79 protein-coding genes and 1 riboswitch are annotated in these 84,490 nt (G+C 63.8%); of the genes, 29 read left to right on the top strand and 50 right to left on the bottom strand.

Going from position 1 to position 84,490, the window contains the following annotated elements; all coding sequences use genetic code 11:
- Nucleotides 1-140 precede the first annotated feature (140 nt).
- Entirely contained in the window at nt 141-791 is a 651-nt protein-coding gene (locus V6M61_RS11925) for a cysteine hydrolase family protein (protein ID WP_332776790.1), read from the top strand.
- 64 nt (nt 792-855) lie between these two features.
- On the opposite strand, the gene V6M61_RS11920 is transcribed toward V6M61_RS11925, so the two are convergent.
- Both V6M61_RS11920 and V6M61_RS11915 read right to left on the bottom strand, forming a co-directional pair.
- Entirely contained in the window at nt 856-1,944 is a 1,089-nt protein-coding gene (locus tag V6M61_RS11920; RefSeq protein WP_332776789.1) for a lipocalin-like domain-containing protein, read from the bottom strand.
- Nucleotides 1,945-1,984: 40 nt separating this feature from the next.
- Nucleotides 1,985-4,558, bottom strand: coding sequence for an ABC transporter permease (locus V6M61_RS11915; RefSeq protein WP_332776788.1), 2,574 nt, complete (start codon nt 4,556-4,558; stop codon nt 1,985-1,987).
- Nucleotides 4,559-4,648: 90 nt separating this feature from the next.
- Here V6M61_RS11915 and V6M61_RS11910 point away from each other — a divergent pair, with 90 nt between their 5' ends.
- Entirely contained in the window at nt 4,649-5,623 is a 975-nt protein-coding gene (locus tag V6M61_RS11910; protein WP_332776787.1) for a threo-3-hydroxy-L-aspartate ammonia-lyase, read from the top strand.
- On the opposite strand, the gene phnD is transcribed toward V6M61_RS11910, so the two are convergent.
- The 6 genes from phnD to V6M61_RS11880 are packed head-to-tail and all read right to left on the bottom strand — an operon-like array spanning nt 5,620 to nt 12,622.
- The gene (gene phnD / locus V6M61_RS11905) at nt 5,620-6,621 is read right to left on the bottom strand and encodes a phosphate/phosphite/phosphonate ABC transporter substrate-binding protein (protein WP_332776786.1); all 1,002 of its coding nucleotides are present in this window, start codon (nt 6,619-6,621) and stop codon (nt 5,620-5,622) included. The genes V6M61_RS11910 and phnD overlap by 4 nt on opposite strands.
- Complete coding sequence (locus V6M61_RS11900) at nt 6,618-8,015, bottom strand: FAD-dependent oxidoreductase (RefSeq protein ID WP_332776785.1); 1,398 nt, start codon at nt 8,013-8,015, stop codon at nt 6,618-6,620. Before V6M61_RS11900 ends, phnD begins: the two co-directional genes overlap by 4 nt.
- A gap of 3 nt (nt 8,016-8,018) precedes the next feature.
- Nucleotides 8,019-9,137, bottom strand: a complete 1,119-nt coding sequence (ald, locus tag V6M61_RS11895) for an alanine dehydrogenase (protein ID WP_332776784.1) — start codon at nt 9,135-9,137, stop codon at nt 8,019-8,021.
- Nucleotides 9,138-9,188: 51 nt separating this feature from the next.
- Nucleotides 9,189-10,643, bottom strand: coding sequence for a phosphonoacetaldehyde dehydrogenase (gene phnY / locus V6M61_RS11890; protein WP_332776783.1), 1,455 nt, complete (start codon nt 10,641-10,643; stop codon nt 9,189-9,191).
- A gap of 11 nt (nt 10,644-10,654) precedes the next feature.
- On the bottom strand, nt 10,655-11,881 hold the full coding sequence (phnA, locus tag V6M61_RS11885) for a phosphonoacetate hydrolase (RefSeq protein ID WP_332776782.1): 1,227 nt from the start codon (nt 11,879-11,881) through the stop codon (nt 10,655-10,657).
- 39 nt (nt 11,882-11,920) lie between these two features.
- The gene (locus tag V6M61_RS11880; RefSeq protein ID WP_332776781.1) at nt 11,921-12,622 is read right to left on the bottom strand and encodes a phosphonate utilization associated transcriptional regulator; all 702 of its coding nucleotides are present in this window, start codon (nt 12,620-12,622) and stop codon (nt 11,921-11,923) included.
- Nucleotides 12,623-12,814: 192 nt separating this feature from the next.
- Between V6M61_RS11880 and V6M61_RS11875 the strand changes: the two genes are divergently transcribed.
- Genes V6M61_RS11875 through V6M61_RS11865 form a run of 3 tightly spaced genes read left to right on the top strand, consistent with a single transcriptional unit; the run spans nt 12,815 to nt 16,849 of the window.
- Complete coding sequence (locus V6M61_RS11875) at nt 12,815-13,957, top strand: putative 2-aminoethylphosphonate ABC transporter ATP-binding protein (RefSeq protein ID WP_332776796.1); 1,143 nt, start codon at nt 12,815-12,817, stop codon at nt 13,955-13,957.
- A complete protein-coding gene (locus tag V6M61_RS11870) occupies nt 13,954-15,684 on the top strand; it encodes a putative 2-aminoethylphosphonate ABC transporter permease subunit (RefSeq protein WP_332776780.1) in 1,731 nt (576 codons plus the stop codon). The genes V6M61_RS11875 and V6M61_RS11870 overlap by 4 nt, the downstream gene beginning before the upstream one ends.
- A gap of 28 nt (nt 15,685-15,712) precedes the next feature.
- Complete coding sequence (locus V6M61_RS11865) at nt 15,713-16,849, top strand: 2-aminoethylphosphonate--pyruvate transaminase (protein WP_332776779.1); 1,137 nt, start codon at nt 15,713-15,715, stop codon at nt 16,847-16,849.
- Here V6M61_RS11865 and V6M61_RS11860 read toward each other — a convergent pair.
- From V6M61_RS11860 to mutL, 5 genes are all read right to left on the bottom strand, one after another.
- Nucleotides 16,846-17,490 (bottom strand): ABC transporter ATP-binding protein, encoded by a 645-nt coding sequence (locus tag V6M61_RS11860; RefSeq protein ID WP_332776778.1) that lies wholly within the window; start codon nt 17,488-17,490, stop codon nt 16,846-16,848. The genes V6M61_RS11865 and V6M61_RS11860 overlap by 4 nt on opposite strands.
- Before the next feature lie 135 nt (nt 17,491-17,625).
- Nucleotides 17,626-19,086: a mechanosensitive ion channel gene (locus V6M61_RS11855; protein ID WP_332776777.1), complete on the bottom strand. Its 1,461-nt coding sequence runs from the start codon at nt 19,084-19,086 to the stop codon at nt 17,626-17,628.
- A gap of 390 nt (nt 19,087-19,476) precedes the next feature.
- Nucleotides 19,477-20,397, bottom strand: coding sequence for a tRNA (adenosine(37)-N6)-dimethylallyltransferase MiaA (miaA, locus tag V6M61_RS11850; RefSeq protein ID WP_442957769.1), 921 nt, complete (start codon nt 20,395-20,397; stop codon nt 19,477-19,479).
- Between the two features lie 220 nt (nt 20,398-20,617).
- Nucleotides 20,618-21,871, bottom strand: a complete 1,254-nt coding sequence (locus V6M61_RS11845) for a multidrug effflux MFS transporter (RefSeq protein ID WP_332776775.1) — start codon at nt 21,869-21,871, stop codon at nt 20,618-20,620.
- A gap of 7 nt (nt 21,872-21,878) precedes the next feature.
- Nucleotides 21,879-23,795: a DNA mismatch repair endonuclease MutL gene (gene mutL / locus V6M61_RS11840; protein WP_332776774.1), complete on the bottom strand. Its 1,917-nt coding sequence runs from the start codon at nt 23,793-23,795 to the stop codon at nt 21,879-21,881.
- 63 nt (nt 23,796-23,858) lie between these two features.
- Here mutL and V6M61_RS11835 point away from each other — a divergent pair, with 63 nt between their 5' ends.
- A complete protein-coding gene (locus V6M61_RS11835) occupies nt 23,859-24,506 on the top strand; it encodes a VTT domain-containing protein (RefSeq protein ID WP_332776773.1) in 648 nt (215 codons plus the stop codon).
- An 11-nt stretch (nt 24,507-24,517) separates the two neighbouring features.
- On the opposite strand, the gene V6M61_RS11830 is transcribed toward V6M61_RS11835, so the two are convergent.
- From V6M61_RS11830 to V6M61_RS11810, 5 genes are all read right to left on the bottom strand, one after another.
- Nucleotides 24,518-25,762 carry an ROK family transcriptional regulator gene (locus tag V6M61_RS11830; protein ID WP_332776772.1) on the bottom strand — a complete coding sequence of 415 codons (1,245 nt, stop codon included), beginning with the start codon at nt 25,760-25,762 and terminating at the stop codon, nt 24,518-24,520.
- Nucleotides 25,759-26,211 carry an RbsD/FucU family protein gene (locus V6M61_RS11825; protein WP_332776771.1) on the bottom strand — a complete coding sequence of 151 codons (453 nt, stop codon included), beginning with the start codon at nt 26,209-26,211 and terminating at the stop codon, nt 25,759-25,761. Before V6M61_RS11825 ends, V6M61_RS11830 begins: the two co-directional genes overlap by 4 nt.
- 179 nt (nt 26,212-26,390) lie before the next feature.
- Nucleotides 26,391-27,221 carry an ATP-binding cassette domain-containing protein gene (locus V6M61_RS11820; protein ID WP_332776770.1) on the bottom strand — a complete coding sequence of 277 codons (831 nt, stop codon included), beginning with the start codon at nt 27,219-27,221 and terminating at the stop codon, nt 26,391-26,393.
- The gene (locus V6M61_RS11815) at nt 27,221-28,180 is read right to left on the bottom strand and encodes an ABC transporter permease (RefSeq protein ID WP_332776769.1); all 960 of its coding nucleotides are present in this window, start codon (nt 28,178-28,180) and stop codon (nt 27,221-27,223) included. The genes V6M61_RS11820 and V6M61_RS11815 overlap by 1 nt, the downstream gene beginning before the upstream one ends.
- An 86-nt stretch (nt 28,181-28,266) precedes the next feature.
- The gene (locus tag V6M61_RS11810) at nt 28,267-29,268 is read right to left on the bottom strand and encodes a sugar ABC transporter substrate-binding protein (protein WP_332776768.1); all 1,002 of its coding nucleotides are present in this window, start codon (nt 29,266-29,268) and stop codon (nt 28,267-28,269) included.
- 161 nt (nt 29,269-29,429) lie between these two features.
- Here V6M61_RS11810 and V6M61_RS11805 point away from each other — a divergent pair, with 161 nt between their 5' ends.
- On the top strand, nt 29,430-30,410 hold the full coding sequence (locus V6M61_RS11805; RefSeq protein ID WP_332776767.1) for a PfkB family carbohydrate kinase: 981 nt from the start codon (nt 29,430-29,432) through the stop codon (nt 30,408-30,410).
- Nucleotides 30,411-30,508: 98 nt separating this feature from the next.
- Nucleotides 30,509-30,796 (top strand): hypothetical protein, encoded by a 288-nt coding sequence (locus V6M61_RS11800; protein ID WP_332776766.1) that lies wholly within the window; start codon nt 30,509-30,511, stop codon nt 30,794-30,796.
- A 68-nt stretch (nt 30,797-30,864) separates the two neighbouring features.
- On the opposite strand, the gene V6M61_RS11795 is transcribed toward V6M61_RS11800, so the two are convergent.
- From V6M61_RS11795 to tsaE, 3 genes are all read right to left on the bottom strand, one after another.
- Nucleotides 30,865-31,089, bottom strand: a complete 225-nt coding sequence (locus tag V6M61_RS11795; RefSeq protein WP_332776765.1) for a glycine zipper 2TM domain-containing protein — start codon at nt 31,087-31,089, stop codon at nt 30,865-30,867.
- Between the two features lie 148 nt (nt 31,090-31,237).
- A complete protein-coding gene (locus tag V6M61_RS11790; protein ID WP_332776764.1) occupies nt 31,238-32,629 on the bottom strand; it encodes an N-acetylmuramoyl-L-alanine amidase in 1,392 nt (463 codons plus the stop codon).
- The gene (gene tsaE, locus V6M61_RS11785; RefSeq protein WP_332776763.1) at nt 32,626-33,114 is read right to left on the bottom strand and encodes a tRNA (adenosine(37)-N6)-threonylcarbamoyltransferase complex ATPase subunit type 1 TsaE; all 489 of its coding nucleotides are present in this window, start codon (nt 33,112-33,114) and stop codon (nt 32,626-32,628) included. Before tsaE ends, V6M61_RS11790 begins: the two co-directional genes overlap by 4 nt.
- A 27-nt stretch (nt 33,115-33,141) precedes the next feature.
- Here tsaE and queG point away from each other — a divergent pair, with 27 nt between their 5' ends.
- Nucleotides 33,142-34,188: a tRNA epoxyqueuosine(34) reductase QueG gene (gene queG / locus V6M61_RS11780; protein ID WP_332776795.1), complete on the top strand. Its 1,047-nt coding sequence runs from the start codon at nt 33,142-33,144 to the stop codon at nt 34,186-34,188.
- Between the two features lie 288 nt (nt 34,189-34,476).
- On the opposite strand, the gene V6M61_RS11775 is transcribed toward queG, so the two are convergent.
- A complete protein-coding gene (locus V6M61_RS11775) occupies nt 34,477-35,382 on the bottom strand; it encodes an AEC family transporter (protein ID WP_332776762.1) in 906 nt (301 codons plus the stop codon).
- Between the two features lie 118 nt (nt 35,383-35,500).
- Here V6M61_RS11775 and V6M61_RS11770 point away from each other — a divergent pair, with 118 nt between their 5' ends.
- Nucleotides 35,501-36,475, top strand: a complete 975-nt coding sequence (locus V6M61_RS11770; protein WP_332776761.1) for a tripartite tricarboxylate transporter substrate binding protein BugE — start codon at nt 35,501-35,503, stop codon at nt 36,473-36,475.
- Between the two features lie 102 nt (nt 36,476-36,577).
- Nucleotides 36,578-37,471, top strand: a complete 894-nt coding sequence (gene xerD, locus V6M61_RS11765; protein WP_332776760.1) for a site-specific tyrosine recombinase XerD — start codon at nt 36,578-36,580, stop codon at nt 37,469-37,471.
- 5 nt (nt 37,472-37,476) lie between these two features.
- Here the strand turns inward: xerD and V6M61_RS11760 are convergent, their stop codons facing one another.
- A complete protein-coding gene (locus tag V6M61_RS11760; RefSeq protein WP_332776759.1) occupies nt 37,477-38,742 on the bottom strand; it encodes a class I SAM-dependent methyltransferase in 1,266 nt (421 codons plus the stop codon).
- A gap of 267 nt (nt 38,743-39,009) precedes the next feature.
- Nucleotides 39,010-39,840, bottom strand: a complete 831-nt coding sequence (locus V6M61_RS11755; RefSeq protein ID WP_332776758.1) for a ferritin-like domain-containing protein — start codon at nt 39,838-39,840, stop codon at nt 39,010-39,012.
- Nucleotides 39,841-39,922: 82 nt separating this feature from the next.
- Here V6M61_RS11755 and V6M61_RS11750 point away from each other — a divergent pair, with 82 nt between their 5' ends.
- Together V6M61_RS11750 and hslO are read left to right on the top strand one after the other, a co-directional pair.
- Nucleotides 39,923-40,447 (top strand): gamma carbonic anhydrase family protein, encoded by a 525-nt coding sequence (locus V6M61_RS11750; RefSeq protein ID WP_332776757.1) that lies wholly within the window; start codon nt 39,923-39,925, stop codon nt 40,445-40,447.
- A gap of 160 nt (nt 40,448-40,607) precedes the next feature.
- Nucleotides 40,608-41,576: an Hsp33 family molecular chaperone HslO gene (gene hslO, locus V6M61_RS11745; protein ID WP_332776756.1), complete on the top strand. Its 969-nt coding sequence runs from the start codon at nt 40,608-40,610 to the stop codon at nt 41,574-41,576.
- Nucleotides 41,577-41,604: 28 nt separating this feature from the next.
- Here the strand turns inward: hslO and V6M61_RS11740 are convergent, their stop codons facing one another.
- The 6 genes from V6M61_RS11740 to V6M61_RS11715 all read right to left on the bottom strand — a co-directional run bounded on the left by V6M61_RS11740 (nt 41,605) and on the right by V6M61_RS11715 (nt 46,968).
- Nucleotides 41,605-42,267: an ATP-binding protein gene (locus V6M61_RS11740; RefSeq protein ID WP_332776755.1), complete on the bottom strand. Its 663-nt coding sequence runs from the start codon at nt 42,265-42,267 to the stop codon at nt 41,605-41,607.
- A gap of 111 nt (nt 42,268-42,378) precedes the next feature.
- The gene (locus V6M61_RS11735; RefSeq protein WP_332776754.1) at nt 42,379-42,654 is read right to left on the bottom strand and encodes a septum formation initiator family protein; all 276 of its coding nucleotides are present in this window, start codon (nt 42,652-42,654) and stop codon (nt 42,379-42,381) included.
- A 137-nt stretch (nt 42,655-42,791) separates the two neighbouring features.
- On the bottom strand, nt 42,792-44,075 hold the full coding sequence (gene eno / locus V6M61_RS11730) for a phosphopyruvate hydratase (protein WP_332776753.1): 1,284 nt from the start codon (nt 44,073-44,075) through the stop codon (nt 42,792-42,794).
- A gap of 44 nt (nt 44,076-44,119) precedes the next feature.
- A complete protein-coding gene (locus V6M61_RS11725; protein WP_332776752.1) occupies nt 44,120-44,425 on the bottom strand; it encodes a DUF1330 domain-containing protein in 306 nt (101 codons plus the stop codon).
- A gap of 20 nt (nt 44,426-44,445) precedes the next feature.
- Nucleotides 44,446-45,300 carry a 3-deoxy-8-phosphooctulonate synthase gene (gene kdsA, locus V6M61_RS11720; RefSeq protein WP_332776751.1) on the bottom strand — a complete coding sequence of 285 codons (855 nt, stop codon included), beginning with the start codon at nt 45,298-45,300 and terminating at the stop codon, nt 44,446-44,448.
- Nucleotides 45,301-46,968 (bottom strand): CTP synthase, encoded by a 1,668-nt coding sequence (locus tag V6M61_RS11715; RefSeq protein WP_332776750.1) that lies wholly within the window; start codon nt 46,966-46,968, stop codon nt 45,301-45,303.
- A gap of 296 nt (nt 46,969-47,264) precedes the next feature.
- Between V6M61_RS11715 and coaBC the strand changes: the two genes are divergently transcribed.
- The 3 genes from coaBC to V6M61_RS11700 all read left to right on the top strand — a co-directional run bounded on the left by coaBC (nt 47,265) and on the right by V6M61_RS11700 (nt 49,647).
- Complete coding sequence (gene coaBC / locus V6M61_RS11710) at nt 47,265-48,530, top strand: bifunctional phosphopantothenoylcysteine decarboxylase/phosphopantothenate--cysteine ligase CoaBC (protein WP_332776749.1); 1,266 nt, start codon at nt 47,265-47,267, stop codon at nt 48,528-48,530.
- Nucleotides 48,527-48,976, top strand: a complete 450-nt coding sequence (gene dut / locus V6M61_RS11705) for a dUTP diphosphatase (protein WP_332776748.1) — start codon at nt 48,527-48,529, stop codon at nt 48,974-48,976. Before coaBC ends, dut begins: the two co-directional genes overlap by 4 nt.
- A 176-nt stretch (nt 48,977-49,152) precedes the next feature.
- Nucleotides 49,153-49,647: a glycine zipper 2TM domain-containing protein gene (locus V6M61_RS11700; RefSeq protein ID WP_332776747.1), complete on the top strand. Its 495-nt coding sequence runs from the start codon at nt 49,153-49,155 to the stop codon at nt 49,645-49,647.
- An 18-nt stretch (nt 49,648-49,665) separates the two neighbouring features.
- Here V6M61_RS11700 and V6M61_RS11695 read toward each other — a convergent pair whose 3' ends face one another.
- Nucleotides 49,666-50,190 (bottom strand): FKBP-type peptidyl-prolyl cis-trans isomerase, encoded by a 525-nt coding sequence (locus V6M61_RS11695; RefSeq protein WP_332776746.1) that lies wholly within the window; start codon nt 50,188-50,190, stop codon nt 49,666-49,668.
- A gap of 14 nt (nt 50,191-50,204) precedes the next feature.
- Here V6M61_RS11695 and V6M61_RS11690 point away from each other — a divergent pair, with 14 nt between their 5' ends.
- Both V6M61_RS11690 and V6M61_RS11685 read left to right on the top strand, forming a co-directional pair.
- Nucleotides 50,205-51,410 (top strand): JmjC domain-containing protein, encoded by a 1,206-nt coding sequence (locus tag V6M61_RS11690; protein ID WP_332776745.1) that lies wholly within the window; start codon nt 50,205-50,207, stop codon nt 51,408-51,410.
- Between the two features lie 32 nt (nt 51,411-51,442).
- Nucleotides 51,443-51,958: a hypothetical protein gene (locus V6M61_RS11685; RefSeq protein ID WP_332776744.1), complete on the top strand. Its 516-nt coding sequence runs from the start codon at nt 51,443-51,445 to the stop codon at nt 51,956-51,958.
- Here V6M61_RS11685 and V6M61_RS11680 read toward each other — a convergent pair.
- From V6M61_RS11680 to V6M61_RS11650, 7 genes are all read right to left on the bottom strand, one after another.
- Complete coding sequence (locus tag V6M61_RS11680) at nt 51,955-52,401, bottom strand: hypothetical protein (RefSeq protein ID WP_332776743.1); 447 nt, start codon at nt 52,399-52,401, stop codon at nt 51,955-51,957. The genes V6M61_RS11685 and V6M61_RS11680 overlap by 4 nt on opposite strands.
- Before the next feature lie 106 nt (nt 52,402-52,507).
- Nucleotides 52,508-53,281: an MBL fold metallo-hydrolase gene (locus V6M61_RS11675; RefSeq protein ID WP_332776742.1), complete on the bottom strand. Its 774-nt coding sequence runs from the start codon at nt 53,279-53,281 to the stop codon at nt 52,508-52,510.
- Between the two features lie 44 nt (nt 53,282-53,325).
- Nucleotides 53,326-54,402: an outer membrane protein assembly factor BamC gene (gene bamC, locus V6M61_RS11670; protein WP_332776794.1), complete on the bottom strand. Its 1,077-nt coding sequence runs from the start codon at nt 54,400-54,402 to the stop codon at nt 53,326-53,328.
- A gap of 71 nt (nt 54,403-54,473) precedes the next feature.
- Nucleotides 54,474-55,367: a 4-hydroxy-tetrahydrodipicolinate synthase gene (gene dapA / locus V6M61_RS11665; RefSeq protein WP_332776741.1), complete on the bottom strand. Its 894-nt coding sequence runs from the start codon at nt 55,365-55,367 to the stop codon at nt 54,474-54,476.
- Nucleotides 55,368-55,503: 136 nt separating this feature from the next.
- Nucleotides 55,504-56,079, bottom strand: a complete 576-nt coding sequence (locus V6M61_RS11660; RefSeq protein ID WP_332776793.1) for a class I SAM-dependent methyltransferase — start codon at nt 56,077-56,079, stop codon at nt 55,504-55,506.
- Between the two features lie 113 nt (nt 56,080-56,192).
- The gene (locus tag V6M61_RS11655) at nt 56,193-57,005 is read right to left on the bottom strand and encodes an SDR family oxidoreductase (RefSeq protein ID WP_332776740.1); all 813 of its coding nucleotides are present in this window, start codon (nt 57,003-57,005) and stop codon (nt 56,193-56,195) included.
- Between the two features lie 166 nt (nt 57,006-57,171).
- Nucleotides 57,172-58,434 (bottom strand): MFS transporter, encoded by a 1,263-nt coding sequence (locus V6M61_RS11650; RefSeq protein WP_332776739.1) that lies wholly within the window; start codon nt 58,432-58,434, stop codon nt 57,172-57,174.
- A 159-nt stretch (nt 58,435-58,593) separates the two neighbouring features.
- Here V6M61_RS11650 and V6M61_RS11645 point away from each other — a divergent pair, with 159 nt between their 5' ends.
- The 3 genes from V6M61_RS11645 (at nt 58,594) to parC (ending at nt 64,145) form a co-directional block, all read left to right on the top strand.
- Nucleotides 58,594-60,564 (top strand): DNA topoisomerase IV subunit B, encoded by a 1,971-nt coding sequence (locus V6M61_RS11645; protein WP_332776738.1) that lies wholly within the window; start codon nt 58,594-58,596, stop codon nt 60,562-60,564.
- Nucleotides 60,565-60,893: 329 nt separating this feature from the next.
- Nucleotides 60,894-61,715 carry a lytic transglycosylase domain-containing protein gene (locus V6M61_RS11640; RefSeq protein WP_332776737.1) on the top strand — a complete coding sequence of 274 codons (822 nt, stop codon included), beginning with the start codon at nt 60,894-60,896 and terminating at the stop codon, nt 61,713-61,715.
- 72 nt (nt 61,716-61,787) lie between these two features.
- Nucleotides 61,788-64,145, top strand: a complete 2,358-nt coding sequence (gene parC, locus V6M61_RS11635) for a DNA topoisomerase IV subunit A (RefSeq protein WP_332776736.1) — start codon at nt 61,788-61,790, stop codon at nt 64,143-64,145.
- Between the two features lie 76 nt (nt 64,146-64,221).
- Here the strand turns inward: parC and V6M61_RS11630 are convergent, their stop codons facing one another.
- The 4 genes from V6M61_RS11630 to V6M61_RS11615 all read right to left on the bottom strand — a co-directional run bounded on the left by V6M61_RS11630 (nt 64,222) and on the right by V6M61_RS11615 (nt 67,965).
- Nucleotides 64,222-64,734 carry a 6,7-dimethyl-8-ribityllumazine synthase gene (locus V6M61_RS11630; protein ID WP_332776735.1) on the bottom strand — a complete coding sequence of 171 codons (513 nt, stop codon included), beginning with the start codon at nt 64,732-64,734 and terminating at the stop codon, nt 64,222-64,224.
- 128 nt (nt 64,735-64,862) lie between these two features.
- A riboswitch (FMN riboswitch) is annotated at nt 64,863-65,019 on the bottom strand.
- An 81-nt stretch (nt 65,020-65,100) separates the two neighbouring features.
- Complete coding sequence (locus V6M61_RS11625) at nt 65,101-65,556, bottom strand: RidA family protein (protein WP_332776734.1); 456 nt, start codon at nt 65,554-65,556, stop codon at nt 65,101-65,103.
- Nucleotides 65,557-65,741: 185 nt separating this feature from the next.
- Complete coding sequence (locus V6M61_RS11620) at nt 65,742-66,710, bottom strand: tripartite tricarboxylate transporter substrate binding protein (RefSeq protein WP_332776733.1); 969 nt, start codon at nt 66,708-66,710, stop codon at nt 65,742-65,744.
- A 58-nt stretch (nt 66,711-66,768) separates the two neighbouring features.
- The gene (locus V6M61_RS11615) at nt 66,769-67,965 is read right to left on the bottom strand and encodes a pyridoxal-phosphate dependent enzyme (RefSeq protein ID WP_332776732.1); all 1,197 of its coding nucleotides are present in this window, start codon (nt 67,963-67,965) and stop codon (nt 66,769-66,771) included.
- A gap of 84 nt (nt 67,966-68,049) precedes the next feature.
- Here V6M61_RS11615 and V6M61_RS11610 point away from each other — a divergent pair, with 84 nt between their 5' ends.
- From V6M61_RS11610 to V6M61_RS11585, 6 genes are all read left to right on the top strand, one after another.
- A complete protein-coding gene (locus V6M61_RS11610; RefSeq protein WP_332776731.1) occupies nt 68,050-68,985 on the top strand; it encodes a LysR family transcriptional regulator in 936 nt (311 codons plus the stop codon).
- A 97-nt stretch (nt 68,986-69,082) separates the two neighbouring features.
- Nucleotides 69,083-71,617, top strand: coding sequence for a DNA internalization-related competence protein ComEC/Rec2 (locus V6M61_RS11605; RefSeq protein WP_332776730.1), 2,535 nt, complete (start codon nt 69,083-69,085; stop codon nt 71,615-71,617).
- 110 nt (nt 71,618-71,727) lie between these two features.
- Nucleotides 71,728-73,167, top strand: a complete 1,440-nt coding sequence (locus V6M61_RS11600; protein ID WP_332776729.1) for a circularly permuted type 2 ATP-grasp protein — start codon at nt 71,728-71,730, stop codon at nt 73,165-73,167.
- A gap of 3 nt (nt 73,168-73,170) precedes the next feature.
- Nucleotides 73,171-73,332: an alpha-E domain-containing protein gene (locus V6M61_RS11595; protein ID WP_332776728.1), complete on the top strand. Its 162-nt coding sequence runs from the start codon at nt 73,171-73,173 to the stop codon at nt 73,330-73,332.
- 15 nt (nt 73,333-73,347) lie between these two features.
- Nucleotides 73,348-74,310 (top strand): alpha-E domain-containing protein, encoded by a 963-nt coding sequence (locus tag V6M61_RS11590; protein WP_332776727.1) that lies wholly within the window; start codon nt 73,348-73,350, stop codon nt 74,308-74,310.
- Nucleotides 74,311-74,527: 217 nt separating this feature from the next.
- Nucleotides 74,528-75,349 (top strand): transglutaminase family protein, encoded by an 822-nt coding sequence (locus V6M61_RS11585; RefSeq protein ID WP_332776726.1) that lies wholly within the window; start codon nt 74,528-74,530, stop codon nt 75,347-75,349.
- A 73-nt stretch (nt 75,350-75,422) separates the two neighbouring features.
- Here the strand turns inward: V6M61_RS11585 and V6M61_RS11580 are convergent, their stop codons facing one another.
- From V6M61_RS11580 to V6M61_RS11545, 8 genes are all read right to left on the bottom strand, one after another.
- Nucleotides 75,423-75,989, bottom strand: a complete 567-nt coding sequence (locus V6M61_RS11580) for a YceI family protein (protein ID WP_332776725.1) — start codon at nt 75,987-75,989, stop codon at nt 75,423-75,425.
- A gap of 25 nt (nt 75,990-76,014) precedes the next feature.
- On the bottom strand, nt 76,015-76,560 hold the full coding sequence (locus V6M61_RS11575; protein WP_332776724.1) for a YceI family protein: 546 nt from the start codon (nt 76,558-76,560) through the stop codon (nt 76,015-76,017).
- Nucleotides 76,557-77,054 carry a cytochrome b gene (locus tag V6M61_RS11570; RefSeq protein WP_332776792.1) on the bottom strand — a complete coding sequence of 166 codons (498 nt, stop codon included), beginning with the start codon at nt 77,052-77,054 and terminating at the stop codon, nt 76,557-76,559. The genes V6M61_RS11575 and V6M61_RS11570 overlap by 4 nt, the downstream gene beginning before the upstream one ends.
- Nucleotides 77,055-77,332: 278 nt before the next feature.
- Entirely contained in the window at nt 77,333-77,860 is a 528-nt protein-coding gene (locus tag V6M61_RS11565; RefSeq protein WP_332776723.1) for a GNAT family N-acetyltransferase, read from the bottom strand.
- A gap of 199 nt (nt 77,861-78,059) precedes the next feature.
- Nucleotides 78,060-79,154, bottom strand: a complete 1,095-nt coding sequence (mltB, locus tag V6M61_RS11560; RefSeq protein ID WP_442957768.1) for a lytic murein transglycosylase B — start codon at nt 79,152-79,154, stop codon at nt 78,060-78,062.
- A gap of 129 nt (nt 79,155-79,283) precedes the next feature.
- Nucleotides 79,284-81,308: a transglutaminase family protein gene (locus tag V6M61_RS11555; RefSeq protein WP_332776722.1), complete on the bottom strand. Its 2,025-nt coding sequence runs from the start codon at nt 81,306-81,308 to the stop codon at nt 79,284-79,286.
- Nucleotides 81,302-82,345 (bottom strand): DUF58 domain-containing protein, encoded by a 1,044-nt coding sequence (locus V6M61_RS11550; protein WP_332776721.1) that lies wholly within the window; start codon nt 82,343-82,345, stop codon nt 81,302-81,304. The genes V6M61_RS11555 and V6M61_RS11550 overlap by 7 nt, the downstream gene beginning before the upstream one ends.
- 23 nt (nt 82,346-82,368) lie before the next feature.
- Entirely contained in the window at nt 82,369-83,289 is a 921-nt protein-coding gene (locus V6M61_RS11545; protein ID WP_332776720.1) for an AAA family ATPase, read from the bottom strand.
- Nucleotides 83,290-83,318: 29 nt separating this feature from the next.
- Between V6M61_RS11545 and V6M61_RS11540 the strand changes: the two genes are divergently transcribed.
- Together V6M61_RS11540 and V6M61_RS11535 are read left to right on the top strand one after the other, a co-directional pair.
- Entirely contained in the window at nt 83,319-84,272 is a 954-nt protein-coding gene (locus V6M61_RS11540; RefSeq protein ID WP_332776719.1) for a histone deacetylase family protein, read from the top strand.
- 8 nt (nt 84,273-84,280) lie between these two features.
- Nucleotides 84,281-84,490: enoyl-CoA hydratase/isomerase family protein (locus V6M61_RS11535; protein WP_332776718.1), on the top strand; the 210-nt coding region annotated here is incomplete at its 3' end.

Below are 84,490 nucleotides of genomic sequence, written 5' to 3'. Positions count from 1 at the left end.
GACGCTGGCCGAGGAAATGCTGATATAAACCAACCAGTTACGAAGAAAAGGAAGCTGTGAGCATGAGTGATCTGCCATGGTGTTCCGCAGGTTTGCGCTCTGTATCACATTAGGCCACCCCCCAGACAGGAGACGACGCAGTGGAGAAAGCTTACGGTTTGGAGATCCCTCAAAGCCTTGAGGAAGCCTGCGATTCGACCCGCACGGCCTTGCTCGTCTATGACATGCAAGTGGGCATCATCCGCCAGCTCAAGAATGGGGATGAAATCGTTACACGAGTCAAGACCGTGCTGGATGCGGCGCGCGCCGCGGGACTTCGGGTGTTTTTCATGCGCCACATGTCTTTGCCCAAGGAAGCCTCGGGCGTCTTTCAGTTGCGCATGGCGATGGCGTGGCAAAGAGTCAAGACAGTGGCTGAAGTAAAGCCGTGGTTCCTGCGCGACTCCCCGGGGTTTCAGCTGGTGCCGGAACTTGGCCCGCTATCGAGCGAAGTCGTCTTCGACAAGATCACGATGTCGGCGTTTGAGGGCACGCCGTTGGACATCGCGCTTCGCGATTGCGGCATCAATTCCTTCATCATCGTTGGCGTCGCCACGGAGATTGGCATTGAGCCAACGGTCCGGCATGCAGCCGACCTGGGTTACATCCCGATTGTGGTGACGGACGCCTGTGGCGCTGGTCATGCGCAAGCCGGGCAGCGCGCCTTGGAGAGCATGGAGTTTATTGGGGACGCGATATTGACCGACCTGCAAACGATCCAACAAGCTCTCAGCCGGAGGAAGCCGGCCTGACCAGCGGTTCAACCGGTCGCACAAGCAGCGGCGTTGGCACGCTATAAATCCAATTCCAAAAACGCTACATGCGCAGCGGCTGCGCATACCCCGTCATCTCCAGGTAGCCGCTGCCGACGCGTCTGCCCTTGCTGTCCATCAGTTCGCTCAAACCTTCCCAGTAAATCGCGCCGGTGGACTGGCGGCTGTCGAGTTCCTGGTTGTCGATCACGGCCCTGACGGTGTAAAAATCTGCCGGGGTGCGCACCAGCCATTCGACCGGGTAGGTGGTTTGTGTGAGCGGGCTTTTCCAGCTGCGCAGGGGCTTGAAAATCACTTCACCGCGGCTGAAGGTGTAGAGCTCATTCTTGGGTGACCTGAACGAGCCGCCATCCCACACCGCATTGCCGCTTTTATCGCGCAGCCTGAAAGCGGTGAGGGCGCTGCCGTCGTCGAGGTTCATGCCTATCCAGTCCCAGCCTGCAGCGTCGGGATGCAAGTACTCCTGGCTCCACTCATGGTCTAGCCAGGCTTTGCCGGTGACTTCAAAGCGGTGCCCTTTGATTTGCAGGCTGCCGGTGGTGGCGAGTTGCGGCTGGCTGTAGTAGTAGCTGGCCTGTTTTTCTTCCGGCCCTTTGCGCGACAAGCCTTGCTTGCCTTGCAGCAGTACGGTCTGCGTTTCATTGAATTGCAGCTTGAGGCCGAAGTCTGTGGCGGGCAGCTCTGCGGTGTAGCGCCCACCTTGCGCCTGCAATGACCAGTCGCGCAGCTTGATCTGCATGTCGTCCTGGCTTGCAAACGCCATGTCAAAGCCTTCGCGGGCGATGCGCTGGTCGTGCCAGAGTTTTTTGCCTTGCACATCGGTGATGGCGGCATGGGCAAACAGCAGTTGCCTGGCGGCGAATTTCGAGGCCATGCCTTGCGTGCCCTCGACCCGCGAGCGAAAAAACGTGAGCTGAAAACCGAATGGGCGCGTACCTGAAGTGGCGTGCCCGGTGATGTACCACCACTCGGTGCGAAAGTCGGGGTGCGAACCCCGGTCGCGCGGAAAGACCAGTGTTTTCGCCGGCAGTGCTTGAGCGGGCACATGAGCCGCCACGCCTGAAGCCCCGGCCACGCCAGCCAGCAGCACCTGGCGGCGGCTCAGGGTCGGGGCGCTTGAAAAAGAGGTCATGACGGGATTTTCGCCGCAAGACGGCAGTGAGCAGAGTTGACTACCAGTCTTCTTTGACAGCCCGTACGGCGTCTTTTCCCGCCGCCGCCCGTCCCGCCAGCCAGGCTGTCACCGTGCCCGCCAGCACCACGGCCACGCACAGCGCCAGCAAGCGCGCCCAGGGCACATTCAAGTCCATGGTCCAGTGAAAGCTCTGCGGGTTGACCACATGCACCAGCACGACGGAAACCGCCAGACCCAGCGCCAGGCCGGCGATGGCGCCTATGGCCGTCCACGCAGCACCTTCACCGGCCACCACCGCCAGAATTTGCCGGCGGGTCAGGCCCAGGTGGGCCAGCAGGCCAAACTCCTTGCGGCGCGCCAGCACCTGGGCGCTAAAGCTGGCGGCCACGCCAAACAGGCCAATCGCAATGGCGACGGCCTGCAGCCAGTAGGTCACGGCAAAGCTGCGGTCAAAAATCCTGAGCGATACCGCCCGGATCTGGCTGGGCGAGGCAAATTCAACCAGGCCGCCTGCGCCTGACTGCTGCTCGGCCACGCGGCGAATCGCCTGTTGCACCTCGCTGTCGCGCGCGCCGCCGCTGCTGTCCAGCCAAAGCGCCAGGTCATTGACCCGGCGGTCGCCGGTCAGGCGCTCAAAGTCGCGCTGGTCCATGGCGATGGCGCCAAACTGGCGGGCGTAGTCACGCCAGACGCCTGCCACATAGAATTCTGCTACTAAATCAATAGCTGTTGGCGCATGTTTTGTAAGGGCGAGAGCGCTAAATGATGTGGAAAGCGGTTTAAAAACCGTGCCGGGCCGTGCACCATGGAGATCGACCATGGGCTCGCTCACATAAATGCCAATCTGCCCCGCAGGCACGGGCAGCGGGCTGCCCACCAGCGGCAGCGTGCTTGCCGGGTCGCCCAGGGGCCGTGCGATCAGCGCCACGGCGGGCTGGCCTGGGTCCAGCAGCAGCTGGGTGAGGCGCAGGCTGCTCACGCGCTGCACGCCCGGCACCTGGGCCACGGCCTGCACAAACTCGGGTGTGAAATAAACCGTGTCGCTGGCTGCCGTGCTGCCGCTGGGCGTCGCGGCGCGCACGTACAGGTCGGCAGGCAGCACCACGTCCAGCCATTGCGTGACCGAGCCGCGAAAGCTGGTCACCATGACCGTGAGCGCCACCGCCAGGCTCAGCGAGGCCACCACACCGCTGACCGCCACGGCCGCGCTTTCACGCAGACGCCGTGCGCGCTCGACCGACAGCAGGGGCAGCAGGCGGTGTGCGACCAGCGGACTCAGGCGGTCGTACAGCAGGGCAATCAGCCAGGGCAGGGCGGTGATGCCCCCCACCAGCAACAGGCCCACGGAGACGTAAGCCGCCAGCGGCATGCCCCATACCGGTGGTATCAGCGCCAACAGGGCGCCGGCAGCTATCAAAATGATACTGATCCAGTGGGCCCGACCCGCCACCACCGTGCTGCCCAGGCCTTTGAGGGTTTGCGCCGGCGGCAGTTGTTGCGCGGCCCGCGCAGGCCACCAGCCGCCCACCCCGGCGGCCAGCACGCCCAGCGCGCCATACAGCAGGGCGGCGCCATGGCTCCATTGCAGCGCGGGCGCCACACCGGCAAAGTAGCCGCCGCCCAGATCACCGCCCAGCAGCCGCAAGGCCAGCGCGGCCAGCGCAGCCCCCAGGGCAATGCCTGCCAGGCTGCCCAGCAGACCGAGTGTCAGCGACTCAGCCAGCACCAGGCGCAGGCGCTCCCGCCCGGTCAGGCCCAGCACGCCGAGCAGCGCAAACTGCTGCGCCCGCTTGGCCACGCTGAGCGACAACACCGAAAACACCAGAAACGCACCGGTGAACAGCGCCACCAGCGCCAGCACGGTGAGGTTGACGCGGTAGGCGCGCGAGAGATTGCTCACGCGCTGGGCGGCGTCGCCGGGCTCGGTGGCGCTGATGTTGGGCGGCAATTGCAATGAGGCGATGAAAGCCGCGCGGTCAGCGCCGGCCTGCAGCCGCACATCAATGCGCGAAAGCTGGCCGATCTTGCCAAACAGCTCTTGCGCCGCGGCGATGTCCATGACGGCCAGCGCGCTGCCGCCGGCACTGACGGCGCCCGCCACTTTCACGGTCTGCAGCTGCAGGCCGCTTTGCAACTGCAGGCTGCCTTGTGCAAACGCTTGTCGCGCTGCCGCGTTGAGAAACACCGTGCCCGGCGCAAAGAATGTAAAGCGGTCGGCCTGGGCGACCGGTACCGGCATCAGTGCCGGGGCAACGGAAGCCACCACCAGCGCATCAACGCCCACGATGCGCAGGGGCACGCGCCTGGCCGTGCCGCTGCTGGCGTAGGTGCCAAGCTCCAGCACCGGGCTGGCTACCGCCACCAGGGGGTGGTTGGCGACGCGCGCGTACACCGCTTCATCAAAATTGCCCTGAACCGCGCGCAGCTCCAGGTCAGGTTGCCCGGAGACCGAGCGCACGGCCTGTGAAAACTCGGCCAAGGCCGAGGCATTGATCAGGTGCACCGAAAAAGCCAGCGCCACGCCCAGCATCACGGCCAGCGCGGCCGAGGCGTTGCGCCACGGGTGATAGCGCAGCTCCTGCCAGGAGAAGGTTTTAAGCAGCCGGATCATGGGGTGGAGGTGAGGAATGCCTCGTTGCTTCCTGTATAAATCGGACTAGCTTGCTTGCAACACACTTTAGCTTTGAACTGGACCTTGAACATGCTGACTTTGCCCACTTTTGACGATGTGATTGCCGCCGCCCGGCGGCTCGATGGCCACGCCCATCGCACGCCTGTGCTGCGTTCGCGCACAGCGGACGACAGGCTCAAGGCCAGTGTATTCTTTAAGTGCGAGAACTTTCAGCGCATGGGCGCCTTCAAGTTTCGCGGCGCCTTCAATGCGCTTTCCCGTTTCAGCGCCGGGCAGCGCAAGGCCGGGGTCGTCACCTTCTCATCCGGCAACCATGCGCAGGCCGTGGCCCTGTCGGCCCGCCTGCTGGGCATTCCCGCCGTGATCCTGATGCCACTGGACGCGCCGCAGGCCAAGGTGGACGCCACCCGGGGTTATGGCGGCGAGGTGATTTTGTTTGACCGCTTCAAGCAGGACCGCGAGGCCTTGACGCGCGAGATTGCCCAGGCGCGCGGCATGACGCTGATTCCGCCCTATGACCATCCCGACGTGATCGCCGGCCAGGGCACCGCTGCCAAGGAGCTGTTTGAAGAGGTGGGCGAACTCGATTATTTGTTCGTGTGCCTGGGCGGCGGCGGCCTGCTCAGCGGCTCGGCCCTGTCGGCACGCGCGCTGTCACCGGCCTGCAAGGTCTACGGGGTGGAGCCCGAGGCCGGCAACGACGGCCAGCAGTCGTTTCGCAGCGGCGCCATTGTCACCATTCCCACCCCCAAGACCATTGCCGACGGGGCGCAAACCCAGCACCTGGGCGAATACACCTTCGGGGTGATACGGCGCGATGTGGATGACGTGCTGACCGTCAGCGATGCGCAGCTGGTGCAGGCCATGCGCTTTTTTGCCGAGCGCATGAAGATGGTCGTGGAGCCCACCGGCTGCCTCGGTTTTGCGGCCACCTGCGAGGCCGGTTTGCCGATCGCGGGCCAGCGCGTGGGGGTGATCATCAGCGGCGGCAATGTGGACCTGCGCCGCTTTGGCGAGTTGATGGCCGAAGCGGTTGCTTATTAATTGGCGTCAAAGCGCGTGGCGTTCAGCATGGTGTCCAGGCGGGCTGCGCGTTTGGTCAGCTGGTCAACAACACCGGTGAAACTGCCGGCGCCGTTTGCGCTGCCTGCCATGGCCTTGGTCAGCGCATCAAACAGCTCCAGGTCCACAATCGGGCGCAGCTGGTGATTGGAGGAGGCGACGAAACCTGACAGCCCGTTGATGCTTTTGAGCGTGGCTTTTTCCGCCTCGGTTTTGCCGTAGGCGATGAAAAACTTCCTGATGCGTTGCTGCGTGACGGCCGGCAGGTCCTTGCGGTAGACCAGCGGGTCGTTGGGGATCAGGGGCGATTCCCAGATGACCTTGATCTGGGCGAACTTGTCGGGCAGTTCGGCCTGAAAGCGGGGCAGGTCTTCGGTGTTGTTGGTGCCCATGTCGGCCCGGCCTTCCGCCACTGCCAGGAAGTTCTCGCGATGCGTGCCATGTGTGACGCTTTTGAAATGCTTCGCCGGGTCGATCTTGGCCTTCTGGAACACGTAGTAGTAGGGCACCAGGTAACCTGAGGTGGAGTTCTTTGCGCCCAGGCCCAGGGTGTAGACACCCGCCTGGCCGAGGGCATCGCTGACGCTGCGGATGGGGCTGTTTTTCGGCACGATCAGCACCGACTTGTAGCCCCGGGTCTTGTCGAGCCTGACCATCTGGGCAAAGATTTGCGCCTGTTCGGTCTCTACCAGCTCGACCGCCAGCTTGTTGTTGATCCACGCAACCTGAATCTTGCCCTCCTTGATGCCTGTGGAAATGTCCGCGTAGTTCTTGGATGCCACCGCACGCACCGGCGTTTGAAGTTCCCTGGACAGTGTGTCCGTCAAGGGTTTCCAGATCTCCAGCGTTTGCTCCACGGTCGCGCCCGCCGCGATGATGCCCAGGGTGATTCCCGGGGTTTCCGCGGCACGGGCGAGGGGGAGCGCACCCAGCAGCGCAAGGCCCAGCGCGAGTGACAGGCTCCTGGCGCGCCGGATCATGCTTTGTCCGCCTTGCCCGCTGCGGCGGCGAAACGCGACAGCATCACGTCGGGCAGGAAGGGGCGGCGCCCCCGGTCTTCGGCGGCTTCCTTGCGCCGCACCGCGTTGCGCACGATCAGCGAGCCGACAAAGCGGATTGGCTCGGGCGGGAAGCGTCCGAGCGGGCCGCGGAACAGCGGGCTGCGCGTCCATTCGTTGTCCAGCTCCAGCGCCAGCGAGGACAGCAGCTCGCCGCCCATGCGGCTGGGGCCGACGCCGTTGCCCGAGTAGCCGAAGCCGTAAAACACGTCAGGGCGACCGCGCAGGCAGCCGAAGAAGGGCAGGCCGGTGACCGAGCGGTCGGAGGCGCCGTTCCAGCTGGCGGCGATCGGCGTGTCGGCCAGTTCCGGGATGAAGCCCCGTAGCCGCCCGGTCAGTTCCTCGCGGTAGGGCGAGGGCTGGTTGAACACTGGCAGCATGCGCCCGCCGTAGGCAAAGGTGTTGCCGCCCTTGCCAAACATCAGCCGGCCATCGACCGTGCTGCGGTAATAGTGCACGAAGATGCGCGAGTCGAGCACCGAGATGCCGCCATCGAGCCCCGAGGCCGCCAGCGGCTGGGCGGCCGGCTCGGTGATCACCATGTCGCTGGAGACAATGGCGATGCTGCGCTCGAACTCGCGGAAGCTGCCGGCCATCCAGGCGTTGATTGCAATCACCACGCGGTCGGCCGTTACCTTGCCGTGCGGCGTGCGAACCACGGGGGGCGAGCCGTCTTCCAGGCCCAGCATCGGCGTGCTTTCATGCAGCCGTACGCCCAGGCTGAGCGCCACCCGGCGCAGGCCGCGCACCAGCTGGCCCGGCTGCACCGTGGCCGCCAGCGGCGAATACCAGCCCTCGAGGTGGGCGTGCGAGCCGGCGCGGCGTTGCAGTTCTTCCTGTGGCAAGCGTTGCCAGGAGTAGATGCCGCGGGCTTCCAGTGCAGCGACCACGGCATCCGAGGTACCGACCTGCGCCTGCGAGGTCGCGGTGAACAGCGTGCCGTGGCGCCGCCATTCGCAGGCTATGTCGTGCTCCAGGCAGAAGGCCTCGATGTCGAGCAAGGCCTGCTCGGAGGCGCGCACCAGGCGTACCGCCTCGGTTTCGCCGAACAGGCGTTGCAGCGTAAAAAACTTGGTCGACCAGGTCAGCGCGCAGCCGCCGTTGCGGCCGCTGGCGCCACCGCCGCAGACATCGGCCTCAAGCACGACCACATCGAGCTCGGGCCTGGCCTTTTTCGCGAGGATGGCGGTCCACAGCCCGGTGAAGCCGCCGCCGATGATGCACAGCTGGGCGCGCGTGTCGCGTACCAGCGCTGGGGCGGGGCCGCCGTTTTCGGCGGCGAGCGCCTGCGACAGCCAGTAGGGGCGTTGTTCCATGGATCAGGATCCCAGCAAGGTCAGGGGGTCGTGGTAGGTGTAGTGCAGGTCGTTGGCCACTTCCCGGCAAGTCACCTTGCCGTCGGCCACGTTGAGGCCCATGCGCAGGTGGGCATCGTCTTTCAGCGCCTGCTGCCAGCCCTTGTTCGCCAGCGCCAGCACAAAGGGCAGGGTGGCGTTGTTGAGCGCGTAAGTGGAGGTGCGCGGCACGCCGCCCGGCATGTTCGCCACGCAGTAATGCACGACGCCGTCGACCACATAGGTCGGGTCTGCGTGGGTGGTGGCGTGCGAGGTTTCAAAGCAGCCGCCCTGGTCGATCGCGACGTCGACCACCACCGAGCCAGGTTTCATGCGTGACAGCATGGCCCGCGTGACCAGCTTGGGGGCCGCGGCGCCCGGGATCAGTACACCGCCTATCACCGCGTCGGCCGACAGCACCTGCTCTTCGATGTTGTCACGGTTGGAGAACAACGTGGTCACGCGCGCGCCCAGCAGCCGGTCCATACGGCGCAGCGCATCCAGGCTGCGGTCGATCACGACCACCTGGGCACCGGTGCCCACCGCCATTTGCGCCGCGTTGGAGCCGACGACGCCGGCGCCCAGGATCACGATCTTGGCCGGTGCCACGCCGGGCACGCCGCCCAGCAGAATGCCGCGCCCGCCATGGACTCGTTCCAGGCTGTGCGCCGCGGCCTGGATCGACATGCGGCCCGCGACTTCCGACATCGGCGCCAGCAGCGGCAAGCCACCGCCGGCCTGCGTCACGGTTTCGTAGGCGATGCAGATGGCACCGCTGTCGACCAGCTCCTTGCACTGCTGCGGATCGGGGGCCAAATGCAGGTAGGTGAACAGCAGCTGCCCGGGCCGAAGCTGCGCGCGCTCCTGGGCTTGCGGCTCCTTGACCTTGACCACCATGTCGGCCCGCGCGAACACTTCATCGGCGCCCTGGACGATGCCGGCACCCGCCAGTTCGTATTCGGTATCGGTGGCGCCTATGCCGGCGCCGGCGTTGCGCTCCACGATCACGCGATGGCCCGCCGACGTCAGCTCGCGCACCGACGAGGGTGTCAGGCCGACGCGGTATTCATGGTTCTTGATTTCCTTGGGGATTCCGATCAGCATGGTGCTTGTCTCCTGGGGTGAATGGGAGGGGATCAATGGTGGCAAGTCCTGTTACCAAGGCAGGGAATAGGTCTTGGTGTTGCAAAAGCTCTTCATCGCCTCGAGCACGCCTTCCTTGTAGCCCAGGCCCGAGTCCTTGATGCCGCCAAATGGCGTCATCTCGAGGCGGTAGCCCGGCACTTCGCGCACATTGACGCTGCCCACATGCAGCTCCTGCACGACGCGGGTGATGATGTCGAGCCGGTTGGTGCACAGCGATGAGGACAAACCATAGGCCGTGCCGTTGACGATCTGGATCGCTTCGTCCAGGGTCTTGAAGCGGATCACCGGCGACACCGGGCCGAAGGTCTCTTCCCGCACCACCGTCATCTCGGGCCGTACATGGTCGAGCACGGTGGGCGAGTACAGCGCGCCGCGCCGCACATTGCCCACCAGCAGCTTGGCGCCCTGGGCGATGGCTTCGTTGACGACTTTCTCGAAATGGATCGCGGCGGGCTCGTCAATCACCGTGCCCATGTCCATGGCCGGATCGAAGGGGTCGCCGTATTTCAGGGCCCTGGTTTTTTCCACCAGCAACTCGACGAAGCGGTCGGCTACGCTTGTCTGCACCAGCATGCGCTTGATCGCGGTGCAGCGCTGGCCCGAATTCTTGTAGGAGCCGCTCGCTGCCAGCGTGGCGGCTTCTTCAATGTCAGCGTCGTCCATGACGATGATGGGGTCGTTGCCGCCGAGTTCGAGGATCTGGCGCTTGTAGACCGCCTTGGCGGCGATGTACTTGCCGATCGCGACGCCGCCGGTGAAGGTGATTAGGTCGACATCGGGGCTGGTCAGCAGTTCGTCGGCGATTTCCGCAGGGTCGCCCGTTACCACCGACAGCATCTGCGGCGGCAGCCCGGCTTCGTACAGGATGTCGGCGATCAGGTAGGCGGCCAGCGGCGTCTTCTCGCTGGGCTTGAGCACCACGCGGTTGTTGGTGGCCACGGCCGGCGCGATCTTGTGAATGACCTGGTTGAGCGGGTGGTTGAACGGCGTGATCGCCGTGATCGCGCCCAGCAGCGGCTCTTTCATCGTGTAGACCTTGCGGCTCTTGCCATGGGCCGTGAGGTCGCAGGAGAACACCTGGCCGTCGTCGACCAGGGCCTGGTTGGCGGCGAACAGCATCACGTCGGAGGCGCGGCCCACTTCGTACTGCGTGTCTTTGAGGCACAGGCCAGATTCGAGCGTGATCAGGCGCGCGATCTCGTCGCGACGGGCCGCGACGATCTCGCCAGCCTTCATCAAAATCCGGTAGCGGTCGTGGCGGGTCAGCTTGGAGCGGTAGTCGCGGGCGATGCGCAGGGCGCGCTTCACATCGTCGAGCGTCGCTTTGGGCACGGTGGCGATGACGTCGCCGGTGTAAGGGTGTGTCACTTCGATCACACGGTCGCACGCAACCTTTTCGCCGGCAATGCGCAGCGACTCATGAATGACTGAACGGGGTTTGGCGGGGGCAAGGATGGCGGACATGATTTCTCCTGTTAGCGGGCCAGATTGAGTCCGAGATCGAAGGCGTCGAAATTGCGCCAGCGCCGGTCTGTGGCGGTCATCTGCACCTGACGATTGACCATCAGCGGCACTTTCTGTTCCGACACGCCGCCATGCGAGCGCAGCGGCACCTCGAGCCCCGACAGGTCGTGGCGATCGGCGTTGGTGCCTATCACCGTGTCCTGGCGCGATACCACGACGATGTCACCAATCCGGTCAAATGGCAACTCGAAGTGGTCGCAGGCCTCCAGGCGCGACAGCACCATTTCAATGCCCGGCAGCGCGGCAATGCGCTCGCGCAGCGCGCTGGCATCGACATCTTCGGGCACGTAGACCAGCGCGAACGAGCCCAGCGCGCCATGGTGCACGACATAGGGGTCGGTGATCGGCAGGATGACCCGTGTGCGGTCTTGCCCCAGCCAGCCGTCGAGCGTGTCCTGCAGGTAGATTACATTGGGCTGGCCGTCTTCGCCGTGCTTGTCGTTCATGCCGTGGTCGGCCGTGAGCACGATGGTCGCACCCAGCAGGTCGAGCTGGGCCAGGTTGCGGTCCATCATGGCGTAGAAATCGTTGGCCATGGTCGTGCCGGGCGCCGTCTTGTGCTGGATGTAGTCGGTGGTGGACAAATACATCAGGTCGGGACGCTCGCGCTCCATCAATTTCACCCCTGCCACGAACACGAATTCAGACAGTTCCGCACTGTACACCGAGGGCACGGGCATGCCGACCATCTCCAGCACGTTGGTGATGCCATTGTCGGCCAGCGTGACCTGGTCAGCCTTTTCCGACGAGAAGCAGATGCCCTTCATCTGGTGGCCCAGCAGCTTGCGCAGCTTGTCCTTGGCGGTGACGACCGCAACCTTCGCGCCCGCATCGGAGAAGGCCGCCAGAATCGTGCCGGCGCGCAGGTAACGCGGGTCGTTCATCATCACTTCTTCGCCGCGCTCGCGGTCGAAGAAGTAGTTGCCGCAGATGCCGTGCACCGAGGGCGGCGCGCCGGTCACGATGGACAGGTTGTTCGGGTTGGTGAAGCTCGGAATCACGCAGTCCGCCAGGTAGCAGGTGCCGTGCCCGGCCAGCAGCCGGCCGAGGAAGGGGGCCACGCCCGCGTCCACCGCCGCCGTGATGTACTCGTACTGGCAGCCATCCACGCAGACCACCACGACCGGATGGTCCATCCATTGGTAGCGCCTGTCATTAACTGTGATGTCGGATTTCATGGTGTTCCTCAGGGTGGATTGGGTTGACGGAGAGGGGGGTTACTTGCTGGCCGAACCCATGAAGGCCTTGTCGGCCGCCTTGTGCATGCGGGCCCGGCTGTCGGCCGCATGGGCGCGCAGCACGCGCCCGGCCTTGTCGGCGTCACGCGAGGCAATGGCCTTGATGATGGTTTTGTGCTCGGCATTGGACACAGCGAAACCGCCCCCCTCTTCCAGGGCGCGCAGGCGGAACAGCAGCAGCTCCTTGGTCAGGCGGCGGTAGGTTTCGCTGAGGCGCGAGTTGCCGACAAAGTCGACCAGCGCATCGTGGAATTCGAGGTTCAGGCCGTGGTAGCGCTTGATGTCCTTGCCGGCCATGGCGTCGTCCATCTCGTCCAGCAATACGTTCAACGCCTTCAGTTGCGGTGCGGTGATCTGCAGCGCAAGGCGGCGGCCTATCATTTCGTCCAGGGCCTCGCGCAAGTCGTAGATCTCGTCGGCTTCGGCCAGCGAGATCTCACGCACGAACACGCCTCGGTTTTTTTCCGAGCGCACCAGGCCGCATTCTTCCAGTGCGCGCAAGGCCTCGCGCACCGGGCCGCGGCTGGTGCCGAAACGGGTGGCGAGGTCGCTTTCATTGACGCGGGCTCCGACAGCCAGCTCGCTGCGCAGGATCATTTGCTCGATCTCGGCCTGCACCAGCGAGGGCAGCGAATTGGCCTGCAGCATCTGCAAGGGGGTGAGGGTGGGTGAATCGTTCATGAAAGTGCTCCGGATCTTTTTTTGATGATTGAATTAAATCATCCGAATTGAAAATTGTCAACAGTTGACATATTTCAGTTTGCAATCTACTATTTGTTGACGGCATCGCGAAATGAACCCAGGAGACAAGCGGGACGAACGCGCTGCGCGCCGCATACACGCACACAACTTCACGATGGGGCCCACATGGACATGAGACTACCGACGGAAATAGCGAGCTTCGCGTCACCGCAGCACAAGCAAGACATCGCACTGGCCATCGAGAGCGTGCACAAACGCTTCGACAAGTTCACGGTGCTCAAGCACATAGACCTGGAGGTCAAGCAAGGTGAAATGCTGTGCCTGCTGGGGCCCTCGGGTTGCGGCAAGACCACGCTGCTGCGCATCATCGCGGGCCTGGAAACGCAGACCAGCGGCCGCATCGTGCAAAACCAGCGCGACATCTCCTGGCTGCCGCCGGTCAAGCGCGACTACGGCATCGTGTTCCAGTCCTACGCACTGTTCCCCAATCTCACCATTGCCGGGAACGTGGCCTACGGCCTGGTGAACCGGAAAAAGTCGAAGGCCGAGATAGCAGCGCGCGTGGCCGAGCTGCTCAAGCTGGTCGGCCTGCCGACCTCGGGTGAGAAGTACCCGGCCCAGCTCTCGGGCGGGCAGCAGCAGCGTGTCGCGCTGGCGCGCGCGCTGGCCACCTCCCCGCGGCTGCTGCTGCTTGACGAGCCGCTGTCGGCGCTGGACGCGCTGGAGCGCATCCGGCTGCGCGGCGAGATTCGGCGGCTGCAGCAAAAGCTGGGCGTGACCACCATCATGGTGACGCACGACCAGGAAGAGGCGCTGTCCATGGCCGACCGTGTCGTGGTGATGAACCATGGTGTGATCGAGCAGGTCGGCACGCCGAACGACATTTACGAACGTCCGGCCACGCCTTTCGTGGCCGATTTTGTGGGCAAGGTCAATGTATTGCCCGCCGTTGCACTCGGGCAGGGGCGCTTTCGTGCCGGCCGCCTGGAGCTGCATTGCAGCGAGGAGCGCGGCGACTACGCGCCCGGGCAGGCGGTCAGGCTGTACCTGCGCCCGGAAGACCGGGCCGTGGGCCATGAGCGCGAAGGCCAGCCGAACCGCGTTCGGGGTGAGGTCCGCAAGGTCGAGTTCCTGGGCAGTTCCTGTCTCGCGGAAATGCAGATTGACGAGCTTGAAGGCCAGACGCTGCAGCTGTGCTTTTCGCTGAACCAGCTGCACGACCTGGGCGTGCAGGCCGGGGCAAGCATCGACCTGGCCCTGCGCAGCGAACGCATCCGGGTGTTTCCGGCGATGGCCGAAGGAGCCCGGCCATGAATACCGCCACGCACTCCCTGCCACCGCCTGCCGCGACAGCGCGCAGCCAGAGCCTGTCGCGCGAGGACCTCATTGCGCGCGGTGTGCTGGTTGCCGTGATGCTGTTCCTGGTGCTGTTCCTGCTGGCGCCCATGGCCGCTATCTTCGTGCGGGCCGTGCAGGACAACGACGGCAACTTCATCGGCTTCACCCACTTCGTCGACTACCTGAGCAGCCCGGCGCTGCTGAGCTCGGCCTGGAACTCGGTCTGGGTGGCCGGCGTGGTGGTGCTGATCTCGGTGCCGCTGGCCTTTACCTTCGCCTATGCGCTGACCCGCAGCTGCGCGCCGTTCAAGGGGACCTTCCGCCTGATTGCGCTGATCCCGCTGCTGGCACCCTCGCTGCTGTCGGCCATCGCCTTCATCCAGTGGTTCGGCAACCAGGGCGTGCTCAAGCCGGTGCTGGAGGTGATCGGACTGAATTCGATCTACGGCGCGCCCGGCATCATCCTGTCGGAGGTCTACAACACCTTCCCGCATGCGCTGATGATCCTGCTGACCGCGCTGTCGCTGGCCGACGGACGCCTGTACGAAGCGGCCGATTCGTTCGGCACCACGACCGTGCGCAAGTTCTTCACGATCACGCTGCCGTCCTGCAAGTACGGCCTGATCAGCGCCTCCACCGTGGTCTTCACCTACGTGATCAGCGACTTCGGCGCGCCCAAGGTCATAGGCGGCAATTTCAACGTGCTGTCGCTCGATGTCTTCAAGCAGGTGGTGGGCCAGCAGAACTTCGGCCGCGGCGCCGTGGTCGGCTTGCTGTTGCTGCTGCCTTCGATCGCCTCCTTCCTGATCGACAGCCGCGTGCGCCGCAAGCTGCGGGCCCAGCTGTCGGCGCGCTCCGTGCCCTACGCGGCCAAACCGCAGCGGGGTTTTGATGCGCTGATGACCGGCTACTGCGTGCTGGTGTGCGCCCTGCTGCTGGCGGTGGTGGGCATGGCGGTCTGGACCTCGTTCATCAAGCTCTGGCCTTACGATTTGAGTTTGAGCCTGCGCCATTACGAGTTCGCACTGGTCGATGGCGACCTGGCCTCGGCCTACACCAACAGCCTGAAGATGGCGTTGTGTGTGGCGTTTTTCGGCTCGCTCACGGTGTTCATAGGCGCCTACCTGACCGAGAAGACCCGCGGGCTGGAGCTGATCCGCCCGCTGATGCATCTGCTGGCCATGTTGTCCATGGCCGTGCCGGGCCTGGTGCTGGGCCTGGGCTACATCATGTTCTTCAACCACCCCAACAATCCGCTGAACTTCCTGTACTCCACCATGACCATCCTGGTGCTGTCGGTGATCGTGCACTACTATACCTCCAGCCATTTGACGGCGGTGACGGCGCTCAAGCAGATCGACAACGAGTTCGAGGCGGTGTCGGCCTCGCTCAAGGTGCCGTTCTACAAGACCTTTTTCCGCGTGACCTTGCCGGTGTGCCTGCCGGCCGTGCTGGACATTGCACGCTATTACTTCGTGGTCTCCATGGCCACGCTGTCGGGCGTGGTGTTCCTGTATTCGCCCGACACCATCCTGGCCGCGGTGGCGATCATGAACCTTGACGAAGCCGGCGACATCGGCCCTGCCGCCGCGCTGGCCAGCCTGACCGTGCTGACCTCGGTGATGGTGTGCCTGCTGTATGCACTCGCCACCCGTGTGCTGCTCAGAAAAACCCAGGCCTGGCGCAACGTCGCCCGGCACTGAAGCCTGATCCATCCTAAGGAGAGTTCCCATGACCACCGATACCGTCCTCTTGACCCCCGGTCCCCTGACCACCTCGGCGCGCACCAAGCAAAGCATGCTGCGCGACTGGGGCTCCTGGGACAGCGAGTTCAACCAGATCACCGCGCGCCTGCGCGAAGGCCTGCTGCGCATCGTGCACGGCGTGGGCACCCATGAGTGCGTGCCCCTGCAAGGCAGCGGCACCTTCTCGGTCGAGGCGGCCATCGGCACGCTGGTGCCGCCGGGCGAAAAAGGCGGCCATGTGCTGGTGCCGGTCAACGGCGCCTACTGCCAGCGCATCGCCAAGATCTGCAAGGTGCTGGGCCGCCAGCTCACCACCTTCGACTATGCCGAGGACGCGCAAATTCGCCCCGAGGACATAGACCGGCTGCTGACCAACGACCCTTCGATCACCCATGTGGCGCTGGTCCACTGCGAGACCAGCACCGGCATCCTGAACCCGCTGCACGAGATCGCGCTGGTGGTGCAGCGCCACGGCAAGGGCCTGATCATCGATGCCATGAGCTCGTTCGGCGCACTCGAGATCGACGCGCGCAAGACACCGTTCGACGCCGTGGTCGCCGCCTCGGGCAAATGCCTGGAAGGCGTGCCAGGCATGGGCTTTGTGCTGGCGCGCCGGGCCGCGCTGGAGCGCTGCGAAGGCAATTGTCATTCGTTGGCCATGGACCTGTACGACCAGTGGGTCTACATGAACAAGACCACGCAGTGGCGCTTCACGCCGCCCACCCATGTGGTGGCCGCGTTGGACACCGCACTGACGCAGTATTTCGAGGAAGGCGGCCTGGCCGCACGCGGCGGCGCCTATGCCAAGAACTGCCGCGAGCTGATAGCGGGCCTGGCCGGCCTGGGCCTGCGCAGCTTCCTGCCCACAGCCATCCAGGCGCCGATCATCGTGACCTTTCATGCGCCCGCCAGCCCGCGCTACGAGTTCAAGGCCTTCTACAACGCAGTCAAGCAGCGCGGCTACATCCTTTACCCCGGCAAGCTGACCACCGTGGAAACCTTCCGCGTCGGCTGCATGGGCCAACTCGGAGCGCGCGGCATGGCTGGCGCTGTCGAAGCCGTGCGTGATGCCTTGCAGGAAATGGGCATAGCGGTGCGCGAACCCGAAAGCAGCGCGGTCTAGGCCGAAATGCCGGTGCTGGTCAGATGCAGCACGCGGTCGGCGCGTGCTGCAGCCGTTTCAGAGTGCGTTACCAGCACCAGCGAGGCCTGCTGCTCGCGGGTCTGGCTGATCAGCACGTCCAGCACCTTGGCGGCGGTGCGGGGGTCGAGGTTGCCGGTGGGTTCATCGGCCAGCAGCAGGCCGGGGTTATGCACCAGGGCACGTGCAATCGCCACGCGCTGCAGCTGGCCGCCGCTCAGTTGCTGCGGCAAGCGGGCGCCCAGGCCCTGCAGACCGACGGCGGCCAGCATCTGCTGCACACGGGCATCGTCGTGCTGCTTGAGCAGCAGCAAGGGCAGGGCTACGTTCTGCGCCACGTCCAGATGCGGCAGTACATGAAAAGCCTGAAACACAAAGCCCACTTGCTGGCGGCGCAGCAGGGCGCGTGCGTCGTCACTCAAGGTGCCAAGGTCCACGCCATTCAAGGTGACCGAGCCTTTATCCCAGTTGTCGAGCCCGGCCATGCAATTGAGCAGGGTGGATTTACCCACGCCCGACTCGCCCACGATGGCAATGAATTCGCCGCGCGCCACATCGAGCGAGACTTGGGTGAAGACAACGGTATCCAGGTAACGTTTGGCGAGATCACGGACTTGCAGCATGACCCTATGCTACCCGCAGTGAACCGGGGTGAGAGCTCTTCCACCAGCCGGGGCCGCGGAACCGGCTTAGCCGGGCCGCAGGCGCAGCGCCCCCTCGGGGGGCAGAGAGCTACACGAAGTGAGCGAACGTGGGGGCTAATCCTTGCGCCAGCGCTCCAGCCAATGCGCCATCAGCTTGCCGGCGGCCTCGCGCCCGCCCAAGCCGAAGGACAGCGCCACGGCCACGGCCACCGCGCCCAGCGTGAGGCCGAAGGCCAGGTGCACGATCTCGTTGGCGATCCCCATGGCACGCAGGCCCATGGCGATGACCAGGCCCAGGATGGCGATGCGTGCCACGCCGGCCAGCCCGGCTGTGTCTTTGCCGCTGGCCTTGCGGATGGCGTTGAACGCGAGGTTGGAAATCCAGAAGCCGACGGCCAAAATGGCGCCGCCGAGCAGGATGTCGGCGCCGAACCGGATGAAGGAGGCGACCATCACCCGCACCTGGTCGAAGCCGAGCTGGCTGGCCGCTTCGGTGGCGGCAAACAGCATGGCGAAGAACATCAGCAGTATCGAGGCCAGGTGCGACGGCCGGGCGGCGCCCGACAGCACATGCTGCACGCCCAACTTCTGCGGCAGGTCGTCGGCCCCGCCGCTTTCCAGCAGGCTGGCGAGCAGGCGCGAGGCGAAGCGCGCCACATACCAGGTCAGCAGCAGGATCACCGACGCTGCCACGAGGCGCGGCACGGCGGCGAACATCAGGCCGAGCATTTGCGAGGCCGGGCGTGAAATGGCCTCGATCTTCAGTGCATCGAGCGCGGCGATCAGCGAAGGCACGAACACAAAGATGAATACCAGCGTGCCGGCCAGGGCGGACAGGCGGATGGAGCTGTCCAGCCCGATGTTCTGGTTGATGCGGTCGGCCCCGGCCGCGGCCAGCAGGTTGGCCACCAGGCCGCGCAGCACCCGGCCCACGATGTAGCCCACACCGGCTATCAGCAAGGCCGCGAATGCGCTGGGCACCATGCCCAGCAGCTGGTTGAGCATGATCGTTACCGGCTCCAGCAGGGCATTGAGCTGGAAGGCGTTGAGGATGGCCGGCAGGAGCATCAGGATGACCAGCCAGAACAACACATTGCCAACGTTTCGGCTCATCGGCGCCATGCCGGCTTCGCTGGCCAGCTTTTCATCAAGCGTTGTCACCGCCAGCGCGCGGGTGGCCAGCGCACGCAGCACGGTGGCGAGCAGCCAGGCCGCCAGCGACAGCAGCGAGCCGGCGAGCAGTTTGGGCAGGTAGCCGATGATGTCGCTCATCATGCTGGCGAAAGGGTTGATCAGCAGGGACAGGTCCAGCACATTGAGGACCGCGATCAGCGTGGCCAGCAACACCAGCCAGAACACGCCCGCGGCCACCGGGGACTCGGCGTCCAGCTGCACGCCCGAGCTTTCTTCGATGCGGGCATTGACTTTGAGCAGGTTCAGCAAACGCCGGATGGCCGCGCGTGCGGCGACGGCCAGCAGCCAGCCCAGCGCAAGAATGGCCACAGCGCCGAGAATTCTGGGGATGTGCGCGCCCAGGCTGGCTTGCAGGGCGGTGACAAAGGTCGACAGATCCATGATGCGCTCTCCTTTTGTTATGAAAACTTGAGGCAGGCGAGACGGGCGCGTTTAAAGCGCGCTCCATTTTTGCATCGATGGCTATTCTTATCAAGCCGGAGCCGGCCGACAGCCTCCTAACCCCAGTACCGTTCAGTTAAGCCGTTCACCCTGAGCTTGTCGAAGGGTCTGGTCGCAGGTCAACAGGGCTTCGACCCTTCGACAAGCTCAGGACAGGCCAAGCTCAGCCTGAACGGAGTGTGGTGACTAACTGAACTGTATTGCTCCTAGCCCCAATACACGTCACTTAACCGCTCGCCCTGAGCTTGTCGAAGGGTCGTCACAGTGCAAACAGGCTTCGACAAGCTCAGCCCGAACGGGGTGGTAACGCTTAAATGACCAGCATTGCTCCTAGCCCAGGAGTTGCACGATCTTTTGCAGAATGAGCGTTAAGGGCTGCGCCCCATCGCAGGCCACCACGTGGCGATGAGGCATGGAACGCAGCCAGGTGAGCTGGCGTTTGGCCAGTTGGCGCGTGGCAAAAATACCCTTGTCGCGCAACTCGTTTATCGGGAAGCTGCCGCCAAGGCCGCGCGCCTCGTGCGCATCCAACGCATCCAGCAATTCCCAGGCCTGGCGATAACCCACACAGCGCATGGAGGGCAGATCGGCCGTCAGGTCGCCGCGGGCCCGCAAGGCTTTGACTTCGTCGATAAAACCTGCGGCCAGCATGGCATCAAAGCGCTGCGCAATGCGCTCGTGCAGCCAGCTTCTGGCCTCGGGTTCCAAAGAAATAAGGGCTGTAGCGTCCGTATAACGTCCATGAGATGCTATGTTTTTTATAGCGGATTTGCTGTGGAACGAGGTCATGGTCCGGCCCGACACCCGGAACACCTCCAGCGCGCGCGAGATGCGCTGCGAGTCATTGACTTGCAGCCGAGCCGCCGTCACGGGGTCGATCTGCGCCAGCTCCGCGTGCAGGGCCGGCCAGCCCCTGGCCTGCGCCTCGGCCGCCAGTGCAGCGCGGATGGCCGGATCGGCCTTGGGCATGTCGTCCAGTCCGTCGAACAAGGCCTTGAAATAAAGCATGGTGCCGCCCACCAGCAGCGCCAGCTTGCCGCGCGCATTGACCTCGGCGATCAGGCGCTGGGCGTCGGTCACGAACTCGGCAGCGCTGTAGGCCTGCAGCGGGTCACGGATGTTGATCAAATGGTGCGGCACGGCGGCCAGCTCGGCGGGTGTGGGCTTGGCCGTGCCAATGTCCATGCCGCGGTAGACCAGGGCTGAATCGACGCTGATGATTTCAACCGGATATTGCTGGGCAATGGCCATGGCCGCTGCGGTTTTGCCGGAGGCCGTGGGCCCGGCCAGAGCAATATAACGTGCCCCCACGCTTGCCACTTCGTGTGCTGCGCTGGACGTGCCACTGCGAGACGCAGCGGCTCTTCCGTCCGTCCAAGCCTGCGCAGGCAGGCTTGGAGCCGCGGACGTCAGCCCCTCGGGGGCTGAACTTGCTTGGGGCGGCCCTGCGCTGCGTTCGTTGGCCATGTCGTCAGGGTTTTGCAGGGAGAACATGCGCAGGCTCTCCATATTTCTGCACCAGGGTCCAGGCGGTCAGCGCGATGCACACACTCCAGAACCATACGCCATGGGTCAGAGGCAGGACGGTGCCGTCCATGTGGGTGCCCAGCCAGCCGCCCATGGCAAAGGCTGCCACCATCATCAAAAACCCGTTGAGTGCCGAAGCCGCCCCTGCGGACTGGGGGAAGGGTCCGACCGCACCGCTCTGGCCGCAAGGCTGGTGCACGCCATGGCCGAGCATGAACAGATACATGGGCCCCATGATGGCCCAGACCTCATGCAGGCCCGCCAGCGCCAGCACGCCCATGGCGGTGCCGCCCGTCAGGGTGAGCCCCGCCGCTATGGCCACCGAGCGGCGCACGCCAAAGCGGGGCAACAGGCGTCGGCACAGGATGGTGCCCGTGATGTAGACAATCGATGTGGAGAACATGATCAGGCCGTACTGCGTTCTGCTCAAGCCCAGCACCTTGATGAACACGAAAGACGACGAGGCCAGAAACGTGAACAGCCCGCCATAGGACGAGGTGGAGAGCGCCGAGTAGGCCAGAAACGTGGGGTTGCGCACAATGGCCAGCCAGGTGCGCAGCAGCGTGGCGGCTTGCAGGGCTTTCGGGTTTTTCTGCGGCAGGGTTTCTTCAAAGCGCAGCGCCAGCATGGCCAGCGTGGCCGCACCGAACACGGCCAGCGCCAGCAGCGCCACCCGCCAGCTGAACAGCTCTGTCAGCAGGCCGCCCAGCGGCGCGCTCAGGCAGGCAATCACACCCAGGCCGGTCAGGCCCTTGGACATGACCCGCGCACCCATCTGCGGGGTGTACAGGTCCCGCACGATGGCACGCGCGCACATGACGGAGGCCCCCATGGCCGCGCCCTGCACGACGCGCCACACAATCAGCAGCGCCATGGACGGCGCAAACGCACTGGCCACCGAAGCCACGGTGTAGGCCGCCAGCCCCCACAGCAGGATGGGGCGCCGGCCCAAACGGTCTGACAGCGGGCCCCAGATCAGCTGCGACAGGCCAAACGCCAGCAGCAGGGCGCTCAGCGTGAGCTGGGCCTGCGTCATGGGTGCGCCAAAGCCTTCGGTGAGCGCCGGCAAGGCGGGCAGGTAAAGGTCGGTGGTGATCGGCTGTATGCCCAGCAGCAGCGACAGCACCAGCACGATCAGGCCGGGTGACATGGCCGATGCGCTGGTGGCGGGCGGTGCGGACGAAGAGGCTGATGGCATGGGGTCGTCAGCGCCCGCGCATGAACAGCGCATCCAGCTCTTTGATCGTCACTTGCCGCCAGGTGGGGCGGCCATGGTTGCATTGGTCGGAGCGCTCGGTGGCTTCCATCTGGCGCAGCAGGGCGTTCATTTCGTCAAGGGTCAGCTTGCGGTTGGCGCGCACGGCGCCGTGGCAGGCCATGGTGGACAGCAGCTCGTTCCGGGCGCGCTGGATCACGGTGCTGGCATCAATCTGCGCCAGCTCGCCCAGCACGCTGCGGGCCAGTTCCACGGCATCACCATTAACCAGGCTGGTGGGCACGGCGCGCACTGCCAGTGTTTTGGGTGAAAAGGCCGTGATCTCCAGCCCCAGCATTTGGAGTGTTTCGGCACTGGCTTCGGCGGTGGCGGCCTCTTGCGGTGTGGCGGCAAACGTGGCCGGAATCAGCAGGGGCTGGCTGGCGATGCTGGCAGTGTCCATTTGCGTTTTCAGGCGCTCGTAAACAATGCGCTCATGGGCCGCGTGCATGTCGACAATCACCAGGCCCTGAGTGTTCTCGGCCAGGATGTAAATGCCTTGCAGCTGGGCCACCGCGCGGCCCAGGGGCCAATCGCCGGGCGGCAGTTCGGCAGCAAGCGTTCGCCCTGAGCTTGTCGAAGCCTCTGCCGCGCGAAGCCCTTCGGCAAGCTCAGGGCGAACGGAGGGCTGCGCCGGCCACATGGCTTCAAAGTCGGAAGCGTGGGGGCCCTGTTTAGCTACAAAATTGATAGCTGGTTGCGCCCATTTATTGGGGGCGTAAGCCTGATTTGACTCAAGAAATCCGTTGGCAGGCCGGTTCACGGTGGCCTCGGTGGCTCCGGCGTCCTGGCTCGCTTGCGCCGGCATGCCAGAACGTGGGGCGGCCAGTGCATTCTCGGTCGCATGGCGCACGGCCTGGTGCACTTCGCGGCTGTCCCGAAAGCGCACCTCGATCTTGGTGGGGTGCACGTTCACGTCGACGCGCGCGGGGTCAATCTCGATATACAGGGCATACACCGGCTGGCGATGGCCGTGCAGCACGTCTTCGTAGGCGCTGCGGGCCGCATGCGTGAGCACCTTGTCGCGCACGTAGCGGCCGTTGACGTAGGCAAACTGCTGGTCGGCGCGCGAGCGGGCAGCATCCGGGATGCCGGCGCGACCCCAGACACGCACGGCAGGCAAGCCGTCGGCACGCCGGGCGGCGCTTTCGTAGTTGACGGCCACCGACTGCTCGACAAAATCGCTGCCCAGCACGTCGCTCAGTCGCTGATCGTGGGCCGATTCGCCGCTGCCGGGGCGCCACTGCTCCACCAGCTTGCCTTCGTGCCAGATCGCAAAGCCTGCGTCAGGGCGCACCAGGGCGTGGCGGCGCACGGCCTCAATGCAATGGGCCAGCTCGGTGGCATCGGTTTTTAAAAATTTCCGGCGGGCCGGTGTGGCGTAAAACAGTTCGCGCACCTCCACCGTGGTGCCGCGTGCGCGCGCCGCAGGTTTTAGCTCACCGGTGCGGCCATCGAGTTGCCAGGCGTGGTCAGCTTCATCCGTCCTCGACAGCAGGCTCATGTCGGCAATGGAGTTGATGGCGGCCAGGGCTTCACCCCGAAAGCCCATGGTGCCCACGGCTTCCAGGTCCTGCAGCGAGGCAATCTTGCTGGTGGCGTGGCGGCGCAGCGCGACCGGCAGCTCTTCGCGCGGGATGCCCTGGCCATCGTCTTCCACCAGAATCAGCCGCACACCGCCCGCCAGCAGGCGCACCGTGACTTGCGTGGCACCTGCATCGAGCGCATTGTCGACCAGCTCGCGCACCACCGAGGCCGGGCGTTCCACCACCTCGCCCGCTGCGATCTGGCTGATCAGCTCATCAGGCAGTTCGCGGATGGGTTTGCGGGCGATGGAGGGAGCTGGGGAAGAGGGCAGGGCGCTCATGGTTGCAGTCATTTTAGGGGGCTGGCCGCCGGTGGGTTTATTCAGCCCCGATAATCCTGTTGTATGGAACTGCTAACTTTTTTGATCGATTTCATTCTCCACGTGGATAAACACCTGGAAGCTTTCGTGAACAGCTACGGCACATGGGTCTACGCGCTGCTGTTTCTCATTATCTTTGTGGAAACCGGGGTGGTCATCATGCCGTTTTTGCCCGGGGATTCCTTGCTGTTTGTGGTGGGGGCCATGTGCGGTGTGGGCCTGATGAACTATCCGCTGGCCGTGGGCCTGCTGTTTGCGGCGGCGGTGCTGGGCAACCAGTCCAACTACACCATCGGCCACTACTTTGGGCCCAAGGTGTTTCAGTGGGAAGATTCGAAGCTGTTCAACAAAAAGGCGTTTAACCAGGCCCATGCGTTTTACGAGCGCTATGGCGGCATCACCATTGTGGCGGCGCGTTTCATGCCGTTTTTGCGCACCTTTGCGCCCTTTGTGGCGGGCGTGTCGCAAATGACGCGCAGCAAATTCACCTTTTACGACATCACGGGCGGCGCGCTGTGGGTGGGCGGCATTGTCACCATTGGCTACTTTTTCGGCAACGTTCCCTTTGTCAAGACGCATCTGGACAAGGTCATCTGGGCCTTGATCCTGATCCCCGGCCTGTTCGTTTTGTTTGGTGCGTGGAAGGCCCGGCGCCAGGCAGCGCAGACCTGAAGCAGCTTGGTTCAGCCACCGACCTTGAGAAACAGGTCGCGGTCGGGGGCGAAGTTGGCGTGCAGCGGCAGCAGGGCGCCGCCCAGCGCGCGGGCGTCGGAGCCAATGCTGCCGGCGATCACCGTGGCCGGCCACAGGCCTTCCCAGTTGTAGTGGCTCAAGGCCTCGCGCGTGCGTTCAATCAGGCGCTGCAGCAGGGGCCGGCAAAATGATCCATCCATCACCACGGCGTCGATGTCCAGCAAGGCCGTTGCGCTGACCACGCAGTGCGCCAGCGCATTGGCGGCGTTGGTCAGCCACAGGTCGGTCTCTTGGTCGAACGGGGGCTGCAGGGCGCGCTCGTCGTAGGCGGCCACCGGGTCGAGCCCGTGCGCCTGATAGCGTTGCTCCAGCTCCCACAGCGAGGCCTGGCTGATCAGCTGGGGCGGCGCGTGGGGTGCCTGCGCCAGCTGCAGGGGCAGCGAGGCCACGGCGCCGGCATTGCCGTGGATGCCGGCATGGAGGTGGGATTGGATGACCAGACCCCCGCCGACGAAGGTGTCGACAAACAGATACAAAAAGCTTTTCAGGTCGCGTCCGCGGCCCGCCACCAGTTCGGCCACGCAGGCGGCCGAGGTGTCCTTGGCAAAGTTCACGGGCAGCTCGGCCATGGCCTGCACTTCGGCGCTCAGGTCGATGCGGTTCCACGCCAGCGACTGGGCTTCGGACAGCCCCAGCATCCGGTGCCAGCCGCCGAGCTGGAAGGGCGCGGCCACACCCACGCCCACGAGGCGCGGGGCCAGCGGGCCCAACTGGTCACGCAGGGCGCGCAGGTGCTGGCCTATGGTGGGGATCAGCGTATCAGCCTCGGGGAAGGCGTAGGCCAGCGTCAGCCGCTGGCGGACCTGGCCGGTGAAATCCACCAGCAGCGAGTCGGTGCTGCGCCGGCCGATCTTGATGCCCACGGAAAAAGCGCCGTCGGGGTTCAGCGCCAGAGGCACCGAAGGCTGGCCGATGCGGCCGCGCACGCGGTCCTGGCGGATCAACAGGCCGTCTTCTTCGAGCCGGGTCGTGATTAATCCTATGGTCTGGGCGGTCAGGCCGGTCAGGCGGGCTAAATCGGCCTTGGGCAGGCTGCCGTGCAGGCGGATGGCCTGCAGCACCACGCGTTCGTTGAACTGGCGCATGCCCACCTGGTTGGAGCCGCGCGGGCGCAGCAAGCGCGGCGGCGTGGGAGGAGCGGCCCCGGGGGCCGGGGAAGCGCTGGCGCGTGTCATGGGCGCAGATTCTCGCTGATCACGCCCTTGCGCAAGATGATGTTGCCAAAGGGCTGCAGCTCGCCCGTCACCACGATCGCATAGGCCTGACGCACCCTGTCGTAGAAGGCGTAGCGCTCGACGGGTTCGGCCTGTTGGTGCGGCAGTAAATGGGGTGTCAGCAGGTCCAGCACCTCGCGCTGCAGGCCCGAGCGGTACGGCGCCTCGGTGCCGCTGACCTGCATGTAGGCCACCGGGTGGTCCACATCCGCGGCCAGCGGCAGCAGGGAGATCACGGCCTGCGCGGTCCGCACCATGCCATGGCCGCTCAGGCGCAGCACCGGCTTGCCCGCGCCCAGGCTCATCGCCGTGAAGTTGGCGTCGGCCAACACCAGCACGTCGTCATGGCCCATCTCGGCCAGCAGCTTGAGCAGCTCCGGGGTGAGCAGGGGGTCAATGCCTTTGAGCATGTTGTGCCTCCTGCCGAGCCGCCTCAAAGGAGGCATGGTCTTGCAGACCGCGCTGCTGCGAGACGCAGCAGCTCTTCGTGCCGTCCGAGCCTGCGCGGGCAGGCTCGGAGCCGCGGCACTCAGCCCCCTCGGGGGGCAGCGAACAAATGTGAGCGTGGGGGTTCATGGCATTTCCAGATTCAATGCGCCAGGCACTCGGCCGGTATGTCTTCGGGCCGCATCGCGCCGGTCATGACCGCCACGGTGTCGCTCATGCTGATCTTCTTCGGGTTCAACACGGCCGCCCGCTTGCCCAGGCGCGCCACATGGATGCGGTCGGCGACCTCGAACACATGCGGCATGTTGTGGCTGATGAGCACCACAGGCAGGCCTTTGTCGCGCACGCGGCGTATCAACTCCAGCACCATGTTGCCTTCCTTCACGCCCAGGGCCGCGGTCGGCTCGTCCATGATGACCACATGCTGGGCAAAGGCTGCGGCCCGCGACACGGCCACGCACTGGCGCTGGCCGCCCGACAGCGTCTCGACCGCCTGGGTCATGGAGCGGATGCCGACCTTGAGGTCGTTCATGCGCGCGACGCTCATTTCCAGCATCTTTTTCTTGTCCAGCATGCGCAGCACATGGCCCAGGAAACCCTCGCGCCGCAGCTCTCGGCCCAGGAACAGGTTTTCGGCAATCGTCATGGCGGGCGCCACCGCCAGGTCCTGGTAGACCGTCTCGATGCCGGCGCGGCGGGCGTCGATGGGGCTTTTGAAGTGGATGGGCTTGCCGTCCAGTTCAATGCGGCCTTCGTCGGGAATGGTGGCGCCCGAGAGGCACTTGATGAGCGAGGACTTGCCGGCGCCGTTGTCGCCGATCACGGCCAGGATTTCACCGGCCCGCAGTTCGAAGTCGGCGCCGTCCAGGGCGGTCACATGGCCGTAGCGTTTGACCAGGCCGCGCGCCTGCATCACGATTTGCGGCGCCGTTTCCGGCATGTTGAAGTGGATGGGTTTGAGCACGGCGTTCATCAGCGGGCTCCCTTGTGAGACATTTGGTCGGTGGCCACGGCCAGGATCACGAGGATGCCGGTGACCAGGATCTGGTAGACGGAGGAGACGCCCATCAGCGTCAGGCCGTTGCGGAACACGCCCACGATCAGCGCGCCCACCAGGCTGCCCAGCACCACGCCGCGCCCGCCGAACAGGCTGGTGCCGCCCAGCACCACGGCGGTGATGGCGTCGAGGTTTTCGGTCTGGCCGGCGTTCGGATCGCCGGCGCCGGTGCGGGCCACACCCAGCACCGCGGCGATGCCGTAGAACACGCCGGCCAGCACATACACGCCCAGCAGCACGCGCTCGGTGGGGATGCCGGTGAGGCGGGTGGCTTCCGCGTTGTTGCCCACGGCGTACACATGGCGTCCAGCGGCCGTCTCGCGCAGGCCGAACCAGGCCAGGACGTAGAGCGCCAGCATCAGCAGGGCGCCATAGGCCACCGCCGCGTCGCCGAACTTGAAGGTATTGCCCAGCATCGTCATGCCGGCGGGGATGTCGGTCACGGTTTGCGAGCCTGAGTAGAGCTGGGTGATGGCAAACGCGATGTTGAGTGTGCCCAGGGTCACGATGAACGGTGGCAGCTTGATGCGCGTGACCAGCAGGCCGTTGAGCAGGCCGAACAGGGTGGTCACGGCTATGCCGCAGGCTATCGCCACGGGGGCCGGAAGGCCGAAGTCGGCGGCGAACTTGCTCATCACGATGCCGCCCAGCGCCATCACCATGCCGCAGGACAGATCGATGCCGGCCGTCAGGATGATCATCGTCTGGCCTATGGCGATCACGCCCACCACCATGACTTGCGCCAGGATCAGCGAGAAATTCTGGCTGCTGAGGAAGCGCTCGCTCTGGGTCGCGAAAAAAGCGCAGGCCACCAGCAGCGCGATGAAGGGTCCGAGCGTGCCCAGTGGCGGTAGCTTGTTTTTCCAGGTGTTCATGGTGTCAGCGCAAAGTGTTTGAAGAAAAAGACGGCGGCAACCCGGGCGCGGGCAGCGCCCCGATGGTCGCCGCGGCGCTCACGCGCTTACTTGGTGCCCCAGCACAGGTCGGTGCCGGTCTTGACGTCCTTGCTGTCCACGCCCTTCTGGGCCTTGGCGGCGATCAGGGTCACGCCGGTGTCGGTGTAGCCGCTGACCTTTTTGCCGGTCTTGGCGTACTCGACGCCGGCGGCCACGCCCATGGAAGCCATCTTGAGCGGGTACTGCTGCGAGGTGGCGGCGATCACGCCGGCGCCCACGTCCTTGACACCGGCGCAGCCGCCGTCCACGGACACGATCACCACGCCTTTTTCCTTGCCGGCGGCCTTCAGCGCGTTGTAGGCACCGGCTGCGGCAGGTTCATTGATGGTGTAGACCAGGTTGATGTCGGGGTTCTTCTGCAGGCAGTTCTCCATGCCGGTCTGGCCCTTGGCGCGGTCGCCGTAGCTGTCGGCCATGCAGACCACTTCGGCCGGTTTGGCCAGCTCGTTGTTCTTGGCGTCAAACGACTGCAGGCCATAGCCTTGCAGGAAGCCGTTGTGGCGCTGGGCGCCCACCGGGTGGCCGGGGAAAAGGTCCAGCGTGGCGATCACGGGCTTCTTGCCACCCAGGGCGGCCTTGGCATACTGGCCAATCAGCACGCCGGCCTTGTAGTTGTCGGTGGCGAACAGGGCGTCGGTGGCGTTGGCCGGGTCGGCCGGGCTGTCCAGTGCAATCACCATCACGCCTTTTTCCTGGGCCTTCTTGATGGCCGGCACGATGGCCTTGGAATCGCTCGGAGTGATCAGGATGGTCTTGGCGCCACCGGCAATCATGTTTTCCATGGCGGTGATCTGGCCCGCGTTGTCGCCATCGGTCTTGCCGGCACCGGTCAGCAGCTTGGCGCCAAGTTTTTTGGCCTCCGTCTGCGCGCCTTCCTTCATCTTCACGAAGAAGGGGTTGGTCTCGGTTTTGGTGATCAGGCCGATCACGGGTTCGCCGGCAGCGAAGGCTGATGCTGCGGCCAGTGCGAGGCTTGACAGCGCCAGGAAGGTGGTGGTTTTCTTCATGTGAATTGTCTCCTTGTTGAATCAATGGTCAGGGTGCTGGGGCCCCCGGGAAAGCACCCATTACCTATGGGCGTGGGTGAACTATAGTTGCGGTGGAGTTATTAAATCAAGTTGTTTTAATTATGGATAACCCTGAGATTATGGAAAACCCTGAGAGGGTGATGCGCGTTGCGACAGCTGGTGAAGCGCTGATCGACCTGATCGTCCAACGCGACGGACGGTATGAGCCCTGCCTTGGCGGTGCGGTTTTCAATCTGACGCGTGCGCTGGCAAGACAAGGCATCGGCACCCTGTACCTCAACCCTTTGTCGAGCGATCGCTTCGGTCGCCAACTGGCCGCTGCGCTGGTCAGCGATGGTGTGCAACTGGCGCGAGCGCAGCCGGTGGCGCAAAGCACTTCGCTGGCGGTGGTGGGACTGGACGACACCGGCCACCCTGACTACGCCTTTTATCGGCAGGGCGTGGCGGATCGCGCGGTGACGGCGCAAAGCCTGATCCAGTCGTGTCAACGTGAACCTGCGCTGGCCATGGTGTGCACGGGCGCGCTGGCCCTGGCGCCCGAAGATGCCGCGCATTACCTGCCCTGGCTGCGGGCCCAGCGCGAGGCCGGCGCCGTCGTGGTGGTGGACGCCAACCTGCGCCCGTCGGTCATGCCGGATCTGGACGCGTATCGGCGCAATGTGCACGCTGCGCTGCAGAGCGCCGACGTGGTCAAGGTCAGCGATGAAGATCTGACCATTCTTGGAACGCCCGGTGGCCACGCGCTGGCGCAGGCGCAGCACCTGCTGAAGGCGACCACGGCGCGCCTGCTGGTCCTGACCCTGGGCGGGCAGGGCGCCTGCCTGTTGACGCGCGACGGCCAGAGCTGGCGGGCCCGAGAATCCCAGCCCCTGGAAGTGGTCGACACAGTGGGCGCCGGCGATTGCTTTCTGGCCGGCTTCATGGCGGCCTTGCTGACGCGCGAAGAGAGTGCGAGCGGCGCAGGCGATGTTCTGGCGCCGCTGGACGACGCGGCAGGCCGCAGGCTACTGGCTCATGCCGTGGCCAGCGCCAGCCTGTGCGTCATGCGCCGCGGTTGTGTTCCACCGACACGGGCAGAAGTGCAGGCCAGGGTCGAACAGGTGCCCTGCGTGTTTGGCTGAGACCCGTCCGCTGGGGGTGCTATCCCCGTGGTTATCCAAAATTAATATGTAAGCATATTGGGGCGAGCCCGGTGCAGGTCTTGTCGGAAGAGGGTGGAGTGATCAAGGTGCAAGCCAATTACGCGGTTTTTCGCACCAAGCCCGGTAGCGTCAGCGAGGTTTACAACGTCGGGCGCTATATCGACGAGATCATGAAAACAGGCGACGTCCTGAAGTTCAGGAGTCGCCTGTGTATCTACGACAGTGAGATGATTCTCAACTCACTGATTTACCCGATCTGGCTTCAATACCGTTCGGTTAAGCAAAGAGCCGTTCGGGCTGAGCTTGTCGAAGCCTTGGTGCCGATCGCGCAGGCCCTTCGACAAGCTCAGGGCGAACGGGGCTAACTGAACAGCATTGGATCTAGCCTCCTCGAAGCTGTCGGGCAGGGATCGCCGGAGTCGGGGCCGCCGGTTTACCTGCGGCTGTCCTGGCGTCTGCCCAATTCATTACCGATCAGGGCGCCCGCTGCGGCACCGCCGACGGTACCCAGCGTGCCGCCGCCTATCGCGTGGCCGGCTACACCGCCGAGCACGGCACCCGTAGCCGTGCCGATCTGCTGACTGCTGGGGTTGGAGGCACAGCCCGTCATGGCGATCAGTGCAGCTGCCGCTGCGGCCATCAGGAGTTTCGTTGTCATGTTGTCCACCTTTTACCAAAGTTACAGGCGCTACATGGTTTTGTGAGGTTTTGTTCGCTGCCTGTAACTTCACTGTAGACACAAGCAAGGCCCTGGCTTGTAGGAAAAGGCCGACGCCGGCTGTCGGCTGGCTGCGCCGGTTGCCGGTTCAGAGCGCCCGGTTGCGGGCCAGTGGCGGGTTCTTGGCAAAGTAGCGGCCGATGCCGCGCATCAGGGCATCGGCCAGCTGCACCTGGTATTCATCGCTGCGCAGCCTGGCTTCTTCGTCCGGGTTGCTGATAAAGGCGGTCTCTACCAGCACGCTGGGAATGTCGGGCGCCTTCAGCACGGCAAAACCGGCTTGCTCGACCCGGGGCTTGTGCAGCTTGCCCACGTTGCCAATCTCGCCCAGCATGGCGCTGCCCAGCTTCAGGCTGTCGTTGATTTGGGCGGTGGTGCTCATGTCGAGCAGGGCGCGCTGCACCTGGGCATCTTTGGCCTTGGCGTTGATGCCGCCGACCAGATCGGCCGAGTTTTCCTTGTTGGCGATCCAGCGCGCGGCACTGCTGGAAGCGCCTTTTTCGCTCAGGGCAAAGACGCTGGCCCCTTGCGGCCGGGCCGTGAAAAAGGCGTCGGCATGAATGCTGATGAACAGGTCGGCCTGCACGCGGCGGGCCTTTTGCACGCGGACGTGCAGCGGCACAAAGAAGTCGGCATCGCGCGTCAGGTAGGCGCGCATATTGGGCTGCGCGTTGATGCGTTCGCGCAGGCGGTGCGCAATTTGCAGCACTACGTCTTTCTCGCGCGTGCCGCCGGGGCCCACCGCGCCGGGGTCTTCGCCGCCGTGGCCCGGGTCCAGCGCCACGATGATGAGGCGGTCGGTTTTGCCGTTGACGGTAGCGCCCCCCGCAACAGGCTGCTCATGGGCGGGCGCCTGGGGGCTGGCAGCAGGTGGCTTGTCGCCCGCGCCCTTGCTGCCTGAAGGGGGCGGTTTGCTGGACTGACGGGCCATCAGCTCACCCAGCGGATCGCTGGCAGGCGGCGGTGCGGTGCTGCTGTTTGCCTGGCTGTCCTTGAGCCGCTCGGCGATCAGGGCTTCCAGCGGATCGGCCACCTGGGTGGGGTACAGGTCAAACACCAGACGGTGCTGATAGGCTGCAACCGGCGGCAGGCTGAACACCTGGGGCAAGATGGGCTGCTTCAAATCGATCACCAGCCGCACTACGCCGGGCGCGTTTTGGCCCACACGGATGCCGGAAATATTGGGGTCGTCCGATTTGACCTTGGCCACCAGCTCGCGCAGGGCCGGAATCAGGTCCAGGCCTTCAATATCCACCGCCAGCCGCGGCGGCTCCGGGATAAACAGCTGCCTGGCCTTGATTTCACTGTCGGATTCGATCGTGACCCGGGTGTAGTCTTTGGACGGCCAGACCCGCACAGCCAGGATGGTGGCGCCGCGCGCGATGTGCTGCACCCCCAGCAGCAACACCACACTGCCCAGCTGCAAGGCCTGGCGGCGGCTGACATGTGGGGCGGCGCGTGTTGGCGGTTTTTTTGTCATGCAATCAATTCCGCGCCAGCGGCAGAGCGGGCGGTCAGGGTGACGCTGCGTGACTCGTCCGGCAGGACTTCGAGATGCACCAGCAGGTCGGGCAGCGGCAGGTGCGCACCGGCTTTTTCCGGCCACTCGACCAGCTTGAGGCCGGGGCTGGCAAAGATGTCGCGAAAGCCGGCTTCTTCCCACTCGCGCGGATCGTTGAAGCGGTAGAAATCAAAGTGCCATATGTTCAGTGAGGACGCCACCCATGTCACGGTGTAGGGTTCGACCACGGCATAAGTAGGGCTTTTGATGCGTCCTTGCACCCCCAGCGCCCGCAGCACATGCCGCACCAGGGTGGTTTTACCGGCGCCCAGATCACCCTGGAGTTCAATCAGCGCATTGCCCGTGGTCATCTGGCGCACCAGTGTTTGCGCAAAGGCCTGAGTCTGGGCCTCGCCCTGCCAGACGATAGTTTTTACAATGAACGGGTGGTCCTGAACAGTCATCAATTCAATCATCAATTTGTAAGTCAAATTCAAACTTGGGCGCGCGAGCTTGGATTTTCGCAAATTGGCATTGCGGGCGTTGATTTGTCGTCCGCCGAACCTGGATTATCGGCCTGGCTGGCCGCGGGCTTTCATGGTGACATGCATTACATGGCTGCGCACGGGCTCAAGCGGGCCCGCCCGGCCGAGCTGATTCCTGGCACGGTCAGCGTGATCACGGCGCGCATGGACTACCTGCCGTCGTCCACACCCGTCAAGCCTGGTGAATGGCAGTCCATGGAGTTCAGCCGCCTGCAGCGCCCGACCGAAGGCGTCGTGTCGGTCTATGCGCGGGGGCGTGACTACCACAAGATCATGCGTTCAAGACTGCAAAAACTCAGCGAACGGATTGAGGAACATGTCGAGAAGCTGGGGCACCGCGTTTTTACCGACTCTGCGCCCGTGCTGGAAGCCGAGCTGGCGGCTAGAAGCGGGCAGGGCTGGCGCGGCAAGCACACGCTGCTGCTTAACCGCGAAGCCGGTTCCATGTTTTTTCTCGGTGAAATTTATGTCGACATTGCCCTGCCGCCCAGCGAGCCGGTCACGCCGCACTGCGGCAGCTGCAGCGCCTGCATTGACATCTGCCCCACCCGGGCCATCATCGCGCCGTACAAACTCGACGCACGGCGTTGCATTTCTTACCTGACGATTGAACATGCCGGGCCGATTCCGCTGGAGCTGCGCCCGCTGATCGGCAACCGCATCTACGGCTGCGACGATTGCCAGCTCATCTGCCCCTGGAACAAGTTTGCCCAGCGCAGTGCTTTGCCCGACTTTGACGAGCGCCAGGGCTTGAGTGGCCAGCAGTTGGTGACACTGTTTGCCTGGACCGAAGAAGAGTTTTTGCGCTACACCGAAGGCAGCGCCATACGCCGGATTGGCCATGAGCGCTGGCTGCGCAACATTGCGGTGGCCATGGGAAATGCTTTGCACGCAGCAGGTGCCAATGATGAAATACGCCGGGCCTTGCAGGCGCGGGCGGATCATCCCAGCGAAGTGGTTCGGGAGCATGTGGCGTGGGCGCTTTCGCAGTGAAATAGGACCTTGGCCCATGCTGAATGAGCGCTAACAGCTATCGAATTGATAGCTATTGTTGAATGCGAGCCTTTCGGGGCGGGCTTGGTGGTGAAGAATTTCGCTACAAATTACTCAGCAGTCCGAAAGTAATGCACATACTTTGTCATCCTGAGCGCAGCGAAGGATCTCGGTATACCGGCAAGATTCTTCGCGTTGCTCAGAATGACAGCATGGGTGGCGTCGCCTTCGTTACGGACTGCTGGTAAATAGCTGCCTACGCACATCCAGCAAGGGCTGTCGCCAGCTTTAGCGCAACACCCCCAACGCAAACGACAAACTGACCACCCCCAGCAGCGTCGATAGCGTCACCAGCCCGGCCACGTACGGCCCGTTGTAGCCCATGCGCGCAGCGAGCACATAGGCGCTTGACGCGGTAGGCAGGGCCGAGAAGGCCAGCAGCACCGTGGTCTGCACGGACGACAGGCCAAACGCTTTGGACAGACCCAGCGCCACGAGCGGCAATATCAGATGCCGGATGGACAGGATGGCAACCGCCAGGGTTTTGGCCCGGGCCAGGGTGCCAAATTGCATGCCGGCGCCGGCCGCCATCAGGCCCAGGGCCAGCGAGGCCGCGCCTATGCGGGTGACGGTGGGTTCCAGCCAGACCGGCATGGCAAAGCCCAGCAGGTTGGCGACCAGACCGGTGGCGGTGGCCATGATGAGGGGGTTGCGCACCAGCTCGCGCATCAAGCCGCGCTTGGCGTGCCGGGCCATGGGCCAGACCGCACCGATATTGAACAGTGGCACGCACACCCCGATCAGCACGGCGATCAGCTGCAGGCCCTCGGCGCCGGCCAGCCGATCCGCCAGCGCCAGGGCGATGAAGGAGTTGAAGCGAAAAGCCACTTGCGCACTGGCGGCGTGCTCGCGCGCATCAATGTGGGTGCGCAGCCAGGGCAGGTGCGGCAGCGAGTAGGCCAGGGCAATGCCAATGACGCCCATGGACAGTCCGGCGGCAATCAGGCTGGACGCGGCGCCCAGGTCCAGCGGGCTTTTGACGATGGAGTGGAACAGCAGGACCGGGAACAAAAGGTAATAAACCAGGCTTTCCACCTGCTCCCAAACCGTGCGGTTCAGGGCGGTGTAGCGGCAGACCAGGTAACCACAGAAAATGAGCGAGAAGTCGGGAAAGAGGAGTTGGGCGTAGTTCACCGCGCAAGAATAACCGCAAAGCGCGGGGCTCCCCGGGTTTGCCCTTATGCGTAATCCACAACGGCAGGCGCGGGTCTTGCGTTTAGGATATCGACTATTGTTTATCGAAGGATTCACCATGCAACGTCGTTATCTGCTTACCCTTTCTGCCCTGACGCTGGCTACTGCTGCGGCAGGTTCTGCGTTTGCCCAGGCTTACCCCAACAAGGTCGTCAAGCTGCAGGTGCCGTTTGCGCCAGGCGGCACCACTGACATCGTGGCCCGTGTCATTTCCGAACCATTGGGCAAAGCCCTTGGGCAGACCGTGGTGGTTGAAAACAAGGCCGGCGGCGGCGGCGTGATTGGTGCGACCGAAACGGCCCGCGCGGTACCCGATGGCTACTCGCTGGGCATGGCGACCGTCTCCACCACGGCGGCCAACCCGGCCATCAATCCGAAGATTCCGTACAACCCGCTGACGGACTTCACGCCCATCATCAACATTGCAGCCACGCCTAACCTCATTGCGGTGCATCCCAGTTTCCCGGCCAGGAACTACAAAGAGTTCATCGCCGAAATCAAAAAGAACCCCGGCAAGTACTCCTACGCTTCGTCGGGCACGGGCGGCATCGGCCACCTGCAGATGGAGTTGTATAAAAGCTTGTCGGGCGTCTTCATCACCCACATTCCCTACCGTGGCGCGGGCCCGGCGCTGAACGACACGGTGGCCGGCCAGGTGCCCATGATTTTTGACAACATTCCCTCGGCGCTGCCTTTCATCCAGCAAAAACGCCTGATTCCCCTCGTCGTCGCTGCGCCGCAGCGTCTGGCGGTGCTGCCTGATGTGCCCACGTTCAAGGAGCTGGGCCTGGAGCCGGTGAACCGCATGGCTTATTACGGCATTCTGGGGCCCAAGGGTCTGCCGAAAGAAGTGGTTGACAAGGTCAGTGTCGCGACGTTGAAGGCGCTGCAGGACCCGGCTGTGCGCAAGCGCATTGAGGACACCGGTTCACTGATCGTCGGCAACACGCCGGAGCAGTTTGGCGCGCAGATCAAGGCCGAGTACGAGATTTACAAAAAGGTGGTTGATTCGGCCAAGCTCAAACTAGACTGATCACCCAGGCGCCGGGCCTTAAACCGCTTTGTTCAACTGCCCCGCAGACCACGTGTTTTGCGGGGCATTTTTCTGGGCGTCTTTTTTGGTATCGTCCATGCCATGAAAACCGAGAGCCAGTCCAGCATTGACGCCTTTATCGACGCCCTGTGGCTGGAAGACGGTTTGTCGCAAAACACGCTGGCCGCCTACCGGCGCGACTTGTCGCTGTATGCCAGCTGGGCCGGCACGCAGGGACGCCGGCTCGATGACAGCGCTGAGAGCGACCTCAATGCTTATTTCTCCCTCAAACACGCCAGCACCAAGGCCACCTCGGCCAACCGACGGCTGACCGTGTTCAAGCGCTATTTTCGCTGGGCGCTGCGCGAGCGCCTTGTCAGCGCGGACCCGACCCTGAAACTGCAATCAGCCAGGCAGGCGCTGCGCGTGCCCAAGACCATGTCGGAGTCACAGGTCGAGTCCCTGCTGGCCGCACCCAGCGAAGACACGGCGCTGGGTCTGCGTGACCGCGCCATGCTCGAGCTGCTGTACGCCAGCGGCTTGCGCGTGAGCGAGCTGGTCGGGCTTAAAACATTCCATGTGGGATTCAACGAAGGGGTGCTGCGTGTGATGGGCAAGGGCAGCAAGGAGCGGCTGGTGCCTTTTGGCCAGGTCGCCCGCGAATGGATAGGCCGCTACCTGGCCGAGGCCCGGCCGGCCATCCTGGCCGGGCAACAGAGCGACGACCTGTTTGTGACCAGCCGCGGCCACGGCATGAGCCGCGTGATGTTCTGGATGCTGGTGAAAAAGTACGCCGGGACGGCCGGCATTACCTCGCCGCTGTCACCCCACACCCTGCGCCATGCCTTCGCCACCCACCTGCTCAACCACGGCGCTGATCTGCGTGCGGTGCAGATGCTGCTGGGCCATGCCGACATTTCCACCACCACGATTTATACCCACGTGGCCCGCGAGCGCCTGAAGGTGCTGCATGCGCAACATCATCCGCGTGGCTGATGGGTTCAGCGGTACATGTAGTGGCGGTTAAAGGGGTAGGCCGATTGCGCACCCTTGACGGGTTCATCGGGCGCGTAGCCCGAGGGCCGGGTCGCCAGCAGTTGGTGCAGGGAAATCCAGCCCTGCTCAAAGCCGGTGGCGCTGCCCGCCAGGTAGAGCCGGTAGGCCCGCAGGATTTTTTCGGCGCGCTCGGTGTCGCCGCTCATGGACAGCACCTTGAGCGCTTCATCCAGCCGCGCCTCCAGCGCGTCCGACCAGGCCCACAGCGTGCGTGCGTAATGCGGGCGCAGGTTTTCGGCGTCCACCATTTCCAGCCCTGAGCGCGCCATGTGCTCGAGTACGGCGCTGGCGTGCAGCAGTTCGCCGCCCGGGAAGATGTATTTCTCAATGAAATCGCCCATGCCGGCGCCGAGCTGCCGGTTGTCCAGCCCGCCCGCGGTAATGCCGTGGTTCATGACCAGGCCGCCCGGCTTGAGCAGCCGCATGATTTTGTCAAAGTAGGCGCCCATGTTGGCCTGCCCCACATGCTCAAACATGCCGACCGATGATATTTTGTCGAAAGGCCGGTCTTCATCCATCTCGCGGTAGTCCCGCAATTCGATGCGCACGCGCCGGCTCAGGCCTTTTTGCTCAATCAGCTGCTGCACGTAGGCATGCTGGTTTTTCGACAGCGTGATGCCGGTGGCGTCCACGCCATAGTGCTCGGCCGCCCACAGCAGCAGGGCGCCCCAGCCCGCGCCAATGTCCAGAAAGCGCTCGCCGGGCACCAGCATCAGCTTGCGGCAGATATGGTCCAGCTTGGCCTCCTGCGCCTGCGCCAGCGTCATGGCGGGGTCTTGGTAGTAAGCGCAGGAATAAACCCGGCGCGGATCAAGCCACAGGGCGTAAAAGTCGTCCGACACGTCGTAGTGGAACTGCACTTGTGCGGCGTCTTTGGCCGGTGTATGCGCTGCCAGGGAGCGGGCCCGGTGCAGCAGGCCGGCCCACCAGCTGGCGTTGCTGTCGACCGGGTTGCCGCGCAGCAGGGCGGCGACGACGGCCATCACATCGCGCATGCGGCCATCCAGCCTGAGCCTGCCTTCGACAAATTCCTCGCCCAGCGCGCCGATCTGGCCGGCTTTGAGCCGGGCCAGGCTGGACCATTTTGAAAACGACAGCTTCACCCGGGCATCGGCGGGGCCCAGCACCTGGCCCTCGGGCAGCTGCAGGGCGACCGGGCCGGGCAGGCGCACGATTTGCGACTCAATATCAGGGACGAGATGCCGGATCATGAAGCACTCCTGGGACCTGTTCAAGCTACATACAGTTTAATGATTTGAGCGTCTTTTCGTCCTGTGGTCAACAAAAGCCATGATGCGGGAAAACCCGCCAGCTCCGGGTTTGCCGGAAATAGCGTGCAACACCACACGTGCGCAGGGCACGTCCAGCGCATGACATGAAGTGAAAAGCGTAGAGGCCCGTGCGCAGCGAAGGGCCGCCCCAAGCAAGCACAGCCCCCTCGGGGGGCAGCGCAGTACACGCAGTGACAAGCGTGGGGGCTACGTGCCAAGGTGTGCGAGTTCGGCCTCGTCAAAGCCGGCATCGCGGCGCGCATCCAGGTTCAGCGGGCCGCGCAGGCGCGGCGCGCCATAGGTCTTGGCCAGCATGGCATAGGTCGCCAGGTAATCCAGCCCCCGCTCGTGGCACAGCTGGCGGTACCAGTGGTTGCCAATGGCCACATGGCCGATCTCATCGCGAAGAATGATGTCCAGGATCGCCACGGCGCGCAGCGCGTCGGGCGTGCCGACCTTGCGCAGCTTGGCCTGCATGGGCGGCGTGGCGTCCAGCCCGCGAGCCTCCAGCGTGCGCGGCACCAGCGCCATGCGGGCCAGCACGTCGTTGCGGGTTTTATCGGTCATGTCCCACAGGCCGGTGTGCGCCGCAAAGTCGCCATAGTCATAACCCATGGCCTGCAGGTGCGCGCGCAGCAGGCTGAAGTGCAGGGCCTCTTCCGCGGCCACCTGGAGCCAGTCCAGGTAGTACTGGCGCGGCATGCCGGCAAAGCGCCAGACGGCATCCAGCGCGAGGTTGATGGCGTTGAATTCAATGTGCGTGACCGCGTGCAGCAGGGCGGCCAGCCCTTCGCGGGTAAAGGGCGAGCGCTTGGGTACATCGAGGTGCGAGCGCAGCTCGGGCCGCTGCGGGCGCCCGGGCAGGTTGGCGGGTGCTTCCAGAGGCAAGTTATTTGCTATCAAAAGCGTAGCTGCTTGCGCATATATTGCCTGGGTTTGAGCCACTTTTTGCGCAGGGTCCGGCTCTTGCAGCGCCCGCAGGGCCAGGTGACGCATTTCAAGGTGCGCTTCGGGCAGGCCGGGCGTTAAAACGTTCATCCCCGGATTGTCGGCGATGCCGGGCGCCTCTTTACAATCAAGTCCATTGAGAGACCCCCGACAACGCTGGCAAGGACGCACGATGGCTATTTATCAACTGGGCGATTTGAGCCCCCACATTCACGAGTCGGCCTGGGTTGCCGACAGCGCGCAGGTGATCGGCAACGTGACGCTGGCTGAAAACAGCAGCATCTGGTTCGGCACCGTGATCCGCGGCGACGTCGAGGCCATACGCATAGGCCGCGGCTCCAACATTCAGGATGCGAGCGTGCTGCATGCGGACTTGGGTGTGCCCTTGACGATTGGCGACAACGTCTCGATCGGCCATCAGGTCGTGCTGCATGGCTGCACCATTGGCGACGGCTCGCTGATCGGCATCGGGGCGGTGGTGCTCAATCACGCGAAAATCGGCAAAAACTGCCTGGTGGGCGCGGGTTCACTGGTGACTGAAGGCAAGGAGTTTCCCGACGGGGCTATGATTTTCGGCAGTCCGGCCAAAGCCGTGCGGCAGCTCTCACCCGAGCAGATCGAGGGTTTAAAAATGAACGCGCAGCACTATATAGGCAATGCCCGGCGCTATAAGGCCGGGTTCAAGAAGATCGCCTGAGCGCTACCCAGACCATGACCAAAACCAATAAATGCACACGAAGAGCCGGCGTCAGGGCTCCCATTCCAGCAGGGGCCGCGGAACCGGCTTCGCCGGGCCGCAGGCGCAGCGCCCCCCCGGGGGGCAGCGAACCACACGAAGTGGGGAGCGTGGGGGCCTAATGTCCGAACTCCATAAATTCCTTTTTGATGGCTTGCCCGTGCGCGGCATGCTGGTGCGCCTGACCGATGCCTGGCAGGAGATTCTCAAGCGCCGCCAGGCGGCCGGGGGGTATCCGGCCGAGGTCATGCATTTGCTGGGCGAAATGACGGCTGCCGGCGCCCTGATGCAAAGCAACATCAAGTTCAACGGCGCCCTGATCCTGCAGATTTTTGGCGACGGCCCGATCAAACTGGCCGTGGCCGAAGTGCAGCCGGACCTGAGCCTGCGCGCTACCGCCACCGTCACCGGCACGGTGGATGCGGGCAGCACGCTGAGCCAGCTGGTCAATGTCGGCAACCAGGGTCGCTGCGCCATCACGCTGGACCCGAAGGACAAGCTGCCGGGCCAGCAGCCTTACCAGGGCGTGGTGCCGCTGTTTGACGACCGGCGTGAAAAGATTGAAAACCTCGGTGAAGTGCTGGAGCACTACATGCTGCAAAGCGAGCAGCTGGACACCAAGCTGATTCTGGCGGCCGATGGCAAGGTGGCGGCCGGCTTGCTGATACAGCGCCTGCCGGTCCAGGGCGAGGGTAACCTCGAAGGCCGGGCCCTGCGTGAGGCCAACGAAGACGAAATTGGCCGCAACGAGGATTACAAGCGCATCGCCCTGCTGGCGGGCACCCTCAAGCGCGAAGAGCTCCTGACGCTGGACGCCGAGACCATTTTGCACCGCCTGTTCTGGGAAGAAAAAATCACGCGTTTCGTGCCGGCAACGCCCAGCTTTGCCTGCAGCTGCTCGCGCGAGCGCGTCAGCAGCATGCTGCGGGGGCTGGGGGTCTCCGAGATTGAAGCCATTCTGACCGAGCAGGGCAAGATCGATGTCGGTTGCGAGTTTTGTGGCGCGCAGTACGACTTTGACCCGGTGGATGCGGCCCATATTTTCACGGACCATGGCAGCCAGCTGCCCCCTGCGTCAACGGTGCATTAAACCGAGGGGCCACCGGGGCGGGCGCAGTTCAGGGCTTGCGCTGCGCCAGCAGATCGCTCAGCAGCCGATGCTCGCATTGCGGGTCGCTGCATTTGTCGCACAGCCAGACCCACGGGGCGCCTGCCCGGGCCGGGTTTTGGATGGCGTCGGGCAGCGGCATGAGTGCCTGGATGGCTTCGAGCGCATGCTGCAGGCGCTCTTCGCCCAGACCGTAAATCACCTTGAAGTCCACACCGCCCCGTGTCAGCGCAGCGCGGATCATCTGGTCCATAGGCGCCCGTGCTTGCGGGCCGTCGCGTTGCAGGCCATCGGCTTGCCAGGGAACATCCAGTCCCATGAGCAGGGTCAGGTCATAGCTGTGCTGGTGCGCCAGCGCCGGCTCATACAGCGAGCCGTCCCCGAACAGGTGATCGCTGTAGATCGCCGTCATCAAGGGGGTGGTGTCGGCAATCACGAGGCCGGCAGGCACGGCTTGCGCCGCAGCCTCCACCTTTTCGGTCTGCATCTGTGCGATGCCGGCCTGCTCGGCGCGTTGAGGGGTTCGTCCATGCTGCTCGCACCACTCGCGCAGGTATTCGGTGACCACCACCACCGGACGGCCATCGGCCGTCAGCGCCTTGGCCAAGGCGCTGGCCAGCCGGGTTTTGCCGGTGCTTTCAGCGCCCAGCAGTGCGATTTTGAGGGCCGCCATGGTCAGATGGGGAGTGTGCCGTTTCTTAAGTGAAATCAGGCTGTAGCCGCCGTTAATACTGCGCAAGTAGCTATAAAAATAATAGCAACTTTGGCGTTGCAGTGAGCCGGCTTATTGGGTGACCTGCACAAAAATCTCGTTGGGCTTGACCATGCCCAGCTCGGCGCGTGCCTTTTCTTCCACCATTTCAAGGCCTTCCTTGAGGTCGCGGACCTCGGCCGCCAGTTGGTCATTGCTGACCTGGGCCCGCGCGTTTTTGGTCAGCTGCTCATCCAGCTTGTGCTGCATCTCGCGGACACTGGGAATGCTGCCCCGGCCAATCCAGAGTTGCGCGTGGAAGATGACCAGCAGCGCAATCAGGATGGCAGGGACGATGCGTGAACCCATGCCTACGCTTGAGGGTGATGTTTCGTCGCCGGCTCTCCCCGCCAGCAGGGGCCGCGGAACCGGCTTGGCCGGGCCGCAGGCGCAGCGGCCCCCTCGGGGGGCAGCGAAGTACACGCAGTGACGAGCGTGGGGGTCATTTACTTCAGGTTGTAAAACGCGGCGCGGCCGGGGTAGGTGGCGATGTCGCCCAGGTCTTCCTCGATGCGCAGCAGCTGGTTGTACTTGGCCATGCGGTCCGAGCGGCTGAGCGAGCCGGTCTTGATCTGGCCCGCGTTGGTGCCCACGGCAATGTCGGCAATCGTCGAGTCTTCGGTCTCGCCGGAACGGTGGCTGATGACGGCGGTGTAGCCGGCCCGCTTGGCCATCTCGATGGCGGCAAAGGTTTCGGTCAGGGTGCCGATCTGGTTGATCTTGATCAGGATGGAGTTGGCAATGTGCTTGTCAATGCCTTCCTTGAGGATCTTGGTGTTGGTCACGAACAGGTCGTCGCCGACCAGCTGCACCTTCTTGCCCAGGCGCTCGGTCAGCGTCTTCCAGCCGTCCCAGTCGCCTTCGGCCATGCCGTCTTCGATGCTGATGATGGGGTATTTGTCGACCCAGGTGGCCAGGATGTTGGTCCACTCGGTGGCGTCCAGGCTCAGGCCTTCGCCGGACAGCACGTACTTGCCGTCCTTGTAAAACTCGGAAGCCGCGCAGTCCAGGCCCAGCGCAATTTGCTCGCCGGCCACAAAGCCGGCCTTGTCGATCGCTTCCAGAATCATCTGGATGGCCGCTTCATGGCTGGGCACGTTGGGGGCAAAGCCGCCTTCGTCGCCCACGGCCACGCTCATGCCCTTGTCGTGCAGGATTTTCTTGAGGGCGTGGAACACTTCGGCGCCGTAACGCACGGCTTCGCGAAAGCTCGGTGCGCCCACGGGGATGATCATCAACTCCTGCAAGTCGAGGTTGTTGTTGGCGTGCGCGCCGCCATTGACCACGTTCATCATGGGCACGGGCATCTGCATGGCGCCGCTGCCGCCGAAGTAGCGGTACAGCGGCAGGCCGGCTTCTTCAGCCGCTGCACGCGCCACCGCCATGCTCACGGCCAGCGTGGCGTTGGCGCCCAGGCGGGACTTGTTGTCGGTGCCGTCCAGGTCGATCAGGGTGCGGTCCAGAAAGGCCTGCTCGCTGGCGTCCAGGCCCAGCACGGCTTCGGAGATTTCGGTGTTGATGTGTTCGACCGCCTTGAGCACACCCTTGCCAAGATAGCGCGATTTGTCGCCGTCGCGCAGCTCGATGGCTTCGCGCGAACCGGTGGATGCGCCTGAAGGCACGGCTGCACGGCCCATCACACCGGACTCCAGCAGCACATCGCATTCAACGGTGGGGTTGCCACGGCTGTCGAGAATTTCGCGGCCGACGATATCAACTATTGCGCTCATTATTTTCCTTGGAGTAGAAAGCTGTTTCAGACAGGAAAGATATTTCAGACGGGGGCCGCTACGCCCTCGACCAAAACCAGGTTAAAAAATTCGGTTGCGCCAAGGCGTTTGGCCCTCGCTGCACGGTACATCTCGCCGTCGTAAAAGGTTTTGGCCATCTCGTAGCTCGGAAATCGCAGCATGGCGATGCGGCTTGGTTGCCACTGGCCTTCCATCGTCTCAAAGCGGCCCCCGCGCACCAGGTACTCACCGCCTGCTGCTGCAACAGCAGCAGGCGCTACGGCCATGTACTGCTTGTACTGCTCCATATCAGTGATCAGCATGTCAACAATGATGTAGGCGGCGGGCATGGTGTTGTTCTCCGATGGGGTCAGTTGAAATTGTTTTCAAGAAAACCATTTTTCTTGGTCACGCGGTCGAGTTCGAGCAGCGTTTCCAAAAGCGCTTTCATGTGCTTCAGGGGTACGGCGTTGGGGCCGTCGCTCAGGGCCTTGGCCGGGTCCGGGTGGGTCTCCATGAACAGGCCGGCCACGCCCACCGCCACGGCGGCACGCGCCAGCACCGGCACCATTTCGCGCTGGCCACCGCTGCTGGTGCCTTGGCCGCCGGGCAGCTGTACCGAGTGGGTGGCGTCAAACACCACGGGCGCGCCGGTCTCGCGCATGATGGACAGGCTGCGCATGTCAGACACCAGGTTGTTGTAGCCAAAACTCGCGCCGCGCTCGCAGGCCATGAAGTTGTCTTCGTTCAGGCCTTTTTCACGGGCCGCGGCACGCGCCTTGTCGATGACGTTTTTCATGTCACCGGGTGCGAGGAACTGGCCTTTTTTGATGTTGACCGGCTTGCCGGACTGCGCCACGGCACGGATGAAGTCGGTCTGGCGGCACAGAAAGGCCGGGGTTTGCAGCACGTCCACCACGGCCGCAACCGCCGCAATTTCGTCTTCGGAATGCACATCGGTCAGGATGGGCAGGTTCAGCTCGCGTTTGACCTGGGCCAGGATCTCCAGTCCCTTGCTCATGCCGGGGCCGCGAAAGGTGGCGCCGCTGGAGCGGTTGGCCTTGTCGTAGCTGGACTTGAAGATGAAGGGGATGCCCAGCGACGCGGTGATTTCCTTGAGCGTGCCGGCCGTGTCCATCTGCAATTGCTCGGACTCGACGACGCAAGGGCCGGCGATCAGAAAAAACGGCCGATCGAGGCCGATATCGAATCCACACAATTTCATTTAAGCAACCACTTTCAATGACTTGCCGGCCGCCTGGTGGTCCAGCGTGGCCTTGATGTAGGCGTTGAACAGCGGATGGCCATCCCAGGGCGTGGATTTGAATTCAGGGTGAAACTGGACGCCCATGAACCAGGGGTGAGCCGTCTGCGGCAGCTCGACGATCTCGGTCAGCTGCTCGCGTTGCGTCAGGGCCGAAATGACCAGGCCTGATTGGCGCAGGGCATCGAGGTAGTTGACGTTGGCTTCATAGCGGTGGCGGTGCCGCTCGGTCACCACGTCGCCGTAGATCTTGTGGGCCAGCGTGCCCTTGGCCACGTCAGAGCTTTGCGCGCCCAAGCGCATGGTGCCGCCCAGGTCGGAATTCTCGTCGCGGGTTTTGATGGTGCCATCGGCATCTTTCCATTCGGTGATCAGGGCGATCACGGGGTTGGCGCTGCCGGGTTCAAACTCGGTGCTGTTGGCATCCTTGAGACCCGCCACATGGCGCGCAAACTCAATGGTCGCCACCTGCATGCCCAGGCAGATGCCGAGGTAGGGCACCTTGTTTTCACGGGCAAAGCGTGCGGAGCAGATCTTGCCTTCGATGCCGCGTTTGCCAAAGCCGCCGGGCACCAGAATGCCGTCAAACTTGGCCAGGCGCGACACGTTTTCAGGGGTGATGGTTTCCGAGTCGACGTACTCGATGACCACTTTCGCATGGTTTTTCATGCCGGCGTGGCGCAGCGCTTCGTTGAGCGACTTGTAGCTGTCGGAGAGGTCTACATACTTGCCGACCATCGCGATGTTGACTTCGTTTTTCGGATGCTCGGTTTCGTAGACCAGATCGTCCCAGCGCTTGAGATTGGCCGGTGGCGTGTTCAGGCGCAGCTTGTCGCAGATCAGGCCGTCGAGGCCCTGCTCATGCAGCATGCGGGGCACCTTGTAAATGGTGTCCACGTCCCACATGGAGATCACGCCCCACTCGGGCACGTTGGAGAACAGCGAGATTTTTTCGCGCTCTTCGTTCGGAATGCGGCGATCGGCCCGGCACAGCAGTGCATCGGCCTGGATGCCGATCTCGCGCAGCTTCTGGGCCGTGTGCTGGGTGGGTTTGGTCTTGAGTTCGCCGGCGGCTGCAATCCACGGGACATAGCTCAGGTGCACGAAAGCGGTGTTGTTGGCGCCCATGCGCAAGCTCATCTGGCGCACGGCTTCCAGGAAAGGCAGGGACTCGATGTCGCCGACGGTGCCGCCGATTTCGACAATGGCCACGTCCACCGCCTGGGGGGTTTCGTAACCGGCGCCGCGCTTGATGAAATCCTGGATTTCATTGGTGACATGCGGGATGACCTGCACGGTTTTGCCCAAGTAGTCGCCGCGGCGCTCTTTTTCGAGCACGCTTTTGTAAATCTGGCCGGTGGTGAAGTTGTTGGCCTTGCGCATGCGCGTTTCAATGAAACGCTCATAGTGGCCGAGGTCCAGGTCGGTTTCCGCGCCATCGTCGGTGACGAAGACTTCACCATGCTGGAAGGGCGACATCGTGCCCGGATCGACGTTGATGTACGGGTCCAGCTTGATTAAAGTGACTTTGAGGCCTCGCGATTCAAGGATCGCAGCTAAGGAGGCTGAGGCGATTCCCTTGCCCAGGGAAGACACCACACCGCCGGTGACGAAGACAAATTTGGTCATGTCAGATACGAACTGCAAGTTCGCAGAGGTGGTAAACGGGGATTATACGGGTTGGCCGCATGACCGCTGCCGGCCAGGGCATTTAAACCCGGGCATTTTCCGCCGGGCCGCCCCAAGGAAAAATGGCCCCCTTGGGGGCAGCGCAGTACACGAAGTGACAAGCGTGGGGGTAGCCCAATTTTCCGCCGAGCCGCCCCAAGGAAAAATAGCCCCTATACGTCGTGAAAGGGGCAGCGCAACGCCGAAGGCACGCGAAGTGACAAGCGTGGGGGCCATCCGGTGCTACATTGCGAACCATGACAAACCAAGCAAACGACCCGACCAGTCCCCCAGCCGGCGATCTGGCGGGAAAACATATTGTGTTGGGCCTGTCGGGCGGCATCGCCTGCTACAAGGCGGCCGAGCTGTGCCGCGCGCTGATCAAGCAGGGTGCCACGGTTCAGGTGGTGATGACCGAAGCGGCGGAGCAGTTCATCACCGCCGTGACCATGCAGGCGCTCAGCGGCCGCACCGTCTACACCAGCCAGTGGGACAGCCGTGAAGACAACAACATGGCGCACATCAACCTGAGCCGAGAAGCCGACGCCATCCTGGTCGCGCCCTGCAGCGCCGACTTCATGGCCAAGCTGCTGCACGGCCGGGCCGACGATCTGCTCAGCCTGATGTGCCTGGCGCGCCCGATTGACAAAGTGCCCCTGCTGCTTGCGCCGGCCATGAACCGGGAGATGTGGGCGCATCCGGCCACCCAGCGCAACATGGTGCAGCTCGACGCTGACGGCGCGACGATTCTGGGCGTGGGCAGCGGCTTTCAGGCCTGCGGTGAAACGGGCGATGGCCGCATGCTGGAGCCCGACGAACTGCTGGAGGACATCATTGCCTTTTTTGCCCCAAAAGTGCTGGCCGGCCAGCAGGTGCTGGTGACCGCCGGACCGACTTATGAGGCCATCGACCCGGTGCGCGGCATCACCAATCTGTCGAGCGGGAAAATGGGTTTTGCCATCGCCCGGGCGGCGCGCGAGGCCGGGGCGCAAGTCACGCTGGTGGCCGGACCGGTCAGCCTGCCCACGCCGCGCGGCGTCACCCGCCTGGATGTGAAATCTGCGCAAAATATGCTGAAAGCCAGCGTGGAATGCGCGAAGACAGCTAGCATTTTCATAGCAACTGCAGCCGTCGCCGACTGGCGGCCTGCCAGCCCGGCGGCGCAAAAGATCAAAAAAGACGGCTCGGGCAGTGCGCCGCAATTGAGCTTTACCGAAAACCCGGACATTCTGGCGACCATCGCCCAGTCGGCACGCGCCCAGCGGGGCGAGTTGTTCTGTGTCGGCTTTGCGGCCGAAAGCCATGACCTGCAAGCCAACGCCCAGGCCAAGCGGGTGCGCAAAGGCGTGCCTTTGCTGGTGGGCAACATCGGGCCCGCCACGTTCGGCCAGGACGACAATGCGTTGGTGCTGGTGGACGAGCAGGGCACCGCCGATTTTCCCAGGGCGCCCAAGCTCGAGCTTGCTCGCCAATTGATAGCAGATATCGCCCGCCGTACAAGGGCTGCAAAGCAAAAACCATGATCATCGACATCAAAATCATCGATCCGCGCATGGCGGATCAACTGCCCGGGTACGCTACGCCGGGCAGCGCTGGGCTCGATCTGCGCGCTTGTCTGAACGAGCCGCTGACCTTGCAGCCCAACGCCTGGAAGCTGGTGTCCACCGGTATTGCAATCCATCTGGAGGACCCCGGCTACGCCGCTCTGATCCTGCCGCGCTCGGGACTGGGCCACAAGCATGGCATCGTGCTGGGCAACCTGGTGGGGCTGATTGACAGCGATTACCAGGGGCAGTTGATGGTGAGCGCCTGGAACCGCAGCGATGTTGCTTTCACCATCGAGCCCATGGAGCGCATTGCGCAACTCGTGGTTGTGCCCGTGGTGCAGGCGCAGTTCCAGGTGGTGACCGAATTTGCCGCTGCGAGTGCGCGCGGCGAGGGCGGCTACGGTTCCACCGGGAAGGCCTGACGGGCGTGGCCCTGGCGGGGCTGCGTCGGTCCTCTCCTACAGATAGCGGTGATGCCGGCTCACGCCAGGGCAGGCCGTGCGCCGATCGCTGTCAATGAACGTTTGCGCTTCAATGAAGTAGTCATGCGAGTCTGCCACCTTGGGAGCTCGCTGCTGGCACCTTCGAGGAGAATCCCATGCGTCATATTCATATATCACGTCTCCCATCAATCGCCCTGAGCGCAGTCCTGCTCGCGGGACTGGCAGCCTGCGGCACGCAGCCCGCCGATACCAGCGGCCCGGTCTATTCGTACCCGGCCAATACTTACCCGTACAGCGCCCCCGGCTATGTCGAGTACGGCCGCGTGACGGGTGTGGAAGTCATTCGCATCCAGGAGCCTGGCCAAGGCACGGGCGCGGGCGTGGTGATCGGTGGCATTACTGGCGCGGTCATCGGCAACCAGATCGGTAGCGGCAGCGGCCGCGACGCCGCACGGATCGCAGGCGTTGTCGGCGGCGCCATTGTGGGTAACGCCATCGAGAAAAATGCGAGAACTGAAACGCGTGAAATTTACCGGATTTCAGTGCAGGTCGACAACGGCTCCTACCGCTCGTATGACGTTGTTTCTTTTGGCGGCTTGCGCGTCGGCGACCGGGTGCGGATTGAGAACAATCAACTTTACCGGCTCTAAACGGCAAACCGCCGCCGCTCAATGCAGCGTGTCGTTGCCGGGCGTCAAGGGCTCCAGCTTGAAAAAGCCGGTGCCCAGGGAGCCGCGGCCGATTTCCTGCTCGGTGGCCTCGCGCACCGATTCGACCTTCAGGTTCAGGCGGAGGGCAATTCCGGCCAGGGGGTGGTTGCCATCGAGCACCACGTGCTCGGGGTAGATTTCCGTGACGGTGTAGATACGGTCCTGCGGGATCTGGGCGTTGCTGCCTGCCGGTAGCGTTGCGCCGTCAAAGGTCATGCCTTCTTCAAGCTCGGCCGGAAACAGCGTGCGGGCTTCGAGGAAAACGAGGTGTTCATCGTATTCGCCAAAGGCGTTTTCAGGCTCCAGGTGCAGCTCCAGCGTGTCGCCCACGGCGTGGCCTTGCAGGGCCTCCTCGATCTTGGCGAGCAGATCATCGCCCCCCAGCAGGAACTCGACGGGCTCGTCCAATTCGTCCAGCACTTCGCCCAAAGTATCTTTCAGCGTCCAGGTCAGGGCAACGACGCATTGAGGGGTGATTTTCATCCGACAATTGTCCCATGGATGTCAATCAACCCCTTGCCCTGCTGGCCGGCCTGAGCCCGGCGCAATTCATGCGCCGTTACTGGCAAAAAAAGCCTTTGCTGGTGCGCCAGGCCATCCCCGGTTTCAGTCCTTTGCTGAGCCGCCCCGAGCTGTTCAGGCTGGCCGCCAGCGAACAGGTGGAGTCCCGCCTGATTGTTCACAACCAGGCCGGCTGGCGCATGAAGCAGGGCCCGCTGGGGCCGCGCAGCCTGCCTGCCTTAAGCACGCCGGCCTGGACCTTGCTGGTGCAGGGCGTGGACCTGCATGAGCGGCGCGCCCACGCGCTGCTGCAGAACTTCCGCTTTGTGCCCGATGCGCGGCTCGATGACCTGATGGTGTCGTTTGCCACGGCGGGCGGCGGGGTGGGGCCGCACTTTGACAGTTACGACGTGTTTTTGCTGCAGGCCAGCGGCCGTCGCCGCTGGAAGATCGGCAAGCAAAAAGACCTGAGCTTGCAGGAGGGCGTGCCCCTGAAGATTCTGCAGAACTTTGAACCCACCGAGGAGTTCGTGCTGGAAGCCGGCGACATGCTCTACCTGCCGCCGCGCTATGCCCACGATGGCGTGGCCGAGTCGGCGCTGGGCCCTGATGGCAAGGCGGCAGACTGCATGACTTACTCCATCGGTTTCAGGGCGCCCGGCCGGGCTGAATTGGCGGGGGAGTTGCTGCATCGTCTGGCCGAGTTCAGTGAAGATGCGCTGCAGGCGTCGCTGGGCTCATCGGCCAGGGGCGCTGGCAAACAGGCCCCGATTTACAGCGATCCGGCCCAGGCGGCGACCACTACGCCCGCGGCGATGCCTGCAGGCCTGGGCGAGTTTGCCCGGCAGGCCGTTCTGGATGCCATGAGCGATCCGCTGGCATTGGACTGCGCCCTGGGGGAGTGCATGACGGAGCTCAAGCCATCGGTGTGGTTTGACGCGCCGTCGGCGCCGTGGGATGCTACCCATGCAGGCGGCATTGCCCTGCACGCCCGCACCCGGATGATGTACGACGCGCACCATGTTTTCATCAATGGCGAAAGCTACCGCGCCATGGGGGCCGATGCACGGCTCATGCGGCGCCTGGCTGATCAGCGCAGCCTGTCGGCACGCGATCTGGCCAAAGCCAGCCAGGATGCGCTGGCATTGCTGAGCGACTGGCATGAAGATGGATGGCTTGAAAACGCGCCTTTGAGCGCTTGACGCGGCAGGCGACAACCCCATGGAGGCCCCGAATGGATACTGCAACCCCATCAACTGAGCCTTTACCGGCCCTGCTGGAAGGCCGATTTGGCGGGCGTGCTGAATTTACGGCGCTGGTTCGCCACGCGTTTGCGGCGGCAGCCGCGCAGGGCTGGCGTGAAATTATTCTGTGCGACGCCACCTTTGAGGACTGGCCCTTGGGGGAGCGCGCGGTGGCGCAGTCCCTCAACGACTGGTCAAAAACCGGGCGAAAACTCATCCTGTTGGCCAAGAACTACGATGAGCTGATGCGCCGGCATGCCCGCTTTGTCACCTGGCGGCGCACCTGGTCGCATATTGTGGAGTGTCGCGGCAATGCCGCGATGTCGGCCGACGACTTTCCCAGCGCCTTGTGGAGCCCGGTCTGGGTGTTTGAGCGGCTGGAGATGGAGCGCAGCACCGGCTTTGCCGGGTCGGAAGCCTTGCGGCGCATTGCCCTGAAAGAGCGGCTCGATGAGCGCCTGTTGAAGAGTTCGCCCGCGTTTGCGGCGACGACGCTGGGTATTTAAGGGCACTGTGTGGTTTTTGTGCCGGATTGCGCTACCCCGGCCGGTATTTTTACGAAATAAGGGTTTTCAGGGTTGCAAAAGGCGACATATAATTTACGGCTGGGGAGAAAGAGCTCGAGTCCTTTCACCCGGTCAAAATGCAACTCGAATCTTTGATTTGAGTTTTTTTTTGACAGTTTCCGGAAATTGTTTTCTTTTAATTCATCAAGGATCGTACAAATGAACAAGTCACTCGTTTTGGCAGCCATCGTTGCCGCTGTTGCCCTGGCTGCTTGCGGTAAGAAAGAAGAAGCGCCTGCCGCTGCACCAGCTCCTGCTGCTGCACCTGCACCCGCCGCCGCACCAGCTCCCGCTGCTGCACCTGCTGCTGACGCTGCTTCCGCCGCTGCTGCACCGGCTCCCGCCGCTGCACCTGCTGCCGACGCTGCTGCTGACGCTGCCAAGAAAGCTGCTGAAGCTGCAGCACCGAAGAAGTAATTCTTCCCTGTTCGAAAAAGCCGCCTCCGGGCGGCTTTTTTTATGGCTTCTGGGGATTTTGAAAGCCGAAGTTCAGGCGTGCAGCCAGGGTGTTCCGGTCAGCGCACCGGCCACCACGATGTCGTCTTTTTCGAAGCCGACCGCACCGGAGAGCACTTCCTGGGCCAATTCAGGCCGGTTGTTTTGTTCGCTCAGATGGGCCGCGACCAGATGCTTGAGCCCATCGTGCAAGACGGCGCGTGCAATGTCGCCGGCTGCCGCATTGGACAAATGCCCGTAGTTGCCGCCCACCCGTTTTTTCAGGAAGGCGGGGTAGACCGACTGGGCGAGCAGCTCGCTGTCATGGTTGCATTCCAGCAGCAAGGCATCGCAATGCTGCAGGTGCGCCAGCACATGCGAAGTGGCATGGCCGAGGTCGGTCAAAATGCCCAGCTTGGCGGCGCCATCGGTGCAGGTCAGCTGCAAAGGTTCGCGGGCATCGTGGGGCACGGTGAACGGTGTCACCTGCAGGCCGCCCAGATCAATCGCCTCACCATCCCGCGCTGTTTTGAGCAGACCTTCAAAATCCGGCGCGCCGATGGCGGCATGGGTGCCGCGGCTCATCCAGACCGGAATGCGGTAACGCAGGGCGAATGAGCGGGCGCAGCCGATGTGGTCGCCATGCTCATGGGTGATGAACACGGCATGGATGTCGCTGGCCTGCAGACCCGCTTGCGCAAGCCGGGCCAGCAAATGCTTGAGCCCCAGCCCGCAGTCGATCAGGAGGCGAAAAGCCGGCGCACCGGTCGTTTCGACGACAGTGGCGTTCCCCGAACTGCCGCTGCCGAGGCTTTTAAACCGTAACACCTTGCGGCAAAGTGAAGGCCTGTTTGTTTCAGGCCGCCAAAGCTTTACTTCAGGTCGTCTGCAATGACTTGCACGATGCGCTGGGCATTGGCCGATGACTCGGCCGCGCCCTGGGCATTGAGCACGGACACCGTGGTGGACTCGCCCTGGCTGCGCACTGCAATGCGGTATTTCAGCGGGGCGGCGGCAGCGGGCGTGCCGCTGAACAGCTTGCTGAAAAAGCCGGGTTCTTTTTTGTCCGCAGGGGTGGGCTCCACGTAGCGCACGAAATACATGCCCTGGGTTCGGTCGCGGTCTTCGACGGTAAAGCCGGTGCGATCGAGCGCCAGCCCGACCCTGCGCCAGGCGCGGTCAAAGCTTTCATCAATTTGCACGACAGGCTGGTTGTTGACCGTCGCCACGCGCGAGGTCTGTTTGGCGCCGCCGGCGGCGATCAGCGCTTTGGACTGCTCCTGGGTCACGCCCAGTTTCACCATCAGGCGCCGCAGAAACTCGGCTTCGAGCTCGGGATCGGCGGGCTTGGGCTGCCACAGCGTATCGGCCCCCGATGCCGTGCCGCCGGTACGCGTGGTCACGGTTTCAACCATGCCGCGGTGGCTCACGTAAATCTCGGTGCCGCCGCTGGCGTTGCGTTCCAGGCGGGTGCGGAACTTGTCGCGTTCACCGGTGGAGTACAGGCTGTCCAGCACTTTGCCCAAGGCGTTGCGGATGAAATCCTGGGGCAGCTTGGCGCGGTTTTCGGCCCAGTCGGTTTCCATGATGCCCAGGTTTTGCTGGTCCAGGGTGAGCAGAAAGCCGCTTTCCTGCCAGAACTCGCGCACGGGCTCCCACAGCTTGTCGGCCGGCCGGTTGACGACCAGCCAGCGCTGATTGCCGGAACGCTCGATGCGGACATCGGCAACGGCCATGGCGGCGGTGGGCACGGATTTGTCGGCCTGGCCCTGCGCGAAGCCGCTGGCCGTCACCGCAACGCCGGGGACGACATAGCGGGTGTCACGCGTGAGTTGCGTCAGGTCGGGGGGGACGTCGAGTGAAGGGCCCTTGCCGCTGGATTTGTAGTCCACCCGGTCGTTTTGCAAAATATCCAGGGACGAGCAGCCCGCCAGTGCCATGACGGCCATCAAGACGGAGGTGATGCAGGCCGTGCGTGCCGTGCAGTGTTTCAATGTCTTCACTAGGGTTCCCTTAAAAATCAGATCAGGCCGCAGACGCGCAGGGCGTTTTCGACGATGGCTTGGTTCGGTGTTTCGAGTGGTGTCATGGGCAGGCGCAAGGTGCCGCCGCACAGGCCCATGCGGGCCATGGCCCATTTGACGGGAATCGGGTTGGCTTCCACGAACAGCTGCTTGTGCAGTGGCAGCAGTTGCAGCTGGATCTGCATGGCGCGGCGTGCATCTCCGGCCACGGCGGCCATGCACAGCTCGTGCATCAGCCGGGGTGCGATGTTGGCGGTCACGCTGATGTTGCCCTGGCCGCCGCACAGCATCAGGGCGACGGCCGTGGCGTCGTCACCGGAATAAACCGCGAAGTCGGCAGGGGTCTCTTTGATCAGCCACTGGGCCCGTTCTATGTTGCCGGTGGCTTCCTTGATGCCCACAATGCCGGGCACCTGGGCCAGGCGCAGCACCGTGGGGTGCAGCATGTCGGCCACGCTTCGGCCGGGCACGTTGTACAGCACCATCGGCAGGTCGACCGCTTCGGCGATTGACCTGAAGTGCTGGTACTGGCCTTCCTGGGTGGGCTTGTTGTAGTAGGGCACGACCTGCAGGTGGCAGTCGGCGCCGACTTTTTTCGCGAACCGGGTCAGCTCGATCGCCTCGGCGGTCGAGTTGGCGCCGCAGCCGGCCATGATGGGCACCGCTTTGCTGCCATGCGTTTTGGCCTGCTCCACCGAGACGCGAATGATCTCGCAGTGCTCTTCGACATTGACGGTGGGCGATTCGCCGGTGGTGCCGACCACGCCGATGCAGTCGGTGCCCTCGGCGATATGCCAGTCCACCAGTTTGCGCAGGGTGGGGTAGTCCACGCTGCCGTCTTCATGCAGGGGGGTGGCCAGTGCCACGATGCTGCCGGTAATGGTTTTCATGTCTGGTTGGTCAGTTCTTGCGGCCAGCGGGCATCAAACCCGCCCTTAAGGCCAATCCTGCATTCTACCCAGAGGCCAGGGCTGGTTCGCGCCAACAATGGGCGTGCCTTTTTAAGGGGAATGAGGGGGAATGGCGCTAAGGCAGTGGATAGCGTGGCGGCCCGTGCGAAGCTTCCCCTTGAGCGGTGGTTTCGCGCACGGCGGCAATGCGCTGGATGAAACGCGGCGACTGCCCTGCCGGGCCTTCCTGGTAGCCGTCTTCAAATGCAACCACCCGCAAAGCACGGCAGACCTCCAGCAATTCGCCGGGGCGCAGCAGAAAATCGGGCCGGGACGGCTTGCCGACAGTCTCGTTGCCCTGTGCAAAGGTTTCGTAAATCAGCACGCCGCCGGGGGCCAGGCTCGCCAGCAGGGTGGACAGCAGCGGGCGCCAGAGGTAGTTGGTCACCACCACCGCGTCAAACTGGCGGCCGGCAAAAGGCCAGGGCCCATTTTCAATATCAGCCACGACCGCTTCGCAGCCAGGCGCCTCGGTTGCTATAGACTCAATAGCTGCTGGCGAAATATCTACAAGGGTAAGAAGGTGATTTCGCTTGTGAAACCAGCGCGCATGGCGGCCATGGCCGCAGGCCACGTCCAGCACCCGGCCTTGAGGCCGCACCAGATGCGCCCAGCGCTGCACCCAGGCCGAAGGCGCTTCACCTCCGTGCAGCCGCTCACCAAGCGTGGGGGCAGCACAATTTTCCGCCGGGCCGCCCCAAGGAAAATTAGCCCCCTCGGGGGGCAGCGCAGTACACGAAGTGACAAGCGTGGGGGCCATATTCTTCAATGCGGTTTGACCTCGTCTTTGAGTGCCGCCAGCGCCATCGCTTCCACTTTGCCGGGAGCCAATAGTTTGAGCCAACGTCCCAGTTTGCCTTTGGCCGTCATGACCACCTCGCGCTCGCGCCGTTCCATGCCCTGCAGAATCAGCCGGGCGCATTCTTCGACGCTCATGGCATCGTCTTCTTTCAGGCCACTGGCGCCTGCGGCTACACCTGCCGCGTTAAAGCCGCGGTAGCGGATATTGGTGGCCACCACGCCCGGGTAGACGGTGGTGACGCTGACGCCCGCCGTCTTCACTTCCGAGCGCAAGGCTTCAAAAAACCCGGTCATGGCAAATTTGGTGGCGCAGTAGGCGGTGCGGCCCGGCACGCCAATCAGGCCGGCCAGGCTGGACACCGCCACGATGGAGCCGCGGCTTAGCTTCAGATAGGGCAGGGCCGCGTGGGTGCACCAGACGCTGCCCCAGAGGTTGATGCGCATCAGGTTCTCGTACCAGGGCAGGTCGGCGGCCTTGACATCTTCAAACAGGGCCTGCGCGGACATGCCGGCGTTGTTGATCAGGGCATCGATGTGGCCGAACTTTTCGGCGGCTGCGGCGATCAATGCGCGGCACTGGGGCTCGATCGAAACGTCGGTCTTGACCACCAGGGTTTGGGCCCCATGCTCGCGGCAGTGCGCCGCGATCGCGTTCAGGGCCTCTTCATTGCGTGCGGCCAGCACCAGGCCTACCGCGGCCCGGTGCGTAACGGCCAGCTGCCGCGCCATTTCAGCGCCTATGCCGTCAGAGGCACCGGTAATCACTATTGTTTTCATAGCGGTTAACACCTGTCTGAATTGGGCTGGAGGCCGAAATGGCATCTAAAAACAGGCCCAAAGCTGATCCGCCAGTGTGACCAGAAAAGCGGGGCGGGTGTACAGGGCAAACACCCCCAGCGAGGCCGCGATGGCCAGACTCCAGAGAACGGCTCTCCTGGCCAATTCAGGCCCCCTGTGGCAATTGGCCCGGGCGGGTGCGCTGGATCGGGGCTTCGCGGACCGGCAAATTCACCAGGGCGGCAAACACGCCCAGCGCGATCGCGAGGTACCAGACGATGTCATAGCTGCCGGTGCGGTCATAGAGATAGCCGCCCAGCCAGACGCCCATGAAGGAGCCGATCTGGTGGCTAAAGAAGATGAAGCCGCTGAGCATGGACAGGTGCTGGATGCCGAAAATCTGCGCCACCACCGCATTGGTCGGCGGAATGGTTGACAGCCACAGCAGGCCCATGAGGCTGGCGAAGATATAGACGCTGGCGGGGCTCAGTGGCGCGGCCAGAAACACCGCAATGACAATGGCGCGGGCCAGATAAATGGCGGCCAGGATGTTCTTTTTGGCGATTTTCTGGCCCAGTGCGCCGGCCGCATAGGTGCCAAACACATTGAACAGGCCGATCAGCGCCAGTGCGTAGCTGGCCACCTGCGGCGACAGCCCCTTGTCCCGGAGATAGCTGGGCATGTGCACGCCGATAAACACCACCTGAAAACCGCAGACAAAGTAGCCGGCCATCAGCAGTTGAAAGCTCGGGTATTTGAAGGCTTCGCGCAGCGCCTGGCCAATGGTCTGCTCGCGCTTGACCGCCTGGCCGCCGGTAAACCCCGCCTCACGCAGGCCCAGCGCCAGCGGCACGATCAGCAGCACGGCGGCTGCCAGCGCCAGCAGGGCCTCCTGCCAGCCCAGGCTGCTGATCAGAAAACCCTCGGTGGGCACCATCAGGAACTGGCCAAAGGAGCCGGCCGCTGCCGCCACCCCCATGGCCCAGGAGCGCCGGCTGGCCGAGATATTGCGCCCAATCACGCCATAAATCACCGCATAGGTGGTGCCGGCCTGCGCCGCGCCTATCAGTACCCCGGCCGTCAGCGTGAACAGCAAACCTGTGGCCGACAGCGCCATGCCGACCAACCCCAGCGCATAAAGCAGGGCCCCCACGACAATCACGCGGAAAGCGCCAAAGCGGTCGGCCGCCATGCCGGCAAAGATGCCACAAACGCCCCAGGCCAGGTTTTGCACGGCAATCGCAAAGGCAAAGGTCTCGCGCGTCCAGCCTTGCGCCTGCGTGATCGGCTGCAGCCAGAGGCCGAAACCGTGGCGTATGCCCATGGACAGCGTCACCACGGCGGCGCCGCAGATCAGCACCTGCAGCATGGACAGGGTTTTGGGGGCGTTTGGGGCGAATGAAGTAGATGGGGCGGTATTTTCAGACATGGGCTGACTGTAACGAAAATAGCCATTTGACGTCGTCGCCGGTCCGGCCTTGCGGCCCCCTTCCAGCCCCACGAACGGGGTGATAATTGTTGGGTACTGTGATTTTATCCAGCTACTTTTCCCGCGCCGTCTACAATCGGCCCAACTATTTCATCTGCCATGGCTGTCCAATTACCTACCGAATACTCTGAAGGCTCGATCCGCGTGCTCAAGGGCCTTGAGCCCGTCAAGCAGCGTCCGGGCATGTACACGCGTACCGACAACCCCCTGCACATCATCCAGGAAGTGCTGGACAACTCGGCCGATGAGGCCCTGGCCGGTTATGGCAAGAAGATCAAGGTCACCTTGCACACCGACGGCTCGGTGACGCTGGAAGATGACGGCCGCGGCATCCCGTTTGGCCTGCACCCGGAAGAAAAAGCGCCGGTGGTTGAGCTGGTGTTCACCCGCCTGCACGCGGGCGGCAAGTTCGACAAGGGCAAGGGCGGCGCCTACAGCTTCTCGGGCGGCCTGCACGGGGTCGGCGTCAGCGTCACCAACGCCCTGTCGAAACGGCTGGAAGTGAGCTCCTACCGCGAAGGCATGGTCGCCAGGCTGGTGTTTTCAGGTGGCGATGTCATTGAAAAACTGCATCTGCGCAAAGCCGCCGACGGGGACCGCAAGTGCGGCACCACCGTGCGGGCCTGGCCGGACGCCAAATACTTTGAATCCGCGGCCTTGCCCATGGCCGAGCTGACGCACCTGCTGCGCAGCAAGGCCGTGCTGATGCCCGGCGTGACCGTGACGCTGACGGTCGAGAAAACCAAAGACACGCAAACCTGGGCCTACAAAGGCGGGCTGCGCGACTACCTGATGCAGGCCCTCACTGCCGACCCGGTGATCCCGATGTTTGAAGGCGAAGGCTTTGCCGATGCCGCGCATGACAGCTTTGCCGAAGGCGAGGGCGCCAGCTGGTGCGTGGCCTTCACCGAAGACGGCCAGCCAATGCGCGAGAGCTACGTCAACCTGATTCCGACCAGCGCCGGCGGCACCCACGAAAGCGGCCTGCGCGACGGCCTGTTCAACGCCGTCAAGAGCTTTATCGAGCTGCATTCGCTCTTGCCCAAGGGCGTTAAGCTGCTGCCCGAAGACGTGTTCGCCCGCGCCAGCTATGTCCTCTCAGCCAAGGTGCTGGACCCGCAGTTTCAGGGCCAGATCAAGGAGCGGCTTAATTCCCGCGACGCGGTGCGGCTGGTGTCCAGCTTTGTGCGCCCGACGCTGGAGCTGTGGCTGAACCAGCATGTGGAATACGGCAAAAAACTGGCCGAGCTCGCCATCAAGGCCGCACAAATGCGGCAGAAGGCCGGCCAGAAAGTCGAAAAACGCAAAGGCTCCGGCGTGGCCGTGCTGCCGGGCAAGCTGACCGACTGCGAGAGTAAAGACCTGGCGCACAACGAGGTGTTTCTGGTCGAGGGCGACTCGGCCGGGGGCAGCGCCAAAATGGGCCGCGACAAGGAAAGCCAGGCCATCCTGCCGCTGCGCGGCAAGGTGCTCAACACCTGGGAGGTCGAGCGTGACCGGCTGTTTGCCAACACCGAAATCCACGACATCGCGGTGGCCATCGGGGTCGATCCGCACGGCCCCAACGACACGCCCGATTTGAGTGGCCTGCGCTACGGCAAGGTGTGCATCCTCAGCGATGCGGATGTGGACGGCTCGCACATCCAGGTGCTGCTGCTGACCCTGTTTTTCCGCCACTTTCCCAAACTGATTGAAGCTGGTAATGTGTATGTAGCGCGCCCACCGCTGTTCCGCGTGGACGCGCCGGCACGTGGCAAAAAACCGGCCTCCAAGGTCTATGCCCTTGATGAAGGCGAGTTGACTGCCATATTGGATAAATTGCGCAAGGAAGGTGTGCGTGAAAACGCCTGGAGCATCAGCCGCTTCAAGGGCCTGGGTGAAATGAGTGCCGAACAATTGTGGGAAACCACCCTCAACCCGGATACCCGCCGCTTGCTGCCGGTGCAGCTCGGCAATCTGGATTTTCTGCAAACCGAAACCCTGATCACCAAACTCATGGGCAAAGGCGAAGCGGCGGCGCGCCGCGAGCTCATGGAGCTGCATGGTGATGCGGTCGAGATCGATATTTAACCTAGAAACCGCAGTTGACCGCTCATATTCCGCTGGCAAGACCGCATGAACACACACTTATTCGCTCACGCACGAGTTCACCTTTTGGCAGGCAGCGCTACGCCCCCGATTGAGCCGCCCTGGCGCGCGCTGGCGGCGTTGCTCCTCCTTGCGGGCATTAGCCCGCAGCGTCGTCACGCCTTGCCAGCCCACCCCAGGGCGGCCCACTCGGGCGCGTCCAACTACGGTTTCTAGGTTTAATGGCCAGTTCAGTTCATTTGTTCCCGCTGCAAAAACCCCTTCCGTCCCCGGCGCCGGTCGCTGGCGGGTCGCCTTGGCGTGCACTCCTGATGACGGTGACACTGGCGATGGCCGGCCTGTTCAGCGCGCCCGCAAAGGCCGACATCTGGGGCTATGTCGATGCCAAAGGGGTGGCGCATTTCTCCGCGGAGCGGCTCGATGAGCGCTACGAACTCTTCTTTCGGGGTGGCGAGAGTTTTTCTGCGGGCAAGGTGGCCGGGCCAGGCGCCAGCGATGGCGCCTCCCGGTCTACCGGTGATGGTGTTGTCCGGCCCGCCGGTTTAGCCGGCGCCCCCCCCAAGCTGCTGGCCTATTTCGACGTGTCGCCCGACTACAAGGCCGTCAAGCACCTGCTGCGCGAAGCGTCCCTGGCCCACGGCATTGATTATGAGCTGCTGCAGGCCCTGATTGCCACGGAGTCCGGCTTTGACGCGCAGGCCGTCTCGCCCAAGGGCGCCGTCGGTTTGATGCAGCTGATCCCGCCGACGGCCCAGCGCTATGGCGTGCGGGCCGACAAAAACAAGACCATAGCGAAAAAGCTGACCGACCCCAAAACCAACATCCGGGCCGGCTCCAGCTATTTGCGCGATCTGATCAGGATGTTCCCCGGGCAGCTGGAACTGGCCATTGCCGCCTACAACGCCGGTGAAGGGGCGGTGCAGCGCGCGGGCAACAAGATTCCGAACTACCCGGAAACCCGCAATTACGTCAAAACCGTGATGCAGCTCTACAACCACCTCAAGCCGCCCAGCATGATGGGCGGTGGCAGGGTGCGCATGGAAATGATGGGCGGCTCTTTGGGCCGCAACAACATGCTGCCCACCCTGGTTGCAGCACCTTCCCTGCCTGAACTCAAGCCCGTACAGGATTGAGCGCCTGTTGTTCACCCGGGCGCTTTTGCGCGCCGGGCCTTCTTATTAAATTGTTTCGCAGTTTGAACCCCCATGGACGATCTTTTTACCCCCAGTACCGAATCCCTGAGTCCTGAACCGGCGGACCAGGACTCGCTGGCCGCTTACGCCCAGCGCGCCTACCTTGAGTACGCCTTGAGCGTGGTCAAGGGGCGGGCCTTGCCCGATGTGTGCGACGGCCAGAAGCCGGTGCAGCGGCGGATCTTGTACAGCATGGCGCGCATGGGCCTGGGTTTTGGCGGCGCCAATGGCAACACGGGCGCCAAGCCGGTCAAGAGTGCCCGTGTGGTGGGTGATGTGCTGGGCCGCTTTCACCCGCATGGCGACCAGGCCGCCTACGACGCGCTGGTGCGCATGGCGCAGGACTTTTCCCAGCGCTACCCGCTGATCGACGGGCAGGGCAACTTTGGCAGCCGCGATGGCGACGGCGCAGCGGCCATGCGCTACACCGAAGCGCGGCTGGCCCGGATCACCAGCCTGCTGATGGACGAGATCGATGAGGGCACGGTGGATTTCGTGCCCAACTACGACGGCTCGACCGAGGAGCCCAGGCAGTTGCCGGCCCGCCTGCCGTTCACCCTGCTCAACGGGGCCAGCGGCATTGCCGTGGGCCTGGCCACCGAAATCCCGAGCCACAACCTGCGTGAAGTGGCCGATGCCTGCGTGGCATTGATCAAGACGCCCAAGCTCCCGGATGACGAGCTGTACACGCTGATTGCCGGGCCAGATTACCCGGGCGGCGGGCAGATCATTTCAACGGCGGCCGACATTGCGGCGGCCTACAGCAGCGGCCGGGGTTCGCTCAAGGTGCGCGCGCGCTGGAAGATTGAAGACTTGGCGCGCGGCCAGTGGCAACTGGTGGTGCAGGAGCTGCCGCCAGGTGTCAGCACGCAGCGCGTGCTCGAGGAAATCGAGGAGCTGACCAACCCCAAGATCAAAACCGGCAAGAAGGCGCTGAGCCAGGACCAGATCCAGCTCAAGCAAACCGTGCTGGCTGTGCTTGATGTGGTGCGCGACGAATCGAGCAAGGATGCCGCTGTGCGCCTGGTGTTCGAGCCCAAGACCAGCCGGATCGAACAGTCCGAGCTCATCAACACCTTGCTGGCGCACACCAGCCTGGAAAGCTCTTCCTCCATCAACCTGACCATGGTGGGGCTGGATGGCAAGCCGACGCAGAAATCGCTGCGGCAAATGCTGCTGGAGTGGATTGAGTTCCGCCAGACCACGGTGCAGCGGCGCTCGCAGCACCGGCTGGACAAGGTGCTGGACCGCATTCACATTCTGGAGGGGCGGCAGCTGGTGCTGCTCAACATCGATGAAGTGATTGCCATCATCCGCCAGTCCGACGAGCCCAAGGCGGCGCTGATCGAGCGCTTCCGTTTGAGCGATCGGCAGGCCGAGGACATTCTCGAAATCCGTCTTCGCCAGCTGGCCCGGCTGGAGGCCATCAAGATCGAGCAGGAGCTCAAAACCCTGCGTGAAGAGCAGGGCAGGCTCGAAGAGATTCTGGGCAGCCCGGCAGCGCTTCGCCGGCTGCTGATCAAGGAAATTGAAACGGACGCCAAGCAGTTCGCCGATGCGCGCCGCACGCTGATCCAGGCCGAGAAAAAAGCCGTGCTCGAAGTCAAGGTGCTGGACGAGCCGGTGACGGTGGTGGTGAGCAGCAAGGGCTGGGTGCGCGCCCGCACCGGCCACGGCCATGAGGCGGCCAGCTTTGCCTTCAAGGCCGGCGACGGGCTCTATGGCACGTTTGAATGCCGCACGGTGGACACCTTGCTGGCGTTTGGCTCGCGCGGCCGCGTCTATTCCGTGCCGGTGGCCTCGCTGCCCGGTGCGCGCGGCGATGGCCAGCCGCTGACGACGATGATTGACCTGGAGCCCGGCACGCAGCTGACGCATTACTTTGCCGGTCCGGTCAGTGCTGCGCTCCTGCTCAGCGCCAGCGGCGGCTACGGCTTCCTCGCCACGGTCGAGAACATGACGTCCCGGCTGAAAGCCGGCAAGGCTTTCATCAGTTGCGGCGAAGGCGAAACCATCTGCAGGCCGTCGCACGCCGCATTCAACAGCGGCGCGACGCCTTTGGTTCCCGCCACGCACGTGGCCTGCGCCTCTACGGGCGGCCGCATCCTGACTTTTGAAATCGGCGAACTCAAGCTGCAGGCAGCCGGCGGGCGCGGCCTGATGCTGATTGACCTGGATGCCAAGGACACGCTGGCCGGCGCTGCGGCCTACACGCGCAGCGTCAAGATCGAAGGCATAGGCCGCGGTGGCAAGGCGCGCGAAGAAACGCTGGAAATCCGCAGCCTGAACAACGCCCGGGCCGCACGCGCACGCAAAGGCAAGGCCGCCGATCTGGGCTTCAAGCCAACCGGGATCACCCGGGTCGAGTAGTGATTTGAGTGCGAAATACGCCCGTAGCCATTTAGATACGGGCGCAAGTAGCTCCTAAATCAATAGCAAATTCGTCTCAGGCCGCGAGCAGCGACTCCAGCTTTTTGAGGCCGGCCACGGTCTCCAGGCAAGCCTGCGCCACTTCCTTGCCTTTGGTGAGGAAATGCGCGGTGAAGAAACGCCGGTGTTCCTCATGCTCATGAAAGTGCTGCGGCGTCAGCACGGCTGAAAACACCGGCACGCCGGTTTCCAGCTGGATGCCCATCAGTGCGCTGATGACCGCGTCGGCCACAAACTCGTGGCGGTAAATGCCGCCGTCCACCACCAGCCCGCAGCAGACGACGCCTGCATAGCGGCCTGATTGCGCCAGCTTTTTGGCATGCAGCGGAATTTCAAACGCGCCGGGGACTTCAAACGTGTCAATGGCTTCGGCCCCGACGCCTTGCCTGGCCATTTCGGCCAGAAAGGCGCCGCGGCCCTGGTCCACGATGTCTTCGTGCCAGGACGACTGGATGAAGGCGAAGCGTGCCTTGTGGGGTGTGCCGCCCGAATGAGTGGCGGAGGGTGGAGAAGTGTCTGTCTGACTCATGGATGCCTCTTGCTAGGTGTTACCAGAATCAGGGCGCACGAGCCTGCGGCCAACGCGCGGACGCGCGAACCACGGAGGTGAAAGAACTTCACGCCCGGCAGTCGCCGTCCACGGCACAGCCGCAAACATCGCGCTCTCTTTCATCCGGACTGTGACCGTCGGCTTCGGAGTTGAACCGAATCTGCTGACCCCGTCTATCAAGGATGAAAGCCGGGCGCTCGCGGGCTGATGCTTTTTCAAGCAAACACCGCCGGCGGGGAATTTCACCCCGCCCTGAGAACGCTGTCCCGGCAAAATGGCCGGGACTTCACGAGTTTAAATCGCGCCGCAAACCGGCGCTTGCCCAGGTGGATGCTTTAAAGCCGATCAGCCGACTTCGGCAATCATCTCGATTTCTACACAGGCGCCCATCGGAATCTGCGCCACGCCAAACGCGCTGCGGGCATGCTTGCCTGCGTCGCCAAACACCTCGCCCAGCAATTCGCTGCAGCCGTTGGTCACCAGGTGCTGCTCGGTGAAGTCGCTGGTCGAGTTGACGAGGCTCATCACCTTCACGATGCGTTTGACCTTGTTCAGGTCGCCCACGGCGGCGTGCAGTGTGCCCATCAGGTCGATGGCGATGGCGCGGGCCGCAGCCTTGCCTTCTTCGGTGCTCACGTTCTTGCCGAGCTGGCCGACGATGACCTTGCCGTCTTTTTTGGCGAGGTGACCGCTCAGGAAGACGAGGTTGCCGGTTTGCGCAAACGGCAGGTAGGCCGCGGCCGGGGCCGATACGGCGGGCAGGGTGATGTTCAGTGCTTTCAGCTTGTCGTAGACGCTCATGATGATCCCTTGGTGATGAAAAATGCCTCAAGCCCAGTAACCATCAGCGCAGAAAGCTATGTTTTTGATAGCAATTGCAGGGTGCCGAAGGCCGGCAGTGCAGCGAATTGTAGGACAGGCCTTCTGCTTGTGGGGCCTGTAGTGGCATGAAAGGAAATGATGGAAGGGGCCAACTGGCCCGACGGCTATTCGGGCTTGATTCCGGCCTTGCGCACCACGGCGCCCCAACGATCCACCTCATGGCGCATGAACGCGCGCAGCTCGTCCCGGGTCGAGCCCTTGAGCTCAATGCCCAGCGTGGTAAGCCGCTCGCGCGTGGAGGGGTGGGCCAGCGCCGCCACGGCTTCGCTGCGCAGGCGCTCGACGATGTCGATGGGCGTGGTGGCGGGCGCCACCAGGGCCCACCACTGGTTGAACTGCATGCCTTCGATGCCGGCTTCCCGCGCGGTCGGCACTTCAGGCAGTGCGGCCAGACGTGACGTGCCGGTCACCATCAGCGCCGAGATCTTGCCTGCGGCCAGCAGCGAGTTGCCGCTGGCCAGGGTGGCGAAATGGGCGGTGACCAGGCCGGCCGCTACGTCGGTCAGCGCGGGCGCCGAGCCGCGGTAGGGAATGGGGTTGACCTTGAGTCCGGTGGCGCCAGCGAACAGTTCGCTGGAAAGGTGGCTGATGGAGCCGTTGCCGCTATGGGCCAGCGCAAGCGGCTCCTTGCCGCCCTGTCCGTCCTTCATCAAGCGCTTGATGTTGCCGTTCTTGTATTGCGACCCGTTGACAAACAGCATCAGCGGCGATGTGCCGACCATGGAGACAGGCGTGAAATCGCGCAACAGGTCATAGGGCATTTTGTTGAAGACGGCCGGCGCAATGGCATGCGGCAATTCGACGATGGCGATGGTGTAGCCGTCGGGCGGGGCTTTGGCCGCGGCTTCCGTGCCGATGCGCCCCGAGGCGCCGGAGCGGTTGTCTACCACCACGGTTTGGCCCATGGTCTCGCTCATGCGCTGTGCAATCGCACGCGCAATCGCGTCCGTGCTGCCGCCCGGCGCCCAGGGCACGATCAGGCGCACGGGCTTGTCCGGGTAGGCTGCGTGGGCGCCGGCGCCCATCAGGCTGAGGCAGGCAAACAAAAGAGAGGTAAGCAGGCGGGTCTTCATGGAGGAATTCCTTTGCGGGCTGGAGGATATCGGTTCAGTTCAGGGGGAGTCAGAGAAATCAGGGGAATGGATCGAACGCGTCTCGGTCGCCCTTGGCGGTGAGCAGCAGCAAGGCGTGGTGTGAAGGCCCGGCCTCGCCCTGCTCGCGCAGGCGCGCCAGCGCGCTGAGACAGGCGCCGGCGCAAAGCTCCACCCACAGGCCCTGCGCAGCCAGTTTTGATGTGCCTTCGATGGCGCCGGCATCATTGACGACGATGGCACCGCCGCCCGATTGCTGCACCGCCAGCTTTTGCTGGAGCGTGACGGTACTGCCGCCAATGGAAAACTGCACGGTCTGCCCGGGGAACTCGGATTGCAGCGGCGCGCCGTCCAGCACGCGGCTAAGGCGCGGGAAAGGCTCGACTGCCCACAGGCGCGGCATGTGCTTGATGAGTCCGGCCTGGAGCAGGTCACGCAGGCCACTGTACAGGCCCCAGAGCAGGTCGCCCCGGGCGGTGGGCACCAGCACGTGGTCAGGAATGCAGCCGCCGGCCACGCATTCCAGCGCCACCGCGCGGTAGCCTTCCACCCCAAAAACCGGGCTGCCGACGGCCGGCACGCTGTAGTTGGTCAGCGCAAACGCGCCGTCGCGTTCGACCCGCTGGCGTACATGGTCCCAGCGGTCAAAGCCGCGGTCGAACACCACGCGCTGCGCGCCCAGATGATGGAGCGCCCGTGCAAAGGGCGCCGGCATGTCGCGGTAGGTGGCGATCTCGCAGCGCAGGCCGGCGGCCGCGCAGTAGGCCGCCGCCGACACCGCCGCGTTGCCGCTGGAGGCCAGCACCACGGTCCCGGCGCCCACGTCCAGCGCCCGGCTGACGCCTTGCGCAGACATGCGGTCCTTGTGCGAGCCGGTCGGGTTCATGCCCTCGTGCTTGGCCGAGAGCTGCCGGATGCCCAGCTCGCGCGCCAGCCGCGGCAGGTCGAGGCAGGGTGTGTCACCTTCGCTCAGGGAGACGCCATGGGTGTAGGGCAGCCAGTCGCCCCACTTATAAGCTGAGCTGGCAGCTGTCAACGTCCGTGGCAACTCGCTGTAAAGCGCCTCCAGGCTGGCCGGTGTGCCAGCGCTTGCGCAGTGCGGGCAGCCAGCCGGCAAATCCAGCAGCGGGTATTCGCGGGCACAGCCGATGCAGCGCAGCTTGATCAGCCGGGGGTTGCGCCGGATTGCAGCGCCGGGAGCGGCGCTTTGGCCGGGCTCTGAAGAAACTTGGTTCATGTGCTGATGGTAGGGCGATGCCCGCCCGGTTACGGCAGCTTGTTCGCGGTTTAAAATAAGTAAAACTTATATGAAGAGGGCGTGGTGGCGGAGGCAAGTGCGCGTCAGATCGAGGTATTTCGGATGGTCATGCGGCTGGGGACTGCCAACCGCGCCGCCGCGGCGCTGCACGTCAGCCAGCCGGCCGTCACGCAGATACTGCAGCAGTTCGAGGCGCGTTCGGGACTCAAGCTGTTTGATCGCCTCAAAGGCAAGCTGACGCCGACACCGGAGGCTTATGCGCTGATGGAGGAGGTCGAGCGTGTCTATGACGGCCTCGACGCGGTGCAACGCAAGATCGTGGCACTGCAGTCGCACGAGGACACCGTACTGCGAATCGGCTCGCTGCACGCCATGGCCGCCAGCGTCATGCCCTGGGCGCTGGCGGAATTCCAGCGCAGTTACCCGCGCACCCGCTGCCTGCTGATGGTGGACAGCTCCAAGGTGTTGCGCGAGGCCTTGTTCCAGGGTTCGGTTGACTTTGCTTTTCTGGGGGACGAGGCCGACACGAGCGGCCTGGTGTCTTCGCTCTTTTACCAGGTGCCCGCCGTCTGCGTGATGCCCGCCGCCCATCCGCTGGCACGCAAACCCCGCCTGCACCCGCCAGATCTGCGAGACGTGCCGCTGGTGGGTTTGTCGGCTTCCGATCCTGCGCAGCGGCGCCTGCAAGCGGCGCTTGAGCAGGCCGGCATCCAGCCGCGGTTTGTGATCGAAACGCCTTACAGCGCGACGCAGTGCGCCTTGGTGCTGGCCGGTGCCGGCCTGGCCGTGACCAACCCGCTGGTTGCGCGCGAGTACGTTGCACTGGGCCTGCGTTGCGTGCCGCTGGAGGCCGCGGTGTTCTTTCGCGCGCTGCTGGCCTTCAAGCCTCGGCAGGCCCAGTCGCGTGCGGTACAGGAGTTCGTGGCCCTTTGCCGCAGCTGTCTTGCGCACGGCCTGCCCGAGGGCTCGCTGCTCGAAGAGCCGCTCGTGGCTTTGTAGTCTTTTTGCCTTGGTGGCCCGTTGAACAGGAAACCATTGCATCGAACAAACAATAAATGGGGAGGAGGCCGTGGGCAAAGCTGTTGCTGCCAGACTGTTGGCGAGCTCTACGAGCCCGGGCCTTCTTTTCAGCGGCTTCATCATCGGTGTGGCCGTGCAACTGCAGCAGCCCAGTCTGTGGCAGGCCGGCTTGTATGCCGCGCTTGCGGCGCTGGCCGCAGCGCTTGTGGGCATCTTGCATCGCGCCGCGGCCCTGAAAAAGAAAACCCTTCGCGGTGGTGGCTGGGCTGTTTTCGTGTTCGCCATCTTGCTGGGTTTGGGCTTGACGGGCCTGCGGGCCAGCGCTTTTCAGGCGCAGGCGTTAGCGCCCGCGCTGGAGGGCCAGGACCTGGTGGTTACCGGCATGGTGCTGGCCATGCCGCAGCGCAACGAAGATGCGACGCGTTTTCGCTTTGGCGTGGAGTCGGCCCGCTTCAATGGGCAAGCCGTGTCTTTGCCGCCCCAAATCTACCTGGGCTGGTACTCAGGTTTTGGCGCACGGGACGCCCGGCGTTGGGTCCTGGCACCGGAAGGCGGTGATCCTGCTGATGTCCCGTTGGAGCTGCAGCGCCAGCCGCAAACCCTGCGCGCCGGTGAACGCTGGCAGATGACGGTGCGCCTCAAGGCGCCGCATGGCAACAGCAATCCACACGGTTTTGACTACGAGTTGTGGCTGTGGGAGCAGGGTTTGCAGGCCACCGGCTATGTGCGCGCCGGGCCCAACGAGGCGCCGCCGCGCAAGCTGTCGGGCAGTTGGTGGCACCCTGCGGAACGTGCGCGCCAGTCGGTGCGAGAAGCGATTTTTGAGCGGATCGGCGATAGGCAGCTGGCCGGCGTGGTGGCGGCGCTGGCGGTGGGTGATCAAAACGCCATCGAGCGTGCCGACTGGGATGTGTTTCGCGCCACCGGCGTGGCGCACTTGATGAGCATTTCGGGCTTGCACATCACCATGTTTGCCTGGGTGGCGTCGCTGCTGCTGGGCGCGCTGTGGCGGCGTTCTGTGTGGCTCACGCCGCGGCTCTGCCTGGCCTTGCCGGCCACCAGCGCTGCAGCCTGGGGTGGCTTGCTGCTGGCCACGGCGTATGCGGTGTTCTCTGGTTGGGGCGTGCCGGCGCAGCGCACGATCTGGATGCTGGCCACCGTGGTGCTGCTGCGGCAAAGCGGCCGCCAATGGCCCTGGCCGCTGACCTGGCTGCTGGCCATGACGGTGGTGGTGGCGCTCGATCCCTGGGCCTTGCTGCAGGCCGGCTTCTGGCTCTCGTTTGTGGCCGTCGGTGTTTTATTTGCTACAGATTCAGGAGCGGCTCATGCAGATCCACAACGGGCTAGAGCTGGTTTTGATCTTGAACATCAGGCTCAAAAGCGCTGGCTGTCCCGGGCCGCCGATGCCGCGCTGCGGACCGTGCATGAGCAATGGGTGGTCACGCTGGCGCTCACGCCGCTGTCTTTGCTGCTGTTCAGCCAGGTCTCGCTGCTTGGCCTGCTGGCCAATGCGCTGGCCATTCCCTGGGTGACGCTGCTGGTCACGCCGCTGGCCTTGCTGGGTGTGTTGTGGGCGCCGCTCTGGGATGCGGCCGCGTGGGCGGTGAGCCTGCTGGCCGTGTCTTTGCAGTGGCTGGCCAGCTGGCCGCTGGCGTCCATCAGCGTTGCCGCGGCGCCTGTGTGGTGTGCCGTGGCCGGCGTGCTGGGGGGTGTTTTGCTGGCCATGCGCCTGCCCTGGCACTGGCGGGCCCTGGGCGTGCCGCTGATGTTGCCGGTCCTGCTGTGGCAAGCCGTGCGCCCCGAGCCGGGCCAGTTTGAGCTGTTGGCCGCGGACATCGGGCAGGGCAATGCCGTGGTGGTGCGCACCGCCGGCCATGCCTTGCTGTACGACGCCGGGCCGCGCTTTTCGCGCGACAGCGATGCCGGGCACCGGGTGCTGGTGCCTTTGCTGCGGGCGCTGGGAGAGCGGCTGGACCTGCTGATGATCAGCCATCGCGATACGGACCATATTGGCGGCGCGCCCGCGGTGCTGGCCATGCAGCCGCAGGCCGCGCTGTCCAGCTCGATTGAAGACGTCCATGAGCTGCAGGCGCAGCGCAAATCAACCCGCTGTGCGGCCGGACAGCAATGGACGTGGGACGGCGTGCGTTTTGAAGTGCTGCACCCGCTGGCAGAAGACTATGACGCAGTCAAAAAATCCAATGCCATGAGCTGCGTGCTGCGCATCTCCAACGGCTCGCACACGGCCTTGCTCGCTGGCGATATAGAGCAGGCCCAGGAGCAGGCGCTGGTGGGCCGCGCCGGTCTCAACGCCGCGCTCCACGCCGACTTTCTGCTGATGCCGCACCATGGCAGCAAAACCTCATCAAGCGCCGTTTTTCTCGATGCGGTGCAGCCGCGGTTCGCGTTGGCCCAGGCCGGCTACCGCAACCGGTTTGGCCATCCGGTGGTCTCGGTGCTGGAGCGCTACCGGGAGCGTGGCATCACCGTCGTCAAATCGCCGGTGTGCGGGGCGGCCCGCTGGTCCAGCCAGCAGCCCGGGCAGGTTGGTTGCCAGCGGCAGGAAGCACTGCGCTATTGGCGGCACCGGGCCGAAGCCACGAGTTCATGACGGCACGGCCGGCTTTAAAAATTGAGCAAATTGCTCAAAAGCAGGCAAGTGGCGCATAACTTGCTAAGCTAGCACCACAGCAATGCGCCCAAGCCGCGGGAGATAAGCCGATGAGTCGAGCCATGTTTGATGAAATGAACGCCACCGCCAACAGCGTGCGTGAGCATTACCTGGGCTACCAGCGCTGGCTGGCCCGCCAGCCGGGCGACGCGATGCAGGCCCGCCGTGCCGAGGCCGAGATGATTTTCCGGCGTGTGGGCATTACCTTTGCGGTGTATGGTGCCAAAGACGAGGACGGCTCGGGCACCGAACGCCTGATTCCGTTTGACCTGATTCCCCGCATCATCCCGGCCCACGAATGGGCCAGCATGGAAAAGGGGCTGGTGCAACGCGTGACCGCGCTGAACCGCTTCATCCACGATGTCTACCACGGTCAGGAAATCATCAAGGCGGGCGTGATCCCGCCGGAGCAGATCTTCCAGAATGCGCAGTTCCGCCCCGAAATGATGGGGGTGACGGTCCCGGGCAACATTTACTCGCACATCAGCGGCATTGACATCGTGCGCGCGCCCAACGCGCAGGGCGAGGGTGAGTACTACGTGCTGGAAGACAATCTGCGCGTGCCCAGCGGCGTGAGCTACATGCTGGAAGACCGCAAGATGATGATGCGGCTGTTTCCCGAGCTGTTCAGCGAAAACCGGGTGGCGCCGGTGGCCCATTACCCCGACCTGCTGCTCGAAACCCTGCGCGCCGTGGCGCCCCCGGCCACGGCGGAGCCCACAGTGGTGGTGCTGACACCCGGCATGTACAACTCGGCCTACTTTGAGCATGCGTTTTTGGCGCAGCAGATGGGGGTGGAGCTGGTGGAGGGCCAGGACCTGTTCGTCAAGGATAACTTTGTGTACATGCGCACCACCCGCGGGCCGAAACGCGTCGACGTGATTTACCGCCGGGTGGACGATGATTTTCTGGACCCGCTGGCGTTTCGCCCCAGCTCCACGCTGGGCTGCGCGGGCCTGCTCAATGTGTACCGCAGCGGCAATGTTGCCTTGTGCAATGCGATTGGCACCGGCGTGGCCGACGACAAGTCCATCTACCCCTATGTGCCCAAGATGATCGAGTTCTACCTGGGCGAAAAGCCGATCCTGAAAAACGTGCCGACCTACATGTGCCGCAACGCCGAAGACCTGCAGTACACCCTGGCCAACCTCAAGGACCTGGTGGTCAAGGAGGTGCATGGCGCGGGTGGTTACGGCATGCTGGTGGGCCCGGCCGCCACCAGCGCCGAGATCGAGGATTTTCGCCAGGCACTGCTGGCCAATCCGTCGGGCTATATCGCACAGCCCACCCTGAGCCTGTCGACCTGCCCGACTTATGTCGACAGCGGCATTGCACCGCGCCACATTGATTTGCGGCCCTTTGTGCTAAGCGGCAAAGAAGTGCAGATGGTGCCGGGGGGCCTGACGCGTGTGGCCCTGAAAGACGGCTCGCTGGTGGTCAACTCATCGCAGGGCGGTGGGACCAAAGATACCTGGATTTTGGAGGTCTGAATCATGTTGAGTCGTACCGCAGACCATCTCTTCTGGATGTCCCGCTATACAGAAAGGGCGGGCGACATGCCGCAGGCATTCGCGGGGATGACTCATCAATTGCGCGAAGCGCTTGTGATGTCATCACCAAAACACGCAAAGCGCGTCAGCGCTTTCGGTGTTTGAGGCTAAGGAGAAAAAATGCTATCTAGAACTGCAGACCATCTTTTTTGGATGTCCCGCTATACCGAGCGCGCCGAAAACACCGCGCGCATGCTGGACGTGAATTACCAGACCTCGCTGCTGCCGCAATCGGCCGCGGTCGCCCAGGTTGGCTGGCAGGGCTTGCTCAGCATCAGCGAGCTGATGCCGGCCTACTCGGCCAAGTACGGCGAGGTGATCAACCCGCGCGACGTGATGAGCTTCATGGTGCGCGATGAGGACAATTCCTCGAGCATCATTTCGTGTCTGAAAAACGCCCGCGAAAACGCCCGTGCCGTGCGGGGAGCGCTGACCACTGAAGTTTGGGAAACGCAGAACCAGACTTACCTGGAAGTCATCCGCATGTTGCGCAATGGCGATTTCGAGCGCGACCCGGGCCAGTTTTTTGAGTGGGTCAAGTTCCGCTCGCATTTATCACGCGGCGTGACGCTGGGCACCATGCTGCAGGACGAGGCTTTCCACTTTTTGCGGCTGGGTACCTTTCTGGAGCGCGCCGACAATACGGCCCGGCTGATCGACGTGAAGTTCCATGCTGTGCAGAGCGACTTTTTTGGCACGGCCAACCAGAAAGATCAGGAATACGACTTCTACCACTGGAGCGCCATCCTGCGCAGCGTGTCCGGCTTTGAGGTGTACCGCAAGGTGTACCGCGATGTGATCAAGCCCGAGCGCGTGGCCGAACTGCTGATTTTGCGGGCCGACATGCCACGCTCCCTGCTCGGTTGCCTCAATGAAGTGATGGATAATTTGGCCATGGTGACCAGTGACCCTTCGAGCGAAACCCTGCGCCGGACCGGCAAGCTGCGCGCCGACTTGCAGTTTTCCCGTATCGATGAAATCCTGGCCACCGGTCTGCATGCCTATCTGACGCAGTTTCTGGACCGCGTGAACGAGCTCGGCGCGCACATCAGCCGCGAGTTCCTGATTCCGGCCACTACTTGAAACAGCATGAGATTGCGGCGGCCGCAGCGCCGGGCCGCCCCAAGCAAGGCCAGCCCCCTAGGGAGAGCATCCTTCGACAGGCTCAGGACGAACGGGAGAGAGCAGTGAGCGAACGTGGGGGCCTGCAATTTCCCGCCGGGCCGCCCCAAGGGAAATTAGCCCCCTCGGGGGGCAGAGAGCTACGCGAAGCGAGCGAACGTGGGGGCCATTCAATTCCATGAAGCTGCACATCAGCCACATCACCCGCTACGGCTACACCCAGCCTTTGCGCTATTCCCTGCAAACGCTGTGGCTCACGCCGCAGTCCGGCCCTTCGCAAACCGTCCGTTTCTGGAGTGTGGGCGCGCCCGAAAAACTTTACGCCCTGCGTGACGGGTTTGGCAACACGGTTCACTCCTACACCGTGGTGCGCCATCCGACCGACAACCTGCGCGGCAGCCTGGTCAATGCCGCCGGCGAGGTGCAGACCCTGGGTATCGCCGAGTTTGTGGATGCCCCGGACATGTCCCATCCCCTGCTTTTTCTGCGGCCCACCCAATTGGCTGCGCCACACCCGCAGCTGGCTGCATTTGGACGTCGCTTTGTCAACCCCGCCGCTGCTGATGCCCGTGTTGATGTATCCATGCTTTTGGCCTTGAGCCGAGGTGTGGCGGGCGTTGTAAGCTATCAAAAAAATAGCACCAATGTGGAAACCACGGCACAGCAGGCGTTTGAGGCCGGGGCCGGGGTCTGCCAGGACCAGGCCCATGTGATGGTGGCGATTTGCCGCAGCCTGGGGCTACCCGCGCGTTATGTCAGCGGCTATTTTTATGCGGCCAACGAGCCCGATCTGGCCAGCCATGCCTGGGTCGATATCTGTCTGGACGTGGCCAGCCGCCGCTGGGTCAGCATTGATGTCACGCACAGTTGCCTGATCGACCAGCGCCATGTCCGGCTGGCGATGGGCACCGACTACAACGCCTGCCCCCCGATCAAGGGCGTGCGGCAAGGCGGTGGCGAGGAATCGATGACGGTGGATATCACGATTGAGCCGGTTTGAATGGCGTTGGCTGGGCCGGGCGTGGCTTGAAATGACGCAACTCCAGCTTTAAGCCATCAGTTCGTAGGGCGTTTCAGCGCTTGAGCGCCTCCATTGACACATGCAGCGTGATTTCATCGCCGATCAGCGGCACGAAGCGGCCCAGGTTGAACTCGCTGCGCCTGACCTTGCCGGTGGCGTTGAGCCCGCAGGCCGGCTTGCGCAGCATCGGGTGCATCATGCATTTGAAGTGGGTGACCGTCAGAGTCACGGGCCGGGTGATGCCCTTGATGGTCAGGTTGCCCTCGACGGCCGTGACGTCATCGAATTTTCCGAAACTCAGGCGGTCCGACTTGAAGGTGATGACGGGAAATTTGTCGGCGTCAAAGAACATGTCGCTCAGCAGGACCTGGTCGAACAGCAGCGAGCCGGTGCTGACCGAGTGGACGGCTATGCTGACCTCCACGCTGCCGACCTGGTTTTCAAGGTCCAGGGTGACGGTGGCATCGACCTTGTCGAAACGGTCGCGCTGCATGCTGTAGCCCAGGTGGTTGAACTCGAACCAGGCGAAGGTGTGATCCGGGTCGCGCTCATACACATCGACCGCCAGTGCCGAGGCCAGGGACAGACTGCACACAAGCGCTGCAAAAAGCTTTTTCATGCTTTGATACTTCCGACTTGGCGTGCTAGGGTCCCAGCACCAGATGAAACTGCACCGTCACTTCGTTGGCCACCACGCGGACATCGCCCCAGGCGCCGCCGCCTATCCCGAAATCGAGGCGCTTGATCACAAAAGAGCCCTCCATGACCGCCTGGTTGCCGCTGGTCTTGAGCACGGCGTTCAGCACCAGCGGCTGGCTGGCGCCCTTGAGGCTGAGGACGCCGCTGACCTGGAACCGGCCCGCGCCCTGCGACTGGATCTGGCGCATCTCGAAGTGCGCCTCGGGATGACGCTTGACATCAAACCAGTGCGCGCCCACCACCTCCTCGTTGACCTCCCGGATGCCGGTGTCCACACTGGACAGGGCTATGCGCAGCTGTCCCCGGGCCGCCGCCGGCGCCTCGGGATCGAACGCCAGGCTGGCGTCGAATTGACGGAAGGCGCCGTCCACCGGAACGCCCATTTGCCGCGAGGTGAAGCGGATGTGGCTGCCGGCCAGGTCCACCCGCCGGTACTCCGCGGCCTGGGCACAGGCGCAGGACAGAGCCAAGGCCACGGTGAGGATTTTCATTGGCCAGCCCTGGTGAAGCGGAACATCCGGCCCAGCACGCCGTCCCGGTCGATGAAATGGTGCTTGAGCGCCGCCGCCACATGCAGGCACACCAGGCTCAGCAAGGCGTAGTTGAGGATGCGGTGCAGCGCTTCCAGAAACAAGCCCAGGGCGTCGTTGCGTGCCAGCAGGTCCGGCAGCGGCCACAGGCCCAGGTAGACCGTTGTGACGCCCTTGGCCGAACTCATCAACCAGCCCGAGAGGGGGACGATGGCCATCAGCACATACAGCAGCAGATGGCTGGCGTGCGCCATGATCTGCTCCCACGCGGGCATGCCGGCCGGCAGCGGCGGCGGCGCGTGCAGTCCGCGCCAGACGATGCGGGGCAGCAGCAGCGCCGCGACGCTGACGCCTATCCACTTGTGGTACGAATAAAGCTGCAGCTTGAGCGGGCTGATCGGCAGGCCGACCATGTACAGCCCGAGGCAAAAGCCCGCCACCATGAGCAGGGCCATGCCACCGTGCAAGGTGATCGCGGTTCGGGTGTAAGGGGTGTCAGCAGCGGGCTGCAAGCGACTCTCCAGGGGCAAGTGTGGACTTTCGCAACCATTGTGAGTCCATCCCTGTGGCTAACGCAAGCGCGACGCCCGCCGCCGGTCGCGCCATGACGTCGCCAGGTTACGCTCAGCCTGCGGGCGCCACTTCGGCTTTACTTTGCACGGCTTTGTGCAAGCGCTCGGCAACTTTCGCATCGCCCGGATAAAGCTGATTTTTCAAGGCTTCCAGAATGCGATCAGAGGTGCTTGTAGAAGAACGTCGTCCCGCAGAACCCGCCATTGGGCATCAGCGCGTACTTCGGCACGACCCCCACTCGCTGCCAGCCGGCGCGCTCATACAGCCGCTCGGCGTCGCCGCCGGCCACGGTGTCGAGCACGAGCACCGTCTTGCCCTCCTTTCGCGCCACGTCGTCGATGGCCGCCATCAGACGCTGCGCGATGCCGCGGCGGCGGGCCTTGCGGTGCACGAGCATTTTGGCGATGTCGCCACGGTGCGGCTGGTTGTCGGGCAGCGACATGATCATCTGCACGGTGCCGACGATCTGGCCTTTGCGGTCTTCGGCGACGAGCAGCACACGCTCGTTGCGCGCGACGCCATTGGCGACACCGCGCCAGAAAGCCACGGCCTTCTCGCGCGGCAGCGGCAGCATGAAGCTCACAGATGCGCCGCCTTCGACGCTATCGATGAGCACATCGGCCAGGGCCTCGACGCAGGCAGCGGCTTCGTTGGCGTCGATGCGGCGCACCTTGATGTCCTCGGTCATCAGTTTCTCCTGGTTGGCATGAAGGGCAGGGTTTGTAGGGGGTAGGTCTTGCATTGCAACATTCCAGTCATCAACTCCAGCGACAGAATTTTAATGAAAAGCCACCGAAGCCCTTACATATACTGCGCAAGCAGCTCTTGATTTCATAGCGATTTCCGTTTTAAAGAGGTTTTGCCAGTGCCGCCATACAGCCTGCCCGTTACGGCGTAACAGACCTGACCCGCGTCGCCACTTCCCGTCCCAACTCAATCACCGCCATGGCGTAGTAGCTGCTCCAGTTGTAGCGGGTGATGGCGTAAAAGTTTTCGGTGCCGGCCACGTAGCTGGGGGCGTCGGGGCCGTTGAGAAGTTCCACCAGTGCCAGTGGCCCCTGGTGCTGCAGGGCCGGGCCTTCCAGTACCGCGCCTTTGGCGGTGAAGCTGGCGACGCTGAAGGTCGGCAGGATGTCGGGAGCCATCAGGGCGTCCATGTCCAGGCGACTGGTGTCAAAACTGACTGGGTAGTGCGTGGGCATACCGGGCTGCCAGTTGAAGGCCTTGAAGTAGCTGGCCACCGAGCCGATCACATCGGCGGGGCTGTCCCACAGGTCGACCTTGCCGTCACCGTCAAAATCCACCGCGTACTTGATCCTGCTGGAGGGCATGAATTGCGGCATGCCCATGGCGCCGGCGTAGCTGCCGCGTGGGGTCATCGGGTCTGCGTCCAGGCGGCTTTGCAGCGTCAGAAATTGCTCGAGCTCACCCTTGAAAAATTCACTGCGCTCTGCGGCGCGTGGGTGCGACGCCGGGAAATCAAAGGCCAGCGTGGTCAGCGCATCCATCACGCGAAAGCTCCCGGTATCGCGGCCATAGATGGTTTCCACGCCGATGATGCCCACAATGATCTCGGCCGGAACGCCATACTCTTTTTCAGCGCGCTCCAGTGTTGCCTGATTGGCCAGCCAAAAGCGGGCCCCGGCCTCGATGCGGACCGGGTCAATAAAGCGGCTGCGGTAAACCCGCCAATTCTTGACGAAGGTCTTGGCGGGCGGCTGCATCAGCAGGGCGACCGTGGGCAGGTAGCGGGACTGGCCAATCGCGTCGCGCACCCACTGCGGGTCCAGGTCACGCCGGCTGGCCAGATCATCGGCAAAGTGCATGGCTTCGGCGCGCGTACTGTAGGCCGGACCCGGCGTAGCCCTTGCCTGAGCCGTGGATGTTTTACGATTCTTCAGGGTTTTTGCATCGCTGGCCCCCGCCGTCATTACGAAGGTAGCTATTAAAAAGATAGCGAATTTGAAGCTGTAAGGTGACATTAAAAAGGACAGGATCAGCGTGTCTGGGTAAATTTGTGAAACCGGATCTGGCGGCGCGACAGGGATTGCAGCAGCGGACAAGCAGCGGACAAGTATCGGGATGGCATGGTGCCGCCTTGTGCCCGGATTTTAAGCAGGCCAGACCAGCTCGCCGAACTGTTTCCGGAGCTGGTGCAGGCTGGCTTGCTTCTTGGTGGATGTAGAGGCGGCGGTGGCATAGCGCTGCTGTTCCAGCTGCACCAGCCAGTCGTGCAGCGGCTGGCCCCGGCTGCCGTGGCGCGCCATCACCCGCAACGCCAGCTCGCGCGGTGACGTGGCGGGGCTGCTTTCAATGCCTTGCCGGGCCAGCTGTTTGCGCGCCCGGGCCAGCAGGCGCAGCCAGGGGTCATGCTGGGCGCGGTCCCACAGCGTCCAGGCCGCGCCGGCCAGGCTGACCAGCACAATGATGGCAAGCAGCACGTAACTCAAATCTTCCCAGCTCGGGGATTCAAAGCCCATGTTCTTGAGCAGGTTGAGTTGTTTGCTTTGCGTGTAATTGAGAATCCACTGGTTCCAGCCATTGTTGACCGCTTCCCAGGCAGCGCGCAGCTGGGCCAGCAGGGTGGGGCTGAGGGTGCCCAGGGCCTGTGCCATCACCCCTTGGGGGGCCGCCAGCCGCTGGAAAGCGCCGGTGCGCCCGGGGAACACGGCGGAGGTCGGATCGACCCGGACCCAGCCGCGTCCGGCCTGCCAGACTTCGGCCCAGGCGTGCGCGTCGCTCTGGCGCACCACCCAGAAGTTATCGAGGGCATTGCGCTCGCCACCCTGGTAGCCGGTGACAATGCGCGCCGGCACGTCCATGGCCCGCATCAGGATCACGAAGGCCGAGGCAATGTGCTCGCAAAAACCTTCTTTGCGGTCAAACCAGAATTCATCGGCGCTGTGCTGGCCGTAGACGCCGGGATCCAGCGTGTAGACATAGCCACCGGTGCGCAGCCGGTCCAGCACCGCCTGCACCAGCGCGGCCGTGTTGGCGCCGGCGTAGCGCGGGTCCCGGCGTATCTCGCTGGCCAGTGCCAGCGTGCGTGGGTTGAAGCCGGGTGGCAGGTCCACAAACTCCTGCAGACCGGCCACGCGCTGCTGCGGTCCATGCCTGAAGGTCGGGTAGCTTTGCACTTTGTAGCGGGTCAGGTCCGTGATCGGGCGGCTGGTCAGCCATTGCAGATCGGGCCCCATCACGCTCTGCAAACCGGGCAGTGCCGGGCTTTGCGTGGCGGCTTCCATCACAAACAGCCAGGGTCGGCTGGTGGGCTCCAGCGTCACTTCATAGTTGACCGGTGCACCGGACACCGCCAGGTCGGCCGAAACGCCGAAGCGCGACGAGAAGTTGGCGCGTGCGGGCCGCCATTCCCGGCCGTCAAAACTCGACAGCACGGGGCCGCGAAAATACAGGTCCTGCTGTCCCGGTGTGGCGCCCTCGAACTTGATGCGCATGGCCACGCTGCCGTCGAGCGCCAGGCTGGCAATATTGCCGACCTGCATGCTGGCGCTCAGGCCGCTACGCCCGGTCATGGCATCGGTGGGCATGCCCCACAGCGGCGCCAGGCGCGGAAACAGCATGAACAGCACCACCATCACGGGTGCGCCCAGCAACGCCATCCAGCCGGCTGTTTTGGCGGCCTGCAGCAGCGGCGGCTTGCCTACGGGCATGTGGGCGTTGACCAGTGCCGTCAGCAAGCCCAGCAGCCCCAGCAGCATGCCAAAGGCCGTCAGCAGCGACTGCGAGTAGAAAAAGTTGGTGAGCATGGTGAAGAAGCCGAGAAAGAAAATCACAAAAGCATCGCGCCGTGCGCGCAGCTCCAGTGTTTTCAGGGTCAGCAAAATCACGATCAGCGTCACACCGGCATCGCGTCCCAGCAGCGTGCGGTGCGTCAGCCAGGTGGCCGCCACCGCGATGGCCAGCAGGCCCAGCAGCCACCACTTGCCCGGCAGGGGCTGGTTTTTCAGCGCCAGCCAGCCGCGCCAGAGCAGTACGCCGCCGGCCAGCCCACTGCACCACCAGGGCAGGTTACCCGTCTGGGGCAGCAGCACCCAGGCGATGACCAGCAGCAAAAACAGCGTGTCGCGGCCATCCCGCGGCAGGTGGCGCGATGCTGACAGCAGGCGCTCTAACATAAGGCCAGCGCCTCCAGGCATTGCCGCTTGTGGGCTTCACCGCTGGCAGGCTTGATTTCCAGCGCGGGCAGGCGCAGGCCGTAAACGACGCCGAGCTTGTCGGCCTGCAGCACCCAGGCGCACAGGCGTGAGAGTTTTTGTTCGGTGCCTGCAGCGCCCGTGCTGCTGGCGAGCGCCATGCCGGCCTGCGCAAAATCAAGCCAGAGCTCATAGCGCTGGGCCTGCTGGGTGTCGCGCACCACCAGGCCGTCGGCCAGATCGTCGGCCTTGGCGGCTTTTTTCCAGACCACCAGCTTCATGGGGTCACCCCGGCGGTAGGAGCGGACGCCATCGAATTCACCGGTGCTTTGCGTCCGGGTGGCCGCTGCGGCCCCGCCCGAGCGGGGTTCGCCCGGCGGCAAAGGCGGTGGGTGGAGTTCTGGCACCGGGTAGACCAGCATCTGGGCGGCCGGCCGCCACACGGTCCAGACCCGGAAAGTGCCCAGGGGGAAGCGGGTTTCTGCCGTCAGGGTGGGCAAGCGATGCAGGCCCCGGTGCGTCGGTGTGAAAGCCACTTGCACCACGCTGCTGTTTTGCGCGGGCACATCGGTCCAGGCCCAGTGCTTGTCCGTACGCTGGCGGGCATCCAGCTCTGGCGAATGAAGCACGCTCAGGCCAATGCCATGCCGCACGCTGCGTTTTGTATTTGTCAATTTGACGTCGATCACCGCGGTGGCGCCCGCGAAATGCGCAGGCGGCGCCACCAGGCTCATCACCAGTCCACGCAGCGTGCCATGGCACACATGCATACCGGTCAGGGCGCTGCCGGCCAGCAAAAACGTGAGCAGGTAACCCAGGTTGAGCTGGTAGTTGATGGAGGCCACCAGCAGCACCAGCAGGGTGGCTGCGAGCATCAGGCCGGGGCGGGTTGGCAGGATGTAGACGTTGCGCTGTGTCAACGTCACATGATCGGTAAAAGGCAGGCGGCTTTGCCACCAGCGCTGAAAGCGGCTGCGGATGAAAGAAAAGGGATTCGGAATCAGCGCCCGCGTTGCCATGGCCAAGTCTTGTTCTGGCGGGTTCAGGGCAGGGGCACGACTTCAATCATGGCCCGCACCTGCTCGACCGAGCCGCGCCCCGCGTCGCTGACGGGAATCAGGCGGTGCGCGGCCGTTTGCGGCAGGACCGCCCCAATGTCGTCGGGCGCCACATAATCGCGGCCGCTCAGGAATGCTTGCGCCTTGGCTGCGCGTATCACGGCGATGCCCGCACGCGGACTCAAGCCCTGCAAAAACCAGCGGCCCGAGCGGGTGGCTGCAATCAGGTCTTGCGCATAGCTCAGGAGTGGTTCGGCGGCATGAATCTGCATGACCTGCTGCTGCAGCACTTGCAGATCATGCGGTGTCAGCACGGCAGGCAAATGCTCCACCATGTCGCGCCGGTCGCTGCCCTTGAGCAGTTCGCGTTCGGCGGCGCGGTCCGGGTAGCCCAGCGAAATCCGCATGTGAAACCGGTCCATCTGGGATTCGGGCAAGGCATAGGTGCCCAGCTGGTCATGCGGGTTTTGCGTGGCAATCACAAAGAAGGGCACCGGCAAGGGGCGCGTTTCGCCTTCCACCGTGACCTGTTTTTCCTCCATGGCTTCCAGCAGGGCGCTCTGGGTCTTGGGGCTGGCGCGGTTGATTTCGTCGGCCAGCAGCACCTGGGCAAACACCGGGCCGGGGTGAAAGATAAAGCTTTCCTTTTGCCGCTCGTAAATCGAGACGCCCGACAAATCGCTGGGCATCAAATCGGCCGTGAACTGCACGCGCGAAAATTGCAGGCCGAATGAGCGGGACAGGGCGTGGGCCAGCGTGGTCTTGCCCACGCCGGGCACGTCTTCAATCAGCAGGTGGCCGCCCGCGAGCAGGCAGGCCACGCAGTCCTGCACTTGGGCGGACTTGCCCACGATGACCGTGTTAAGCTGATTCAGTAGCGTTTCGATTTTTTCTTTGGCGTTCATGCCATCAACCTTACCGCAAAATTTCCGTTATGAGCGTGACTGGCTATTACACCCACAAGGACTGCCACAAACATGAGATGGGTGCGGGACATCCCGAGTGCCCGGAGCGGCTGGATGCGATCGATGACTGGCTGCTGGCAACCGGTGTGGGCGATGCGCTGGACCGGCGCGAGGCACCGAAGGCAGCGCTCGGTGACATTGAGCTGGCCCATGATCACCGGCATGTGGCGGCGCTGCGCGGCCTGAGCGAACGGCTGGCCGAAGAGATGGCAGCCGGCGGCCCGCGCTACGCACAGATCGACCCCGACACCGCCATGAACGCCCACACCTGGGACGCGGCGCTGCGTGCCGCCGGCGCGGTGCTTGCAGCCACCGACGCCGTGCTGGCTGGCGAGATGGAAAACGCGTTCTGCGCCGTGCGCCCGCCGGGCCACCACGCCTGCCATGACCACGCCATGGGCTTCTGCCTCTTCAACAACGTGGCGATCGCGGCGACCTACGCGCTTGAGCGTCATGGCCTGAAACGCGTGGCCATCGTCGATTTCGACGTGCACCACGGCAACGGCACCGAAGACATCCTGAGCGGCGACCCGCGCGTGTTGATGGTCGGCTTATTCCAGCACCCGTTTTACCCGTACAGCGGCACCGAGCACCCGGCCGCCAACATGCTGAACCTGCCGGTGCCGGCCTACACCAAGGGCATGGCCATCCGCGAGATGATCGAAGCTGCCTGGCTGCCGCGCCTGGAAGCCTTCAAGCCCGAGATGATTTTCATCAGTGCCGGCTTCGATGCGCACCGCGATGACGACCTGGGCCAGTTGGGGCTGACCGAGCAGGACTATGCGTGGATCACCCAGCGCATCAAGGACGTGGCCCGACGCCACGCCAAAGGCCGCATCGTTTCGTCGCTGGAAGGCGGCTACAACCTGCAGGCGCTGGCGCGCAGCGTGGAGGCGCATATCCGCGTGCTGGCTGATTTATAGGCAAGGCCATGAACATTACTTTGAAAGATCCATCGGCGCCGGTGCTCCACACGCGCGACGCGCGTGGCGTGCACTGGCTCACACTCAACCGGCCCGCCAGCTTCAACACCCTGAGTGAAGAAGTGCTGGCCGCACTGCAGGCCGCACTCGACACGGTGGCACAGGACCAGGCCGCACGCGTGCTGGTGCTGGCTGCGCAGGGCAAGGCGTTTTGTGCC

The sequence above is a fragment of the Polaromonas sp. genome, from assembly GCF_036676035.1.
Taxonomy (GTDB): Bacteria; Pseudomonadota; Gammaproteobacteria; order Burkholderiales; family Burkholderiaceae_C; genus Polaromonas.
Note: the sequence above shows the minus strand (reverse complement) of the source record. Positions and strands in the feature narration are given on the sequence as shown.

Bases quoted from the DNA above. Each gene is read 5' to 3' on its own strand.
- V6M61_RS11915 (WP_332776788.1), bottom strand. From the start codon at position 4,558: ATGATCCGGCTGCTTAAAACCTTCTCCTGGCAGGAGCTGCGCTATCAC.
- V6M61_RS11860 (WP_332776778.1), bottom strand. From the start codon at position 17,490: ATGCTGCAAGTCCGTGATCTCGCCAAACGTTACCTGGATACCGTTGTC.
- V6M61_RS11845 (WP_332776775.1), bottom strand. From the start codon at position 21,871: ATGCCATCAGCCTCTTCGTCCGCACCGCCCGCCACCAGCGCATCGGCC.
- V6M61_RS11595 (WP_332776728.1), top strand. From the start codon at position 73,171: ATGTTGAGTCGTACCGCAGACCATCTCTTCTGGATGTCCCGCTATACA.
- V6M61_RS11585 (WP_332776726.1), top strand. From the start codon at position 74,528: ATGAAGCTGCACATCAGCCACATCACCCGCTACGGCTACACCCAGCCT.
- parC (WP_332776736.1), top strand. From the start codon at position 61,788: ATGGACGATCTTTTTACCCCCAGTACCGAATCCCTGAGTCCTGAACCG.
- phnA (WP_332776782.1), bottom strand. From the start codon at position 11,881: ATGAAATCCGACATCACAGTTAATGACAGGCGCTACCAATGGATGGAC.
- V6M61_RS11600 (WP_332776729.1), top strand. From the start codon at position 71,728: ATGAGTCGAGCCATGTTTGATGAAATGAACGCCACCGCCAACAGCGTG.
- V6M61_RS11805 (WP_332776767.1), top strand. From the start codon at position 29,430: ATGCGCGTTGCGACAGCTGGTGAAGCGCTGATCGACCTGATCGTCCAA.
- V6M61_RS11750 (WP_332776757.1), top strand. From the start codon at position 39,923: ATGGCTATTTATCAACTGGGCGATTTGAGCCCCCACATTCACGAGTCG.
- V6M61_RS11695 (WP_332776746.1), bottom strand. From the start codon at position 50,190: ATGAAAATCACCCCTCAATGCGTCGTTGCCCTGACCTGGACGCTGAAA.
- V6M61_RS11540 (WP_332776719.1), top strand. From the start codon at position 83,319: ATGAGCGTGACTGGCTATTACACCCACAAGGACTGCCACAAACATGAG.
- V6M61_RS11830 (WP_332776772.1), bottom strand. From the start codon at position 25,762: ATGACACGCGCCAGCGCTTCCCCGGCCCCCGGGGCCGCTCCTCCCACG.
- V6M61_RS11620 (WP_332776733.1), bottom strand. From the start codon at position 66,710: ATGAAGACCCGCCTGCTTACCTCTCTTTTGTTTGCCTGCCTCAGCCTG.
- V6M61_RS11790 (WP_332776764.1), bottom strand. From the start codon at position 32,629: ATGACAAAAAAACCGCCAACACGCGCCGCCCCACATGTCAGCCGCCGC.
- V6M61_RS11565 (WP_332776723.1), bottom strand. From the start codon at position 77,860: ATGACCGAGGACATCAAGGTGCGCCGCATCGACGCCAACGAAGCCGCT.
- V6M61_RS11735 (WP_332776754.1), bottom strand. From the start codon at position 42,654: ATGGGTTCACGCATCGTCCCTGCCATCCTGATTGCGCTGCTGGTCATC.
- V6M61_RS11810 (WP_332776768.1), bottom strand. From the start codon at position 29,268: ATGAAGAAAACCACCACCTTCCTGGCGCTGTCAAGCCTCGCACTGGCC.
- V6M61_RS11865 (WP_332776779.1), top strand. From the start codon at position 15,713: ATGACCACCGATACCGTCCTCTTGACCCCCGGTCCCCTGACCACCTCG.
- V6M61_RS11650 (WP_332776739.1), bottom strand. From the start codon at position 58,434: ATGTCTGAAAATACCGCCCCATCTACTTCATTCGCCCCAAACGCCCCC.
- mltB (WP_442957768.1), bottom strand. From the start codon at position 79,154: ATGTCACCTTACAGCTTCAAATTCGCTATCTTTTTAATAGCTACCTTC.
- eno (WP_332776753.1), bottom strand. From the start codon at position 44,075: ATGAGCGCAATAGTTGATATCGTCGGCCGCGAAATTCTCGACAGCCGT.
- V6M61_RS11640 (WP_332776737.1), top strand. From the start codon at position 60,894: ATGACGGTGACACTGGCGATGGCCGGCCTGTTCAGCGCGCCCGCAAAG.
- V6M61_RS11645 (WP_332776738.1), top strand. From the start codon at position 58,594: ATGGCTGTCCAATTACCTACCGAATACTCTGAAGGCTCGATCCGCGTG.
- V6M61_RS11825 (WP_332776771.1), bottom strand. From the start codon at position 26,211: ATGCTCAAAGGCATTGACCCCCTGCTCACCCCGGAGCTGCTCAAGCTG.
- mutL (WP_332776774.1), bottom strand. From the start codon at position 23,795: ATGAGCGCCCTGCCCTCTTCCCCAGCTCCCTCCATCGCCCGCAAACCC.
- V6M61_RS11550 (WP_332776721.1), bottom strand. From the start codon at position 82,345: ATGGCAACGCGGGCGCTGATTCCGAATCCCTTTTCTTTCATCCGCAGC.
- V6M61_RS11625 (WP_332776734.1), bottom strand. From the start codon at position 65,556: ATGAGCGTCTACGACAAGCTGAAAGCACTGAACATCACCCTGCCCGCC.
- V6M61_RS11875 (WP_332776796.1), top strand. From the start codon at position 12,815: ATGAGACTACCGACGGAAATAGCGAGCTTCGCGTCACCGCAGCACAAG.
- V6M61_RS11900 (WP_332776785.1), bottom strand. From the start codon at position 8,015: ATGGAACAACGCCCCTACTGGCTGTCGCAGGCGCTCGCCGCCGAAAAC.
- V6M61_RS11690 (WP_332776745.1), top strand. From the start codon at position 50,205: ATGGATGTCAATCAACCCCTTGCCCTGCTGGCCGGCCTGAGCCCGGCG.
- V6M61_RS11820 (WP_332776770.1), bottom strand. From the start codon at position 27,221: ATGAACGCCGTGCTCAAACCCATCCACTTCAACATGCCGGAAACGGCG.
- V6M61_RS11630 (WP_332776735.1), bottom strand. From the start codon at position 64,734: ATGAGTCAGACAGACACTTCTCCACCCTCCGCCACTCATTCGGGCGGC.
- V6M61_RS11760 (WP_332776759.1), bottom strand. From the start codon at position 38,742: ATGATCCGGCATCTCGTCCCTGATATTGAGTCGCAAATCGTGCGCCTG.
- coaBC (WP_332776749.1), top strand. From the start codon at position 47,265: ATGACAAACCAAGCAAACGACCCGACCAGTCCCCCAGCCGGCGATCTG.
- tsaE (WP_332776763.1), bottom strand. From the start codon at position 33,114: ATGACTGTTCAGGACCACCCGTTCATTGTAAAAACTATCGTCTGGCAG.
- V6M61_RS11815 (WP_332776769.1), bottom strand. From the start codon at position 28,180: ATGAACACCTGGAAAAACAAGCTACCGCCACTGGGCACGCTCGGACCC.
- V6M61_RS11855 (WP_332776777.1), bottom strand. From the start codon at position 19,086: ATGGATCTGTCGACCTTTGTCACCGCCCTGCAAGCCAGCCTGGGCGCG.
- kdsA (WP_332776751.1), bottom strand. From the start codon at position 45,300: ATGAAATTGTGTGGATTCGATATCGGCCTCGATCGGCCGTTTTTTCTG.
- V6M61_RS11770 (WP_332776761.1), top strand. From the start codon at position 35,501: ATGCAACGTCGTTATCTGCTTACCCTTTCTGCCCTGACGCTGGCTACT.
- V6M61_RS11700 (WP_332776747.1), top strand. From the start codon at position 49,153: ATGCGTCATATTCATATATCACGTCTCCCATCAATCGCCCTGAGCGCA.
- hslO (WP_332776756.1), top strand. From the start codon at position 40,608: ATGTCCGAACTCCATAAATTCCTTTTTGATGGCTTGCCCGTGCGCGGC.
- V6M61_RS11740 (WP_332776755.1), bottom strand. From the start codon at position 42,267: ATGGCGGCCCTCAAAATCGCACTGCTGGGCGCTGAAAGCACCGGCAAA.
- V6M61_RS11580 (WP_332776725.1), bottom strand. From the start codon at position 75,989: ATGAAAAAGCTTTTTGCAGCGCTTGTGTGCAGTCTGTCCCTGGCCTCG.
- V6M61_RS11920 (WP_332776789.1), bottom strand. From the start codon at position 1,944: ATGACCTCTTTTTCAAGCGCCCCGACCCTGAGCCGCCGCCAGGTGCTG.
- bamC (WP_332776794.1), bottom strand. From the start codon at position 54,402: ATGGCCGTCATGGCACTGGCGGGCTGCTCGTCCCTGGATATTTTGCAA.
- V6M61_RS11835 (WP_332776773.1), top strand. From the start codon at position 23,859: ATGGAACTGCTAACTTTTTTGATCGATTTCATTCTCCACGTGGATAAA.
- V6M61_RS11575 (WP_332776724.1), bottom strand. From the start codon at position 76,560: ATGAAAATCCTCACCGTGGCCTTGGCTCTGTCCTGCGCCTGTGCCCAG.
- miaA (WP_442957769.1), bottom strand. From the start codon at position 20,397: ATGGCCATTGCCCAGCAATATCCGGTTGAAATCATCAGCGTCGATTCA.
- V6M61_RS11545 (WP_332776720.1), bottom strand. From the start codon at position 83,289: ATGAACGCCAAAGAAAAAATCGAAACGCTACTGAATCAGCTTAACACG.
- V6M61_RS11725 (WP_332776752.1), bottom strand. From the start codon at position 44,425: ATGCCCGCCGCCTACATCATTGTTGACATGCTGATCACTGATATGGAG.
- V6M61_RS11755 (WP_332776758.1), bottom strand. From the start codon at position 39,840: ATGAACGTTTTAACGCCCGGCCTGCCCGAAGCGCACCTTGAAATGCGT.
- phnD (WP_332776786.1), bottom strand. From the start codon at position 6,621: ATGATCCGGCGCGCCAGGAGCCTGTCACTCGCGCTGGGCCTTGCGCTG.
- V6M61_RS11590 (WP_332776727.1), top strand. From the start codon at position 73,348: ATGCTATCTAGAACTGCAGACCATCTTTTTTGGATGTCCCGCTATACC.
- V6M61_RS11795 (WP_332776765.1), bottom strand. From the start codon at position 31,089: ATGACAACGAAACTCCTGATGGCCGCAGCGGCAGCTGCACTGATCGCC.
- phnY (WP_332776783.1), bottom strand. From the start codon at position 10,643: ATGTCCGCCATCCTTGCCCCCGCCAAACCCCGTTCAGTCATTCATGAG.
- V6M61_RS11880 (WP_332776781.1), bottom strand. From the start codon at position 12,622: ATGAACGATTCACCCACCCTCACCCCCTTGCAGATGCTGCAGGCCAAT.
- V6M61_RS11555 (WP_332776722.1), bottom strand. From the start codon at position 81,308: ATGTTAGAGCGCCTGCTGTCAGCATCGCGCCACCTGCCGCGGGATGGC.
- V6M61_RS11870 (WP_332776780.1), top strand. From the start codon at position 13,954: ATGAATACCGCCACGCACTCCCTGCCACCGCCTGCCGCGACAGCGCGC.
- V6M61_RS11615 (WP_332776732.1), bottom strand. From the start codon at position 67,965: ATGAACCAAGTTTCTTCAGAGCCCGGCCAAAGCGCCGCTCCCGGCGCT.
- V6M61_RS11715 (WP_332776750.1), bottom strand. From the start codon at position 46,968: ATGACCAAATTTGTCTTCGTCACCGGCGGTGTGGTGTCTTCCCTGGGC.
- V6M61_RS11685 (WP_332776744.1), top strand. From the start codon at position 51,443: ATGGATACTGCAACCCCATCAACTGAGCCTTTACCGGCCCTGCTGGAA.
- xerD (WP_332776760.1), top strand. From the start codon at position 36,578: ATGAAAACCGAGAGCCAGTCCAGCATTGACGCCTTTATCGACGCCCTG.
- ald (WP_332776784.1), bottom strand. From the start codon at position 9,137: ATGCTGATCGGAATCCCCAAGGAAATCAAGAACCATGAATACCGCGTC.
- dapA (WP_332776741.1), bottom strand. From the start codon at position 55,367: ATGAAAACCATTACCGGCAGCATCGTGGCACTGGCCACCCCCCTGCAT.
- V6M61_RS11910 (WP_332776787.1), top strand. From the start codon at position 4,649: ATGCTGACTTTGCCCACTTTTGACGATGTGATTGCCGCCGCCCGGCGG.
- V6M61_RS11655 (WP_332776740.1), bottom strand. From the start codon at position 57,005: ATGAAAACAATAGTGATTACCGGTGCCTCTGACGGCATAGGCGCTGAA.
- dut (WP_332776748.1), top strand. From the start codon at position 48,527: ATGATCATCGACATCAAAATCATCGATCCGCGCATGGCGGATCAACTG.
- V6M61_RS11570 (WP_332776792.1), bottom strand. From the start codon at position 77,054: ATGGCCCTGCTCATGGTGGCGGGCTTTTGCCTCGGGCTGTACATGGTC.